The sequence below is a fragment of the Stenotrophomonas geniculata genome (assembly GCF_034508895.1).
Lineage (GTDB): Bacteria > Pseudomonadota > Gammaproteobacteria > Xanthomonadales > Xanthomonadaceae > Stenotrophomonas > Stenotrophomonas geniculata.
The window spans coordinates 3,673,084-3,786,757 of the sequence record NZ_CP140571.1 but is presented as its reverse complement, the minus strand read 5'-3'; the positions used below and the strand labels follow the sequence as shown (position 1 = coordinate 3,786,757).

The 113,674-nt window shown below is 65.9% G+C and carries 108 protein-coding genes and 7 tRNA genes (2 of these 115 running past the window's edge); 46 read left to right on the top strand and 69 right to left on the bottom strand.

Annotated elements, in window-relative coordinates; all coding sequences use genetic code 11:
- On the top strand, positions 1-626 hold the 3' portion of the coding sequence (locus RI032_RS17495; protein WP_043401982.1) for a hypothetical protein. The gene continues 16 nt to the left of window position 1, outside the view; 626 of the gene's 642 nt are visible here — the last part of the coding sequence; its start codon lies off the left edge, out of view; the stop codon is at positions 624-626.
- A gap of 29 nt (positions 627-655) precedes the next feature.
- On the opposite strand, the gene RI032_RS17490 is transcribed toward RI032_RS17495, so the two are convergent.
- Together RI032_RS17490 and RI032_RS17485 are read right to left on the bottom strand one after the other, a co-directional pair.
- Positions 656-1,288, bottom strand: coding sequence for a hypothetical protein (locus RI032_RS17490; RefSeq protein ID WP_322547386.1), 633 nt, complete (start codon positions 1,286-1,288; stop codon positions 656-658).
- Positions 1,289-1,392: 104 nt separating this feature from the next.
- A complete protein-coding gene (locus RI032_RS17485) occupies positions 1,393-4,119 on the bottom strand; it encodes a TonB-dependent receptor plug domain-containing protein (RefSeq protein ID WP_322547385.1) in 2,727 nt (908 codons plus the stop codon).
- Between the two features lie 218 nt (positions 4,120-4,337).
- Here RI032_RS17485 and RI032_RS17480 point away from each other — a divergent pair, with 218 nt between their 5' ends.
- Positions 4,338-4,937: a GNAT family N-acetyltransferase gene (locus RI032_RS17480; protein WP_019337893.1), complete on the top strand. Its 600-nt coding sequence runs from the start codon at positions 4,338-4,340 to the stop codon at positions 4,935-4,937.
- Here RI032_RS17480 and RI032_RS17475 read toward each other — a convergent pair.
- Both RI032_RS17475 and RI032_RS17470 read right to left on the bottom strand, forming a co-directional pair.
- Entirely contained in the window at positions 4,934-5,725 is a 792-nt protein-coding gene (locus RI032_RS17475) for a CDP-diacylglycerol diphosphatase (RefSeq protein WP_134958724.1), read from the bottom strand. The genes RI032_RS17480 and RI032_RS17475 overlap by 4 nt on opposite strands.
- A gap of 68 nt (positions 5,726-5,793) precedes the next feature.
- Positions 5,794-6,450, bottom strand: coding sequence for a decarboxylase (locus RI032_RS17470; RefSeq protein ID WP_312250848.1), 657 nt, complete (start codon positions 6,448-6,450; stop codon positions 5,794-5,796).
- 171 nt (positions 6,451-6,621) lie between these two features.
- Between RI032_RS17470 and RI032_RS17465 the strand changes: the two genes are divergently transcribed.
- Positions 6,622-6,918: an I78 family peptidase inhibitor gene (locus RI032_RS17465; protein ID WP_010485066.1), complete on the top strand. Its 297-nt coding sequence runs from the start codon at positions 6,622-6,624 to the stop codon at positions 6,916-6,918.
- Positions 6,919-7,014: 96 nt separating this feature from the next.
- Here the strand turns inward: RI032_RS17465 and RI032_RS17460 are convergent, their stop codons facing one another.
- The 7 genes from RI032_RS17460 to RI032_RS17430 all read right to left on the bottom strand — a co-directional run bounded on the left by RI032_RS17460 (position 7,015) and on the right by RI032_RS17430 (position 14,893).
- Positions 7,015-7,899: a hypothetical protein gene (locus RI032_RS17460; RefSeq protein ID WP_322547384.1), complete on the bottom strand. Its 885-nt coding sequence runs from the start codon at positions 7,897-7,899 to the stop codon at positions 7,015-7,017.
- A 110-nt stretch (positions 7,900-8,009) separates the two neighbouring features.
- Positions 8,010-9,710, bottom strand: a complete 1,701-nt coding sequence (gene dld / locus RI032_RS17455) for a D-lactate dehydrogenase (protein ID WP_322547383.1) — start codon at positions 9,708-9,710, stop codon at positions 8,010-8,012.
- A complete protein-coding gene (gene lldD / locus RI032_RS17450; protein ID WP_010485059.1) occupies positions 9,707-10,846 on the bottom strand; it encodes an FMN-dependent L-lactate dehydrogenase LldD in 1,140 nt (379 codons plus the stop codon). Before lldD ends, dld begins: the two co-directional genes overlap by 4 nt.
- A gap of 4 nt (positions 10,847-10,850) precedes the next feature.
- A complete protein-coding gene (gene lldR, locus RI032_RS17445; RefSeq protein WP_029379987.1) occupies positions 10,851-11,615 on the bottom strand; it encodes a transcriptional regulator LldR in 765 nt (254 codons plus the stop codon).
- 53 nt (positions 11,616-11,668) lie between these two features.
- Positions 11,669-13,327, bottom strand: coding sequence for an L-lactate permease (gene lldP / locus RI032_RS17440; protein WP_191849563.1), 1,659 nt, complete (start codon positions 13,325-13,327; stop codon positions 11,669-11,671).
- Between the two features lie 224 nt (positions 13,328-13,551).
- Positions 13,552-14,004, bottom strand: coding sequence for an MgtC/SapB family protein (locus RI032_RS17435; RefSeq protein WP_005410036.1), 453 nt, complete (start codon positions 14,002-14,004; stop codon positions 13,552-13,554).
- A gap of 130 nt (positions 14,005-14,134) precedes the next feature.
- Positions 14,135-14,893 carry an SDR family NAD(P)-dependent oxidoreductase gene (locus tag RI032_RS17430; protein WP_322547382.1) on the bottom strand — a complete coding sequence of 253 codons (759 nt, stop codon included), beginning with the start codon at positions 14,891-14,893 and terminating at the stop codon, positions 14,135-14,137.
- Positions 14,894-15,339: 446 nt separating this feature from the next.
- Here RI032_RS17430 and RI032_RS17425 point away from each other — a divergent pair, with 446 nt between their 5' ends.
- Positions 15,340-16,293: a helix-turn-helix transcriptional regulator gene (locus RI032_RS17425; RefSeq protein ID WP_260362357.1), complete on the top strand. Its 954-nt coding sequence runs from the start codon at positions 15,340-15,342 to the stop codon at positions 16,291-16,293.
- Between the two features lie 165 nt (positions 16,294-16,458).
- Here RI032_RS17425 and RI032_RS17420 read toward each other — a convergent pair whose 3' ends face one another.
- The 3 genes from RI032_RS17420 to RI032_RS17410 form a co-directional block, all read right to left on the bottom strand.
- Positions 16,459-18,369 carry a CocE/NonD family hydrolase gene (locus RI032_RS17420; RefSeq protein WP_134958719.1) on the bottom strand — a complete coding sequence of 637 codons (1,911 nt, stop codon included), beginning with the start codon at positions 18,367-18,369 and terminating at the stop codon, positions 16,459-16,461.
- A gap of 222 nt (positions 18,370-18,591) precedes the next feature.
- The gene (locus tag RI032_RS17415; protein WP_019338312.1) at positions 18,592-18,978 is read right to left on the bottom strand and encodes a DUF4440 domain-containing protein; all 387 of its coding nucleotides are present in this window, start codon (positions 18,976-18,978) and stop codon (positions 18,592-18,594) included.
- Positions 18,975-20,336, bottom strand: coding sequence for an MFS transporter (locus RI032_RS17410; protein WP_312250852.1), 1,362 nt, complete (start codon positions 20,334-20,336; stop codon positions 18,975-18,977). The genes RI032_RS17415 and RI032_RS17410 overlap by 4 nt, the downstream gene beginning before the upstream one ends.
- A gap of 105 nt (positions 20,337-20,441) precedes the next feature.
- Here RI032_RS17410 and RI032_RS17405 point away from each other — a divergent pair, with 105 nt between their 5' ends.
- A complete protein-coding gene (locus tag RI032_RS17405) occupies positions 20,442-21,347 on the top strand; it encodes a LysR family transcriptional regulator (protein WP_134958718.1) in 906 nt (301 codons plus the stop codon).
- Between the two features lie 124 nt (positions 21,348-21,471).
- Here RI032_RS17405 and RI032_RS17400 read toward each other — a convergent pair whose 3' ends face one another.
- On the bottom strand, positions 21,472-24,267 hold the full coding sequence (locus tag RI032_RS17400) for a beta-glucosidase family protein (protein WP_134958717.1): 2,796 nt from the start codon (positions 24,265-24,267) through the stop codon (positions 21,472-21,474).
- Between the two features lie 338 nt (positions 24,268-24,605).
- Between RI032_RS17400 and RI032_RS17395 the strand changes: the two genes are divergently transcribed.
- Complete coding sequence (locus tag RI032_RS17395) at positions 24,606-25,040, top strand: VOC family protein (protein ID WP_010485036.1); 435 nt, start codon at positions 24,606-24,608, stop codon at positions 25,038-25,040.
- A 366-nt stretch (positions 25,041-25,406) separates the two neighbouring features.
- Positions 25,407-26,111, top strand: coding sequence for a helix-turn-helix domain-containing protein (locus tag RI032_RS17390; protein ID WP_071305381.1), 705 nt, complete (start codon positions 25,407-25,409; stop codon positions 26,109-26,111).
- 9 nt (positions 26,112-26,120) lie between these two features.
- Here RI032_RS17390 and RI032_RS17385 read toward each other — a convergent pair whose 3' ends face one another.
- On the bottom strand, positions 26,121-26,999 hold the full coding sequence (locus tag RI032_RS17385) for a sterol desaturase family protein (RefSeq protein ID WP_322547381.1): 879 nt from the start codon (positions 26,997-26,999) through the stop codon (positions 26,121-26,123).
- Between the two features lie 116 nt (positions 27,000-27,115).
- On the opposite strand from RI032_RS17385, the gene RI032_RS17380 reads away from it, so the two are divergent.
- The 7 genes from RI032_RS17380 (at position 27,116) to RI032_RS17350 (ending at position 35,832) form a co-directional block, all read left to right on the top strand.
- On the top strand, positions 27,116-28,066 hold the full coding sequence (locus tag RI032_RS17380) for a LysR family transcriptional regulator (RefSeq protein ID WP_322547380.1): 951 nt from the start codon (positions 27,116-27,118) through the stop codon (positions 28,064-28,066).
- A gap of 92 nt (positions 28,067-28,158) precedes the next feature.
- On the top strand, positions 28,159-28,809 hold the full coding sequence (locus tag RI032_RS17375) for a DsbA family oxidoreductase (RefSeq protein ID WP_010485027.1): 651 nt from the start codon (positions 28,159-28,161) through the stop codon (positions 28,807-28,809).
- 35 nt (positions 28,810-28,844) lie between these two features.
- A complete protein-coding gene (locus tag RI032_RS17370) occupies positions 28,845-29,852 on the top strand; it encodes a cyclase family protein (protein ID WP_057504137.1) in 1,008 nt (335 codons plus the stop codon).
- A 241-nt stretch (positions 29,853-30,093) separates the two neighbouring features.
- Positions 30,094-30,708 carry a translesion DNA synthesis-associated protein ImuA gene (gene imuA, locus RI032_RS17365; protein WP_053443224.1) on the top strand — a complete coding sequence of 205 codons (615 nt, stop codon included), beginning with the start codon at positions 30,094-30,096 and terminating at the stop codon, positions 30,706-30,708.
- Positions 30,709-30,717: 9 nt separating this feature from the next.
- Positions 30,718-32,127 (top strand): Y-family DNA polymerase, encoded by a 1,410-nt coding sequence (locus RI032_RS17360; protein ID WP_049454635.1) that lies wholly within the window; start codon positions 30,718-30,720, stop codon positions 32,125-32,127.
- Between the two features lie 6 nt (positions 32,128-32,133).
- Positions 32,134-35,244 (top strand): error-prone DNA polymerase, encoded by a 3,111-nt coding sequence (locus tag RI032_RS17355; protein WP_053443226.1) that lies wholly within the window; start codon positions 32,134-32,136, stop codon positions 35,242-35,244.
- Positions 35,245-35,325: 81 nt separating this feature from the next.
- Complete coding sequence (locus tag RI032_RS17350) at positions 35,326-35,832, top strand: hypothetical protein (protein ID WP_010485017.1); 507 nt, start codon at positions 35,326-35,328, stop codon at positions 35,830-35,832.
- Between the two features lie 102 nt (positions 35,833-35,934).
- On the opposite strand, the gene ptsJ is transcribed toward RI032_RS17350, so the two are convergent.
- Positions 35,935-37,221, bottom strand: coding sequence for a MocR-like B6 salvage transcription factor PtsJ (gene ptsJ / locus RI032_RS17345; protein ID WP_322547379.1), 1,287 nt, complete (start codon positions 37,219-37,221; stop codon positions 35,935-35,937).
- Between the two features lie 76 nt (positions 37,222-37,297).
- Between ptsJ and RI032_RS17340 the strand changes: the two genes are divergently transcribed.
- The 9 genes from RI032_RS17340 (at position 37,298) to RI032_RS17300 (ending at position 45,191) form a co-directional block, all read left to right on the top strand.
- A complete protein-coding gene (locus RI032_RS17340; protein ID WP_260362364.1) occupies positions 37,298-38,071 on the top strand; it encodes a YggS family pyridoxal phosphate-dependent enzyme in 774 nt (257 codons plus the stop codon).
- Positions 38,068-38,769, top strand: coding sequence for a glutamine amidotransferase (locus RI032_RS17335; protein ID WP_019660234.1), 702 nt, complete (start codon positions 38,068-38,070; stop codon positions 38,767-38,769). Before RI032_RS17340 ends, RI032_RS17335 begins: the two co-directional genes overlap by 4 nt.
- Positions 38,766-38,990, top strand: a complete 225-nt coding sequence (locus RI032_RS17330; RefSeq protein ID WP_010485009.1) for a hypothetical protein — start codon at positions 38,766-38,768, stop codon at positions 38,988-38,990. Before RI032_RS17335 ends, RI032_RS17330 begins: the two co-directional genes overlap by 4 nt.
- Before the next feature lie 108 nt (positions 38,991-39,098).
- Complete coding sequence (locus RI032_RS17325) at positions 39,099-39,605, top strand: hypothetical protein (protein WP_109813678.1); 507 nt, start codon at positions 39,099-39,101, stop codon at positions 39,603-39,605.
- A gap of 124 nt (positions 39,606-39,729) precedes the next feature.
- Complete coding sequence (locus RI032_RS17320; RefSeq protein WP_019336455.1) at positions 39,730-40,239, top strand: RNA polymerase sigma factor; 510 nt, start codon at positions 39,730-39,732, stop codon at positions 40,237-40,239.
- A complete protein-coding gene (locus RI032_RS17315) occupies positions 40,236-41,162 on the top strand; it encodes a FecR family protein (RefSeq protein WP_010485002.1) in 927 nt (308 codons plus the stop codon). Before RI032_RS17320 ends, RI032_RS17315 begins: the two co-directional genes overlap by 4 nt.
- A 64-nt stretch (positions 41,163-41,226) precedes the next feature.
- Positions 41,227-43,698: a TonB-dependent receptor domain-containing protein gene (locus RI032_RS17310; protein WP_197656354.1), complete on the top strand. Its 2,472-nt coding sequence runs from the start codon at positions 41,227-41,229 to the stop codon at positions 43,696-43,698.
- Entirely contained in the window at positions 43,685-44,485 is an 801-nt protein-coding gene (locus tag RI032_RS17305) for a ChaN family lipoprotein (RefSeq protein ID WP_322547378.1), read from the top strand. Before RI032_RS17310 ends, RI032_RS17305 begins: the two co-directional genes overlap by 14 nt.
- Complete coding sequence (locus RI032_RS17300; protein WP_010484995.1) at positions 44,478-45,191, top strand: energy transducer TonB family protein; 714 nt, start codon at positions 44,478-44,480, stop codon at positions 45,189-45,191. Before RI032_RS17305 ends, RI032_RS17300 begins: the two co-directional genes overlap by 8 nt.
- Here the strand turns inward: RI032_RS17300 and RI032_RS17295 are convergent.
- From RI032_RS17295 to RI032_RS17260, 8 genes are all read right to left on the bottom strand, one after another.
- Positions 45,188-45,622: a RidA family protein gene (locus RI032_RS17295; protein WP_010484993.1), complete on the bottom strand. Its 435-nt coding sequence runs from the start codon at positions 45,620-45,622 to the stop codon at positions 45,188-45,190. The genes RI032_RS17300 and RI032_RS17295 overlap by 4 nt on opposite strands.
- A gap of 184 nt (positions 45,623-45,806) precedes the next feature.
- Entirely contained in the window at positions 45,807-46,709 is a 903-nt protein-coding gene (locus RI032_RS17290) for a cation diffusion facilitator family transporter (RefSeq protein WP_010484991.1), read from the bottom strand.
- A gap of 28 nt (positions 46,710-46,737) precedes the next feature.
- Entirely contained in the window at positions 46,738-49,026 is a 2,289-nt protein-coding gene (locus RI032_RS17285) for an Orn/Lys/Arg family decarboxylase (protein ID WP_043402035.1), read from the bottom strand.
- 20 nt (positions 49,027-49,046) lie between these two features.
- Positions 49,047-50,399, bottom strand: a complete 1,353-nt coding sequence (gene adiC / locus RI032_RS17280; RefSeq protein WP_111117610.1) for an arginine/agmatine antiporter — start codon at positions 50,397-50,399, stop codon at positions 49,047-49,049.
- A 76-nt stretch (positions 50,400-50,475) separates the two neighbouring features.
- Entirely contained in the window at positions 50,476-51,909 is a 1,434-nt protein-coding gene (locus RI032_RS17275) for a DcaP family trimeric outer membrane transporter (RefSeq protein ID WP_049454651.1), read from the bottom strand.
- 514 nt (positions 51,910-52,423) lie between these two features.
- A complete protein-coding gene (gene dsbG / locus RI032_RS17270) occupies positions 52,424-53,266 on the bottom strand; it encodes a thiol:disulfide interchange protein DsbG (RefSeq protein WP_010484982.1) in 843 nt (280 codons plus the stop codon).
- A gap of 30 nt (positions 53,267-53,296) precedes the next feature.
- On the bottom strand, positions 53,297-54,100 hold the full coding sequence (locus RI032_RS17265) for a TlpA disulfide reductase family protein (protein WP_322547377.1): 804 nt from the start codon (positions 54,098-54,100) through the stop codon (positions 53,297-53,299).
- Between the two features lie 80 nt (positions 54,101-54,180).
- A complete protein-coding gene (locus RI032_RS17260; protein WP_019336511.1) occupies positions 54,181-55,248 on the bottom strand; it encodes a GlxA family transcriptional regulator in 1,068 nt (355 codons plus the stop codon).
- A 186-nt stretch (positions 55,249-55,434) separates the two neighbouring features.
- On the opposite strand from RI032_RS17260, the gene RI032_RS17255 reads away from it, so the two are divergent.
- From RI032_RS17255 to RI032_RS17225, 7 genes are all read left to right on the top strand, one after another.
- On the top strand, positions 55,435-55,848 hold the full coding sequence (locus RI032_RS17255) for a heavy metal-responsive transcriptional regulator (protein WP_010484978.1): 414 nt from the start codon (positions 55,435-55,437) through the stop codon (positions 55,846-55,848).
- A gap of 89 nt (positions 55,849-55,937) precedes the next feature.
- Positions 55,938-56,013, top strand: a tRNA-Ala gene (locus RI032_RS17250).
- 54 nt (positions 56,014-56,067) lie between these two features.
- A tRNA-Glu gene (locus tag RI032_RS17245) sits at positions 56,068-56,143 on the top strand.
- 184 nt (positions 56,144-56,327) lie between these two features.
- Positions 56,328-56,403: transfer RNA gene (locus RI032_RS17240), tRNA-Ala, on the top strand.
- 48 nt (positions 56,404-56,451) lie between these two features.
- A tRNA-Glu gene (locus RI032_RS17235) sits at positions 56,452-56,527 on the top strand.
- 46 nt (positions 56,528-56,573) lie between these two features.
- Positions 56,574-56,649, top strand: a tRNA-Ala gene (locus RI032_RS17230).
- Between the two features lie 47 nt (positions 56,650-56,696).
- Positions 56,697-56,772: transfer RNA gene (locus tag RI032_RS17225), tRNA-Glu, on the top strand.
- A gap of 96 nt (positions 56,773-56,868) precedes the next feature.
- Here RI032_RS17225 and RI032_RS17220 read toward each other — a convergent pair.
- Positions 56,869-57,285 carry a GNAT family N-acetyltransferase gene (locus RI032_RS17220; protein ID WP_010484960.1) on the bottom strand — a complete coding sequence of 139 codons (417 nt, stop codon included), beginning with the start codon at positions 57,283-57,285 and terminating at the stop codon, positions 56,869-56,871.
- A 77-nt stretch (positions 57,286-57,362) separates the two neighbouring features.
- Between RI032_RS17220 and RI032_RS17215 the strand changes: the two genes are divergently transcribed.
- A complete protein-coding gene (locus RI032_RS17215) occupies positions 57,363-58,319 on the top strand; it encodes an SOS response-associated peptidase family protein (protein WP_057504128.1) in 957 nt (318 codons plus the stop codon).
- A 45-nt stretch (positions 58,320-58,364) separates the two neighbouring features.
- Here RI032_RS17215 and RI032_RS17210 read toward each other — a convergent pair whose 3' ends face one another.
- The gene (locus RI032_RS17210) at positions 58,365-58,562 is read right to left on the bottom strand and encodes a hypothetical protein (RefSeq protein ID WP_010484956.1); all 198 of its coding nucleotides are present in this window, start codon (positions 58,560-58,562) and stop codon (positions 58,365-58,367) included.
- A gap of 69 nt (positions 58,563-58,631) precedes the next feature.
- Positions 58,632-59,012 carry a response regulator gene (locus RI032_RS17205; protein WP_019336514.1) on the bottom strand — a complete coding sequence of 127 codons (381 nt, stop codon included), beginning with the start codon at positions 59,010-59,012 and terminating at the stop codon, positions 58,632-58,634.
- A gap of 132 nt (positions 59,013-59,144) precedes the next feature.
- Here RI032_RS17205 and RI032_RS17200 point away from each other — a divergent pair.
- From RI032_RS17200 to RI032_RS17190, 3 genes are all read left to right on the top strand, one after another.
- A tRNA-Leu gene (locus RI032_RS17200) sits at positions 59,145-59,230 on the top strand.
- Between the two features lie 70 nt (positions 59,231-59,300).
- The gene (locus RI032_RS17195) at positions 59,301-59,543 is read left to right on the top strand and encodes a GNAT family N-acetyltransferase (protein ID WP_260362372.1); all 243 of its coding nucleotides are present in this window, start codon (positions 59,301-59,303) and stop codon (positions 59,541-59,543) included.
- 115 nt (positions 59,544-59,658) lie between these two features.
- Positions 59,659-61,095, top strand: coding sequence for a GGDEF domain-containing protein (locus tag RI032_RS17190; RefSeq protein ID WP_109813668.1), 1,437 nt, complete (start codon positions 59,659-59,661; stop codon positions 61,093-61,095).
- On the opposite strand, the gene RI032_RS17185 is transcribed toward RI032_RS17190, so the two are convergent.
- Positions 61,092-62,918, bottom strand: coding sequence for a methyl-accepting chemotaxis protein (locus RI032_RS17185; protein WP_317614465.1), 1,827 nt, complete (start codon positions 62,916-62,918; stop codon positions 61,092-61,094). The genes RI032_RS17190 and RI032_RS17185 overlap by 4 nt on opposite strands.
- 255 nt (positions 62,919-63,173) lie before the next feature.
- Complete coding sequence (locus RI032_RS17180) at positions 63,174-63,719, bottom strand: GNAT family N-acetyltransferase (RefSeq protein ID WP_322547376.1); 546 nt, start codon at positions 63,717-63,719, stop codon at positions 63,174-63,176.
- A 152-nt stretch (positions 63,720-63,871) separates the two neighbouring features.
- Here RI032_RS17180 and RI032_RS17175 point away from each other — a divergent pair, with 152 nt between their 5' ends.
- Entirely contained in the window at positions 63,872-64,960 is a 1,089-nt protein-coding gene (locus RI032_RS17175; RefSeq protein WP_322547375.1) for a DUF5694 domain-containing protein, read from the top strand.
- A gap of 39 nt (positions 64,961-64,999) precedes the next feature.
- Here RI032_RS17175 and RI032_RS17170 read toward each other — a convergent pair whose 3' ends face one another.
- The 10 genes from RI032_RS17170 to RI032_RS17125 form a co-directional block, all read right to left on the bottom strand.
- The gene (locus RI032_RS17170) at positions 65,000-65,230 is read right to left on the bottom strand and encodes a hypothetical protein (RefSeq protein ID WP_322547374.1); all 231 of its coding nucleotides are present in this window, start codon (positions 65,228-65,230) and stop codon (positions 65,000-65,002) included.
- 62 nt (positions 65,231-65,292) lie between these two features.
- Positions 65,293-67,482, bottom strand: a complete 2,190-nt coding sequence (locus tag RI032_RS17165) for a PAS domain S-box protein (RefSeq protein ID WP_019336521.1) — start codon at positions 67,480-67,482, stop codon at positions 65,293-65,295.
- Between the two features lie 208 nt (positions 67,483-67,690).
- The gene (locus RI032_RS17160) at positions 67,691-70,072 is read right to left on the bottom strand and encodes a Tex family protein (protein ID WP_057504125.1); all 2,382 of its coding nucleotides are present in this window, start codon (positions 70,070-70,072) and stop codon (positions 67,691-67,693) included.
- A 207-nt stretch (positions 70,073-70,279) separates the two neighbouring features.
- Positions 70,280-70,495, bottom strand: coding sequence for a hypothetical protein (locus RI032_RS17155; RefSeq protein WP_005410085.1), 216 nt, complete (start codon positions 70,493-70,495; stop codon positions 70,280-70,282).
- A gap of 765 nt (positions 70,496-71,260) precedes the next feature.
- Complete coding sequence (locus RI032_RS17150; protein WP_053443238.1) at positions 71,261-71,713, bottom strand: hypothetical protein; 453 nt, start codon at positions 71,711-71,713, stop codon at positions 71,261-71,263.
- On the bottom strand, positions 71,710-71,913 hold the full coding sequence (locus tag RI032_RS17145; RefSeq protein ID WP_010484929.1) for a PspC domain-containing protein: 204 nt from the start codon (positions 71,911-71,913) through the stop codon (positions 71,710-71,712). Before RI032_RS17145 ends, RI032_RS17150 begins: the two co-directional genes overlap by 4 nt.
- Positions 71,914-71,978: 65 nt before the next feature.
- Positions 71,979-72,347 carry a YfeK family protein gene (locus RI032_RS17140; RefSeq protein ID WP_031269840.1) on the bottom strand — a complete coding sequence of 123 codons (369 nt, stop codon included), beginning with the start codon at positions 72,345-72,347 and terminating at the stop codon, positions 71,979-71,981.
- Between the two features lie 33 nt (positions 72,348-72,380).
- Positions 72,381-73,448: a class III poly(R)-hydroxyalkanoic acid synthase subunit PhaC gene (phaC, locus tag RI032_RS17135; RefSeq protein ID WP_010484926.1), complete on the bottom strand. Its 1,068-nt coding sequence runs from the start codon at positions 73,446-73,448 to the stop codon at positions 72,381-72,383.
- Positions 73,445-74,509, bottom strand: a complete 1,065-nt coding sequence (gene phaE, locus RI032_RS17130) for a class III poly(R)-hydroxyalkanoic acid synthase subunit PhaE (protein ID WP_164191488.1) — start codon at positions 74,507-74,509, stop codon at positions 73,445-73,447. Before phaE ends, phaC begins: the two co-directional genes overlap by 4 nt.
- A 22-nt stretch (positions 74,510-74,531) precedes the next feature.
- Positions 74,532-75,146: a CDP-alcohol phosphatidyltransferase family protein gene (locus tag RI032_RS17125; protein ID WP_019338201.1), complete on the bottom strand. Its 615-nt coding sequence runs from the start codon at positions 75,144-75,146 to the stop codon at positions 74,532-74,534.
- 344 nt (positions 75,147-75,490) lie between these two features.
- Between RI032_RS17125 and RI032_RS17120 the strand changes: the two genes are divergently transcribed.
- Positions 75,491-76,141 (top strand): class I SAM-dependent methyltransferase, encoded by a 651-nt coding sequence (locus tag RI032_RS17120; protein WP_019338200.1) that lies wholly within the window; start codon positions 75,491-75,493, stop codon positions 76,139-76,141.
- An 81-nt stretch (positions 76,142-76,222) separates the two neighbouring features.
- Here the strand turns inward: RI032_RS17120 and RI032_RS17115 are convergent, their stop codons facing one another.
- The 5 genes from RI032_RS17115 to ppsR all read right to left on the bottom strand — a co-directional run bounded on the left by RI032_RS17115 (position 76,223) and on the right by ppsR (position 80,543).
- Positions 76,223-77,584, bottom strand: a complete 1,362-nt coding sequence (locus tag RI032_RS17115; RefSeq protein WP_322547373.1) for an MATE family efflux transporter — start codon at positions 77,582-77,584, stop codon at positions 76,223-76,225.
- Positions 77,585-77,701: 117 nt separating this feature from the next.
- Positions 77,702-78,319 (bottom strand): DUF2239 family protein, encoded by a 618-nt coding sequence (locus RI032_RS17110; protein ID WP_322547372.1) that lies wholly within the window; start codon positions 78,317-78,319, stop codon positions 77,702-77,704.
- A 143-nt stretch (positions 78,320-78,462) separates the two neighbouring features.
- Positions 78,463-78,951: an NUDIX hydrolase gene (locus RI032_RS17105; protein WP_313297644.1), complete on the bottom strand. Its 489-nt coding sequence runs from the start codon at positions 78,949-78,951 to the stop codon at positions 78,463-78,465.
- Positions 78,952-78,993: 42 nt separating this feature from the next.
- A complete protein-coding gene (locus RI032_RS17100; protein ID WP_010484911.1) occupies positions 78,994-79,503 on the bottom strand; it encodes a DUF1249 domain-containing protein in 510 nt (169 codons plus the stop codon).
- Positions 79,504-79,721: 218 nt separating this feature from the next.
- The gene (gene ppsR / locus RI032_RS17095) at positions 79,722-80,543 is read right to left on the bottom strand and encodes a posphoenolpyruvate synthetase regulatory kinase/phosphorylase PpsR (RefSeq protein WP_010484909.1); all 822 of its coding nucleotides are present in this window, start codon (positions 80,541-80,543) and stop codon (positions 79,722-79,724) included.
- Positions 80,544-80,687: 144 nt separating this feature from the next.
- Between ppsR and ppsA the strand changes: the two genes are divergently transcribed.
- Positions 80,688-83,066, top strand: a complete 2,379-nt coding sequence (ppsA, locus tag RI032_RS17090; protein WP_019338196.1) for a phosphoenolpyruvate synthase — start codon at positions 80,688-80,690, stop codon at positions 83,064-83,066.
- A gap of 154 nt (positions 83,067-83,220) precedes the next feature.
- Positions 83,221-84,114, top strand: a complete 894-nt coding sequence (locus RI032_RS17085) for a mechanosensitive ion channel family protein (protein WP_088026354.1) — start codon at positions 83,221-83,223, stop codon at positions 84,112-84,114.
- Positions 84,115-84,160: 46 nt separating this feature from the next.
- Here RI032_RS17085 and RI032_RS17080 read toward each other — a convergent pair whose 3' ends face one another.
- Together RI032_RS17080 and RI032_RS17075 are read right to left on the bottom strand one after the other, a co-directional pair.
- Positions 84,161-85,276, bottom strand: a complete 1,116-nt coding sequence (locus tag RI032_RS17080; RefSeq protein ID WP_322547371.1) for an alkene reductase — start codon at positions 85,274-85,276, stop codon at positions 84,161-84,163.
- A gap of 139 nt (positions 85,277-85,415) precedes the next feature.
- Positions 85,416-86,291, bottom strand: coding sequence for an EcsC family protein (locus tag RI032_RS17075; RefSeq protein ID WP_322547370.1), 876 nt, complete (start codon positions 86,289-86,291; stop codon positions 85,416-85,418).
- Positions 86,292-86,412: 121 nt separating this feature from the next.
- On the opposite strand from RI032_RS17075, the gene RI032_RS17070 reads away from it, so the two are divergent.
- Positions 86,413-86,967 (top strand): DUF4189 domain-containing protein, encoded by a 555-nt coding sequence (locus tag RI032_RS17070; protein WP_228354622.1) that lies wholly within the window; start codon positions 86,413-86,415, stop codon positions 86,965-86,967.
- A 93-nt stretch (positions 86,968-87,060) separates the two neighbouring features.
- On the opposite strand, the gene orn is transcribed toward RI032_RS17070, so the two are convergent.
- The 3 genes from orn to RI032_RS17055 all read right to left on the bottom strand — a co-directional run bounded on the left by orn (position 87,061) and on the right by RI032_RS17055 (position 88,668).
- The gene (gene orn / locus RI032_RS17065) at positions 87,061-87,633 is read right to left on the bottom strand and encodes an oligoribonuclease (protein WP_228354623.1); all 573 of its coding nucleotides are present in this window, start codon (positions 87,631-87,633) and stop codon (positions 87,061-87,063) included.
- A 75-nt stretch (positions 87,634-87,708) separates the two neighbouring features.
- Complete coding sequence (gene tadA, locus RI032_RS17060; RefSeq protein ID WP_049436615.1) at positions 87,709-88,233, bottom strand: tRNA adenosine(34) deaminase TadA; 525 nt, start codon at positions 88,231-88,233, stop codon at positions 87,709-87,711.
- Between the two features lie 75 nt (positions 88,234-88,308).
- The gene (locus RI032_RS17055; protein WP_010484895.1) at positions 88,309-88,668 is read right to left on the bottom strand and encodes a winged helix-turn-helix transcriptional regulator; all 360 of its coding nucleotides are present in this window, start codon (positions 88,666-88,668) and stop codon (positions 88,309-88,311) included.
- Between the two features lie 77 nt (positions 88,669-88,745).
- Here RI032_RS17055 and RI032_RS17050 point away from each other — a divergent pair, with 77 nt between their 5' ends.
- The 3 genes from RI032_RS17050 (at position 88,746) to RI032_RS17040 (ending at position 90,284) form a co-directional block, all read left to right on the top strand.
- Positions 88,746-89,513, top strand: a complete 768-nt coding sequence (locus tag RI032_RS17050) for an NAD(P)H-dependent oxidoreductase (protein ID WP_049413574.1) — start codon at positions 88,746-88,748, stop codon at positions 89,511-89,513.
- A gap of 68 nt (positions 89,514-89,581) precedes the next feature.
- Positions 89,582-90,019 carry an acetyltransferase gene (locus RI032_RS17045; protein ID WP_322547369.1) on the top strand — a complete coding sequence of 146 codons (438 nt, stop codon included), beginning with the start codon at positions 89,582-89,584 and terminating at the stop codon, positions 90,017-90,019.
- A gap of 58 nt (positions 90,020-90,077) precedes the next feature.
- Positions 90,078-90,284: a hypothetical protein gene (locus RI032_RS17040; protein ID WP_005410107.1), complete on the top strand. Its 207-nt coding sequence runs from the start codon at positions 90,078-90,080 to the stop codon at positions 90,282-90,284.
- A 22-nt stretch (positions 90,285-90,306) separates the two neighbouring features.
- Here the strand turns inward: RI032_RS17040 and RI032_RS17035 are convergent, their stop codons facing one another.
- Positions 90,307-90,813, bottom strand: coding sequence for a GNAT family N-acetyltransferase (locus RI032_RS17035; RefSeq protein ID WP_134959340.1), 507 nt, complete (start codon positions 90,811-90,813; stop codon positions 90,307-90,309).
- 274 nt (positions 90,814-91,087) lie between these two features.
- Here RI032_RS17035 and RI032_RS17030 point away from each other — a divergent pair, with 274 nt between their 5' ends.
- From RI032_RS17030 to RI032_RS17020, 3 genes are read left to right on the top strand one after another with little or no spacing between them, the layout of a single operon-like run.
- Positions 91,088-91,744 (top strand): hypothetical protein, encoded by a 657-nt coding sequence (locus tag RI032_RS17030; RefSeq protein WP_425603863.1) that lies wholly within the window; start codon positions 91,088-91,090, stop codon positions 91,742-91,744.
- Positions 91,745-91,784: 40 nt separating this feature from the next.
- The gene (locus RI032_RS17025; protein WP_049413567.1) at positions 91,785-92,438 is read left to right on the top strand and encodes a hypothetical protein; all 654 of its coding nucleotides are present in this window, start codon (positions 91,785-91,787) and stop codon (positions 92,436-92,438) included.
- Entirely contained in the window at positions 92,435-93,763 is a 1,329-nt protein-coding gene (locus RI032_RS17020; RefSeq protein ID WP_322547368.1) for an XVIPCD domain-containing protein, read from the top strand. The genes RI032_RS17025 and RI032_RS17020 overlap by 4 nt, the downstream gene beginning before the upstream one ends.
- Positions 93,764-93,817: 54 nt before the next feature.
- On the opposite strand, the gene RI032_RS17015 is transcribed toward RI032_RS17020, so the two are convergent.
- From RI032_RS17015 to RI032_RS16930, 18 genes are all read right to left on the bottom strand, one after another.
- Entirely contained in the window at positions 93,818-95,086 is a 1,269-nt protein-coding gene (locus RI032_RS17015) for a hypothetical protein (RefSeq protein ID WP_425603803.1), read from the bottom strand.
- 97 nt (positions 95,087-95,183) lie between these two features.
- The gene (locus RI032_RS17010) at positions 95,184-96,188 is read right to left on the bottom strand and encodes an XVIPCD domain-containing protein (protein WP_322547366.1); all 1,005 of its coding nucleotides are present in this window, start codon (positions 96,186-96,188) and stop codon (positions 95,184-95,186) included.
- Between the two features lie 57 nt (positions 96,189-96,245).
- Entirely contained in the window at positions 96,246-96,782 is a 537-nt protein-coding gene (locus tag RI032_RS17005; protein ID WP_010484878.1) for a hypothetical protein, read from the bottom strand.
- Positions 96,783-97,515: 733 nt separating this feature from the next.
- Positions 97,516-98,064: a DUF4189 domain-containing protein gene (locus RI032_RS17000; protein WP_237707004.1), complete on the bottom strand. Its 549-nt coding sequence runs from the start codon at positions 98,062-98,064 to the stop codon at positions 97,516-97,518.
- A gap of 341 nt (positions 98,065-98,405) precedes the next feature.
- Positions 98,406-98,948, bottom strand: a complete 543-nt coding sequence (locus RI032_RS16995) for a DUF4189 domain-containing protein (RefSeq protein ID WP_109813655.1) — start codon at positions 98,946-98,948, stop codon at positions 98,406-98,408.
- A gap of 39 nt (positions 98,949-98,987) precedes the next feature.
- The gene (locus tag RI032_RS16990; protein WP_109813654.1) at positions 98,988-100,136 is read right to left on the bottom strand and encodes a TrbL/VirB6 family protein; all 1,149 of its coding nucleotides are present in this window, start codon (positions 100,134-100,136) and stop codon (positions 98,988-98,990) included.
- Positions 100,137-100,197: 61 nt separating this feature from the next.
- Positions 100,198-101,049, bottom strand: coding sequence for a hypothetical protein (locus RI032_RS16985; protein ID WP_109813653.1), 852 nt, complete (start codon positions 101,047-101,049; stop codon positions 100,198-100,200).
- Positions 101,046-103,493: a VirB4 family type IV secretion/conjugal transfer ATPase gene (locus tag RI032_RS16980; RefSeq protein ID WP_010484861.1), complete on the bottom strand. Its 2,448-nt coding sequence runs from the start codon at positions 103,491-103,493 to the stop codon at positions 101,046-101,048. The genes RI032_RS16985 and RI032_RS16980 overlap by 4 nt, the downstream gene beginning before the upstream one ends.
- A gap of 81 nt (positions 103,494-103,574) precedes the next feature.
- Positions 103,575-103,883 carry a VirB3 family type IV secretion system protein gene (locus RI032_RS16975; protein WP_010484859.1) on the bottom strand — a complete coding sequence of 103 codons (309 nt, stop codon included), beginning with the start codon at positions 103,881-103,883 and terminating at the stop codon, positions 103,575-103,577.
- Positions 103,876-104,286, bottom strand: a complete 411-nt coding sequence (locus RI032_RS16970; protein ID WP_010484857.1) for a TrbC/VirB2 family protein — start codon at positions 104,284-104,286, stop codon at positions 103,876-103,878. The genes RI032_RS16975 and RI032_RS16970 overlap by 8 nt, the downstream gene beginning before the upstream one ends.
- A gap of 73 nt (positions 104,287-104,359) precedes the next feature.
- Positions 104,360-105,343, bottom strand: coding sequence for a lytic transglycosylase domain-containing protein (locus RI032_RS20665; RefSeq protein ID WP_019338164.1), 984 nt, complete (start codon positions 105,341-105,343; stop codon positions 104,360-104,362).
- 3 nt (positions 105,344-105,346) lie between these two features.
- On the bottom strand, positions 105,347-106,390 hold the full coding sequence (virB11, locus tag RI032_RS16960) for a P-type DNA transfer ATPase VirB11 (protein ID WP_322547365.1): 1,044 nt from the start codon (positions 106,388-106,390) through the stop codon (positions 105,347-105,349).
- Positions 106,391-106,404: 14 nt separating this feature from the next.
- Positions 106,405-107,658, bottom strand: coding sequence for a TrbI/VirB10 family protein (locus RI032_RS16955; protein ID WP_322547364.1), 1,254 nt, complete (start codon positions 107,656-107,658; stop codon positions 106,405-106,407).
- Positions 107,655-108,434, bottom strand: coding sequence for a TrbG/VirB9 family P-type conjugative transfer protein (locus RI032_RS16950; RefSeq protein ID WP_014037652.1), 780 nt, complete (start codon positions 108,432-108,434; stop codon positions 107,655-107,657). Before RI032_RS16950 ends, RI032_RS16955 begins: the two co-directional genes overlap by 4 nt.
- Complete coding sequence (locus tag RI032_RS16945) at positions 108,431-109,486, bottom strand: VirB8 family type IV secretion system protein (RefSeq protein WP_054172019.1); 1,056 nt, start codon at positions 109,484-109,486, stop codon at positions 108,431-108,433. The genes RI032_RS16950 and RI032_RS16945 overlap by 4 nt, the downstream gene beginning before the upstream one ends.
- An 89-nt stretch (positions 109,487-109,575) precedes the next feature.
- Positions 109,576-110,022, bottom strand: a complete 447-nt coding sequence (locus tag RI032_RS16940) for a hypothetical protein (RefSeq protein WP_010484845.1) — start codon at positions 110,020-110,022, stop codon at positions 109,576-109,578.
- A 427-nt stretch (positions 110,023-110,449) separates the two neighbouring features.
- A complete protein-coding gene (locus tag RI032_RS16935; protein WP_010484842.1) occupies positions 110,450-112,129 on the bottom strand; it encodes a type IV secretory system conjugative DNA transfer family protein in 1,680 nt (559 codons plus the stop codon).
- A gap of 36 nt (positions 112,130-112,165) precedes the next feature.
- Entirely contained in the window at positions 112,166-112,423 is a 258-nt protein-coding gene (locus RI032_RS16930) for a hypothetical protein (RefSeq protein ID WP_029379975.1), read from the bottom strand.
- A 234-nt stretch (positions 112,424-112,657) separates the two neighbouring features.
- Between RI032_RS16930 and RI032_RS16925 the strand changes: the two genes are divergently transcribed.
- Positions 112,658-113,674, top strand: the 5' portion of a protein-coding gene (locus RI032_RS16925) for an MFS transporter (protein ID WP_322547363.1). The gene runs 192 nt beyond the window's last position; 1,017 of the gene's 1,209 nt are visible here — the first part of the coding sequence; its start codon is at positions 112,658-112,660; its stop codon lies off the right edge, out of view.

Below are 113,674 nucleotides of genomic sequence, written 5' to 3'. Positions count from 1 at the left end.
GCCACGATCGCCTCCGCCGCTGGCAGGCCGCGTCCCTGCTTGCCGCCGCCCCGATCGCCAGCCTGTCCGCCACTGATGCTGCGGCCGCTGCGCCGCTGCAGTCGCCGCCGGGCCAGCAGCGCATCGCCCCGGCGGCACTGGTCGAGCGCCTGCACCAGCGCGTGCTGTCCGGGCAGAGCGCCACCGCCACGCTGGAACACTGGTGCGCCGAGCACGGCCTGGCCGAACAGGCGCGGGTGCGTGCAGTGCGCATACACGGCCAGGACAAGCCGGCCCCCGCCGACGTTCTGCAGTCGCTGGGCGCGACGCCGGGTACCGAACTGCGCTATCGCCGCGTACAGCTGGTCTGCGGCAGCCGGGTGCTGTCCGAGGCCGACAACTGGTACCTGCCCGGCCACCTCAGCCCAGCCATGAACCAGGTGCTGGACAGCACCGACGAGCCGTTCGGTCGCGTGGTCGGCCCGCTCGGTTTCCAGCGCCAGACCCTGGCTGACCAGACGTTCTGGCCGCCGCGGGGTGAAGGCGATCACGGCGTGATCCTGGAGGTGCGTGCCCTGTTGCGCGACCGCCAGCAGCAGCCTTTCAGCTACGTCATCGAGTCGTACCTCCAACAGGCGCTGCCGTAGCGCACTGCTGTCCCGGGCATGTCCCGCCGCTACCAACCCGTGATGGCGTTGGCGGCCGGGTCCACCGAAAACACGAAACGCCCGCCGTGCTGGTCCCTGCCCCACGTCATCGGTGCCGTGGTCAGGCTGTAGACCGGACTTGCCTTGTCCATGCCGATCGCCTCGGACCAGGCGCTGAAATCCTCATCGGTGCGGCTGCGGATCTCGCCGACACACAGGCTGTAGCCACAGGCAAAAGACACCAGCGTGCCGTCGCTGCCGATGAGCCGGGTCGCAGCCGTCCTGTAGAGCCGGGTCAGGTCCTGCACTTCCGGGTGGCCCGCCGCATCCTGCTCGAACTGGCTGATCGCCTGCGCAAAGGCGTTGTCCGAGCCCAGGATCACGTCGCTCTTTTCCGCCGACAGTGCTCCTTCAGTCAACAGCAAGCGCTCGCCCTCGAGGAAGTGTCCCTCCGGATCCGCAGGCCCTTGCCCGGCCGTCGCACGCGTCGATGCCGTTGGCACGCGCGCTGATCCAGCATCGGTCACTGCATTGGAAAGAGACGGCACGGGCGCGGCGCTGGCCGCCTCCGCAGCATCGTCCACACTGGCCGCCTGCTTGCTGCTGCAACCGGCAATGGCCAGCACGGCAATCACACTCCACACTCTGGCATCCATGCGCATCATCCTCCGGGTATCGCCACAGCATGCCACGCGCGCAGCGGCAGCACCGGTGCACTGCACAAAGAAAAGCCCGGCATTGCCGGGCCTTTCGTTCGCCTGCCGGATCAACGGAACCGGTAATCCAGCTGCACCCAGTACTGGCGGCCGTACGGGTCGTAATTGCCGACCGGGTAGAACGGCCAGCCGCCTCCGTTCTTGTCCGCCGGCGGGCGGCTGTCGCGCAGGTTGTTGACGATCACGCCCACCGACAGGTTCTCGCCGAACTGGCGGAACACGCTGGCGTTGTACGTCATGTACGGCGCGATGCGGCCACTGCCATCGGTCTTCGGCAGTGAGCCGAAGCGGTTGCCGTACAGCGTGGTGGTCCAGTCACCCTGGTTCCAGGTGATGCTGCCGTTGGCCTTGCTGCGCCACTGGTAGTCATCCAGCGAATTGCGGATGTCACGCTCCGGATCATCGGAGAACTGCCGGTATTTGTGCTCCAGCACCACCGTGTAGGCCAGGCGCGTGGTGAAGCGGCCATAACGGCCGGCATCGAAACGCCAGTTGCCCTTCAGGTCCAGGCCACGAACCGATTCGGAGGCGGCGTTGATCGGATTGATCAGCACACGGGTCACCTGGTCCGGCTGCACGGTTGCGTTGGACGGGTTGCGGATCACCCGCGACAGCGCGTCCTGGCACAGCGGTGAACCGATATCGCGCGCTTCGCCGCCCAGCGTGCGGCCCAGGCGGCAATCGGCCTCGTCACGCAGGATGCGGCTGGTATCGAGGCTGGTCACCTCGTTGTCGATGCGGATGTCGTAGTAGTCGGCACTGAAATCCAGGCCAGACAGCGGCGACCAGACCACGCCGATGCCATAGGACTTGGCCGATTCCGGCTGCAGCTGCGCATTGGCGCGGTTGCTGTAGTCGATCGACAGGCCGTTGTAGTCACAGTTGTCGTACGACTGGCCTGCGGTGCGGCAGCGCCAGTAGTCGGTCATGCCCGGGTTGTAACCGCGCGTCTCCGTCGCGAACACATAGTTCATGTCCGGCGCCCGGAAACTGGTCGCCGCCGTACCACGGATCAGCAGGCTCTCGATCGGACGGAACTCGACGCCAACGCTCCAGGTCGCCTTGCCGATGTGCTCGCCACCCGCACGGTACTGGTCGTAACGGCCGGCCAGCGTGGTGGTCAGCGACTGCAGCAGCGGCAACTGCAGCTCCACACCTGCGGCGTAGCGGTCACGCTCGCCACCGGCGCCGACGCCTGCACTGGTGTTCCAGAACTCGCCGGTTCCCAGGCGCGGGTCCGGGCGGTTGCGGTAGCCCTGGCTGCCGGCTTCGACCACCGCTGCCAATGCAGCGTCGCCACCGGGCAGCGCGAACAGGCGGCCGTTGACGCTGGCGCTGAAGGTCTGCAGCCATGCCGCATTGCGGCTTTCCTGGTAGTCGGACAGGCCCTCGTATTCGTTTGGGGTCAACGGCTTGAACAGGCGTGCCGGGTCCGGCGCATAGACCTCAACGCCATTGCGTACGCCCAGATTCGGACCCAGCAGGTATTCGTTGATGCCGGCCAGCAGCACCGGGCGGCGGGTGCGGTTCTCGTAACGCGAGCGGCTGTAGACCGCCTCATAGTCCCAGCCACTGTCACCGATCTGACCACGTGCGCCGACGTTGAACGACCACGAGTTTTCCAGGAAGCGGTTGGCATTGCGCGGCAGGCCGCCGATTTCCTCCGGCGCGAAGCGGCGGTACCAGCTTTCCAGATTGCCGGTGGTCTGGTTATAGAAGTAGTTGCGCGCCGAGGTCCAGGTCGGCGCACGCGTGTTGTTGTAGATGCGCGCGCTGCCCACGGCGACATCAGCGAACAGGTCGGTGGTCTCGTTGACGTGGAAGGTCAACAGACCGTAGCCGTTGAGGTTGCGCTTCTGGGTCTGCACGGTCCAGTAGCTGGCGGCGGCCTCGTTGCTGCCGCAGTACCAGCCCTGGCGCGGGTTGTTGGCGCGGAACACGCTGCCGCCATAGATCTCCGACGCTGCGTCGCAGCCGCTGACGCCCGGATCGATGTTGCGACCGGTGGCAGCATTGCGACGATAGGCGATCGCGGTCGCCTGCGGCGCCTTGCCGGCCGGGTCATCATCCAGCGAATCCATGAAGTCGCGCTGGCGCGCGTGGATCGCCTTGCGCACATCGAACTCGAAGCCGAACAGCGCATCCCAACGCTCGCCGGAACTGCCACCGACCACCTGCGCGCGCTGGTTGTCGCCACCGCCCTGCTGGGTGCCGCCGGCGCGCACGTTCACGTCCACACCCTCAAAGCGGTCCTTGAGAATGATGTTGACCACACCGGCGATGGCATCGGAGCCGTACACCGCCGACGCACCGGCCGCCAGCACCTCGATGCGCTCGATCAGCGCACTGGGGATGTTGGCCAGGTTGACCACGTTCACCGAGCCCTCGTAGGCCAGCGGATAGTCGGCCTGGCGGCGGCCGTTGACCAGCACCAGCGTGCGGTTCGGGCCCAGCCCGCGCAGGTTGATGGTGTTGGCGGCCGGGGTGAAGGTATTGCCGAAGTCCTCGCCCTGCACGTTGCCGGTGTTCTCGGTCAGCGCGCTCAGCGCATCGAAAGCATTGCGGTAGCCCTGTGCATCGATCTGCTCCCGGCTGATCACCGTCACCGGCGAGGGCCCCTCCACACTGGCGCGCGGAATACGCGAGCCGGTGACCTTCACTTCCTGCAATGTGGTGGGTGCGCTTTCCTGCGCGAAGGCCGGCAGTGAGACCAGCATCAGGGACGACAGTGCGAGCACCAGCGGACGCGGGCGCAGCGCCTTGTGGGAGGCGGACATGGGCTTCCTGGGGAGTTTGGCGGGTGGTGGTACGGGACAGCGGCCTGTGCGGCACATAACGATCCCGTAACGAAAGTGTCCTGAATGGGGGGGTTCAACGGAAATGACCAGGCCTGATGGCCTTATGCCTGAACCGAATCAGACCCGCAGTGCCATTCGCCACACTTTTGCAATGTTTTGAATGGTGTGGCGCTGCGGGCACGGCCATCGTGCCGGGGATGATGACCCCGTATCCCACCTCCCTCCTTCCCCCGTTGCGCCCGGTACTGCGCCGTCACCTGCTGCAGCTGCAGGCCGCACCGGTCACCCTGCGCCCCTTCCAGCGTACCGACCTGCCGCGCTGGCGCCTGTTCGATGACCGCCGCCGGCGCGGCCGCCGTCACCCCGGCGACATCGACGAGGAGGCACGCTTTCTCGCCCACATGCATCGCTCGCGTCTGGAGCAGGACAACGACCAGCTGCTGCTGGGGGTGTTCGACGACGAACACGGCACTGTGCTGGATCAGCTGCACATCCGCCTGCAGTCGCTGCATGCGCGCAGCGCCGAGTTGCTGTCGCTGCAACACTGGCACCCGCATACCGACGCGGCGCTGCGGGCGCTGTGCCCGTTCCTGTTCGAGGATGTCGGCCTGCATCGCCTGTTCGTGATGCTGCCACCGGACTGCAATGACCCGTTCGCCACTGCGCTGCACGCCTTCGGCTTCGAGCAGGAAGGCCTGCTGCGCGACCATCATCTGGACCTGGAGGGCTGGCAGGATCGCCAGCTGCTGGCGCTGACCGCACCGGTCTGGCGAAGCCGCCAGCAGCCCCAGGGTTAGCGGACCCGCTCCAGCGACGCGCCTGCGCCGGTCAACACCGAGCAGGCGTGGTCCTGCAGCTCTTCAGCGCTGGCCTCGTTGCCGGTGCCGGCGTCCACACGGGTCGCCAGCAGAATGAAGCCCGGGCCGCCCTGCACCTCGTCCCGGCCGGCCACGACCAGGCTCCACTGGCCCACGTCGTCCACGCCAGCGAGGTCATAGGCCAACAGATTGAGCGGATTGGCGGTCAGTTCCGCGCCCGGCAGCAGGCGGGCCTGGTACTGATGGCCGCGCAGCAGCACCGGCAACGGTGCCCAGCGGCTGCCGAGGGCGGCAGCATGCGTGTCCAGCGCCTGCAGCACGTCGGCACGCAGGCAATCCACATGGATATGCAGCTGGTGCTGTGACCGGCCGTGCGGCGAGTTCAAGGCCAGGCTGGCGACGTTGCGCGGCAGCGGTTGCCGCAAGGCCTGTTCGGTGTGGCTGCGCGCCTGCCAGGCTGCAGCGAAGTAGTTCGGTGCACCACGCTGGTACAGGCGGCGGTTCTCGATACCGCTGACCTTGTCCAGCGGCATCAGCAGGAACTGGTAGTCGCCGTGCGCGTCCTTGACCAGCACATCGCGGCGATCCGCGGCCGTCTCCACGCGCAGGCAGTCGCCGCGTGGACCTTCGGCGCCCTGGCAGTCACGTTCGATCAATCGCCATAACGCGTCGGAATGGGCCGGCGGCGGCGGCGGCGCGCTGGCGCAGGCGGACAACAGCAGCAGGGACGGCAGCAGGGACGGCAGCAGGAAGGGGCGCAAGGACACGGAAACGACTCACGGAGCAGGCACGGCAGACAGCGCCGCGCTGCATTCTAGCCAGTGCGAAGCTGCAATCAGTAGGTGCCGAACGGCACTTCAACCACGATCGGTGCCTCGCCCTCACCCGCCTGCAGGCTGTAGCGATCCAGCGCGCCGTCGTCATCGGCGTGCGGCTGACGCTGGAAATGCAGCGGATAGCGAATGTCCCCCAGGCGGACGGCGCTGCCGTCGGCCTCCAGCGCGGCACTTTCGGGAATCAGCAGCCCGCCCAGGTCGCTGTAGGCGCCAGGCACGTCGGCGAAGCTGTAGTCGGCCAGCTCGTCCACCCGTTGCATCGCATAGACGTGCGGCACATAGGGACGTGCCGGGCTGCGGCCATTGCTCAGGTCGGTCACCCAGGCCTGCGGCAGGTGGTACTGCTCGCGCAGCGCGGCCACGCCCAGCGAGGGGCTGGCCACCTGCAGGCAGCACACCGCGCGCTTGCCCTCACGATCGAGGATGGCGAAACGGTCACCGCGGGTGGCCGCCTGCGGCAGCATGGCAAACGCCAGATTGCGCTGCGCAGGCGCGTAGCCCGCTTCAGTCTGCAGGTTGCGCCAGGCGCCGAATACCGGGGATTCGACCGGCACGGGTTCCGGATCGGCAGCGCAGGCGGCAAACGCCACGCCCAGCAACGACAACGCCAGCGCCGTCATCGTCTTGTCCTTGCCGCGGAAACTGCCTGCCGTCATACCCTATCCAACACCTGCGCCGGAAAGGTCCGGCCTGCCCGCTGGCGTACTACCAGCCATTCCTCCCACTATGCAATGACCACGCTGTGCCGGCAATGACCGGGGCGCTGACGCCTTTCGCACGCTCGGTGCTATCGTTCCCGCCATCTTCCCCTGCGCAGGAGCGCTCGCATGTCCGCATTCCGTCTGTCCCTGTTGCTGCCGGCCTCTGCCCTGCTGCTGTCGGCCTGCGTCAGCACCCCTGGCCCGGAAGTCAAAGGCAGCGGCCGTTGTGACGCCAGCCAGCTGGGCTGGGCGATCGGCCAGCCGGCCAATGAGCCCAACATCCGCCGCCTGTCCCGCGAGAGTGGTGCCGGCCTGGTCAACCCGATCGGCCCCAGCACCATCACCACCAAGGACATCCGCCAAGACCGCCTGCGCGTGTTCGTGGACAAGGACAACGTCATCACCGCCACCCGCTGCGAGTAAGCGCCGCCTCAGTTTTTGTAGAGCCGAGCCCACGCTCGGCTGCTCTGCGGCCGGGCCACGCGAGAACCCGAGTCGAGCATGGCTCGACTCTACACTTCAGGGTTCGGTATAGCCGGCGCAGTCCGGCAGCGCCTGGTCCGGGTGGAACATGCCCTCGCGGAAGTGGAACAACCGCGTATAGGTGCACGCCGGATCCTGCTCGGTGCGCAGGTCTTTCTTCTTCAGCGGCCCCTTGGCCAGCGAATCCTCGAAGCGCGAAACACCGGCCGGGAACCGGGTCGCCACGGTCTGGTAGCGCAGCACGGGCATGCCCTGCCCTGCTGGATCCAGCGCCAGCTTCGCCGAAAAGCTGTATTCGTCGTGGCAGGCGCCTGCACGCTGCTTGCTGTCCTGCTCGCTGAAACAGGCGCGGATCATCGCATTGCCCAGCCATGGCACGGTCAGCACGTCGTCGTCCACCTGGATGTCGTCCTGCAGGTGGCGCACGCGTGCCAACTGCAGCGTGGACGCATCGGCACCGCCACCGGAGTACATGGTGCTGAACGTGACGATGCCGCCCACCAGCACATTCTGGCGGGTGCGCTGCTGCAGGTCGGTCACTGTTTCATCGCTGCCCACGCCCGGGGCCAGGCGCACGATCCACGGCCACAGCGACAGCTCGCTTTCCTGCGGCACGTCGATGCTGACGTGGTAGGTGTGCGGCTTGCCCTGGCCCGGCCCCTTCTCAAGCACTTCAAGCAGGGTGGGCCGGTCCCCCTCCTCGGCCACCGGCTGCACGCGTACGCACCAGTTGCCGTCCCGCGTGCAGTCATAAAGCCCCGATGGTCCAGTCTCACTCGCGATCAGTACCTGTCCCAGCGGCTCCATCACGTTGCCGGCGGCATCGCGCTGCTGCGGCAGGATCGCGCTCTGGGCCAGCGCCAGCAGCGGGATCGCCAGCAATGCAGTGCACAGGGTGGCGCGGGCGGCAGCGGTGGGCATGGACGGCTCCTGCGGTTGGGCTTCCGATGGTAACCGTTGCCCGGGCGCGTCGAGCCCTGCTCGACTGCTTCTCACCACAAACACCAGCCAAGCGCCGGCTCGGCTCTACATCATCCGCAGTCGCAGCCACCCCACCCCTTGGCCTTCGAGGTCTGGCCGATACCGGGATTGAACGTATTGCTCGGGTCCAGCTGCCTGTAGAAGCCCGCCAGCGCCGGCTTGGCCGGATACAGGTGGCCGACATTGTGCTCGGCCGGATACTCGGCGCCCCGCTGGTCCAGCAATGCCCACATCGCATGCTCGATCGCCATCGGGTCTTCACCTTTGCGGGCGATGTAGTCCTGGTGGAACACGTGGCACAGGAAGTGCCCGTAATACAGCTTGTGCAGCAGGCGGCCGTCGATATCCGCCGGTAGCTGTTCGAACCAGTCGGCGTCGTCACGTCGCAGCGCGATGTCCAGCGCGACGATGTCCTGCACCTGGTCACGATGCACTTCACGGTAGCGCACTGCGGCACCGGCCACGGCAAAGCGATGCAGGAACGCCTTGCGCCCCTCCTCCGCCGTGCAGTGGAAATAGCCGCCTTCGTGGCCAGCGAAGAAATCGCGCAGCCAGGCTTCGGTTTGCGCTGCGTCCTGCGCGGACACCTTCAGCAGCAGGTGATGCTCATAGCGCTGGCGGAACTCACCCATGCGCTTGGGCAGGTGCGAGGGCAGCAGGCCCGTCAGCACCTGCATCACACGGTCGGTCACGCCGCGCAGGCCCAACCGCTCGAACCAGCCATCGACACGGCTCTTCAACGCGAACGCGGCGGGCACGCGGGAAGTGCCAAGGCGGTCGATCAGCAGGAAGCTGTCCTTGCCGTAGCGCTCGCCGATGTCATAGGCATCGCGGTGGATGTACTCACCGGCAATCGGCAGGCGCTCGAAGCCGGTCAGCAGCTGGCGCCGGATCGCAGTGAGGCTGCCGGTGCGGTTGCTACCGATGTAGAAGACCTCGGCGGCCTCCTTCTCGAAGGTGTCCAGGCGCACCGCGAACACCGCAAGCTTGCCGGCCGAACCGGCCGCTTCGAAGTGGCGGCTGGGGTCGGCGTTGAAACGCGCCGGCGTATCGGCATCGACCTTGCGCACTTCCTCGGCATAGCGGGGATCGGAGGCCGTGCGGCCGTTGCCATCGCCAACATCCGCCGCGCTGTAGTCGCCCACCTGCAGGCGCTGCAGGATCTGCTCGGGCGTATCGCCCAGCGCGATGCCCAGATGGTTGACCAATTGCAGCTGGCCATCCGCATCGACCTGCGCATACAGCGCCAGCTCGGTATAGGCCGGGCCACGGCGCACCAGCGCGCCGCCGGAGTTGTTGCAGATGCCGCCCAGCACCGACGCGCCGATGCAGGACGAGCCGATCACCGAATGTGGTTCGCGGCCGAGCGGTGCCAGCGTCTGCTCCAGCCGGTCCAGCGTGGCGCCGGGCAGGCACAGCACCTGGCGGCCTTCGTTCAACAGCTGGATACCGGTCAGGCGCAGCGTGCTGACCAGCACGATCGGCCGCCCGTAGTCGTTGCCATCCGGGGTCGAGCCACCGGTCAGGCCGGTATTGGCCGCCTGCAGGATGATCGCCGCCCCACCCTGCACCGCTGCCTGCAGCACGCGCCACAGTTCCAGCAGCGTACCCGGGCGCACTACGGCCAGCACCGGGCCGTCGCCGAAACGATAGCCACGGCGGAAGCGGCGCGTGGCCTTGTCGCCGGTCAGTACATGGCGGTTGCCGACCGCGTCGCGCAACTGCGCCAGCACGGCATCGTGGCCACTCACGGCAGGCTGACCAGCGAATCGCGGCCGATGTCGGCGATGCGGCGCGCGCCGGTCAGTGTCATCGCCACGCGCATTTCCTTGGCGATCAGGTCCAGCAGGTTGGCCACGCCGGCCTCGCCCTGCGCGGCCAGCGCATAGACGAAGGCACGGCCCAGCAGCACGGTGTCGGCGCCCAATGCCAGCATGCGCACCACGTCCAGGCCGGTGCGGATGCCCGAATCGGCGAGGATCTTCAGATCACCCTGCACGGCATCGGCAATCGCCGGCAGTGCGCGCGCGGTGGACAGCACGCCGTCCAGCTGGCGGCCACCGTGGTTGGAGACCACGATGCCATCGGCACCGAACTTCACCGCGTCACGCGCATCATCCGGGTCGAGGATGCCCTTGATCACCATCGGGCCCTTCCAGAACTCGCGGATCCATTCCAGGTCCTTCCATGAAATGGACGGATCGAAGTTGCTGCCCAGCCAGCCGATGTAGTCCTCCAGCCCGGTCGGGTTGCCGCGGTAGGTGGAAATGTTGCCCAGATCATGCGGGCGGCCGAACAGGCCCACGTCCCACGCCCAGTGCGGATGGGTGATGGCCTGGCCGATGCGGCGCAGCGAGGCGTTCGGGCCGCTCATGCCGGAGTGTGCATCGCGGTAGCGCGCACCCGGCACCGGCATGTCCACGGTGAACACCAGCGTGGTCACGCCCGCGGCCTGTGCCCGCTCCAGCGCGTTGCGCATGAAGCCACGGTCGCGCAGCACATACAGCTGGAACCACATCGGCCGCTGGATGGCCGGTGCCACTTCCTCGATCGGGCACACCGATACGGTGGACAGGGTGAACGGGATGCCGCGGCTGTCGGCCGCGCGCGCCGCCTGTACCTCACCGCGCCGGGCATACATGCCGGTCAGGCCGACCGGCGCCAGCGCCACCGGCATTGCCAGCTTTTCGCCGAACAGCTCGGTTTCCAGGCTCAGGTCGGACATGTTGCGCAGGATGCGCTGGCGCAGCGCGATGTCGGACAGGTCGGAAACGTTGCGCTTCAGCGTGTGCTCGGCATACGCGCCGCCATCGATGTAGTGGAACAGGAACGGCGGCAGCCGGCGTTGCGCTGCGGCACGGTAATCGGTGGAGGCGGAGATGATCATGGGGTCAACCGTGTGGGGAAGGTAGACGCGAGGCCCGCGCACGCCGGGCTTCGTTGTCATCGAGGGTGCGCAGCGTGGTGTGCACGAACTCGAGGTGGGCATGCGCGGCGGCGCGCGCGCGTTCGGGGTCGCCTGCCAGCACCGCGTCCATCATCTCGCGGTGCTGGTCGGACAGCGGAGAGAAGGTCCTCGCCGAGGTGTAGAGCTTTTCGCGGCTCTGCGAGATGTTGGTCTGCAGCAGCTCGAACAGGCCACGCATCACCTGCAGCAGCACGAGGTTGTGCGAGGCCTCGGCGATGGACAGATGAAAAGCCGCGTCGGCCTCCGCTTCGCCGGTGGGGTCGTCCTTGCCGTGCGCGTCCATCATGGTCTGGAAGGCCTGCGCGATGCGCGTGCGATCCTCGTCGGTGGCACGCAGGGCCGCATGCCAGGCGGTGGCACCTTCCAGCGCGTGGCGGATCTCCAGCACGTCGAAGCGGTATTCCGGGTCGCCCTGGAACAGCGGCAGGTACGGCGCCAGCGGTTCATCCAGCGCCTGCCGCGCGCGCGCCGCAGGTTCGGCTACATAGGTGCCGCCACCGACGCGTGCGGTCAGCAGGCCCTGGCTGGCCAGCTGCGCGATGGCTTCGCGCAACGCCGTGCGCGAGACCCCCAGCTGCACCGCCAGGGTGCGCTCGGCCGGCAGCCGGTCACCGGGCTGCAGCTGTTGTTCATGCACCAGGCCGCGCAGCTGTGCGGCCACCTTGTCGGAAATGCGTTGCGTGCTCATGGCGCCATTGTGGCCCGAAGCGCGCAGCGGGTGGTCGGCCAAGCGTGCATGGCTCAGGGAATCATCCAGGTCAGCCAGTAGGCCTGGGCCAGGGTGATCAGGCCGACCATCGTGGTGAAGATCAGGCTGTGCTTGACCGTGAAACGGAACAGGTCCGATTCCTTGCCGGCCAGGCCGACCGCTGCGCAGGCAATGGCGATCGACTGCGGCGAGATCATCTTGCCGGTGACACCGCCAGTGGTGTTGGCCGCCACCAGCAGCACGTCGGACACGCCGATCTGCTGCGCGGTGGTTGCCTGCAGGGCCGAGAACAGCGCATTGGACGAGGTATCCGAACCGGTCAGGAACACGCCCAGCCAGCCCAGGAATGGCGAGAAGAACGGGAACGCGTCGCCGGTGTGCGCCAATGCCAGCGCCAGCGTCGCCGACAGGCCCGAATAGTTGGCGATGAAGGCGAAGGCGAGCACCATGCCGATCGAGTAGATCGGCATGCGCAGCTCGCGCACGGTTTCGCCGAAGGTGCGCAGCGCCGAACGGGCCGGCATGCGCAGCGCGATGATCGCGATCACCGCAGCGAGGATGATCGAGGTACCGGTGGCCGAGAACCAGTCGAACTTGTAGACGGCTTCGTAGCTCAACGGTGCATCCACGATCGGCGGCATCTTCTGCACCATCTGGTCCAGGCCCGGCACCGGGATCTTGAGCACCCAGCTTTCCAGCGGGCCACCCGCCGCGAACAGCGACTTGAACGGCTTGATGCTCCACAGCGTGACCATCGCGGTGAGGATCAGGAACGGCGACCACGCCCTGGCGATCTGGCCAACGCTGTAGCGGGGCGCTTCCAGTGCCTGTGCGGCCGCCTCGGCGCTGGTTTCGGTATCGAAGCGGAAGATCCGCACCGGCTTCCAGCGGCGCAGGAACAGGGTCAGGCACACCAGCGACGCCAGCGACGCGGTGATGTCCGGCAGTTCCGGGCCGATGAAATTGGAGGTGAGGTACTGTGCGATAGCGAACGAGCCACCCGCGACCAGCACCGCCGGCCAGGTTTCCCTGATGCCACGCCAGCCATCCATGATCGCCATGATCCAGAACAGCACGATGATGGTCAGGAACGGCAGCTGGCGGCCGGCCATCTGGCCGATCTCGAATGCATCCAGGCCGGTGACCTGCCCGGCCACGATGATCGGAATGCCCATAGCGCCGAACGCTACCGGCGCAGTGTTGACGATCAGGCACAGGCCGGCGGCATACAGCGGCTTGAAGCCCAGCCCGACCAGCAGTGCCGCGGTGATCGCCACCGGCGCACCGAAACCGGCCGCGCCCTCCAGGAAGGCACCGAAGGCGAAGCCGACCATCAGCATCTGCAGGCGCTGATCCTCGGTGACCGAGAGGATCGAGGCGCGGATGATGTCGAACTGCCCGGTCTTGACCGAGACCTTGTAGAGGAATACGGCACCGATGATGATCCAGGCGATCGGCCACAGCCCATAGACGAAACCAAAGCCGGCCGCGCCCAGCGCCTGGCTCAGCGGCATGCCGTAGAACAGCAGGGCCACGCCGAGTGCGATGGCCACGGTGATCGTGCCGGCCAGCCAGCCCTTCATGCGCAGCACGGCCAGGGCAATGAAGAAGAACGCGATCGGCAGCAGCGCGATCAGGCTGGACAACCACAGGTTGCCGGCGGGGTCGTACAGGTGTTGCCAGGGCTGCATGAAGACTCTCGACTGGATGCGGAAGGTGCCCCACCGCAGGCGGTGGGTCGCCGTGACTGTCGAACATTGGTCGTACCAATAAAGATTTCGATCAGACCACTTGCAGCGGATTTAACCGCCACTCCGACGAAGAGCCTATTAGACCATAGCGCTAGATGCCATATTGGTCCGACCATTCAGGCCGCCATGGTAATGCCGGCCGCTGGCCGGCAACTCGAGATTCCTTACGAGATCCGTTTCTCCAACCGCCGCATCACCGCCAGCACCAGCACGCACAGCACGCTGACGCCGATCGCAATCACGTATTTACCGATGCCCACGGCGATGCCAATGGCCGCCGCCATGATCAGTGAGCTTGCGGTAGTCAATCCGCTGACCTGGTCTTCGCGTGAGCCGCGCAGGATGGTGCCAGCGGCAACGAAGCCAACACAGGCCACCACCGCTTCGATCAGACGGACCGGGTCGACCTGCAGCAGGTCGCGATAGCGCTCCTGCTGGAAATGCTCAGCCACCGAGTCGCCGAGGCCGACAATCAGTGCGGCGGCACCGGCGATCAGCATGTGCGTGCGCAGGCCCGCCGCGTGCTTGCCCATCTCGCGCTCGACGCCGAGCACGCCGCCGAACAACATGGCTGCGGCCACGCGCAGCAGGATCGAGACATCCTGGGTGAGTTCCATGGGAGAGGCTCCGGGATTTTCCCGGAGCGTCGCGCGGCAGCCGTGGCACAACGGTGAAGGCCGCACCACAGCCCGTTCACCCGGCAGCGCCGGGCCCTGCCCGGCATCACCGTCGCCTGCGATTACCGCATCATTGCGCCAGATAGCCACCATCGATGGCGTAGTACGCGCCGGTCGCGAACGAGGCATCGTCGCTGGCCAGCCAGGCCACCAGCGCCGCAACTTCCTCGGCCTTGCCCAGCCGCTTCAATGCATGGCGGCCTTCCAGCGTGGCGCGCACCTTCGGGTCCATCTTCTCCAGCAGCGGTGTGCTGATGAAGCCCGGGCCGACCGCGTTGACACGGATGCCGTCGGCCGCATGCTCCCAGGCGGCGGTCTGGGTCAGCCCAACCACGCCGTGCTTGGCCGCCACGTACGCAGTGGAACCGGCATAGCCCACCTGGCCCAGGATCGAGGCCATGTTGATGATGCTGCCGCCGGTTCCAGCGGCTCGCATCGCCTGGATCTGCGCACGCTGGCACAGGAACACGCTGGTGAGGTTGACGTCGATAACCCGCTGCCAGCCATCGATCGGATAGTCATCGCTGCTGGCAGCCGGCCCGCCGATACCGGCGTTGTTGACCGCCACATGCAGGCCGTCGAGTTCCTTGATCGTGCGCTGTACTGCCGCCTCCACCGCAGCGTCGTCGGTGACGTCCAGCGCGATGCCGATGGCCTGTGCACCCGCATCCCGCAACTGCGCCACGGTGGCATCGACCGCATCCTGCTTCAGATCCCAGACCGAGATCCGCGCGCCGGACGCCGCCAGGGTCTGCGCCACAGCCAGGCCTATACCGGACACGCCGCCGGTCACGATCGCGGTCTTGCCGGTGAGCTGGTAGTCAATCATCTGCGTTCTCCATCAGTGGGGGTATCGAAGTGGCCTGCAACAGCCAACCGCCCCACCCTACGCGTGCGCCCGTGATGGCCTGGCTGACATCGCGTCCATGGCGGATCGTTCCAGCCATGAAACCTCAACTCAAGTTGATGTATGGAATTGCGTACGGATATGCATGCAAAACGCTGGCGTATGTTCGGCGGCATTTTCAATTTGGCCGTAATCGTCAATCGTTTTGACCATATTTAAATCAAAAGCGCGCGAATCGAGGCGACAATGGGAAACGTTTCCATTTTCTCCGACACATTCAATTCAACCTGGTGTTCCCCCCACCCTCCAGAGTGCCCATGCCACTGCTTCCCAGCATGTCTCACGGGTAACGACCGGATCTGCATCTGTGTTGCAGAGTGCGTGGGCGAGGTAATGCCAGCGTCCACCTCCAAAGCACGTGCCGAGCGATGTCCCGATATTTCACTTTTGCTGATTACCGCCGCTTCGGCCACCGCCATGGCTTCGATTACCGCGCCGACCCGGAACACCTGCGCGACGACCAGTGGGCCGGCCATGGCGAGGTCAACGAGCAGTTCCTGCGCGGCGGCATGAGCCTGATCGCCTCCGACGTCCATAATCGCTTTCCTTATGTGGCGACCGCCCATCAGAGTCCCGGCCTGGCCATCCGCGTGATGCTGCAGGGCCAGGTCGATGTGCGCATTCCGCGACGCGCTGGTTTCACCCTGCGCGCTGGCACGGCAATGACCGCGCACCACCGCGAACAGGTCGAGATGACGGGTGCGCATCCCGGCGAAACGCGCATGCGCGGCGTCAGCGTGATGGTGCCCGGCCAGATCGACCCGGACCTGTTCCATCTGCCGCAGCTGGAAGCCGCGCTCAACACCCACCTGGAATGCCGCCACTGGGCCATTCCGCATACCCTGCTGCCAGTGCTGGGCCAGCTGTTCGACAGCCCATGGGAGGACGGCATCGACGCCTTGTGGCGGGAAGGCGTCGCACTGCAGCTGCTGGCCGTTGGCCTGAAGGCCGAGGATCTGCAGACCGACCATGTACGAACGCTGCGCGCGGGCCAGCGCGAGCGGCTGGAGCGTGTGCGCGCCTACCTGCACGACGATCCCAGCCATGCCCACAGTCTGATCGAACTGGCCCAGTTGGCCTGCATGAGCCCGAGCTCGCTGCGCCGTCATTTCGCCCAGCAGTACGGCTGCTCGGTATTCGACTACCTGCACGAGCAGCGCATGCGCCACGCCGAACAGGGGCTGCGCGAAGACGGATGGACGGTTGAGCAGGCCGCCGCCGCCAGTGGTTACCGCCACCCCAGCAACTTCGCCGCTGCATTCCGCAAACGTTTCGGCCTGGTACCCAGCCGCTGGCGCACGGGCCCCTCGAAGGTGGGCTGAAGGCTGGTGCCCTGATAGGTGTCGACCTTGGTCGACACGCTCCCGTGCCATCGCGGAGGCCGGCCAGCGGCCGGCACTACCAACGCCGCCGGGCATGGCCCGGCGCTACCGACACCGCACATCCCTGGGTAGCGCCGGGCCATGCCCGGCGTCACCCTGGCCGCTTCAATACACCGGCAGATCGATGTAGCTCGCCTGTGCCGCGCTGTGCCAGACCCGCTGCGTGGCCTTCTGGTAATCGCCCGGCTTGGCCAGGTAGATGTTCGGCACGTAGGTCTGCGGGTTGCGGTCGTACAGCGGGAACAGGCTGGACTGCACCTGCACCATCACCCGGTGCCCCTTCTGGAAGGTGTGGTTGGCGTTGGGCAGATCGAAGCGGTACGGCAGCACTTCGTTGGCCGCCAGCGGCTTCGGATCACTGAAGCTCTCGCGGTAGCGGCCACGGAAGATCGCCAGCGACACCGGCAACTCATAGCCCCCCATCTCCGGCGTGGACGCTTCCTGGTCCGGATACACATCGATCAACTTCACCACCCAGTCGCTGTCGGTGCCACTGGTCGAGGCCTGCAGATGCACCACCGGTGCGCCGCCGATGCGCAGCGGCGCGGCCAGCGGTTCGGTGATGAAGGTCAGCACGTCCGGGCGACCATCGACGAAGCGCTGGTCCTTGACCAGCCAGGTGGTCCACATGTCGCGGTCACCGAAACGTACCGGGCGCGGCACGAACGGCACCGGCTTGGCCGGATCGGACACATACTCCTCGAAGTCGCCCTCGCCCGCCGCCGGCGCCTGGAACGCCAGCTTGCCGCCGGCGCGCAGGAACAGCGGCTTGCTGCTGGCGGCACAGCCCTTGTCGCAGCTGCGCGGCCAACCCTTCAGGCGATCCCAGTGGTTCTCACCGGTGTTGTAGATCAGCACCGGCGGCGTGTCCGCCTTCGGCGCACCGTCCACCAGGTACTGGTCGAAGAACGGCTTGAGTACATCACGGCGGAACTGCAGCGCGGTATCGCCATCGAACTTCAGCGCGCCCAGTTCGCTGCCGCTGTAGTTCACCTGGCTGTGCCGCCACGGCCCCATCACCAGGTAATTGCGGTTGTTGCCGCTGTCGCGCCCTTCCATGGCCTGGTAGGCATGGTTGGCACCCCACATGTCCTCCTGGTCCCACAGGCCCTGCAGCCACATGGTCGGCACCTTCAGCGGTGTTTTCGCCATCACCGCATCCAGCGCCTGGCCCTGCCAGAACCCGTCATAGGCCGGATGCTCAACCAGCTTCTTCCACCAGGTCAGCTGGTCCACACCGGTGAAGCGCGCGTAGTCGCCGGCCGAACCGATGCGCAGGAAGGTGCTGTAGTCGTCGTAGCCGAGGCTGGGCAGCGGCGTGCCCTTGCCGCGCTTCTCGGTCTGCATCGCGAAATAGTTGAAGTTGACCTGGCGGAACGCACCGTAGTTGAGCCAGTCGTCGCCCATCCAGCCATCGACCATCGGGCTCTGCGGCGCAGCCACCTTCAGTGCCGGATGCGGGTCGGTCAGCGCCATCACCACGGTGAAGCCCTCGTACGACGAGCCGAGCATGCCGACCTTGCCATTGCTCTCCGGTACGTTCTTCACCAGCCAGTCGATGGTGTCCCAGGCATCGGTGGAGTGGTCCACCTTGGTGTTGTTCAACGGCCCGCGCAGCGGCCGGGTCATCACGTAATCGCCTTCGGAGCCGTACTTGCCGCGGATGTCCTGGAACACGCGGATGTAACCGCCGTCGACGAACACCTCGTCGCCCTGCGGTAGCAGGTCGCGCATGCGTGGCGAATCACTGCGGCTGGCGCGGCCAGCGGCATCGTAAGGTGTGCGGGTCAGCAGGATCGGCGCGTTGCGGACGCCCTTGGGCACCACGATCACCGTATACAGCTTGGTGCCGTCACGCATCGGCACCATCACCACGCGCTTGTCGTAGTCGCGACCGACATCAGGGGCAACGAAGGGCTTGCCGCTGATGTCCGGGGTCATCGGCGGGGTATCGGCGGCCAGCACGGTGCTGGACAGGCAAAGGGCAATGGCTACAGCGACGGCACGCACACGCATGGACAACCCCTCCCGGCAGGAAAGCCTCAAGCCTACTCCTGCCCCGAGCCGTGAAGTGTGTGCGGGCTTTGCATTCTGCGGTGGATGCAGGCAGGACTGATGGCACATGTGCTGCCCGACGGGCACGCATCCATCTGGCCGTTGTAGAGCCGAGCCCACGCTCGGCTGGGGCCACCGCAACCTCCCCGAAGAGCAGCCGAGCCTGGGCTCGGCTCTACAACATCAGGCTGCCGTTACTTCATGCAACGCCAGCCAACGCCAACGGCCGTCTTCCTGCCGCAGCACGGCCAGTGCTTCACGCCAGGCCATCCCACCTTCAGCAACGCCCTGCCCTTCACGGTAGCGCAGCATCGCCAACGGTGCCGGCACCGCAATGAACTGCAGGGCATCGATTTCGATACGCAAGCCCGGGCGGGCACCATGGCCGCCAGCGAACATGCCGGCCAGGGCTTCGCGGTCCAGGCGCTGCCCGGCAATACCGACCATGCTGAAGTCGGTGCAGAAATGATCCATCAGCGCATCCAGCGTACTGGCGGCTGCTTCCGCACGGAACCAGGCCTGCAGCTTGGCGATCAGATCATGGAACTCGTTCTCTGCGGTCATCGTCATTGCATTGTCTCGGGTTGGGAAAGAGAGATCGATTGCGGCCGACGCAGCAATACCATCGGCAGCAGAGTCAGTAGGGCGGCCAGCCCCAGCGCCACGCGCGTGGCGTTTGCCGGCAGCCATTGCATGGCCAATGCCAGCAGCAGCGCAATGGCGGCGGTACCGAGGCAGAAGCTGAGCTGACGGTTGAGGTTCCAGAGGGCACTGGCATCGCCCAGCGCTTCACCCTCCACGCCCTGGAAGGCCAGCGTCTGCGCCGTGCTGCTGCACAGGCTGCCGCCCGCCCCCATCAGCGCGAACAACAGCGCGGCCAACGCGAAGGCCGGCTGCGGCAGCAGCGCCATCAACAGCATGCCGCTGGCCTGCAGCAGCATGCCCGTACGCAGTACCGTGGCCGGGCCGAAGCGAGCCAGCAGGCGCTTGCTGGCCGTGATCGCAGTGGCCGAGGCCAGCGCCCACGGCAGCATCAGCGCGCCGATGCGTGCCGCGCTGTAACCGGCCTGGTGGAGCTGCAGGGTACTGACCAGCTGGCTGCCGATGAATACACCGGGTACGGCCAGATAGATCAGCATCGCCAGCCGCAGCCCACGATGCGACAGCAACGACCAGCGCAGGAGGGGCTGCGCCTGCCGACGCGCAAGCCGCAGGTGGGCCACCGCCAGCAGCAGTGCGACCAGCAACAACACGGCACCTGCGCCGCGGTGTCCGGACTCACCCAGCCAGGTCAGCGCCAGCAGCAGCGCGCCCAGCGCCAGCATCGCGGTGGACAGCGCATAGGCCTGCAGCCGCGGCGCACTGCGCACGCCATCGGCCGGCATCCATGCCAGCACAAGCGCGATCGCCACCACCGCCAAGGGCAGGCTGGCCCAGAGCACGCCGCGCCAGGTCAACCACTGCACCAACAACCCGCCCAACGCGGGCGCCAGTGCCGGTACCAGCAACGCCACCAGCAGGATGCGCCGGGTCAGTGCACCTCGCTGATCCGCCGTGCATTGCCGGTACGCCGCGGCCTGCGCGACCGGAATCAGCAGGCCACCGGCCAGCCCCTGCAGCAGGCGCCAGCCGAGCAGCCAGCCGATACCCGGCGCTGCGCCAGCCAGCACAGCGGCAACCGCGAACAACAGCAACGCCACCAGCAGCAAGCGACGCTCGCCGCAGCGCGCAGCCAGCCAGGGCGCCAACGGAATCACCACGCTCAGGCCCAGCATGTAGGCGGTGCCGACCCAGGCCAGGGTGCTGATATCAGCGTGCAGTTCCGCCGCCAAGGCCGGATAGGCCACCGTGGCGATGAACATGTTGACCAGATCCAGGGCGAACACCAGCAGGAAGATCGCCTCATGGCGCAGGCGGGGGGACGGCATCGGCGGCGCTCCAGCAGAGAAGCGGCCAGCATGCCGTGCGGGCCTTGTTGGAAAAACACGACGACAGCTGCAACACTGTCAAATCTGTTTTGACAATAGATCGCCATGGTCAGCCTCGATCGCTTCGATATCTTCCGCGCCGTGGTCGAGGCCGGCAGCCTGACCGCCGCCGCCGATCGCCTCGGCCTCAGCCGCGCGGTGGTCAGCTTCAACCTGAAGCGGCTGGAACAGGAGCTGGGCGTGACCCTGCTGCTGCGCAGTACCCGGCACCTGGCCCTGACCGAGGCTGGCGAGCAGTTCCTGCAGCACTGCGTGCAGGCGCTGGACGCCGCCCAGGCGGCGATCGATGCCGCGCGCCGCGACCAGCACCAGCTGCAGGGCGTACTGCGCCTGACCACCACGCCGGAGTACGCCCAGCTCCGCTTGATTCCTGCGTTGGAGGCGTTCCGTGCGCGGCACCCGGCCCTGCAGCTGCACCTGTCGACCTCACCGGCACCGGCCGACCTGATTCCCGAACGCTTCGACCTGGCGATCCGCCTCGGCCGCCTGCCGGACTCTGGGCTGCATGCCAGCGAACTGGAACGGCATCCACTGTGCGCGGTAGCGGCTCCGTCCCTGTTGGCACGCCTGCCCTCTGCCGATGCTGCCGATGACCCCGTGCAGCTGGGTTCCCTGCCCCGCCTGGGCTACCCGCGTCTGGCCGACGTGCCGGTGGTGGCACCGGATGGCAGCGATGTCCTGTTCGCCACCAACCCCGGCAACGCGGTGGTGCGCGTGGATGGTGCCAGCAGCCTGCGCGCCTTCGCCGTGGCCGGTGCCGGCGTCACCGTGCTGCCGCGCTGGCTGATCGAGGACGATCTGGCCCAGGGTCGGCTGCGACCGGTACTGCGCCAGCACCGCTTCCCGCAGCAGAGCGTGTACGCGGTCTACCCGCACAGCACGCAGCCCTCGCCAAAGGTACGGCAGCTGATTGATTTCCTGCGCGGGTGGTTTGGCAGCGCGCCTGTGTAGAGCCGAGCCCATGCTCGGCTGCGTGTCGGCTCGGCCTTGGCCGTTCATCAGCCGAGCATGGGCTCGGCTCTACAGAAACACCTCAAACAAACACGGCCCCTTCCGGGGCCGTGTCTTCAAGGCATCAGCGCAGCACCTGCTCCACCAACTGCACGTCCACCGTCTGCAGCGGCTCGGCGGCATTGCGCGACAGCTGCACCTGGTAGGTGCCGCCGTCGATCTTCCACTGGCGGGCCTGCGCATCGTAGTGCGCCAGCGTCTTCGGCTCGGCTTCGATGCGGATGCGACGCTGTTCGCCCGGCTGCAGGGTCACCTTGTCATAGCCGATCAGGCGGATCGGCGTGGTGCTGCCGGCCGGCAGCTTCAGGTACAGCTGGGCCACGTCGGCACCGGCGCGCTTGCCGGTGTTGCGAATGTCCACGCTGGCGACCAGGCGCGAGCCTTCCACACTCACCTTGAGGTTTTCATAGGCGAACGAGGTGTAGGACAGGCCATGACCGAACGCGAAGGTGGGCTTCAGGCCCTTGGCCGCCATCCACTTGTAACCGACGTTGGCACCTTCGATATCGAAATCGAACACATCACCGAACGGCTTGGCCGGCTTGAAGCCGAGGCCGTCGATGTGCGGGCGCGGCAGCTGCGATTCGTCCACCACCCAGGTCACCGGCAGGCGGCCGGACGGATTGACCTGGCCGGTCAACAGCGCGGCAATGCCTTCGCCACCGCGGATGCCCGGGTACCAGGCCTGCAGCATCGCCGGCACCTGCGCCAGCCATGGCGTGCGCACCGGCCCATTGGTTTCCAGCACCAGCACCGTCTTCGGGTTGGCCTTGCCCACCGCCGAGATCAGCGCGTCCTGGTTGTCCGGCAACTGCATGTCCGGCAGATCCACCGATTCGGCGGCCCACTGGGTGGCGAACACGATGGCGACGTCGGCCTGCGCGGCAGCCCTGGCCGCGGCGGCGGCGTTGGTGCCGTCCACGTACTCGATGGTCGCGTCCGGACGCGCTGCGCGCAGCGATTCCAGCGGCGAGGACGGGTGGAAGATCACCGGGCCCGGCCAGGTGGTCGGCAGCACGCCCGGCACTGCATTGGTGCCCTTGGCGGTCACGCCCACCATCGACGAACCGCCGCCACCAATCACGCCCTTGTCGGCGTGGCCACCGATGATGACGATGCGCTTCACCGTGTCGGCTAGCGGCAGCAGGTTGCCTTCATTGCGCAGCAGCACGCTGCCCTCTTCCACCGTGCGCTGGGCGACGGCGAAGCCGGCCTCGGCATCGACCTTCTGGTGCTGCGGCGGGTTGTCGAAGTTGCCATGCAGGAACATCGTGCGCAGGATGCGCGCGACCATGTCATTCAGGCGCGCCTGCGGCACCACGCCGCCATGCACGGCCAGGCGCAGCGGCTCATCGAAGAACACCGCCGCGTCGAACACTTCGCCGGCCGACTGCTGGTCCAGGCCGGCCAGCGCCGCCTTCGAACCGCTGTGCACGCCACCCCAGTCGGACATCACGAAACCGGGGAACTTCCATTCCTGCTTCAGCACCTGGTTCATCAGGTAGCCGTTCTCGCAGCCGTAGGTGCCGTTGATCTTGTTGTACGAGCACATCGCCACGCCCGGGCGGCCGGCTTCCAGCGCGATCTCGAAGGCCAGGAGGTCCGACTCGTGCATGGCCTGTTCGCCAATGCGCACGTCGTGGAAGTTGCGGCGGGTCTCCATGTCGTTCAGCGCGAAGTGCTTCATCGAGGAGATCACATGCTGGCTCTGCACGCCCTGGATCAGCGCGCCGACCATCGAACCGGCCAGCAGCGGATCTTCACCGGCATATTCGAAGTTGCGGCCATTGCGCGGATCACGTTGCAGGTTGACGCTGCCCGACAGCAGGATGTTGAAGCGCTGCTGCCATGCCTCGCGGCCCATGGTCGCGCCACCCGCGAAGGCGACCTGCCGGTTCCAGCTCGATGCGGTGGATGGGCCCGATGGCATCGCCGTGGCGAAATCACCCGGGCGGATGCCGCCCGGATTGGTCACGCCGACGCCGGCATCGGCCGACTGCTGCGACGGAATGCCCAGCCGCGCCACGCCCGGCACGTAACCGGCCGAACCGACCGCGCCTTCCGGCAGCGGGCCACCGTCCTTGCCCAGCCCGAAGTAGCTGTGCAGCATCTGGAACTTCTCGTCCTCGGTCATCGCCTTCAGCAGCAGCGCAGCGCGCGCATCGGCGTTGAGGGTGGTGTCCATCCACGGCCTGTCGCCATGTTTGTCGGCGGCATAGGCCAGGGTCAGCAGGGTGGCGCGCAGGGTGTTGCCTTCCAGCTTGAACGGCGCACTGCTGGCGGCCTGGAAACCATCGCTGAAATAGCTGGCATCGGCTTCCAGGGCGACACGCGCCGGATCGAAGCCGGCGGCCTTGGCCGATTCACCGGCCACCGCACCGAGCAGCACCGCCGGTGCACCCAGCCGCGAACGGGTGACCAGCGCTGGCAGCCGGGCGGCACCTGCACCGGCATCGGTATAGACCGCCACCGTGTGGCGGCCATCGTCCAGGCGCAGGTAGCTCAGGCCCGGCTGGTCCGGGCCGGATTCAGCGGCGATCGGCAGCCGGGTCAGCACGGCCTGGCCGCGCTGGATCTGGCCATCGTCCCTGCCGGCGGCGATGAAGCGGTACTCGTAGCCCAGGCCATCGGCCAGCACCTGCAGCGGATCGACCTGCCCAATGCCGCGCTGCACCTGGCGCACGCTCACCGCGTCCACCTGCAGGGTCTTCAGCTGGGCGGCCAGGGCCGGCATCGTCTCGGCGGTCGGGGCCTGTTCCAGGGTCAGCACAGTGAACGCGGCGGGGTCGGCCCAGGCCGGGGCGGCCAGTGCGACAGACAGGGCCAGGGACAGTGCAAGCGGCTTTGTAAACGTTTTCATCGGCAGGCGTAATTCCGTTGCCAAGGCAATCGGTCCAGGGAAAGTGCCGCCGAAGGGTGCAGCGTTCATGCCGCGCAGGAATTGCCAGGCAACCTCCCGCAGGCCGAAGAACGGGCCGGTCTGCGCCTGGGACCCTCCTCCCGGCGTGACAACCTGCCTGTCCGGGCCGCGCAGGGCGACCCAATCCTGTGAAGATTGTGCGAGGGCGTTCACACCTGTCAACAGGACCTAAGTCACAGAGGCAACCCGGCCAGCGGTTATCAGGCCATCACCGGCGGTCATCAGCAGGCCGCGTGGGGCTGCCGATAATGAGGTGTCACCGGCCCTGGACCCCGCCCATGAACATACACCGCGACTTCGATCATCTCTGGCGTGACCGCTGTGATACCTCCACCCAGCGCAGCCCACGCGTGCTGATCCGGGTATTCGTTGCCCCTGGCGAACTGGAGCGCAGCGTGGCGTTCTACGAGCAGTTGCAGGGTGTGGTGGCCGATGCGGGCTTCCCGTTTCCCGATGCCGGCCTACGCCTGGCGATGGTCGGTGCATTCCTGCTGATCGAAGGTTGCGATGAGGCGCTGGCGCCATTCACTTCGACCACGGGGACGCTGCTGGTCGATGACGTTCGGCCCTATCACGACAAACTGGTCGCGGCCGGTGCCGAGATCATCTTCCCGCTGCAGGTGGTGCCGACCGGGGCGGCGTTCAATGCGGTGCATCCCGATGGCACGGTGGTCGAGTACGTGCATCACCGGCCGGATCCGCACGGGCGGTGAGGGTGCGCGCGGCCGGGCTGCGCCCGGCACCCGCAGAGGCAACGGCCAATGCAACAGCAGAAGCAAAAGCTGGGTTCCTGTGGGGTGGCGGGGTGGGTCCGGTTGCGGGGGACGGCGCAAGTACGTCCATGTAGCCTCGGTCGCCGCTTGCTCGTGTGCGCTGTCCTGCGCACACGGCAAGACCTGGGTTGGGCGTCCTGCCCAACCCGCCCGAGGCATGCCTCGGGCCCATGGCGCTCACGCCCCCGCAACCGGACCCACCCCGCCTTCGACAATTCGCCGCAATCTGCAGTAGATCCACGCCAGGCGTGGATGCTCTTCGATCAATCGTCGAATTAATCGATTTCGATGGAGATTCATCCACGCATGGCGTGGATCTACAATCCCTCCATGTCCTCCCCCGCCTTGCCCTGGAATGGCACGCTGCTGCTGGATGCTCACGTGGCGGTGCTGCAGGGCCATGCCGGTGACAGCAGCGTACATGCGCACTACGCCCATCAACTGCTGCTGAGCGACGGTACGCCCTGGCAGGTCGAAGTCGATGGCGTACGGCAGCAGGGCCAACGGCTGTGGCTGCCCTCCTTCCAGACGCATGCGATCCTGTCGGCGCCGGAAGCGGGCTGCACGGTGTTCCTCGAACCCGCGCATGCCGATTCCACGCAGATCCGGCAGCATCTGCACGCACTGCCGGGCAATACCATGGAGCTACGCGACTGGCTGCCACGGCTGAGCCGCCCACAACCGCTGGACCGCCGCGTGCAGGCGGCATTGGCCCGTATCGCCCAGCACCTGCCTGACCCGGTGCCGGCCGCCGATATCGCCGAGGCGGCGCACCTGTCGGCCAGCCAGCTGCACCGGCGTTTCCAGTCCGACCTGGCGGTGACACTGCGCGGCTGGGTACTGTGGCAACGCCTGCGCAATGCACTCACGCATCATCTGCACGGCCACAGCCTGACCGACAGTGCGCATGCCGCTGGATTCGCCGATCTGGCCCATCTGTCGCGCAGCCTGCGCCGCATGTTCGGCATCAGTGCCGCGCAACTGCAGGGCCTGCAGCTTCACGCGGCCTGACACAGCCCATCATCCGCGCCTGCGCAGACCTTCCGGCAGTTCCGGCACCTCGCCATGCGGCAGTTCGCGGAACGGCGCCAGCAGCTGTCCCGGATAATCGCGCGGATAGTCCGGTTGGCTGCCGATGCCAAGGTCGCGATGCTGCAGCCGATAGCCCGGCGCATCGAAGGCGGTCCCCAGCAGATGATCCCAGACGGTCAGGAACAGGCCGAAGTTGACGTCGCCGGCGGTGCCGTAACGCATGTGGTGGAAGCGGTGCAGCGGCGCCCACGCCATGATCCGGCCCAGCACACCCGGGCGCATGTCCACGTTGGAATGCTGCAGCAACAGCTGGATGGCGATGGCGAAGGCCAGCACCGCCGCCACCGGCATCGGCAGGCCCAACAGCAGCAGCGGCAGCACGCCGCCCACCGCTTCGGCGGCCTGGTGCAGTGGGTGTTTCATCAGCCCGTTGAAGCCATACATGCGGGTTACGCTGTGATGCACGGCATGCAGACGCCATAGCCAGCCGATGCGATGGCTGGCGTAGTGCACCAGGGTGATGCCGAGATCGGCAGCGATGATCGCCACCAGTAGCTGCAGTGCGAACGGCCACTGCAGCGGCCACAACTGCCACGGAATGATCGCCGCCAGCAGCGGCACCGCCGCGATCGACAACAGGTTCAGGCCTTCGTTGACCAGCGCGTGCAGGGCGTCACGCACACGGTCGCCGTGGTCGCGGTTGAACGCAGGGTCATACGGCCAGGCGCGCTCGGCGACGAACGAAACCGCAATGGCGATCGTCAGCAGGGCCAGCAGCCACAACGGATCGCCATGGCAGTGGCCGACCCAGACGACGGCAGTGGCGACGAATCCAAGCAGGAACAGCGGGGCATACAGGCGGAGCATCCAGTGCTTCATGGGCAACCCGGGAAGTGAGGGGCCTGCATGCTGGCGTGGCGTGTGGGTTGCTGGCTTGAACAAACGGCGCAACCCTGCGGGCACCACGCTTCCCACATCCACGCATGGCGTGGATCTACAATGACGCTCTCATCGCGCCCGGGACCGGCATGGACTCCTTCAACCTGATGCGCGCCTTCCGCCGCATCGTCGAACGCGGCGGGCTCGCTCGTGCCGCCGAAGACCTGGGCATGTCGCCGGCCGGCCTGAGCAAGCAGTTGCGCACGCTGGAAACGCACCTGGGCGTGGTGCTGCTGCAGCGGACCACGCGGCGCATGAGCCTGACCGAAACCGGCCACGCCTATTACCGCGAATGCTGCCGCCTGCTCGACGAGCTGGACGCGCTGGAACGCGGCATCGCCGAACAGCGCGGCGAGGTGGCCGGGCGCCTGCGCGTGAACGCGCCGCAGTCATTCGCACTGAGCACGCTGTCGCCGCTGCTGCCGCGCTTCCTGCAGCAGCATCCACAGTTATCGCTGGACCTGGTGATGGAAGATCGCCTGCTCGATGCAGTCGGTGAGGGTTTCGATGTGTCGCTGCGGCTGCGTGCCGAACTGGATGATTCACGCCTGGTGGCGCGCCGGCTGGCGTCGCTGCAGCAGGTGCTGTGCGCGGCCCCGTCCTACCTGCGGCAGCATCCGGCACCGCAGGCGGTGGACGATCTGCAGGCGCACAGCGTGCTGGCCTACAGCCTGTCCGACTCCCCCGGCAGCTGGCCGCTGCTCGGTCCCGATGGCCAGGTGACAATCACCCTGCCCGCGCGCGTCACCGTCAACAACAGCTTGCTGCTGCGCGACCTGCTGGTGGCCGGCATGGGCATCGGTGCCCTGCCCTCGTTCCTGGCCGCTTCGGCACTGGCCCAGGGCGAACTGCAGCAGGTGCTGCCCGACCACCGCTATCCGCCGCGCTTCGTGCATGCGGTCTACCCCACGTCGCGCCATCTGCAACCCAAGGTGCGTGCCTTCATCGATTTCCTGCACGCCGAGCTGCCCGGCTGCGCTGGCCTGGATTCGTAACCGCCAGCGAAAACTGAGCTGCCCGCGGCGTGCTGTTTCGGCCACGCCGCGCTGCCTAATCTGCCGCCTCCCCTCTCACCGATGGCAGGCAGATGTCTTCCGTTCCTTCCCCCGCCACCGCCGCGCCGGTGGTCGATTTCTTCCACGACGTGGTCTGCGGCTGGTGCTTCGTGCTGGCCCCGCGCCTGAAGCAGGTCTCCGCCGAACTCGGCATCCAGGTGCGCCACCGCAGCTTCGTGCTGCAGGACTCGCGCGCACAGATGGTCGAGGTGTTCGGCTCGATGGAGCGCGCCAAGGCGATCATCCTGCGCCACTGGACCGACTGCGCCGCGCATGAAGACACCGCGCGCATCGATATCGAAGGCATGCGCGCGCAGGACTTCGAGTATCCCTCCGGCTGGCTCGGCGCACTGGCCTGCCAGGCCGCCGGCATGCTCGGTGGCAACGACGCCCATGGCGCGATGTTCGATGCCGTGCAGTGGGCGCACCTGCACCAGCACCGCAACATCGGCGACGCCGAAGTCCTGCTGGATATCGCCGAAGCGCTGGGCCACCCGCGTGGCGCCTTCGCTGACCACATGCGCAGCGACGCAGTACGCCAGCGCGTGCAGGTCGATCGCGCCGAAGCCGCTGCCCTCGGCATCCGTTCCATACCCACCGTGATCGGCGGCAACGGCCTGCGCCTGCAGACCCTGCCGCTGCCACACCTGCGCCAGGCCCTGGCGCACCTGGTCGCGGCCTGAGCCGCACCCTCCCCCACCCTGCAAGGAGATTCCCCATGACCCCACGTACCCTGGCCACCGCGCTGGCCCTGCTGCTGGCCGGCACCGCCGCTTCCACCACCGTGTCCGCGCACGAACGCGTACCCTCCGGCCAGCAGGTCGGCACCAGCCCCTGGGGGCCGAAGGACGAGATCGGCCGCCTCAACCTGATCACCGAGGCCTCGCGTGCGGCGATCCTGTCGCGGGTCAGCGGCGGCAAGGCCTATGACCTGGCCACCGAGTACTACGTCGGCATGCCCAGCTGGCAGGATGCCGGCGACCCGCACTACCAGTTCTGGATGACCCACACCCCGCGCGGCACGGTGATGGATGATCCGATGGGCGTGGGCGAAACCATGAACCTCACCCGCAGCTACACCGGCACCGCGTTCTCGATGTACAGCCACACCGGCACCCACATCGATGCGCTGAACCACTTCGGCATCCATGGAAAGATCTGGAATGGCTTCGAGGCCGACAAACACCTCGGCGACCGTGGCTGGAATGTCACCGGCATCGAGAAGTTCCCGCCGTTGATCGCGCGTGGCGTGCTGATCGACGTGGCCACCGCCAAGGGCGTGGACATGCTGCCGGACAGCTACCGCGTCACCCGCCAGGACCTGAAGGATGCGCTGGCACGCCAGAAGGTGAAACTGCAGCAGGGCGACGTGGTGCTGATCCGCACCGGCCGCATGCGCCTGTTCGAACAGCCCAAGGCCTACATGGCCAACCCGCCGGGCATGGGCCTGGACGCGGCGCGCTTCCTGATCGAGGACAGCGGCGCGATGATCGTCGGTGCCGACAACCTCAGCTTCGAGACCTTCCCCTCGGAGGTGTCCGACGACTACGTGCCGCTGCACACCTACCTGCTGGCCCAGCAGGGCGCGCCGATCATCGAGCTGGTGGCGCTGGACGAACTGGCCCACGACAAGGTCTACGAGTTCGCCTTCATCGGCGGCCCGCTGAAGATCCGCGGTGGCGATGCCGCGCCGCTGCGCCCGGTCGCGCTGCCGGTCCGCCCGTAACCGGGGACATACCCGGGTAGCGCCGGGCCATGCCGGGGGGCCGACCTTGGTCGGCACCCCTACCCCTTCAGCAACCTGAAATCCGATCCTCCGATTTCATTAGTAATTCTACTCACAAGGCGAGTAGCATGTCCGGTCTCAGCCCCTGATACCGGCCCGTCGATACTCGCGTCATGCCCGCCGTTTCCGCCCGTTCCTGCCGCTTCCAGCCTGCCCGGCGCCTCCCCTGGAGGATCCGCTGATGGGTGCCGTCGTCGCCCTCGACCGGCTGCTTGACGGCCGCCAGCTGTGGCGCGGCCCGGCCCGCCAGGGGCCGGCCAGCGACCATCTGGCCAGCGGTCACCCGGCACTGGATGCGCGCCTGCCCGGCGGCGGCTGGCCCAGCAGCGGGCTATGCGAGGTACTGCAGGCCGCGCCCGGCGTCGGCGAACTGGCTCTGGTCTGGCCAGCGCTGGCGAAGCTGAGCCAGCGCGACCGCCCGATCGTGCTGGTCGCCCCACCCTATCGCCCGCACGCTCCGGCCTGGGCAGCGGCCGGGCTGGATCTGACCCAGCTGCAGATCATCCACGCCGCGCCGAAACAAGCGTTGTGGGCCACCGAACAGTGCCTGCGCTCGGCCGCCTGTGCAGCAGTGCTGTGCTGGCCACACCAGGCCGATGACCGCTCACTGCGCCGCCTGCAGGTGGCGGCCGACAGCGGCCAGTGCCTGGGTTTCGTGTTCCGCGAGGCGCAGGCGGCGCGCAATCCCTCCCCGGCCAGCCTGCGCCTGCAGCTCGACCACGGCCAGGTGCGGGTGCTGAAGTGCCGTGGCGGCCTGCCGCCGGCGCAGCCGTTGCCGCTGGCCATCGCCCACTGAGGCCGCGCCATGCACTGGGCCTGTCTGTTGTTGCCGCAGCTGGCGCTGGACAGCGTGCTGCGCCTGCAGCCCGACCCGCAGCGGCCACTGGTGCTGCTGCAGGGGCCGGCACAGCGTCGCGTACTGCGTGCGGTCAGCCCGTCGGCACGCGCAGCGGGGCTGCGCCCGGGCATGCTGCTGTCGGCTGCGCAGGTACTGGTGCAGGACCTGCATCTGCACGATTACGATCCCAGCGCCGAACAGCACACCCGGCAGCTGCTGGCCAGCTGGGCCTATGCCTACAGCTCGCAGGTCAGCCTCGATTTTCCGCACGCGCTGGTCATGGAAATCGGTGCCAGCCGTGCCCTGTTCGGCGACTGGCTGACGATCGAGCAGCGGCTGCGCAACGAACTGCATGAGCTTGGTTTCCGCCATCGCCTGGTGGCCGCACCCACCGCGCATGCCGCGCGCGTGCTGGCCAACGTTCACGACGGCCTCGGCATCGATGCGCAGCAGCTGCCAGCGGCACTGGCGCAGCTGCCCTTGCCGCGCTGTGGCCTGCCCAGCGAAGCAGTGACCGTACTCGGCCGTTCCGGCCTGCGCACGCTGGGTGCGGTGCTCGAGCTGCCGCGCGACAGCCTGGCCCGGCGCTTCGCACCGGACGTGCTGCAGCAGCTGGATGCGCTGCGCGGGCTGCCCACCGCGCCACTGCGCTACTACCAGCCACCGGACCGTTTCGATGCGCGCATCGAATTCGAATACGAGATCGAATCCAGCCAGGCCCTGCTGTTTCCGCTGCGTCGCCTGCTGCTGGACCTGGCCGCATTCCTGTGTTCGCGCGATGGCGGCGTGCAGCGCTTCGACCTGCATTTCGAGCACGACATGCTGCCGGCCAGCGTGCTGACCATCGGCCTGCTGGCGCCCGAGCGCGATCCCGCGCTGTTGTTCGAGATCGCACGCAACCGCATGGAAGCGTTTGCCCTGCCGGCCGGCAGCCGCGCACTGCGCCTGCAGGCCGAACAGCTGCCACCGTTCGTGCCCGCCGCGCGTGACCTGTTCGATACCCGGCCGGCACAGGCGATGCCCTGGAACCAGCTGCGCGAGCGCCTGCGCGCGCGGCTGGGCGATGACGCCGTGCAGCCGCTGGCGGTGCAGGCCGACCATCGTCCCGAACGCGCCAGTGGCATCCAGCCGCCAGCCAAGCCTCCGTCGTACTGGCCACTGCGCCCCGGCTGGCTGCTGGACACGCCGCAACCACTGCGTGATCCGCGGCTGCGCATCGTCACCGGGCCGGAGCGGATCGAATCGGGCTGGTGGGATCAGGCCGATGCACGGCGCGACTATTACGTGGTGGAAACTGCTCACGGCCAGCGCGGCTGGGCCTTTCGTGAGCGCAACGACCCGCATGCGCCGTGGATGCTGCACGGCTGGTTCGGCTGAGCCACCATGCACAGCGAACTGCCCGGCTACGCCGAACTGCACTGCCTGTCGGCCTTCAGTTTCCAGCGTGGCGCCTCGATCGCCGAAGAACTGTTCGCGCGCGCCGCCGGCCAAGGCTATCGAGCGTTGGCGATCACCGACGAATGCTCGCTGGCCGGCATCGTACGCGCTTGGCAGGCGGCGAAGACGCATGGCGTGGCGCTGATTGTCGGCGCCGAATTCCAGGTCGAGGATGGGCCGAAACTGGCCCTGCTGTGCACCGACCAGGCCGCCTATACGGGGCTCTGCCAGTTGATCACCACCTGCCGGCGGCGGGCCGCCAAGGGCGAGTACCGCTGCCTGCGCGAGGACCTTCTCGGCCTGCCCGTCGGCCTGCTGTGCCTGTGGCTGGACCGGCAACCGGCCGCCACCGACCTGGAACTGCTGCGCGCCGGCTTCGATGATCGGCTGTGGCTGGCGGTGGAGCTGCACCACGAACACGACGATGCACGCCGCCTGCAGCAGCTGCAGTCCTTCGGCGAACGCCATTGCCTGCCGCTGGTGGCCAGTGGTGATGTGCACATGCATGTACGCCGCCGCCGCGCCCTGCAGGACACGCTGACCGCGATCCGCCACCGTTGCAGCGTGGCCGAAGCTGGATGGCGCCTGTTCCCCAATGGCGAGCGCCACCTGCGCCCACGCACCGCGCTGGCCCAGCTGTACCCGCCTGAGCTGCTGGCCGAGACCCTGCGCATCGCCGAGCGCTGCCACTTCACCCTGGAACAGCTGCAGTACACCTATCCGCGTGAGCTGGTGCCCGAAGGGCATGATCCGGACAGCTGGCTGCGCGTGCTGGTCGAGCGTGGCATCCCGTGGCGCTGGAAGAACGGCATCCAGCCGGCACAGCGCGAGCAGATCGAACACGAACTTGCGTTGATCAAGCAGAAGAACTACGCCTCCTACTTCCTCACCGTGCAGGACATCGTGCGCTTCGCCCGCAGCCAGGACATCCTCTGCCAGGGGCGCGGCTCGGCGGCCAACTCGGCGGTGTGCTTCGTGCTGGGCGTGACCGAGATCGACCCGGCGCGCAGCAACCTGCTGTTCGAGCGCTTCATCTCCGCCGAGCGCGACGAGCCACCGGATATCGACATCGATTTCGAGCACGAGCGCCGCGAAGAAGTGCTGCAGTACGTGTTCAAGCGCTATGGCCGCGAACGCGCCGCCTTGACTGCGGTGGCGATCAGTTACCGTGGCCGCAGCGCGATCCGCGACGTGGCCCGTGCACTCGGCCTGCCGATGGACCAGGTCAACGAACTCGGCGCGGCGATGGACCACTGGGGCGGCCACGTACCACTGCCGGAGACCCTGCGCGAGCGCGGCTTTGATCCGGAAACACCGCTGATGCGGCGGCTGCTGGCACTGACCACCGAGCTGATCGATTTCCCGCGCCACCTGTCGCAGCACCCGGGCGGCTTCGTGATTTCAGAGCACCCGCTGTCGACGCTGGTACCGGTGGAAAACGCGGCGATGGCCGACCGCACCGTCGTCCAGTGGGACAAGGACGATCTGGATGCCACCGGCCTGATGAAGGTCGACTGCCTGGCGCTGGGCATGCTCACCGCCATCCGTAAATGCCTGGCGATGCTGCAGCAGCACGGCCTGCACAGTGGACGCATGGATGCGATCCCTGCCAAGGATACGAAGACCTACGACATGATCTGCGCCGCCGACACCATCGGCGTGTTCCAGATCGAATCGCGTGCGCAGATGGCGATGCTGCCACGCCTGCAGCCGCGCTGCTTCTACGATCTGGTGATCGAAGTGGCGATCGTGCGCCCCGGCCCGATCCAGGGTGACATGGTGCACCCCTATCTGGAACGGCGGAGGATCCTGCGCGAGCAAGGCCCGGAGGCACTGAACGATCCGGACAATCCGCTCTACCCACCGCAGCTGGAACGCGTGTTCGCGCGTACGCTGGGCGTGCCATTGTTCCAGGAACAGGTGATGCAGCTGGCAGTGGAAGCAGCAGGTTACACACCTGGCCAGGCCGATGCCCTGCGCCGCTCGATGGCGGCATGGAAGCGTCGTGGCGGCCTGGAACCGCATCGGGAGAAGTTGCTGGCCGGCATGTTGAAGAATGGCTTCAGCCGCGACTACGGCGAGCACCTGTTCGAGCAGATCAAGGGCTTCGGTGATTACGGTTTCCCGGAAAGCCATGCTGCCAGCTTCGCCCTGCTGACCTATAACAGCTGCTGGCTGAAGTGCCATCATCCCGCCGCGTTCACCGCCAGCCTGATCAACAGCCAGCCGCTGGGGTTCTACAGCCCCGACCAGCTGCTGCAGGATGCACGCCGCCATGGCATCGGCGTGCTGCCGGTGGACGTGCGCCACAGCGACTGGGACTGCACGCTGGATTTCAGCAAGGGACCGGCGGCGATCCGGCTCGGCCTGCGCCTGATCGATGGCTGCAACGAACCCGTCGTGCAGGCCATCATGCGCGAACGTGCGCAGCGCCCGTTCGACGATGTGGGCGACCTGTGCCAGCGCACCGCACTGGACCGCCGCCAGCAGGGCCTGCTGGCCGATGCCGGTGCACTGCGTGGGCTCAGTGGCCATCGCCATCGTGCACGCTGGGATATCTCCGGCGTGGAAAACCGGCTGCCACTGTTCGACCAGGCCCGCGCCACTGCCGAAGCCCGCGTGCCGTTGCCCCTGCCCAGCGCCTGGGAGGACATGCAGGCCGATTATCGCAGCACCGGCACCACACTTGGCCGCCACCCGATCTCGTTCCTGCGCGCGCAGCTGCGCAGCCGTGGCTGTCTGGACGCTGCACAACTGGCCGGGCATGGCCATGGCCGTCGCGTGCGCATCGCCGGCCTGGTACGCATGCGCCAGCGCCCGCAGACCGCCAGCGGCGTCACCTTCCTCACGCTCGAAGATGAGACCGGCATGGTCAACGCCGTGGTCTGGCGACACCTGGCCGATCGCCAGCACCGGGTGCTGGTCGATACCCAGCTGATGCAGATCGATGGCCGCCTGGAACGCGTCGATGGCGTGCAGCACGTCATCGTGCAGCGCATGCACTGCCTGGATGAACTGCTGCAGGGACTGCGCAGCCACAGCCGCGATTTCCACTGACGATACACAACGTCACACAACGAACTGGCCATTGCCGGTCCGCATCCGCTATCGTCGGCACATCCAAGGAAGGACGACCCGATGCCCCGTGCGCTGCTGCTGACCACCCTGGTGGTCTCGACCCTCGCCCTGCTGGTTTCCGGCTGGACCGCCTGGAGCCTGCATCGCAGCCAATCACCACAGCGCATCATCGAGGCGCGCGGGCTGGTCATCCACGATGCAAGCGGCCAGCCGCGGGTGATCCTCGGCGCACCGGTTCCCGATCCGCTCAGCCAGGGCCGCACCCAGGGGCCGCGTGCCACCGCCCTGTCAGGCATGATCCTGCTCGGTCCCGATGGTTCCGAACGCGGCGGCTACGGCACCAGCGACCGCGGCGGCGAAGCCCTGCTGACCCTGGACGATGCCACCGGCACCACTGAAGTATTCAAGGTCGTCGCCAACCCGGACCGCGGCGCCAGCCTGATGGTCAAGCACCAGAACAACACCGGCGCCATGCTCACCTCCTGGCAGGGCAAGCCGGAGCTGATGTTCGTCGATGACAGCGGCCAGTCCTACTACGTGCGCCCCGGCGCCAACGCCGCGCCCTGATCTGCTTGTGTAGCGTCGAGCCATGCTCGACTGCTTCTATCAACAGCAGCCGAGCATGGCTCGGCTCTACAAAGGCGAAGCAACGTCGAGCATGGCTCGACGCTACAGAGCGAACACCGCCGCCAGGTCATCCGCCAGCTGCCGCAGCTGCGCTGCCCCCAGCGCAGCGCAGGTGATGCGCAAGCCATGCCCCGGCGCTGCCACCGAGAACACTTCGCCCGCGCGCACATGCCATCCACGCGAAGCCAGGGCCAGCACCTGCGGATGGCTGTCGGCCTGCAACGGCAGCCACAGGTTCAATCCTTCCATCGGCAACGGTGTCGGCAGGCCACGCGCATGCAGCAACTCCTGCAGCGAGCTCAGGCGCTGCTGGTAACGCTCACCTGCCGAAGCGATCTTCGCCCGCTGCGTTGCCGACGACAGCACCGAGGTCGCCGCATCCTGCAGCAGGTGACTGACCCAGCCGGTGCCGGACGCCAATCGCAGCCGCAGCCGCATCGCGGTCTCTTCATCGCAGGCCAGCCAGGCCAGCCGCAGGTCCGGGCCGAGCGGTTTGGACAACGAACGCAGCAGCGCCCAGCGCCGGCCATCCAGCGGCAGCACCGAGTGATAGGCCTGCTGCGAGAGCAGCGCGTAGTGATCGTCGATCAACACCGCCACCTGCGGGTAGGCCGCCAACAACTGCCGCAACGCCCGCGCCCGCTTCGCATCCAGGCTCGCCCCGGTCGGGTTGTGTGCCCGCGGGGTCAGCAACACCGCGCGTGCACCGGCCTCCAGTGCCTGCCGCAGCGAATCGACCTGCATGCCATGCGCGTCCACCGCCACCGGCAACGGCGCGTGGCCCACAGCGTTGAGCACGTTGAGGCTGCCGAGGAAGCACGGATCCTCCACCGCGATGCGATCCCCCGGCAGCAGCCACGCCGACAGCAGGCGTTCGATGCCATCGACCGCGCCATGGGTCAGTTCCAGCGCATAGCCCTCCGGGCAGTCCGCATCCAGCGAGGCGCGTGCCAGCGCCTCCAACCTCGGGTCGACCGTGCCCACGCCATACAGCCGTGGTGCGGCCGGGGCCAGGCGCAGGTTCGGCAGCAGGCGTGGATCCGGGTTGCCACCGGCCAGGTCCTGCAGGGCCAGCCCGGGCGTACTGCCTTCACGCGCCAGCGGCGGCGGCAGGCCACGCACCACCGTGCCGCGGCGGCCCGCCGTGCTGGCCAGGCCCGCCGCATCCAGGCGCTTGTAGGCAGCAGCCACGGTGTTGCGGTTCACTCCCAGCTGCTCGGCCAGTTCACGCACCGGCGGCAACACGCTGCCGGCCGGAAGGCGACCCTTGCCGATGCCGTCGCGGATGCTGTCGAAGATCGACTCGGCGCTATGCCCGGTGATTTTCATTTTGTCCTATGCCAAAATATCTCTTGTCCTGTGCCAGTGTATCCCACCCTGGCCACCCTGCATTGGAGGTGCCCGCATGCCCCTTGCCGCTGCCGACTGGCCCGTCGCCCAGTCCGTTGAACAGATCGCCGCCAACCTGGTCACGGTGCGCCAACGCATCGCCGATGCCTGCGCCCGTGTCGGCCGGGACCCGGCCAGCGTGCGCCTGCTGCCGGTCAGCAAGACCGTCGATGACGCCCGCATCCGCATGGCGGTAGCCGCAGGCTGCCACGAACTGGGCGAGAACAAGGTGCAGGAGGCGCAACGCAAGGCTGAAACGATGGCCGACCTGGGCGTGCACTGGTCGGTGATCGGCCATCTGCAGACCAACAAGGCGCGCTACGTGGCGCGCTTTGCCAGCGAGTTCCAGGCGCTGGACAGCCCGCGCGTAGCCGAGGCCCTGCAGCAGCGCCTGCAACTGGAAGACCGCACGCTGGATGTGTTCGTGCAGGTCAACACCTCGGCCGAACCGAGCAAGTACGGCCTGGAACCCGACGCGGTCGAGGCCTTCGTGCAGCAGCTTCCGGCCTTCGATCGCCTGCACGTGCGCGGCCTGATGACCCTGGCCATCTTCACCCCCGATGTCGAGCGCGTGCGCGCCTGCTTCGTGCGCCTGCGCGAACTGCGCGACCAGCTGCAACGCACCGCCCCACCCGGCCTCGACCTGTCGCAGCTGTCGATGGGCATGTCCGGTGATTTCGAAGTGGCCATCGAGGAAGGTGCCACCGTGGTCCGCGTCGGCCAGGCCATCTTCGGTGCCCGTGCCACCCCGGACAGTTTCTACTGGCCGAACAGCGGAGCACCGGCATGAAGCACGCGGTTGTCCTGCAACACGTTGCCTTTGAAGACCTCGGCACCCTGAAACCGTTGCTGCTGGCGCAGGGCTGGCAGCTGCACGTGCTGCAGGCCGGTGTCGATGTGCTCGATGGCGCCGAAACCGCCGATCTGCTGGTCGTGCTGGGCGGTCCCATCAGTGCCAATGACACAGGGACCTATCCCTTCGTCAACGACAGCATTGCCCTGCTGCAGCGCCGGCTGCAGCGGCAGCGGCCGACCCTGGGCATCTGCCTGGGTGCACAGCTGATGGCGCGGGCACTCGGTGCCAGTGTCGCTCCCAGTGGTGGCAAGGAAATCGGCTTTGCGCCACTGCTGCTGACCGATGAAGGCCAGCGTTCTCCGCTGCAGTCCCTGCAGGGCATTCCGGTACTGCATTGGCATGGTGAAGCGTTCGAACTTCCGGCCGGTGCACGCCGCCTGGCCAGCACGCCGGCCTGCCGTCACCAGGCATTCGCCATCGGCAGCCACGCACTGGCCCTGCAATGCCATCCGGAACTGGACGCCCGCCAGTTCGAGCGTTGGCTGATCGGCCACACGCTGGAGCTGGCCCAGGCCGGCATCGATCCCAACGACCTTCGCGCGCAGGCGCGTCGCTATGGCGCACCACTGGCTGCGGCCGCCACCGCGATGTTCGACCATTGGCTGCAGGACCTGCCGGAGACACCACAATGAACTACCGATTGCAGATCCACCGCGATGGCGCCCACTGGGGTCACTTCGACTGCAGCGGCCCCGATGCCCTGCAACGCATGGACGCCATCGCCGCACAGCTGCCTGCCGATCAGGGCTTCCAGCTGAAACGGCAGAAAGGGGTCAGCGAAGAGCGCATCCTGTCCAGCAATGCCGATGGCCTGCGCGTACTGGCTTCGCAGATCCAGTACCGCGACATCTGACCCGACGATGGTAGTGCCGGCCGCTGGTCGGCATCCGACGGGAGAACAGGTTTGCCGGCCAGCGGCCGGCACTACCCTGGCTGTTCGCCCGCGTGCGAAGCTTCACGGATGCTGACCCTGCAACGCGGCAACCACCACGGACTGCTCATCGCCCCGCGCTGGCCCTCCACCCGCATCCAACTGGAAGAAGAGGTACTGCAACGCCTGCTCGACGCGCAGGCAATGCTGCCTGCCGGGCTGCGCCTGCTGCTCACTCGTGGCTTCGAACCCAGCCACAGCCGTCTCGGTGGCTTCCGCCGCGTGGTGCGACGGCTCGGCATTGCGGTGTTCCGCACCTGCTACCCGCAGCGCCGCGATGAGATCGATGCCATCTTCGGTGCCAACGGCCACGACATCGATGGCCGTCACATCGATGTCTCACTGGTACTGCACGGCAAGCGGCTGCGGCTGCTGCCTCTGGGCGTGTTCACCCCACCGCGCTGGCAGGATCATCGCGTCGCCCATCATGCCGAAGCGGTCGCGCAGGTGAAGCGCAGCCTGCAGCATTGCGGCTTCGAGCTGCATCGCAACCCCACCGAAGCCCTGCAGATCCACTGCGACTACCGCCCGCGCTGACGCTGCGGTGGCCCATGTGTACTGCGCCTCATGCCATAGATGCAAATGATTCTCTTTTGCTGTAAGGTGCAGCCGCTGCCCTTGCCGCCGCGGGCTGTTCCCTTTCCCAGTTGTCGCCCGCCCCGTGTCCACGCCTGTCGAACCGACGGATGTCGCGCAGCTGTGCGCAGCCCATTACCGGCCGCTGCACGCCCATGTCCGCCGCAAACTCCCGCAACGCAGCGACGCTGATGACGTCGTCCAGGAAACCTGGCTGCGTGTCGTCAAAGTCGCCACCAGTGGCCTGCTGGGCAATGGCCGCGCCTATCTGTACCGCGTCGCCCACAACCTGATCGCCGATCACTACCGGCAACGCCAGCGCCGTCGCGAAGAGGTGCTGGATGACACGCAGTTGAATGCCATCGCCGATCCTGCGCCCCTGCCCGAGCAGCGACTGCTCGACGCCGAACAACTGCGCCACCTCGACGCGATCATCGCCGCGCTGCCGCCACGCTCGCGCCAGGTGTTCCTGCTGGCCCGTGTGGAACAGTTGGCGCTGGCCGAGATCGGGCGCCAGCTGGGGATCAGCCGGCAGACCGCGCACGGCCATCTGCTGCGCGCCCTGGTCGCATTGCAGCAGGTGCCGGGCGCATGAGCCAGGAGACCATTGCACGCGAAGCTGCACGCTGGTGGCTGGATGCGCACGACGGTGACCGCGATGAGAACGCGTTCGAGCAATGGTGCCGGGCCGATCCACGCCATGCGGCGCAGTACCTGCACCTGCAGGAGTTGTGGCAGGCCGGTGCGGCGACGCCCAGCCTGCAGCGGCAACAGCAGCGCAGGCAACGCCGTCGCCTGCGCGAAGCCGGCATTGCGGTTCTGTTGCTGTGCGCGCTGGGTCTCTACAGCCGCCATGCCTCGCCACCCGTGGCACAGGTACTGCGTACGGCCGCTGGCGAGATCCGCGAGGAAACTCTTCCGGATGGTTCGCATGTCCTGCTGTCACCTGGCAGCGAAGTGAAGGTGCGCATCGATGGGCAGCGCCGCCAGCTCCAGCTGCAGCGCGGCCAGGCCTGGTTCCAGGTCGCCGCCGATGCCGACCGGCCATTCCAGGTGCATACCCCACAGGGCACCGTCACTGCACTGGGGACCGCATTCGATCTTGCCGTGCAGGGCAACAGCAGTGTGGTCACCGTTACCGAGCATCGCGTGCGCGTGGACAGCGGCAACGTCAGCATGCTGGCCGACGACGGCGAGCAGCTGCGCTTCGATGGGCAGGCAACAGCCCATGCAACAACGGCTGCCCCCGGAACATTGGCCTGGCGCGAGCGGCGCCTGCACTGGGTCTCGGCCCCGCTGGCCGACGTCACGCAGGGCCTGGACCGCTGGCATGGCGGGCATACGTGGGTCGTCGGCGAGCAGCTGCGCCAGCAGCCGGTCACCCTGCTCGGCAGTGCCGACGGTGCAGCCAGCAATCGCGACCAGCTGGCCACGCAACTGCAGGTGCGCGTGCTGCGCCTCGGCGCGGGCATACAGGTGTGGCTGCCGCCACGCAGGGAGCAGCGTGATGGACCCTGACATCCGGCCTGCGACTGCGTCTACCCAGGATGACGACGTTCTGCGTCAGCCCCTGGAGCCCCCGATGCTGTGCCCCCGCCCCCTTGTCCTTGCCCTGTCGCTGGCCTGCACCAGCGCCCTTCCGCTGCTGCCCGGCAGTGCCCACGCACAGACCGCCACACGCACCTACGATCTGCCCGCCCAGCCGCTGGCGGCCGCGCTGGACGCCTACAGCCGGCTGACCGGTGTCGACCTGGTGATCGGCGCGGCGCTGCCTGCCGGTCATTCGGCCCCTGCTCTGCGCGGTGACTTCGACGATGCGCAGGCCCTGTCACGCCTGCTGGCAGGCAGCGGCCTGCGACCGCGCTTCGTCGATGCGCGCCGCGCCGCCCTGGAACCGGCGCCGGCTGAACGCATCGATGGCAGCCGTCGCACCGGCCCGCTGCGGGTGCAGGGCACTACCGCGCACGGCCAGGCACCGGGGGCCGGCGCCAGCCAGTATGTACCGGCCATCCGCGATGGCTTTGCGCCCTCGGTCGGCAGCGAACGCGTGGCGATGGCCGAACGCCAGGAAGGCAACAGCCTGCTGCGCTCGATGCCCGGCACCCACAGCTTCCATTCGCGCAGCCAGCCGGGCCTGCAGGTCAACATCCGCGGCATGACCGGTGCCGGCCGGGTCAACACCATGATCGACGGTGTCACCCAGACCTTCCGCAACAATGCCGGGCATGGTTCGGGCGGTCCGTTCGCCTATGTCGATCCCTTCCTGCTGGCCGGTGTGGACGTGCAGCGCGGTGCGGTCGCTGGCGGTGACGGCGCTGGTACGCTGGCCGGCAGTGCCAACTTCCGCACCCTGGATATCGACGATCTGCTGGGTGAGGGCCGTGACTGGGGCCTGCGCGCCGGCTATCGCCATGGCAACAACGGCTATGGCAGCGGCCGCACCTTCGCCGGTGCATGGCGCCACAGCGAAGAAGGTGGCGACCGTCAGTTCGGCCTGCTGGCCGCCGCCAGCAGCAGCCGCAGCAGCGAATACGCGACCGCGCGTGGGCAGAAGAACAACGCCGACCCCGGTAGCCAGCAGCCCAGCAGCTGGCTGCTGAAAGCACGCCTGCAGCCCAGCGACCAGCATCGGCTCGACCTGAGCCACATGCGTTACGAAAACGACTTCTACCACAACTACCCGTGGCAGATTTCCGCGCGCAACCAGCGCGCCAGCTACCACTACACGCCCTATTCGCCATGGATCGACCTGCGCGCGACCTTCGCGAGCAACAAGACCCGGCTGTTCTATCCGCCGGTGGAAGATTCAAGCTACATCGGCCGCCGCACCCACAGCAGCCTGAGCAGCTGGACCCTCGACAACACCAGTCGCTTCGACATCGGCGCACTGCAGGCGCGCTGGAACACCGGCATCAAGCACCAGTCGGACATCTATGTGGCCGATACGCCCATCCTGCGCGGTGCCAACCCGCAGGGTCGCAGCCAGCTGGACAGCGTGTTCAGCACGCTGGAACTGCAGTACGACATCTACGCGCTGACTGCCGGCCTGCGCCAGGACCGCTTCGGCATCCGTGGCCACATCCCGGTGTGCTCGGATGTACCCGGCCAATGCGCGGAGATCAATGGCGGCGACATCGACGTGCGGCGCAGCGAGCGCGCACTCAGCCCGAGCCTGGCGGTTTCACTGCAGGCCACTGACTGGCTGCAGCTGTTTGCCGAGGTCTCGCGCACATCACGGCCGCCGCGCGTGCAGGAGATGTTCTTCGAGAAGATCCCGCTGGAGGACGCCAGCGTCGCCGACGGCATCGGCGCCAATCCGTTCCTGCGCCGCGAGCGCTCGCGCAACCTGCAGTTCGGCGCCAACCTCAGCATCGACTCGCTGCTGGTCGACGGTGACCTGGCACAGCTGCGCATCACCCGCTTCGACAACCGCATCCGCGACTACATCAAGCCGCAGTACCTGCTGATCGTGCATCCGCCGGAAGTGGAACCGCTGGTGGTGCCGATCGACAGCGATCCGCAGCTCAATGCCTGGACCGATGTGCTGGATGCAGACGACTTCACCGCCACGACCCGCTGGATGAACCATCCCGGCGTCGTGCGCATGCGCGGCATCGAGCTGGAGGCGCATTACGCCAGCGAGCACTACCACGCCACGCTCAGCTGGACCCGCTCGCGCACCAGCGCACCGGCCATCGAGTTCGTCAACCTGGAAGACATCACCGCCCTGCCGGACCGCTATTGGACCCTGGACGTAGGCGGCCGCTGGTGGCAGCAGCGCGTGCAGGCCGGCCTGCGCGCTGCGTACTCCGGGCCCACCGAGGAGGGCTACGACTTCTTCCAGACCCGCAAGACCGGCGGCACCGGCGTGCTGCTGGACTTCTACGCGAGCTTCAAGCCCCAGGCCAACACCACGCTGTGGCTGAACATCGAAAACCTGCAGAACAAGGCCTATGACAACAATGCCTCGATCGACAGCATCTTCAGCCCGATCCTGGACCGCGGCAACGGCCGTGGCCGCACGGTCTCGATGGGCGTCAATGTGGCGTTCTAGCCGTCGCTGGCTGCCCGTATGCCTGCTCGCGCTGGCCGCGGTGGCTGGCGCGCAGCCGGTGCCCGGCACAGTGATCGACCTGGCCACTGGCCAGCACCTGGACGAAACCGCATTCGTGACACGCGCGGCGGACGCCCAGCGGCTGTTGCTGGGTGAACGCCATGATCTCGCCGGAGACCACGCCGCCCAGCGCTGGCTGCTGCAGGCCCTGCAGCGGCAGCGCCCGCAAGGTTCACTGGTGCTGGAAATGATCGCCAGCGAGCGCCAGCCACGCCTGCAGCGCGTGCAGCGCTGGCTGGCCAAGGGCAACCAGGCCGAAGGTGCACGCCTGCGGGAACTGCTGGACTGGGATACGCGCTGGCCGTGGGCCGCGTATGGCGGCCTGGTACGGGAGGCTGCCGATGCAGGCACGCCGTTGTTCGGCGGCAACCTGTCGCGTGCCGAGGTCAACGCGCTGCTGGCCTCGACCGAGGGCGTGCGATTCCCGGTGGCCGCTTCCCGCCAGCGCCTGTCGGCGGTGGTGCTTGCCCAGCACGCAGACGCGGCACCGATGCTGGAAGGGATGCTGGCCGTGCAACAGGCCCGCGATACGCGCATGGCGCGGGTGCTGCTCGATGCGCCCGCGCCAGCGCTGCTGGTAGCAGGTCGCTGGCATGTACTGCGCGGTACCGGGGTACCGGGGTACCTGTCACCGGATACGCCTGCGCTGGTGATCGCATTGGCTTCACCGGGTGAAACCGTCGTTGCAGCTGATGCCGATCTGCTGTGGGTGCTGGACGATGAGTGAGCGTGGCCAACACTGGCAGGCGATCGCGATCACCGTCGTCCTGCATCTGCTGCCACTGCTGCTGTTGGTGCACTGGGTCGCGATGCCGCCGATGCTGCCGCCGCCGGAGCAGGACGTGCGCATCAGCCTGCGCCTGCTGGCACCGGCCACGCCGCCGCAACCGGTGGAGGAACGCCAGGCCGAGACCCCCAGCCAGGCGCAGCAGGCCCGCGCCTCGCAGCCCACGAAGTCGCCGCCGCCACCCAAGCCTACGGCGGCGCGCGAGGGAGAGCTGGCCGCCAGCGAAACGGGTGGGACGGGCCGCCAGCCACTGCCAGTCGCCCCGCCTGCGGCCGCGACCGATGCAAGTCCCGCACCGGCATCGATCACGGCCGCGCCGCCTGCTCCAGACGCGCCACCGGCAGACTTCCAGGCCGGCGCCGCCAGCGACCAGTGGGAAGCCCGCCTGATGGCGCGGCTGGAGCGTTACCGCTACTACCCTGCCGCCGCGCGCTCGCGCCGGCAGCAGGGCACTGCGTGGGTCAGGGCCAGCATCGACCGCGAAGGTCGCCTGCTGGCGCTGCGGCTGGAGCAGTCCAGTGGCCAGCCGATGCTCGATGACGCCGCGCTGCAGACCTTCCGTCGCGCGCAGCCGCTGCCGCCCATTCCCGATGAACTGAAGGCACCGCAGGAGCTGGTGGTGCCGGTGGAGTACTACCTGCGCTAGGCGGCATAAGCCTCCGCCTCGATCTCGAACAGCATGCCGTCCAGCGCCAGCCGCGGCACCGGGATCAGCGTGCAGGTGGGCGCGGCGCGGTTCGGCCAGCGCCGCCGCACCTGATGGGCGATGATGCCCAGCCGGTCTTCGTCGTGGTCCACCACCAGGATGCGCAACCGCGCCACATCAGCCAGGCTTGCCTGCGCCGAGCGCAGCGCGGTCTGCAGGTTGTCCAGCGCCTGCCCGACCTGGTCTTCGAAACTGGGCGAGAGACGGCCCTGGGCATCTTCACCGCCCTGCCCGGCGACATGGATCACCCGTGCCGGCAGGCGCACCACCGCCACGTGGGAGTAGCCGTTCGCGGAAGGGTCGTAGAGGCCGGGAGGATTGAACAGCTCTAGCAGGCCATGGCTGAGGTCCGGTGTGGTCAGCAGGTTCATGCCGCGCGCCTCGTGGGGGTTGCAGGCAGTCTGTGACCTCAACCCAGGTTGAGGTCAAACGGATCCGGTGCAACAGACCGGTCTGCCACGCGCAACGATCACGCCGACGTGTAGAGCCGAGCCCGTACTCGGCTGCGCTGCGCGAATGGCAGCCGAGCATGGGCTCGGCTCTACCGTTCCCCGCTCACGTCCACGCCGGGTCTGCCGTGAAATCGATGGTCAGCCAGAACGTGCTGCCGCGCGCATCCAGCCGCACCGCGATCTCATCGCGCATCGCATCAACCTCGCCCACCGACCCCAGCGGCGTACCCGGGTCGGCCAGCACATGGATCTCGATGAAGCGCATCCGCCCCATCTTCGCCACGTGACTGGTAAAACCGGCATAACCGCGCTCGGCCACGAATGCCTGCATCACCTGCTGCACGCGCCGGTCCAGATCATCCGGCGCCACCTGCAGTACTTCACGCATGGCCTTCCACGCGCTGCGCGCCGGCACCGGCAGCACCGCCAGGCTGATCAACGCCAGCACGATCGAATCCAGGTACGGCACCCAGTGGTGCCATTCGCCCCCCTGCAGGGCCAGGGCCAGTACGAAGGCCAGTACCACCGCCAGGCTCATCAACCCACCCAGCAGCCAGCCACGCACGTCCAGCCACAACAGCGCCGAGCGCAGATGCCGCGCTCGTTGGGCGACAAACAGCGCCATCGCCAGGTTGCTGGCACTCAGCAGTGCCGCCCACCACAGCGCGGGCCCGAATTTCACTTCATGCCCGCCCGTGGTCAAGCCAATCACCGCGTTGGCCAGCGCATACACGCAGGCCAGCGACAGGATCACCCCACCGAGTGCCTCGACCATTGGCTCCAGGTGCCAGTAGCCGTACTGGAAGCGCGGGCTCTGCTCCCGCGCCACCAGCCGCAGTACCGACAGCGACACCAGGGTCAACGCAACGTCGACGAGGCTGTACACGCCGTCGAACAGGATGGCCTGCGATCCCACCAGCAGGCCACCGCCGAAGCCGACCGTGCTCACCGCCAGGGTGACCCCGATGGAGAACTTCAGGATGCGTTGCTCGCGCGCGGTATCCATCCTCCGCCGAACGACCGACCGTTGCCGGTCAGGCCTTCAGCACCTCCACCTTGTACGAAACCGCATCACCCTCCTGCTCGATGATCAGCCCGTGCACGTCCGACTCGAAGCCCGGGAAACGAGCGTTCTGTTCGCGGGCGATGCGCAGCGACTGGATGATCGGCTCGTCACTGTCGCCAAAGCGCTCGCCCGGCATGATGGTCGGAATGCCCGGCGGGTACGGCACCAGCATGGTCGCGGCGACGCGGCCACTGAGCTGCTCGATGTCGACCCGCTCGATCTCGCCCTTGACCAGGTGGTTGTAGGCATCGGCCGGGGTCATCACCGGGGTCGGCAGATCCACGTACATCTCGCGCATCACCTTGGCCACCGCAAATTCCTGGTTGAACGCATGCAGTGCATCGCACAGGTCACGCAGGCCCCAGCCGGCGTAGGCATTGGGATAGTCGGCCGCCAGCGTCGGCAGTGCCTGGCTCAGCGGCGCGTTGCGGTCATACAGCTCCTTGAACGCCATCAGCTCGGTGACCAGCGTGCTCCACTTGCCCTTGGTGATGCCCATCGAGAACAGGAACAGCACCGAGTACAGGTTGGTCTTCTCCACGGTAATGCCGCGACCCCACAGGAACTTGCTGAGCACCGCCGCCGGAATGCCCAGCTTGCCCATGCTGCCGTCCATCGCCAGGCCCGGGGTCAGCAGGGTCACCTTGATCGGGTCGATCAGCACGTAGTCATCGACCAGGTTCTCGAAGCCGTGCCAATGGGCATCCGGTTGCAGGTACCACTCCTCGCGTTTGGCCACCAGCGGCGCCGGCGTATCACCCTTGTCCAGGCTGCGCTCGACCTGGGTCGGCTGCCACACACTGAACCACCAGTCGTCGCGGCCCAGATCGTCACGGACGTGCAGCATCGCGCGGCGGAACGCGATCGCCTCGTCGTGCATCTCCTGCACCAGCGAACGGCCAGCCTCGCCTTCCATCATCTTCGAGGCCACGTCGCAGGCCGCGATCACCCCGTAGTGTGGGCTGGTCGAGGTGTGCATCATGAACGACTCGTTGAAGCGCTCGGCGTCCAGGTTGCGTTGCGCCGAGTTGCGCACGTGGATCATCGAGGCCTGCGAGAACGCCGCCAGCAGCTTGTGGGTTGAATGCGTGGTGAAGATGATCGCATCCTGCTCACGGGGCTTGCCTTTGGCCATGCCGTAGTGGTTCTCGTAGAACGGATGGAACGCGGCGTAGGCGTACCAGGCCTCATCGAAGTGCAGGAAATCGACCGCGCTGCCGATCTCATCAGCGATCTTCTCGGCGTTGTAGCACAGGCCGTCATAGGTCGAGTTGGTGACCACTGCGATGCGTGGCTTGGAACCGGCCTGGTAGGCCTGGCTGGCCAGCGGGTTGGCAGCAATGCGCTGCTGCAGCGACTCCGGCGTGAACTGGTCCAGGCTGATCGGGCCGATGATGCCGTGCGCGTTGCGGCTTGGGGTGAAGTACACCGGCACTGCACCGGTCATGATCAGCGCGTGCAGCAGCGACTTGTGGCAATTGCGATCGACGAACACCACGTCACCGCGCGCCACCGTGCCGTGCCAGACGATCTTGTTGGCGGTGGAGGTGCCATTGGTGACGAAGAAGGTATGGTCGGCGCCGAAGTTGCGTGCCGCTTCTTCCTCGGCATCCTTGATCGGGCCGGTATGGTCGAGCAGCGAGCCCAGCTCCGGCACCGAGATCGACAGATCGCTGCGCAGGGTGTTCTCGCCGTAGAACTGGTGGAATGCACGCCCCACCGGCGACTTGGTGAACGCCACGCCACCGGCATGGCCCGGCGTATGCCAGGAATAGTTCGACTCGGCCGCATGATGGATCAGCGCCTTGAAGAACGGCGGCAGCAGGTTCTTCATGTAGTCTTCGGCTGCGCGCATCACCTGCCGCGAGATGAAGCTCTTGGTGTCTTCGAACAGGAAGATGAAGCCGTGGATGTACTTGAGCAGCTTGCTCGGCACCTTCTCGATGGTGCGGCGCTCGCCGTACAGGAACACCGGCAGGTTGGCGCGGCGCGCACTCTGCTCACGCAGGAAGGCAGTCAGGCGCTGGAACTCGCCATCCACCTCTTCGCTGCCATCGATCGAAATCAGCACTGCCGAGGCCGCCACGTAGGTGCGGGCACCGGCGCGCGCATCATCCAGGTTCAGGCCGCACAGCACGCGCTGGTCGTTGCTGCGCAGTTCTTCCACCAGGGCGCGGATCAGGATGCCGCCGATGCGCGGCGACTCGTAGTCGTTGTCGATGACAATGACCGGATAGTCCAGGGACTTGAAGTACACGTTGATTCTCCTTGTCGAACTCAGGAACGCTGGGCGCCGGCGCTGATGGCCGATGCCTCGCGGGCGCGCTGCCGCTGCTGGCGGCGCTCCTCGCTGAAGAAGGGATAGAACACGGTGATGAACAGCACGAACAGGAAGGCGTACTGCACGATGGTTCCCGACGAGCCGTAGATCGCCCACAGGCAGTACACAACGGTCAGGCTGGTCAGGGTCCAGAACGCACCGGTATGGACCAGGGTGTGCGAACGCTCGACCACGAAGTAGCAGGCCACGCACGAGTAGATGTAGGGCAGCAGGGTCAGTACCACGGCGGCCGACGTGATGACGTCGAACTGTGCCGACGCGGTTTCCGAGGTGGAGGTGACCAGCACCGCCAGGGTCATCAGCACCGCTACGATCAGCACGCCCTTGACCGGCACGTCATTCTTGTTGGTCTTGCTGAAGATGCTCGGGAACAGCCCGTCGTCGGACGCCGCCTTGGCGCTCTGTGCGGTCAGCAGGATCCAGCCGCCCAGCGAACCCGCCGCGCCGATGAAGGCGCACAGGCTGACCAGCGCACCGCCCCAGCCACCGACGGCCTTGGCCGCAGCCAGAGCGAACGGGGCATCGGAGGTCTGCAGTTCGCCGTTGGGCACCATGCCCATGATCACCGAGGAACTGGCGATGTAGGCGATGGCAGCCAGGAACACACCGGCCAGGGTGGCACGGGCCACGTTCTTCTCCGGGTTTTCCACCACGCCGGCGGTGACCGAAGCGGATTCGACGCCGATGAAGGCCCACAGGGTCAATGCCGCAGCGCTGGAGATCGCGCCGAAGTTGGATTCACCGGACACGTTGTAGGCGCCCTTGAAGATGTCGGCATCGAAGAAGAACCAGCCGAAGATGGCGATGCCCAGGATCGGGACCAGCGCAAAGCTGGTGGTGACCGTCTGCACGCGGCTGACGAAGGCCGGGCCGATCACATTGGCGAAGCTCAGCGCCCACACCAGGATCAGCACCGCGATGCAGCGCACCAGCGGCTCGGACAGGATCGGGAAGAAGTAGCTGAAGTAGCCGACCGCCGCAATCGGGATGGCGACGTTGCCGATCCAGTTGGCGAACCAGTAGATGGTGTTGGTCTGGAAGCCCATGTAGGGCCCGAACCAGTCGCGCGCATAGGCGTATGGACCGCCCGCCTTGGGCGCCAGCTTGCCCAGCTTGGCGAACACGAACGCCAGCAGCAGCGCACCGGCGGTGGTGATCAGCCAGCCCCAGATCGAGGCGGTACCGATCTTGGCCAGGCTGGAGGGCAGCAGGAACACACCGGAGCCCATCATGTTGCCGGCGACGAGGAAGGTGGCTCCGACCACCCCGATTTTCTTTGCTTCTGCCATGACAATCTCCTGTACTGGCATGAGCCCGGTGCGGCCGGGCGTGGGGACGGTTGCGCTGGCGTAACGCCGCTGGCGCTTACTTGATGAAGTTGTATTGCAGGCTGCCCTGCACCCGGACCGTGTCGCCGCGCGCGCCGCCCTGCTGTTCCAGGCGCCCGTACAGCAGCTCCATGCCCATCGTCCACGACGGTGCCGGGCTCCAGATCAGGTTGAACACGCCGTAGCGGCTCTGACGGAATGCGTCGGCCGCCAGTGCAGCATTCCGCTCCAGGGTCAGCTGGCCGACGATCAGGTTCGAACGCCACAGCTCGGACCAGTAATGGGTGTAGCCAACGAAACCACCGTGCAGGTCCAGCGCATCAAGGCGGCCATCGGCACCGACCACCGCGTCCAGCCCGGAGCCGGTCAGGTCAGCGGTGTAACGGCTCAGGCCGCGCCCACCGAGGGCACCGAACAGCAGCAGGTCGCGCTCGCCCACCGACGCCGATCCGCTCAGCTGCAGGCCACCGGCCATGCGCCGGTCGCGCTCATCGTCACCGTCATACGCCAGGCTGCGTGCCACCGCGCCCAGTTGCAGGTGGCCCCAGTCGCGCTCCATGCGCGCCGTCACCGTCACATCCGGCAGCCGGTTCACCGCCGCGCGCTCATCGCTGGCACCGGCAAGTTCAGTCTTCGGATCTTCGGCGGCAACAGTCAGGGTGTTGCCCTTGCCCATCGCAAAGCTGTGGTGGATGCCGGCCACCAGCAGATAGCCCGCACCACCCGGACCGGCGAAATCCAGCGTGTCAGGCAAGCTGTCCGGATCCATGAAGCTGGAATAGCCGTAGCCCGCGTAGGTATTGCCGAGCTGGCCATAGGCGTGGCGCAGGCGGAATTCATAACCATCACTGCTGCCGAAGAAGTCGTTCTCCAGGTAGAAGCGCAGGTTCCCGTGCGAGGTCGGGCGCCGCGCCTCGAAACTGAAGCGGGTCTGCTTGGCATGGATGTTGAAATTGGACACGTCACGATGACGGCCGCCCACTGGCATCGACGAAGGAATGAACTGATCTTCGTCGCCGGCTGCGCGCGAATCGGCGATGGCATCGAGCTTGGCGTAGCCGCCAATGCGGATCACCGTATCGGTGCCGGGAATGGCGAAGAACCCCTTCAGATCCGGGTCGGTTGGGCCGGCCGCACTGTCCGGTCGCGATGCCGCGGTGGAAGGATCGGCCACCGATTCACGCTGCGGCAGCACCGGTTGTGCCACGCCCGGCACCTGGGTGGGATGCAGCAGATGGGTAGCGCCTGCAGGTGCGGTCGCAGGCGCAGGGATCTGCGCGACGGCAGGCGCAACCGCGCCATTACGCTGCTCAAGCCGATCCAGCCGCTGCTGCATGCCTTCCAGTACCTGACGCATGGCCGCGATCTCACGGCGCAGCGCCTGCGCGTCCTCCTTGTCATCAGCCTGTGCATATGCCGGCGTGATCGCCAATACGGTCAAGCAGGCCAGACTCAGTACCGCCACGCGCATTGCATCCTCCCTGGACGTCCATGTTCATCTCGCAGGCCGAACGCACGCATGCGCGGCTCCGGCCCCAAGTTGCAGTTGCTGGAAATGCGGATACTGCGTCGACGGCGGCGGCCAGCCTGCGCACTGCAGGCAACAGGACGATGACGCTGCCCTGCCCGCACCGATGTCGACTCCATCAAGGCCGCGCTGCCAAAGAGGTGGCGACCGCAGCGGTCTGGGTAACAAGCACGGAGTGAGAATGTCGTGAATGGCTGTGCCGGCCGACCCTGATCAGGGCGTGGCGAGCGCGGCATCCGTCGCGCAGTGACGCTGTATTCCATGCGTCACAGGCTAATCCGCCTGTCGTTTTTGGCCTTGATTGGAATCAAGGCGTGATGCTTGATGTCAGTCACGATTCAGACGTGACGATGAACCAACGTTGCGCGGGCCTGCAACCGGAAGGCCGGCCACAGAATGCAACAGGCCCGCATGCTGCCATGCGGGCCTGTGCAATGTTTCATGAAGCTGGCGCCACTCAGCGCGGGCCAAGCACCGTCTGCAGATCGGCACCCTGCGGCAGGCCCGCACGACGCTGTACCTGGCCCTGTGCGTCCTGGAACAGAATGCCCGGCGTGCCCTGGAAGCCCATTTCGATCATCAGTACCTGATTGGCATCGAGCTTGCCAGCAATTTCGCGGCTGATGTTCGGCAGCGCCTTGATGCCACCGCGATCAAAATCGTGCTCGTTCTGCAGCAGCGCTGCACTCGGGTCACGGGCTGCGAGGATGGCCGCCGCCTTGGCCGGGCTGTCCTCGCGGATGACGCCGACCATGATGTGACGCAGCTGCACCTTGCCCGCATCGACCCACGGCCGTGCCGCTTCCCAGAACTTGTGGCAGTAAGGGCAGTTGGCATCGCTGAAGGTATAGACCACGCGCGGCGCATCGGCCTTGCCGTCACGTACCCAGGCGCTGGATTCCAGTTTGGTCCACATCTTGGCCGACATCGGCGAGGCCACCAGCTTCTCAACGGCCTCAGCGGCTACATCGTTGCCCTCCGCATCGAACAGGCTGCCGACCAGTACATGCTTGCCATCAGCAGTGACATAGGCCGCTGCCGGCTGCTGGCCGCCGACCACGCCGGCGAAACCTCGCAGGCCACCGGGGGCATCGAATTCGGCGACGACCTCGAACCCATGCTTCTCGATGCCCTTCAGCACCGCAGGGCGATCGCCCTTGTTGGCAGCGGCTGTGGCGCTCGCTGCCGGTGCCGCGGCGGTCTTGCCCGGCGGCGTCTGTGCCTGGCTGCAGGCGGCCAATGCCAGCAGGACCGGCAGCAACAGCACCGCCGGGGCGGTGCGCAGGGAAGTCGACAACATGGGAACTCCGTAGTGAGATGCCCGCGCAGGCTACCGCAGCCGGCGCAGTTTGTGTTCAAGACCCGCTGCCGTCAGTTCGCCGAGGTGCAGTTCACGCAGGCGCCCTTCGGCGTCGAAGAACAGGGTCGAGGGATAGGCCTGCACACCCAGCACCGTGGATGCCGCAGCGTCATCGTCCAGCAATACGTTGCCCAGCAGGAGCCGTTCGCGCGCAACGAAACCCTGGACCTCCTCAAGGGTTTCACCCTGGTTGAGGAACACGAACTGCACGTCCGCATGTGCCTGCTGTGCCGCTGCCAAGACCGGCATCTCGCGCCTGCAGGGACCACACCAGCTGGCCCACAGGTTCAGCACCAGTGGCTTGCCACGAAACTGCTGGAGATCCACTCTGCCCCCTTGCAGATCAGCAACCTGCAATACCGGCAAGGGCATCCGCCGCTCCTGCCAGGCGGACAACAGCTGACTGCCGCCCGCCCAGAGCAGCACACCTGCCAACGCCGCGCCCAGCACCGGGGCGCGCAACGCCCGCCATGGGCGCAACCGCCACAGTCCCCATGCCAATCCCGCAACCAGGACAACCGCGAGGTGGTAGCCACCATCGCCAATCTGCAGAATGCTCCACGGCGCCTCGCGATACAGCGCGAAGTTCAAGGCCACGAAGCTGATGCGACCACACAGCAGGCCCACCAGCAGCATGTCCAGAACCATGCTGGGTGCGGAAGGCAGCGGCATGCCGTCCTTCCTGCGTGGCCACAGACGCGCCACGGCCATCGCCAGCACTACGCACACGAGAATCAATACCACCGGCATCGGCACCGGCCCAACGCTCGACATCAGACCACCTGTTCAATCGTCCACTGGCTGCATGGTCGAAGTGTCGCGCTCCGGTTGCAAGCCCGACGATGCTGCCCGCATCAGGCCGCGCTGCGCCCCAGTTGCATCACCGACGGCGATTGCAGCCCGCGCAGACTGCCCGCCACCGACGGCATCAAGGGCCGCTCGCGGCGCTTGCTGCTGACGTGACGCCGATAGTTCGCCGGCGTCATGCCAACGATGCGCAGGAACAACCGGCGAAACGCACTCTGATCGGCGTAGCCGACGCCCCAGGCCACCTCATCGATACCCGCTCCCTGCTGCAACAGGGTCTGCGCCTTGGCGATGCGCAGCCGTTGGCAGTACTCGATCGGCCGCAGGCCGGTGGCCTTGAGGAACCGCCGCTGCAGCGTGCGCGGCTCCAATCCGGAGACTTCGCAGATCGCGGCGAGGGTAGCGCCGCGTGCCGCCGTGGTGTGCAACCAGCGCTGTGCCTTCAATACATCACGATCGCCATGTGCGAAGTTGGCGCTGAAGCGTTCCAGATCCTGCTGGATCGTGGCGGGCACGGTGATGCCCAGCTGCTGCGCCACCGCACTGGCCACGCCCTGCCCATGCAGCCGGTACAACAGCCGCAGGCCCAGGAAGCGCCAGGCCTGGCCCCCGCCGACCGTCAGCAGGTCGCCGTCATCCACCAGCGCCCGCTCGCTCGGCACCCAGCTCGCGGCCTGCGCCTGCAGGCCTGGATGGCGCCCGAGATCGGGGCCACTGACCGTACGCCCGGCCAGCAATCCGGCCCGTGCCAGCACGCTGACGCCATCACTGGCGGCGGCCAGCAGGCTGCCACCGTCATAGTGCGCGCGCAGCCAGTCCAGCAGGACCTCATCCGCGCGCAGGCACGCGCCGGCACTGATCTGGCCGGGAACCGCAATCACAGCCGGGATGGCCGCATCGAGCATTTCCGCACCCGCAATACGGTGCACACCAGTCTGGCTGGCCGGCACGATCCAGCGGGTGACCAGCACCCGCTTGAACGGCCGGCGCTGCTGCTGGGCAAGGCGATTGGCAACGTGCGCCATTTCGGCCAGTACGGAGGCGGCAGACGGATCACCTCCCGGGTATTCAACCACCGCGATCTCGACGAATCCTTCGTTCCTGAATCCTTCCACAGACCACCTCCTCGGTTCGTTGCAGGCCATCGAACGGCCGGTTCAGGCGAAGGGTAGGAACTGGCCCATCGGCGGGGCTATGAAGAAAGTTGCAAAGTGCGCTGAATGCGCGCACCCGGGCCAAGCCTTGACTCTCGACCAGACTCCAGGCTTCACAATGGCCGGCAGCATCCGCAGGAATCCGCCATGAACATTGGACAACTGGCCCGCCAGGCGGGCGTGCCGATCGATACGGTGCGCTACTACGAACGACAGCAGCTGCTGCCGACCGCGGCCCGCTCGGCGGGTGGCTACCGCATCTTCGGCGAGCAGGATCTGCGCCGGCTGCGATTCATCCGCCGCGCCAAGGCGCTGGGCTTCAGCCTGGAAGAGATCGGCGAGCTGCTCGTACTGAGCGATCAGCACTCGCAGGACATGGGCAGCGTGCGCGACACCGCGCAGGCCCGCCTGCAGGACATCGCGCAACGGATGGCCGAGCTGCAGCGCATGCACACCGCACTTTCGCAGCTGGTCGACGCCTGCCCCGGTCACGGCACGCTGGACCAGTGCCCGATCCTGGCGGCACTGACCGACAACGTTGCACAGGCGAAAGGCGACTGACATCGGCTTCGCAACGCACGTGAAGAAAAGTGCAACAAATGCTTGCCAACCCCCTGGGGCAAGGCTATTATTTCGCTCCTCAGCGACGTGGGGCCATAGCTCAGCTGGGAGAGCGCCTGCATGGCATGCAGGAGGTCAGCGGTTCGATCCCGCTTGGCTCCACCAATCTTTCGGCATTAGGCCGTCGAAAGGTCGCTAAAGAACATTGATGAGAATTGCGTCCCCATCGTCTAGAGGCCTAGGACATCACCCTTTCACGGTGGCGACCGGGGTTCGAATCCCCGTGGGGACGCCACTCATCACGAACAACGAGGACCCGGCCGATAACCGGGTCTTTTTTGTTCACCGCCTACCAGCATTCAGGTAGTGGCGTTGCGGTTCCCCTGCCCTCGTGGCCGCGGTTGAACCGGAACGAAAAAAGCTCAAAAAAAGCTTCCACAAACGTGAACACACAGGTATGATAGGCGGCTCGGTAACACGGGGCCATAGCTCAGCTGGGAGAGCGCCTGCATGGCATGCAGGAGGTCAGCGGTTCGATCCCGCTTGGCTCCACCACTTTCGACATTAGGCCGTCGAAGGTTCTACAACTTGAAGTTTTCGTGCGTCCCCATCGTCTAGAGGCCTAGGACATCACCCTTTCACGGTGGCGACCGGGGTTCGAATCCCCGTGGGGACGCCAGTTTCAAAACGGACTCTGCTCCCGGCAGATCATCCGGAGTTTCATTGGGGCCATAGCTCAGCTGGGAGAGCGCCTGCATGGCATGCAGGAGGTCAGCGGTTCGATCCCGCTTGGCTCCACCACTTCGACATTAGGCCGTCGAAGGATCTACAACTTGAAGTTTTCGTGCGTCCCCATCGTCTAGAGGCCTAGGACATCACCCTTTCACGGTGGCGACCGGGGTTCGAATCCCCGTGGGGACGCCAATTCTTTAAAACCCCGGCTTCGGCCGGGGTTTTTCTTTGCCTGTGATTCCTGGGAAGGCCCGAGCCGCGCATGGCTGGCCTCAGCCTGGACACACCTCAGAACCGGCGATACATCCCGATCGATGCAGGTGCGGTAGGTGCGAAACCAAACTGCGCGTACAGCCGGTGCGCTTCACCATCTGCCAGAAGGCTGACGTATGCCGACGGCGGCAGGTTTGCCTGCATCCAGCCCTCCAGGCGACGCATCACTTCCTTGCCCAGGCCCTGCCCCTGCAGGCGCGGCAACACGGCGATATCGCAGACCTGCAGGTGGCAGCCCCCATCGCCGACGATGCGCCCCATCGCCACCAGCTCGTTGCCCTGGTAGGCGCACACGCCATACAGGGTATTGGGCAGCGCGCGTGCCGCCGCCTCCTGGCTCTTGGCACTGAGGCCCGCCAGCACACGCAGCTGGCAATAGTCTTCGACCGTGGGCACGGCGTCGCGGAACTGGCAGGCGACGGAATCATTCATGCGCTTTCTCCCTGTAGGTCGGGCTATCCTGCCTCATCCATGTCGCAACTGCTGCGACCCGCGCCTGCAGAGTTCCCATGTGCTATTCCGCCCTGATCCGCGCCGACTACGCCAAGCTGGTGCGCGAGTTCGGCGCCATCCTGTCGCTGGAAGAATTCGCGGAGCTGTACGCGCACGATCCCGGCAAGAAGCGCCCCAGAACTCCCAAGGCCATGGATGACGGCTTCGCCGGTGCGCGCACCGAGCAGGGCCGCGACATCGTCGCGAAAATCCAGCAATGGCATGCGCAGGAGCGCCAGGATCTGGAGGCGGAGCTGGCCCGCCAGCGCGAGCGACGCGATATCGCCAACGCCACGCTGGCGACCCGCCCCACCCAGAAGGCACGCAACGACCTGCGCGTGGCCGGCAACCGCATCGATCGTGCGCAGGCTCGGCTGGAAGACCTGCACCGGGTGCAGCTGCTGCCGCGCGACAACCGCATTTTCCCTGGCACCTACGCACCGGTCATGGTCAGCGAGGGCGGCAAACGCGTGATCAAGCCGATGCGCTACCAGTGCCGGCTGCCGGACAAGCCGGTGCGCAACGACATCCTCTATCCCGGCACCTACAACGCGAGGCGCGACAGCCTGGAAGGCTATTGGCGCGGTGCGTTCGGGCTGCGCCACGGCGTGGTGGTGGTGCAGGCGTTCTATGAGCACGTACCGCGTCACGCCACCGCCGGCCCTACGCCGGGTGCCGATGAGAAGGAGCAGGACGTGGTGCTGGAGTTCCGGCCTGATCCCCCGCGCGATCTGCTGCTGGCCTGCCTGTGGGCGGAATGGGAAGGACCGGAAGGTCGCCTGCTGTCATTTGCCACCATCACCGACACGCCTCCGCACGACGTCGCTGCTGCGGGCCACGACCGCGGCGTCGTTCCCATCCGCAGGGAACACCTCGATGCCTGGCTCAATCCCGATCCGGATGATCTGGCGCGCCAGTACCGCATCCTCGACGACCGCGAAGAGATCCGCTACGTGTACGAAGAAGCGGGCTGAATACCGCGCACAGATGAAAAACCCCGCCTGGGCGGGGTTCATGGATCAGGGATTGCCGCCGCACATCGCCTCTTCGCAGAAGGCCTGTTCCTGCAGGCATTGTTCGACCTCACCACCCCGCGCGATACAGCTCTTGTAGAGCTGGAAACAGGGCTGGCCGCACCACGCGGCAGAGGCCGTACCACCGAAGACCGCCATCGAAAGGACACCCGCAGCGACCATGCGCTTGATCCACTTCTTCATGCCACTCTCCTTGTAGGCCTGAGCATTCAGGCCCGGGCAGGATACGCCCACCGCTTCGGCATGCGCCAATCAGGCCCTGGCGCTGGCGCGGCCCACTGCGCGTACCAGCGCCTGGCTCAGATCTGCCGAGAGATACGGCTTGACCAGCAGCACGCCGGCCAGCATCGGCCCGGGCAGCTGCTCGGCCAGCATGCCGGTGGCCAGCACGAACGGCACGCCACGCGCCGACAGCGCCGCGGCCACCGGCTCGCTGGTCTCATTGCGGGCCAGGCGGTAATCAAGCAGGGCAACGTCCGGGGTCGACGCCTCCAGCAGGCGCAGCGCCTCAGCGACGCTCGCGGCCAGACCCACCACCGTCGCACCGGCGTGCACCAGCTGCATCTGCAGCAGTGCGGCACTCATCTCGTCGTTCTCGACCACCAGCACCCTCAGGTCCTGCAACACTGTCATCGGCTACCACTCCTGGAGGCATTCAAGCCGCCGCAGTATAGCCACCACTGGGCCGAAGCCGACAGGACGCGCCCTGATCGGCCTCCCCACTATGAAAGCCGTGCCGACCTCGTTTACAATCGCACGCTGCCTGCCGGTGTGGCGGAATGGTATACGCAGCTGACTCAAAATCAGCCGGGGGTGACCCCATGAAGGTTCGAGTCCTTTCACCGGCACCACTGCATCAAAGGCCAGGTCCCCGACCTGGCCTTTTGCATGTTCAGGGCCCGGGCGCCGAAACTGGCGACGATGCCAACGCTCGCGCTGCCCACGCTCCCCGCTACCCTGCCCGCACGGCTGCGCCCACTGCACGTGGATGACGCTGCCGCCTGGTCCCGTTATCTCTCGCTGCCGGGCGTGACCGGGCACACCAGCTGGGGCGATGTTTCCGAAAGGGCACTGCGACGCCTGCCCACCGCAACGCACCCGCGCTGGGCGCTGGTGGGCGCCTGGATGTACGCCCGCGTCGAAGGCTCGGCGTCACCACGCTGAAACACAACTGCGACTTCCGGCAAGCTTTGGAATAGACGCAGCGCACACTTTTCTTGCAAGCCTCACGTGCTTCTGCCTATCGTGATCCCAGCCGGAGCTGGGGGCGGGGGAATGCATGACGTTGCGTGCGGCACTGTTTTTTCTGGTCACGCACGCGCTCGTCATTGCCTTTGTCGGCCCGCAGGACCCGGTCGGCTCCTACCTGATGCTGATCACCGCCCCGCTGCTGGCTGCACTGGCCTGCGTGCGGCGCGCTCGTGACAGCCGCCAGGCAGCCTGCAAATGGCGGACGCTGGGCGCTGCCGTGGGCCTGTTCTCGCTGGCCCTGCTGGCCCTGCTGTACCGCAATGTGGCCAGCCTCGATCCTGCGCAGATGACCGTGTCTTCGCTGATCCTGTACGTGTTCTACCGGATTCCCCTGACCTACGTGGCCGCCAGCCCGGGCGGCGGCAACCGCTACATCCGCGCGGTGGACCTGCTGATCATCGCGTTGCTGTGGCTGTTGTACTACGGGCACACGCGGGCGATGGCGCACTTCAACACCGCATTGTGGACGCAGTGCCTGAACGCCATGAGCAGCGTACAGAACAGCCTGGTGTTCTGCTTCGCGCTGATCCGTTTCCTGGCCGAGGACAATCCCGACCGCCGCGATTTTTTCCGGACACTTGCGATCTACGCGCTGGGCTACTTCCTGCTGGCGTTCTACATCAACACCTATCAACCGCAGCTGCCCGACGGCAACTGGGGGGACCTGCTGATCAGCGGGCTGTTCGTGGTGCTGGCCATCATGGCTGGCAGCAAGCGCCGCTATCCGGCGGTGGAGGTATCGCGCAGCCTGCGCCGCATCGTCGACGCCGGCGTGCCGTTGATGCTGCCCTTGCTGCTGATGATGGTGGCGCTGCTGGTCGCGCGCCTGCAGCCCACCCTGGCCACGGTGGGCTTCATTGGTGCCATGCTCGGCTATGCCCTGCGCAGCGTGCTGAGCCAGGTGGAGATCCAGCGCCAGCGCGATGAGCTGGAAACACTGGCGCGGCGTGACCCGTTGACCGGTCTGGGCAACCGCCGCAGCTTCGACGAATCACTCGGCAGTGCCCGTGGCCGCGCGCACCGCCAGGGACTCGGGCTGGCGGTACTGATGATCGACATCGACCACTTCAAACGGCTCAATGACACCTACGGCCACCCGGAAGGCGATCGTCGCCTGCAGTCGGTGGCTGCCATTCTTGATGGCTGCCTGCAACGGGGTGACGATCTGCTGGCCCGCTATGGCGGCGAAGAGTTCATCGCCGCCCTGCCCTCGCCCGATGCCGCCCACGCCCTGGGCCTGGGCGAACGGCTGCGCGCTTCGGTCGAAGCCGCAGCCCTGCCCGCCCCTGAAGCCACCGTCACCATCAGCATCGGCGTGGCCTGGCAGGCACCGGGCGAAGACCGCGATCCGCGCGACCTGGTCGAACGCGCCGACCAGGCCCTGTATCGCGCCAAGCATGCCGGCCGCAACTGCGTACGCGGCGACACCGGCACCACGGAAGACTGGTCCGGGCGCCGCGTCTAGACCGCGTGCAGCGCCGCCGCTCCATGCCGATGCCCGGCCCCGCCCTGCACGCGGAAGCTGGCCACGGTCTGCAGCAGCTGCGCCGACTGTTCTTCCATGCTGCGCGCCGCCGCCGACGCCTCCTCGACCAGGGCCGCGTTCTGCTGGGTGCCCTGATCGATCAGGTCAACCGCATGATTCATCTGCTGGATGTCGTCGCTCTGCTGCTGCGAGGCAGTGCTGATTTCGGTCATCAGGTCACTGACCCGGCGCACGTTGGTCACGATTTCATCCATGGTGCGGCCCGCGCTCTCAACCTGCGCCGTGCCGGCGCCCACATTGGCAACCGACTCATCGATCAGGTGCTTGATCTCCTTGGCTGCGCTGGCCGAACGCTGCGACAGCTCGCGGATCTCGGTTGCAACCACAGCGAAGCCACGGCCATGTTCACCGGCACGCGCAGCCTCCACCGCTGCGTTCAGCGCGAGAATGTTGGTCTGGAAGGCGATGCCGTCGATCACCCCGATGATGTCGACGATGCGCCGCGACGAGGCATTGATCACCGCCATCGTCTCGACCACCTCATGCACCACATTGCCGCCTCGCGCGGCGACGTCGGCCGCTCCACCGGCCAGCTGGCTGGCCTGGCGCGCGTTGGTGGCCGTGCGCTGCACGGTCTCGGCCAGTCCCTTCATCGACACGGCGGTTTCCTCCAGCGAGGCCGCCTGCTGCTCGGTGCGCTGCGAGAGGTCGCTGTTGCCCTGTGCGATTTCAGTCGCGCCGACTGCGATGGTGTCCGCAGCGAACTTGATCTGGCCGATGATGGCCGCCATCGCCTCGACCAGCGAATTCACGCCTTCGCACAGTTCGGCGATCGGTCCGTTCTTGTCGGTGGTGGCCACGCGCTGGGTCAGGTCGCCCTGCTTGGCGGCAGCCACCACCTCGCGGGTCTGCGCCACGGCGCGCTGCATGGCCTGGTTCTCATGCACCTGCACGGTGATGTCGGTAGCGTACTTGACGACCTTGAACGGCTTGCCGTTGAGGTCCAGGATCGGGTTGTAGGATGCCTGGATCCAGACCTCGCGCCCGCCCTTGCCCAGGCGCCGATACTGCCCGGCGTCATACTCGCCACGCCCCAGTTTCTCCCAGAACTGGCGATATTCGACGCTGCTGCGATGCTCGGGCTCGACAAACAACGAATGGTGCTGCCCGCGCACCTCGTCCAGGCTGTAGCCGGTGGCGGCCAGGAAATTGTCATTGGCCGACAGGATGCGGCCATCCATGCTGAACTCGATCACCGCCTGCGACTTGGCGATCGCGGCCAGTTGCCCCGCCGAGTCGGCCGCCTGCAGCTTCTGCGCGGTGATGTCGGTCGCGAACTTGACCACCTTGTACGGCCGCCCCTGGCGGTCCAGCACCGGGTTGTACGAGGCCTGGATCCAGATCTCGCGCTGGCCCTTGCCGAAGCGGCGGTACTGTCCGGCGTCATATTCGCCGCGCCCCAAGCGCGCCCAGAAGTCGCGGTATTCAGCGCTGCGCGCCTGCTCGGGGTCGACGAACAGGGAATGATGCCCGCCTTGGATCTCCTCCAGCCGGTAGCCCATCGCCTGCAGGAAATTGTCATTGGCCTGCAGGATGGTGCCGTCGAGCGCGAACTCGATGACGGCCTGCACGCGATGCAGCGCGGCCACCTGCGCTTCCAGCTCGGTGCGGTCGGTCACCGCCTTCTCTGTGCGGGTGCGTTGCTGCGGCGCCAGTGCGCCAAGCAGCGCACGCCACGGCGACCAACGGGTATGCAGCTCGGCCGGCGCCTGCGCGCCCGCCGTGAAGCCTGGAATGAGCATTGTCTGATCCTCGGTGTCCGGTAAGCGGTTGTGACCCGACGGGCGGGACGCCCGGCGGCAACATCAGTTGCCAGGGACTACAGGTGCCAACCGGCACCTCTCGAGCGACTGCCAAGAACGTCTGCTGCGGCTGCGATCGGCATCTAGGAGCGGCGGAACACACTGCGCGGACCGCCCATCGGGGGCAGTCTGGGGTCCTGCGGCGGGTGACTGGAGCGGGATCCAGAGGGAGTATCGGCGATGCCGTCGGCCGCTTTAGCGGGATTCCGCGACGTCCGTCGCAACTCCATGCATTGCAGCCGGAATGCGGTAGACGATTGCTGTGTACTTCACGCCCTGCTCACGTGCCACCGCCTGCCCACCGAGGGACTCAGCCAGTGAACGGCTGGACCGGTTCCGTTCCGCCACCGGGTAGCGGAACGCCGCACAGCGCAGGCGCTCGGAGGCCGCCGACCACACCGCCGCCACGGCTTCGCGGCCATAGCCGTGCCCATGCATCACTTCTGCGATCCAGATGCCCAGCTCGGGTTCTGCTTCCCCGGCTCGATGCAGGCCTGCCAGGCCAAGGAATACATCATCGTCGCGCCTGCGGATCACGAACGTGATGTCGGTCCCGTCGGCAATGGTGGGTAGCCACGTCTGCCAGACCGCAGCAAACGCCGCCTCCGACGGAGGCGGCTCGAAGGCCATGTAGCGGGTCAGCCCGGGTGTGATTCCCGCAAATGCCTCGTCGGCGTCACCGGGCGTGAATGGCCGGAGGTGCAGCCGCGGACTGTCGATGGTCCAGTCGTCGGATGTCATGTTCTGCATTGCCTGAGCGCTGAGTACAGCATCGCTCAGCAGAAGGATGCAGCTCAAGGCAGAAAGGTTTACATGACCAATGCGGGATTCCCCAGCCAGAGAAAATGACCAGCATGAAGGTTCCGCAGGACGCTTATCGACATGGAGATCGCATGTTCCCTCGCTTTGCCAGCCTTCTCTTCCTGGCCGTGTGCAGCAGCAGCGCGCTGGCCAACGACACCGCCTATCGACCGGCGTTCCACCCGGACCAGCTGAAGGGACCGCCCGCAGGACGCCCGAACGAAGTACTGGTACTGGGCAGCCCGCACCTGTCCAGCCTGCCGGAGACCTTCACGCCGGCGATGCTGGAACCTCTGCTGCAGCGCCTGGAAGCCTGGCGGCCCACCGCGATCGCAGTGGAGAACCTGTCCGGCCTGCAGTGTGACTTCATGCGCCGCAATCCAGCCCGATACGCGGAGAGCGTAGCGGACTACTGCGTCGATCCGGCCCCGGCGCAGACCGCTACCGGCCTGGACGTGCCCAGTGCCAACGTGGAGATGGAACGCCTGCTTGCGGAATGGCCGAAGGCGCCATCCGCTGCCCAGCGACGCCGATTGGCCGCAGTCTTCCTGGCCGCGGGCGAAAGCAGCTCGGCAGTCGTCCAATGGCTGCGGCTGCCCAGGGAAGAGCGACGTGCTTCGGACAGCCTGACGCCGGAGCTGGTGCGGTTCCTCGACACGCGCATGACCCGCCGCAACGAGGCCGGCCTGGTGGCCGGCGTCCTTGCCGCACGCCTGGGACTGGAGCGCCTGTGGTCGGTCGACGACCACACTGCGGATTCGCCAACACCGGAATCGCAGCAGAAGGCCTACGCTGCCGCCATACGCGGTGCCTGGGACAATTCCTTCGTCAAAGCGCGCAGGGCGGCCGATGAACGGCTCGAAGCCAATCTTGACCAAGCGGATGGGTTGCTCGCAATGTATCGCGCCTACAACGCACCCGAGGCCGTGATGGCGGCCTTCAACAGCGATTTCGGCGCGACGCTCGTCGAACCCTCGCCGGAAGGCTTCGGCCGCAACTACGTGGGCTACTGGGAAACCCGCAACCTGCGCATGGTCGCCAACATGCGCGACATACTGGGCCAGCATCCAGGCACCCGCATGCTGACCATCGTCGGTGCCTCGCACAAGGGCTACTACGAGGCTTACCTCAATCTGATGCACGACGTGCAGCTGGTCAGTTCGGATGAAGTTCTGCGCTGACGCAACATGACATGGGGGATGCGGTGACCATCCACCGCATCACTCCACCGCGTTCCTGCCCGCCCGCCAGAGCACGATGCAGGCGGCACCGATGCAGGACAGCGTGAATGCCAGCAGGGCGACCGCGCCGCCCTGCAGCACCGGCAGCAGGGCCTGCGCGTGCAGGTCGCCGCGCAGCTGTTCCGCACGCAGGCAGGCGGCCAGGGCCAGGCACCAACCGACCAGTGCCGGGGCGAAGGCACGCACCGTCACCGGGTTGCAGACATTCATGGGATCACCTGTACGAGGGGAAGTGCACGGAGTATTCGCGCACGCCCTCTCACAGGCTGAGATCAGCCCTCGATCGGGTCGATGTCGTCGCTCGGCAGCTCACTGGCCTCGCCCTGCACCTGTACGTTGTTGCGACCCATTGCCTTGGCCCGGTAGCACTGGGCATCAGCCGCCGCTACAGCCTGGTCCACGCTCATCCCGCCCGCCAATGGCGCGATACCGATGCTGGCGCCCACATGCAGGCGATCCCGGTCCCACGGAATCGACAGCGATGCCAGGGTGTGCAGCAGTTCACCGCCGATGCGCGCTGCACGACGCGGTGTGCAGCCGGACAGGATCACCGCGAATTCGTCGCCGCCCAGCCGCGCCACCACGTCCGAATCGCGCACGCCGTGGCGCAGCACGCTGGCCACCGCCCACAGCACGGCATCGCCGGCCAGATGGCCCCAGGTATCGTTGACCGGCTTGAAGCGGTCCAGGTCGATGTACATCAACGAGGCGGCCTGGCCGGTACGCTCGACGCGGGTGATCGCCTGCTGCAGATGCACCTCGAAGCCGCGGCGGTTGCTCAGCTCGGTCAGCGGATCGATCTCGGCCAGATGGCGCGCCTCGCGCTGGCGCGCGCGCTGCTGGGTGTCGTCGCGCAGCACCCACACTGCGCCCCGTACATGACCTTCATCATCACGCAGCCAGGCACGGGTCAGGTCAACCGGAATCGTGGCTGTGCCCAGGCGCAGCAACAGGTCAGCGTGCAGGTCCACTGCGTTGCTTTCCGGGTCCAGCAGCACGGAGACATCCAGCACTGAACCGGGTGCATACTCAGTGGTCAGTGCCAGCACATCCTGCACCTTGTGCCCGGCCAGCGACAGCGCGCCATCACCGGCCAGGGTGCGCACCGCGGCGGCATTGGCGTAGTCGATGCGACCATCCAGGCTGACACTGAGCACCAGGTCGGCCACCGCATCAAGCGTGATACGGCTGCGCTGCTCGCTCTCGAACAGGCGCTGCTCGCTGCTGCGCTGGGCGCTGATGTCCTGGATCTGCGACACGAAATGCAGCGGCTCGCCGTGCTCGGTGCGCACCAGCGACACCGACAGCCGTGCCCAGATCACCTTGCCGTCGCGATCGAGATAACGTTTTTCCAGGTGGTAGTGGCTGCGCCGCCCGGCCAGCAGGTCCTGCACCAGGGCCAGGTCGGTCTGCAGGTCGTCGGGGTGGGTCAAGCGCTGGAAATCAACCTGCAGCAGTTCTTCGCGGGGGTAGCCCAGGATCCGGCAAAGTGCGTCATTGACGTCCAGCCAGCGCCCTTCCAGCGACACCAGCGCCATGCCCAGCGCCGCCGACGTGAACGCACCGGCGAATTTCTCTGCCGACAGGCGTGCTTCGGCACGCGCCTGCAGGATCTCGGTAATGTCGATGGACATGCCGACATAACCGATCCGCGCGCCGCCGGCACCATCCATGCGGCTGATCGACAGGCGCACCTGGCGTGGCTGGCCATCCTTGCGCCGCAGTGTCCACTGCCGTGAATAGGTCTGCTCATCGGCGCGAGCGCTGAGTGCTTCAAACGCGCCCGGCAGGCTTCCGTCCGCAGCCGCCAGCGGACGCAGCCAGGCCGCCAGCTCGTCCGGATCGTGGAAATCACCCAGTCGCCGCTGGCCGACCACTTCTTCGGCGCTGTATCCCAGCAGGCGTTCCGCGCCAGTATTGAACAAGGTGATGGTGCCTTCGGTATCGGTCGCGATCACCGCCACCTCGTCGGATGCGTCGACCACGGCCTGCAATCGCTGCCGGCTCTCGGCCGCATCCTGTCGCGCCTGCTGCAGCTCGGTCACGTCGGCGTGTGCACCGGCCATCCACAGCGGTCGTCCCTGCCCGTCCCATTCGAACACGCGGCCACGGTCGTGGATCCATATCCACTGGCCATTCTTGTGCCGCATGCGCAGCAGGCAGACATAGTTGTCGCTGCGGCCTTCGAAATGGTCCTCCAGTGCCGCATCGGACAGGACGATGTCGTCGGGGTGGACCAGCTTCAGGAACGTCTTCTGGCACACCGGCTCCAGCTCTTCCAGGCGATAGCCGACGATCTCCGCCCAGCGCGCATTGACCCGCATTTCGCCGGTCTGCACGTTCCATTCCCAGGTGCCGGCTGCGGTGCCGTCGATGATCATCGCCAGGCGACGGCGCTCCTCGGCCAGCTCCTGCAGGCGCCGTTCGAGCAGCCCGTTGCCGTTGCTTCCCTGGCCCGCCATCAGCCCGCCCCGCGGCCCGCACAGGCGGACAGTGGCCGCAGCACAACGCTGCAGCCCTCAACGAAGACAACGGGTCCTGCTGGCGTCATGGCCCTCCCCAGCGACAGCGGGGTGGCCGAACGCCTCCCCTCAAGCGCAAGTGTGCGCAATCACGGGGAAAACCGACAAGTCCCTCACCACGAATCAAGCGTGACGGGGGACACGGTCCTCAACTGCGCTTGGCGCGGGCGAAGGCCTCGGCCAGGGCATTGTTGGCCGGGGGCGCGGACACGGCGGGACGGCCACCATTGCCCTGGCCCCGGTTCGGCCCGCGGTTCGGGCCGCCTGCATCGCGGCGCGGCCCCTGCCCGCGCTCATCGCGCTGGCCCGAGCGGCTGGTGGCCTGCCCGGGGGTGTCGTCCAAGCGCCGGGTCAGGGCGATGCGCTTGCGGGCCACGTCCACCTCCAGCACCTTCACCTTGACGATATCGCCGGCCTTGACCACGTCGCGCGGATCCTTCACGAACGTATCGGAGAGCGCCGAAATGTGGATCAGGCCGTCCTGGTGCACGCCGATATCGACGAAGGCACCAAAGGCCGCCACGTTGCTCACCACGCCTTCCAGCACCATGCCCTCGCGCAGGTCCTTGATGTCCTCGACACCCTCGGCGAAGCGCGCCGCCTTGAACTCCGGACGCGGATCGCGGCCCGGCTTTTCCAGTTCCTTCAGGATGTCGCGAACGGTCGGCACGCCGAAGGTGTCGTCGGTGAACTGTTCTGCTTTCAGGCCACGCAGGAAGCTGCCATCACCGATCAGCGCCTTGATCGGGCGCGCGGTGCTGGCAACGATGCGCTCGACCACCGGATAGGCCTCCGGGTGCACCGCCGAGGCGTCCAACGGCTGATCACCGTCGGCGATGCGCAGGAAGCCGGCGCACTGCTCGAAGGTCTTCTCGCCCAGGCGCGCAACCTTCAGCAGGTCTTTGCGACGCTTGAACGGGCCGTTGTCGTCACGATGGCGCACGATGTTCTCGGCCACCGTGGCCGACAGGCCGGACACCCGCGACAGCAGCGCGGCAGACGCGGTGTTCACGTACACGCCGACCGCGTTCACGCAGTCCTCCACGCGCGCGTCCAACGCCCGGGCCAGACGGTACTGATCCACGTCGTGCTGGTACTGGCCGACACCGATCGCCTTGGGTTCGATCTTGACCAGTTCGGCCAGCGGGTCCTGCAGGCGACGGGCGATCGATACCGCGCCACGCAGCGACACATCCAGGCCCGGAAACTCCTTGGCCGCGAACTCGGAGGCCGAGTACACCGAGGCACCGGCCTCGCTCACCACCACCTTCTGCAGCTTCGGGTTGCCAGCGGCCTTGATCGCTTCACCGGCCAGCTTGTCGGTTTCGCGGCTGGCGGTGCCGTTGCCGATCGCGATCAGCTCCACGTTGTGCTTGGCGCACAGCTGCTTGATGGTCTGCAGCGACTGGTCCCACTGGCGGCGCGGTTCATGTGGGTAGATGGTATCGGTGGCGACCAGCTTGCCGGTGGCATCGACCACGGCAATCTTGCAGCCGGTCCGGATGCCCGGGTCCAGGCCGAGCACGGTCTTCGGGCCGGCCGGTGCCGCCAGCAGCAGGTCCTTCAGGTTGTCGCCGAACACCGCGATGGCTTCGGCCTCGGCCTTTTCGCGGGCCTGGTTGAACAGGTCCAGCAGCAGATGGGTATGCAGCTTGGCGCGCCAGGTCAGGCGGCAGGCGTCCAGCAGCCAGCGGTCGGCGGCACGGCCCTGGTCGGCAATGCCGGCCTTGCGCGCCACGCGCCCTTCGGCGTACTGGTGGCCAGCCTCGGCATCACTGCCCGGGTCCAGCTCCAGGAACAGGATCTCCTCGCGGCGCGCGCGGAACAGCGCCAGCAAGCGGTGCGAGGGAATCTTCGCCAGCGACTCGGCGTGTTCAAAATAATCGCGGTACTTGGCACCTTCGGTTTCCTTGCCCTCGGCCACGCGGGCACGGATCACGCCGGATTCGCCGAGCCAGGTACGCAGTTCGCCGACCAGCGCAGCGTCTTCGCCCCAGCGCTCCATCAGGATCGCACGCGCGCCTTCCAGCGCAGCCTTGGTGTCGGCCACGCCCTTGTCGGTGTCGACGAAGGTGGCCGCGAACGTCTGCGGGTCCTGCGTCGGGTCAGCCAGCAGGCCATCGGCCAGCGGCTCCAGACCGGCCTCGCGGGCGATCTGGGCGCGGGTGCGGCGCTTGGGCTTGTACGGCAGGTACAGGTCTTCCAGGCGGCTCTTGGTGTCGGCGGCGAGGATGTCGTTGCGCAGTTCGTCGCTGAGCTTGCCCTGCTCGCCGATGCTGGCCAGCACTGCCGCGCGGCGGTCCTCCAGCTCGCGCAGGTAGGTCAGGCGCACTTCCAGGTTGCGCAGCTGGGTGTCGTCCAGGCCCCCGGTCACTTCCTTGCGGTAGCGCGCGATGAACGGAACGCTGGCGCCCTCGTCGAGCAGGCCGACCGCGGCGCGTACCTGGGCGGACTGGGCACCGATCTCATCGGCGATGGTCTGGGCGATCTGCTGGGCGAGCGCGCTCTGTGCGTTCTTGGCGTCGTGCATTGCTTCAGGTCTGTGCCGCGTTTCGGGAAGACCCCATTCTGGCAACCCACGACGGAGCCGGACAAGGCATTGACAGGGGGAGAGGTTCAGCGGCGGGGCCGGATTGGACGCCGGCATCCTGGCAAGAAGAGGGCTCGGACTGGCCCTGGGCTGGGATGCCGGCGCGGGCGCGCGATGGTGGGCGCGCCCTGCCGCGTGTTGCGGAGGTCAGCGGTAGTGGCGGGCGGCGCGCTGCATGACGATCTCGTCACGCATGCCTTCCAGGGCCATCAGGCGGACCTTGCCGACACCCTGCAGTTCCATGAACCGCTCCGTGTAGAACTCCGGCCCCAGCGCGGTGTCGGCGCGGGATTTGCTGAAGCCGTAGGGCACCACGCCCTTCTCGCCATCCTTGCTACCACCGACATAAAGAACGATTGCCATGTGATGTATTCCTCCAAATTGCTACTGCGTACTGCACTCGATGAGCGATGCTGCGAGCTCATCGAGGGAGAGCTTACCGCGTCGAACCTGACTGGAACGTCACGAAGGCTAATGACGATCGGTTGCATGCAGATGACGGCGGGATCGCAGCAGAATGCTTACGGATCTTTAACTTCCGGCTAACGAATCGGTGGGGGATTCCTGCCAACGGCGCAGCCCCTCGTGGGTGGTTTGGTTGGTCGCGGAAAGCCGGTTTCCTGCGGGCTGGCCGGGAGGGTGGGTAGGCCGGGGACGCCGTGAACCCATCCATGGGGGCTTGGCCGCGGCATCCATGCCGCGGACACCCCGCCCTACCCACCCTCCCGGCCGCTGACAGATTCCTGGTACCTGCCGCCACCCACGGAGAATAAAAAGAAGATCAAAAGCAGAAGCAGCCGGGCTGGCCGCTTTTTTGTTGTAGAGCCGAGCCTGCGCTCGGCTTCGCGAGCTGGCCTGAAAGCAGCCGAGCGTGGGCTCGTCTCTACACGAGCAAGCGCAGCGCGCGACCCGCTTTTGCCGTTCTTATTCTTCTCCGTGGCTGGACGCGCACGGAAACTGTCAGAGGTCGGGTGGGATGGGTTCGCGGGACCGTTGGCGCCATGGATGGCGCCATCGAGCCCCCATGGATGGGTTTACGGCGTGTCCCGCGAACCCATCCCGCCCGGCCCAATCGCATGAAACGTATTCCGCAACCACGCCACGAGGGGCTGCGCCGTTGGCTGGAACCTACGGCCACCAGCCACGCCCGTACCGGGCGAAATGATCGGCTGCGCGCTCGAATGGATTCCGCGCACTCACCCCGCCACACAGCAGGTACACCGGCAGGTACAGCGGCCCCAGCACCATGTACTGGTAGACGTGCGCGCGTTCGTGGTCGTCCAGCCGGATCAGAGGCTCCACGCCCCACCCCGCCTGATGCGCATAGGTCCGGCACGAAATGCCCAGATCATGACCGGTATGCAGGATCACATTGCCCAGCGTGATCGCCCCACCCGGCCCCCACGGCCAGCGGTCGAACACCAACGCACAGTCACGGCCGCTCCAGCGCAATGTCGCGCCGCCGAGCATGCCGGCCAGGCCGCCGATCAGGCCGATCAGGGAATTGGGTGACGTCCACACCGCGCCCAGTACCTGCAGCGCGCGCAGCCAGATCGGCCAGGGCTCAGGGGCAGTCTTCAATCGGCCTCGTTCGGCATCAGCAGCCACAGGATCAGGTAGACCAGGATGCCAGGGAAGGCCGCCGAGCCGATCGAGACCAGCACGAACACGATCCGCACCAGCGTGGGGTTCCAGCCGAAGCGGTGGGCGATGCCGCCCATCACGCCGGCAATCATGCGGTCGTTCAACGAACGCGACAGCGTGCGCGGCGTGGTGTTCATGGCGGTTCTCCTGGGCTGCGGGAAAAAGCAGTCGAGCATGGCTCGACTCTACACCGCCCCCATGTCTACGGCGTGCGGTGGCGCAGGGCCTGCAGGCGTGCGCCGAACCAGGCGGCTGCGGTCTGTTCAGGCTGTCCCGGACACTGGATGCGGTAGGGCTTGCCACTCATGCTGCTCTGGCTGGCAGCGCGCTCGATGAACTGCTCGGCGCTGTCCACCATGTCCTTCTTCAGCAGGTAGTCGTACTTGCGCTGCAGGTGCGCGCGCGCATCACTGCCATCGTGCCAGCTGCCATTGCGCTGGAAGCGGCATTGGGAGCCGTCCAGGCTGGCGATCAGCTGGGCGATCTCCCGCCGTGCATCCGCACTGGGTGCGGCGTGGGCAAGCGGCGCTGCCAGCAGTGCCGCAAGAATCAACAGAATCCGGTACGTCATCATCCCCCCAGGTCAGTCGGGCATGGCTCGACTCTACAGGTCACGCGCCTTCAACCAGCCATCGATCGTGGCCGGCACTTCGCGCTGCGCACGGCCGGAAACGTAGATGCCAATATGCCCACCACGGAAACTGGACTCGGTGTAGTCGTCCGTGCCCAAGCGCCCACGCATCGCGCGCGAAGCATCCGGTGGCACCAGATGGTCCTGTTCTGCATAGATGTTCAGCACCGGCAGGGTCACCTGCGACAGATCCACCGCTTCCTCGCCGATCCGCACCGTGCCGTTCATCAATCCGTTGCCCTGGTAGAACTGCTTGATGAAGTCGCGGAACGCCTCGCCCGCCAGATCCGGTGAATCGAAGATCCACTTCTCCATGCGCAGGAAGTCCTCCAGCGCGGCCTTGTCATCGAGGATGTCGAGCAGGCCCACGTACTTCTGCACATTGAGGCGGAACGGCTTGAGCATCAGGTAACTGGCATTCATCAGGTCGGCCGGGATGTTGCCCAGCGTGTCGACCAACAGGTCCACGTCCACCTGCCGCGCCCAATGCGAGAGCATGTTGTCGTCCGTCTGGAAATCGACCGGGGTGACCATGGTGATCAGCTTGCCCAGCTTCTGCCGGCGCAACGCGGCGTAACAGAGTGCGAACACGCCGCCCTGGCAGATACCCAGCAGGTCGACCGGGCCACCACTGCGCGCACGCAACGCATCGACGGCGCCATCGATGTAGCGCAGCAGGTAGTCCTCCAGGGTCTGGAAGCGCTCCGAGCGATCCGGGTAGCCCCAGTCCAGCACGTACACGTCCTGGCCCAGCGCCAGCAGCTTCTGCACCAGCGAACGGTCAGCCTGCAGGTCGACCATGTACGGCCGGTTGACCAGCGCGTAGACGATCAGCAGCGGCGTACGCCGGGTCGGTGACTGTTCGCCGACGAAGCGGTACAGCACCACCTTGCCGTCGCGCCAGACTTCCTCACGCGCGGTCACGCCATAGTCCACGTCTTCCACCTGCGGCAGCAGCTTCAGCCCTTCCATCAGCTTGCGCTGCATGGCCAGGGTTTCCTGCATCAGGTCATCGGCGTTGAAGCCCAGCGGCCCCTTCATCGGTCACGCGTCCGAGTGGAAGTGCGAGGTGTGGCCTTTTTCGCTGACGCCTTTTTCGCAGCCGCCTTCTTTGCCGGCGCGGCCTTCTTCGCGGCCTTGCGTACGACCGGCTTCACCTTCGCCGGCGCCGGCTGCGCCACTGGGTCCACCTCGGCAGTTCCAGCCAGCACCGCCACCTGTGCCTGCAGGCGGCGCAGGCTGCGCTCCAGCTCGGCGATACGGCGGTGTGCGGCATCCATCTCGCTGCGGGTCGGCAGGCCGATGCGTTCACTCATCTGTTCCACCTCACGCTGCAGGCCGGCGCGCAGGCGCATCTGTGCGTTGCCCAGCGAGGCATATACCTGCTGGAACGGCTCGGACATGGCGACCTTGGCGTAGGCCTCCTCGGCCACTTCGATCCACAGGTCGAACATCGCGCGGGCGCTGGTCAGCTGGGTGCCGGGCTGTTCGTGCTCGGCCAGGCGCTGCTCGAACAGCGCAAAGGCCTCATCCAGCGCCTGCCTGATCTGATCAACGTAGGCGCGCGAATGCTGCTGGTATTCCTCCTGTGCGCGCAGCAGTGCCTGCCAGCGCGCCTGGTGTTCGCGGCCCGGGCCGAATGCCGGGCTCTGCAGCCACGGGCCAGCCTGCAGCTGGAACTGCTGCAGCCATGCGGCGAATTCGGGCACGGCGGCGCCGGCGTGGGTGCTGCCACGGGCCCCCTGCAGCATCCACTGCAGCATGCCGTCGCCCTGCCCCTGTACCGCCTCGCGCCAGGCCTGTGCCACGTCCGCGCTGCTGGCGTCGCGGCCGGCGAAACGCGCGGCCACTTCCTGCATGGTGCCGTACCAGCTGCCCGCCTGTTCGCGGAACCGGCGCACGGCATCTTCCGGTGCGCCCTGCCCCTGTTCGGGCAACAGCTGGCCCCACCAGTCGAACAACCGCTGCCAGCTGCCGGGGTCGTCACCGGCCGGCGCACCGGGCGTGCTCGCATGGCGCAGGGCATCGCCCCAGGCGCCGAAGTACTGCCGCGCCAGGGCTTCGAAATCGCTGCTGCCGGCGTCATGGGCCGAGCTGGTCATCACAGGCCTCCGCTGGGCTGGCTCATGGCTTGGGAATGCGCAGGGTCTTGCTGATCATCAGCGACCCGGACAGGGCGAACAGCAGCACCATCGGGTGCAGCTGCCACGGACCGATCTGCCACTGGCCGAACCAGAGGTCCTGGCCGATGGCATCGGTACCGGCGGCGATCGCCAGCACGATCACCAGCACCAGGCTGGTCGGGATCGGAGTGCCCTCGAAAAACCTGACCTTGCCCTCGTCGCCGGCCAGCGCCTCGGCGGTGACGTTGTAGCGCGCCAGGCGGCTGACGCCGCAGCAGACGAAGTAGCTCAGCACCAGCCAGTCCCAGCCGCCCTGCATGCCGCAGGCATAGGCCAGCGCCGCCGGCGCCACGCCGAAGGAGATCACGTCGGACAGCGAGTCCAGCTCGCGGCCCAGGGTAGAGCTGGACTTGCGCCAGCGCGCGATGCGCCCGTCGAGCGCATCGAAGATGAAAGCCAGCGGGATCAACGCCATGCCGAACAGCAGGTAGCCGCGCTCGCCGTCCTGCAGGAAGCGCATCGCGGCAAAGACCGCACCGGTGCCGCAGAAAGCATTGGCCAGGGTGAACCAGTCGGCCAGCTGGAATTCGCGCAGCATCGAGAAGTGACGTTTCATGGGGTCTCACGGAGCATCAAGGCCCACAGGTTACCGCGAGCGCCGCCACTGGCGACAGCGCTGGCAGGACCCAGCCTTCACCGCTCCCTCACCTGTCCTCACCAGCGGTGAATTTTTCGCCACCCATCTTGACAGCCTAGGGGGGTGGCGCCTGTCGCGGCTTATCCACAAAGTTGCCCACGCGTAATCCACACCCCCTGTGGACAACCAGATCTCACCGACTGCGACGTTGGACATTTCCTCATCACCCTGCATCGGGGTTTCCCTACTTCCCAAGCCACAAGGTCGGCGCTATGGTCACCGGCGGACCCGCCGCCGCCACGTCCGAAACTCTGTAATGGACGATGATGATGCTGGATGCTCCCACCCTGGCCGCACAACTGCGGCAGCCCCATGGCGAGGCCGCGTTGGCGGTCGCCGACTCGATGAACCGCAGCAACGGCGCACTCAACCTGGCCGCGATCGGGCTGCTGGCCGTCGGCGCCGGTGAACAGGTCCTGGAGGTCGGCCCGGGCAATGCGGCCTTCGCGCCGCTGATGCTGCAGGCCACCGGCAGCCGCTATCTGGGCATCGAGCTGTCCACCGCCATGGTCGAGGCCGGCAACCAGCGGCTGGCCAGCGCCGGGTTGGCCGAGCGTGCGGCGATGCGGCACGGCGACGCCCATGCGCTGCCGGTCGCCGATGCCGCGATGGATGCCGCGCTGGCGGTCAACACCCTGTACTTCTGGCCGAACCTGGCCCCGGTGCTGGATGAGCTGGCGCGGGTACTGCGCCGGGGCGGCCGCCTGTGCCTGGCCTTTGGCGACGCCAGCTTCATGCGCAGCCTGCCATTCGCTGCCGACTTCCAACTGCATGAGCTGGATGTGGTGGAGCTCGCACTGCGGGTATCGGGCTTCCGTGTCTCTGCCTGGCGCAGCCACCGGGAATCCGCGGCCGGCAATGACGGCCAGACCCGCGAAAAGCACTTCCACCTGCTGTTGGCACAGCGGCGCTGAAGCTGCCCGCCTGACCGAGTGGTAGAGCCGGCCGCTGGCCGGCTGCCCCGACGATTCCGGATTGCCGGCAAGCGGCCGGCACTACCCAGCCTGCACCCGCCTCCAACGAGCAAAACAGAGCACCTGCATCACCAGCATGGCCAGCAACCCCAGCGGCCACGCCCACCACAGCCCGGCCAGTCCGTGCCGGGACTGCAGCCACATCGCCAGTGGCAGCTCCAGCAGCAATACGGCCGCCATGCCCAGCAACGCCGGCAACAACACCATGCCACCGCCTCGCATCACTCCGACCAGCACCGCACTGCCTCCCATCGCCAGCACGCCCCACACCACGGTGCGCAATTGCTGCGTGGCCAGTTCGCGCACGTCGGTCGCCGCCAGGATCAGGCCAGTCAACCAGGGCGCCAGCGCCACAACCAGCATCACCACCCCGCTCAGTATCGCCAGTCCAAGCAGCACGCCGGTGCGGGCGATGGCGGGCAGCCGTGCCGTACGTCCCGCCCCCAGCGCATGCGCGGCGAGGATGGTGGCGGTGATGCCCAGCGACATCGCAGGCAGCTGCACCCAGCTCATCAACTGATTGACCGCGCCGTAGGCGGCGGTGGCGGTATAGCCGTGGCGATTGATCCAGCCCAGCAGCACGATCTCGGCCACGGCCAGACTGAGCATCTGCAGCGAGGACGGTACGCCGATGCGTAGCATCGGACGGATGAGTGCTCCATCGAAACGGATCGCTCGCAGCAACTCATGCCCCGGTGCCAACGGGTGCCCCATCCGCTGCCACCGCCACATCAGCCAGGCCAGGGCCAGCAGCGAGGCGAGCGCCGCCGAGACTGCCGCACTGGCTGCGCCCAGCTGCGGCAGGCCGGCCCAGCCCAGGATCAGCAGCGGCGTGCACAGCAGGCCGACCACCGTGGCCAGCAGCAGCGCATGCAGCGGCGTCTTCGCATCGCCCACCGCGCGGCTCACCGCAGTGGCCAGCCACAGCAGGAAGAACACCGGTACCGCCAGCAGCAGGATACGGGCATAGACGATGGATTCGCCGAGGATCGGGGCCGGCGTACCGAGTGCCACCAGCAGCTCTGGAGCGAAACCGCCGCCCACGACCATCACCAGCACCGACATGAGCAGGATCAGCGCCACCGCGCTGCCAGCCACAGCGCGCGCCTGCTGCGGCCGGCCCGCGCCCCAGGCCTGGCCGATCAGCACCATCGCACCGGTCGCCAGGCCCATTACCAGGGCCAACAGCAGGAAGAAGACCGGGAAGAACGCTGCGGCGGCAGCCACCGCCTGCGTCCCCAGCAGATGGCCGAGGTAGATGTTGTCCAGCGTGCCTGCGGCAAGCTGCAGCGCATTGGTCAGCAGCATCGGCAGCAGCAGGGCCAGGTAGGTGCGCCACAGCGGTGGTGCGGCCGGGGGTGTCGGATGTACAGGGGGGGTCATGGGACTCTCTGGGCAAGGGCTGCCCTGCCCGGCGTTTCCGCCAGCAAAGCACGCACAGGGGAAGCGGGCCGTGGCCCGCGATCAGGTGGCGCCGCCGCTCAACGACGGCGCGATGGCTCAGCCGTCGGCGCTCTCGAATGCCAGGCGCAGGGCGTGGTTGCGCACGTCCTCGGGCCAGCTGCGCAACGCCATTTCCAGGCCCGCCCGGTCGTGCGCGAACAGGACACGGATCGCCTCCTCGAAACCCGGCAGGTCGCCGGCGATGGTCTGCAGGAAGTGATAGGCACGCTCGCTGTGGCGGCGCTGCTGGTCCTTGTCCGCACCGGCACGGCTGGCCGCCTCCACCAGCCTGCGCAGAACCACGGAGGCGCCACCCGGCTGTTCGGTCAGCCACGCCCAATGGCGCGGCAACAACGTCACCTCGCGGGCAACCACGCCCAGCTTGGGGCGGCCACGGCCGCGCGGGGTTGCCGGCACATCTTCGGCAGTGAAGTCGGCATCCGCCTCGACGGCTGCGGGAAACGCTTCGATGACCCGCGCCAGCAGTTCTGCGTCGCTACCACGCGTATCGAAATCACGGGTGCGGCCGGTAGCGTTGTCGAACACCAGCAGCGGTCCGGCAGCGTTGCCGGCGCGCAGCTGTTTCAGCGCCAGCGCCGCCACCTCCGGGGTACCGGAAGCGACCAGGCGATGGCCGTCGAAGCAACTGAAGGGAGGGAGTCGGGACGCAGGCATGGCAATGGCATCAGAGGCGATGCACCAATATTGCCCGGGTAATTTGCGGCCGTCAATATTACCCGGGCATTAATCAACCAGAAGAGCGTGCCAACCACGGTTGGCCCCCACCGGAATGGTTGGCACCCACCCGATCCGCCGGATCACAGACGGCTGAAGGACCAGCTCACCATGCGGCCGTCCTTGTACGGCATCACGCCGTGGAACGGGCGCGGGTCGGCGTCGAACACCAGCGGCAGGAAGTTGCGGTCGCCCTCCCACATCGGCAGCGTGTCCAGCTTGTCCAGGTCCACCCACTCCAGCGTGCCCTCGTGGTTGCCGCCGTGCGGGGTGCCCTCGAATCCATCGATGACGAACACGAAGCCCAGCCAGTCCTCGCCGTGCTTGCCGAAACCCGGCCAGCTGAGGGTGCCGCGCAGGCGCATGCTGGTGCAGTCGATACCGGCCTCTTCCTGGATCTCGCGGCGCATGCTGGCGGCCACATCCTCGTCCGCCTCGATCTTTCCACCCAGCCCGTTGTACTTGCCCAGATGATGGTCACCGGGGCGGGTATTGCGATGGATCATCAGCACCTGGCGACGATCGGGCGACAGCACGTAGCCCAGGGTGGCGACGATCGGGGTATACGGCATGGGGCAGCATCCAGCGGCAGGTCGGCCATGGATTATGGCCGATCAGCGCACCAGCGACAGGCGGCGCTCAGTGGGCGTGCCGGCACCATCGGGATCACGGCGCAGGGTGGCGACGCCGTGGCCGCGCTCGGCCAGGTATTCCAGCCACTTGCCGAGGAAGGTGTTCATCCGCATGCGATGGCTGATCAGCTCCGCCGGCGGCGGATACAGGCCCATCGTGTCCTGCCAGCGGCGGCCCACGTAGCAGTGGGTGGTCTCGGCCTGGCGGGCGTCACGGTACAGCCGCACATAGGCCGACGGGTCCGGCTCTCCGGTGACCGGGTCGGCCAGGTCGTAGGTCAGGCGCAGTTCCACCGTGTAACGGTGGCACTCGATCACGTCCAGACGAACATCCAGGCCGTCGCCGATCGAGGAAATGTAGCTGCCCGCCACCAGTCCGGCCGGTTCGAACAGGCGCACCAGGTGGCGGTAGTTTTCCGCGTACAGGCCCATGAGCCAGCTCAGCCGGCTCAGGCGGGGAATGCGTTCGGTGCGGGGCAAGGCTCGGGCCATGGGTCGATCCTACACGTTGGTGCTTCAACGTGGGGGCGCCTCGAGCCACAGCCAACCCGTCGGTCGCCGCCACCGCTGTAGGGCCGAGCACATGCTCGGCTGCTGTTCTGGGAGAACCCGGTGGCCCAGCCGAGCGTGGGCTCGGCTCTACAGGGCGCGGTTAAAGCACCCATTGGTAGTGCCGGCCGCTGGCCTGCAGTGGGGCGCCCCGGGAAGGATCAATACAGCTCGCGCTGCAGCCCCAGCGTGGCCAGCACCTTGCTGGAAATCTCCTCGATCGAGGTATGGGTGGTGCTCAGGGTCGGGATCCGCTCCATCTGGAACATCACCTCGGCCGCGGCCACCTCGCGCTTGCAGGTATCCAGGTTGGCGTAGCGCGAGTTCGGGCGGCGCTCCTGGCGGATCTGCTGCAGGCGGTCCGGGTCGATGGTCAGGCCGAACAGCTTGCGCCGGTAGTTGCGCAGCCGTGGCGGCAGGCGGTCGCTTTCCAGGTCCTCGTCGGTCAGCGGGTAGTTGGCCGCGCGCACCCCGTAATGCAGGGCCAGGTAGATGCAGGTGGGTGTCTTGCCGGCGCGCGACACCGCCACCAGGATCACGTCGGCGTCGTCGTAATTCACCGCGATACCGTCGTCATGGGTCAGCGCGAAGTTCATCGCGTTGATGCGGCGGTGGTAGGTATCGAAGTCGACCATGCCATGGGCCTGGCCCACACGGTTCACGCGCGAACTGGACAACTCACGCTCCAGCGGCTCGATGAACGGCGCGAACACGTCCAGCATCAGGGCACCACTGTCGGCCAGGATCAGGCTCAGGCTCTGGTCCACGCAGGAGTTCACCACGATCGGCCGAACCTGGTACCGCTCCCCCGCCGCCTGGATCCGGGAACAGGCTTCCCGGGCTTTTTCGGGGTCGTCGACAAACGACATCCGGTCGGTAATGAAGCTGAACCCGGAGAACTGGGTCAGCAGGCTATGCCCAATGGTTTCAGCGGTGATACCGGTTCCATCGGAAACGTAGAACACCGGACGGATGGTCGACATGCGCGCTTTTACCCCCTACGAAGCCTAAAAGGGCCGCCAACACAAGCTTGTGTCGACAGCGGTCTGCCCGGCATCATATCGGCTTCTTCCTACGGACGCGGCCACTCAGCCCGCCTCGGGCGATGGCCAAACGGAGCATCGCGCTTGAACGAGAACATCCTGTGGTTGCACGAACTGCGTCTGGCCGACCTGGCCCGCGTAGGCGGCAAGAATTCCTCGCTGGGCGAGATGATCGGCAATCTGGCCGGTCTGGGCGTCTCCGTTCCCGGAGGTTATGCGACCACCGCTGAAGCCTTCAAGGACTTCATCGCGCACAACGACCTGTCCAAGCGCATCTTCGACAAGCTGGCCACGCTGGACGTCGAGGACGTCAACGCGTTGACCGCTGCGGGCAAGGAGATCCGCAGCTGGGTGATCGACGCGCCGCTGCAGCCGCAGCTGGACCAGGACATCCGCACCGCCTACGCCAAGCTGAGCGCCGACAATGGCGGCGGCGACGTGGCCGTGGCCGTGCGTTCGTCGGCCACCGCCGAGGATCTGCCGGATGCATCCTTCGCCGGCCAGCAGGAAACCTTCCTCAACGTCACCGGTGCCGACGACGTCGTGCACAAGGTCAAGGAAGTGTTCGCCTCGCTGTACAACGATCGTGCCATTGCCTACCGCGTGCACCACGGCTTCAAGCATGAGGACGTGTTCCTGTCCGCCGGCGTGCAGCTGATGGTGCGTTCGGGCGTCGGTTCCTCCGGCGTGCTGTTCACCCTGGACACCGAGTCCGGCTTCCGCGACGTGGTGTTCGTCACCTCTTCGTTCGGCCTGGGCGAAATGGTCGTGCAGGGCGCGGTCAACCCGGACGAGTACTACGTCTACAAGCCCACCCTGCAGGCCGGCAAGCCGGCGATCCTGCGCCGCTCGCTCGGCAGCAAGGCGATCCGCATGGTGTATTCGGACGTCCCCGGCGAGCGCGTGAAGATCGAGGACACCCCGGCAGAGCTGCGCAACACCTTCTCGATCAGCGACGAGGACGTGCAGGAACTGTCCAAGCAGGCGCTGGTCATCGAAAAGCACTACGGCCGCCCGATGGACATCGAGTGGGCCAAGGACGGTGTCAGCGGCAAGCTGTTCATCGTGCAGGCACGCCCGGAAACGGTGAAGTCGCGCAGCCACGCCACCCAGATCGAGCGCTTCGCGCTGACCGAAAAGGGCGGCAACGTGCTGGCCGAAGGCCGTGCCGTCGGTGCCAAGATCGGCTCGGGCGTAGCCCGCGTGGTGAAGACGCTGGACGACATGAACCGCGTGCAGCCGGGCGACGTGCTGATCGCCGACATGACCGATCCCGATTGGGAGCCGGTGATGAAGCGCGCCTCGGCCATCGTCACCAACCGTGGTGGCCGTACCTGCCACGCCGCGATCATCGCGCGCGAGCTGGGCGTGCCGGCCGTGGTCGGTTCGGGCAACGCCACCAAGGTCATCGAAGATGGCCAGCTGGTCACCGTCAGCTGCGCTGAAGGCGATACCGGCTTCATCTACGAAGGCAAGCTCGGCTTCGAGCGCACCACCACCGATCTCGGCAACATGCCGCCGGCACCGCTGAAGATCATGATGAACGTGGCCAACCCGGAACGTGCCTTCGACTTCGGCCAGCTGCCGAACGCCGGCATCGGCCTGGCCCGCCTGGAAATGATCATCGCCAGCCACATCGGCATCCACCCGAACGCGCTGCTGGAGTACGACCGCCAGGACGCGGCGACCAAGAAGAAGATCGACGAGAAGATCGCCGGCTACGGTGATCCGGTCAGCTTCTACGTGGACCGCCTGGCCGAAGGCATCGCCACCCTCACCGCCTCGGTTGCACCGAACGCCGTGATCGTGCGCCTGTCGGACTTCAAGTCCAACGAGTACGCCAACCTGATCGGCGGCAGCAACTACGAGCCGCACGAAGAGAACCCGATGATCGGCTTCCGCGGCGCCAGCCGTTACGTCGACCCGAGCTTCTCGGCCGCCTTCGCGCTGGAGTGCAAGGCCGTGCTGCGCGTGCGCAACGAAATGGGCCTGGACAACCTGTGGGTCATGATTCCGTTCGTGCGCACCCTGGAAGAAGGCCGCAAGGTCATCGAGGTGCTGGAACAGAACGGCCTGAAGCAGGGCGAGAACGGCCTGAAGATCATCATGATGTGCGAAGTGCCGTCCAACGCACTGCTCGCCGATGAATTCCTGGAAATCTTCGACGGCTTCTCGATCGGCTCCAACGACCTGACCCAGCTGAGCCTGGGCCTGGACCGTGACTCGTCGATCGTCGCGCACCTGTTCGACGAGCGTAACCCGGCAGTGAAGAAGCTGCTGTCGATGGCGATCAAGGCCGCACGCGCCAAGGGCAAGTACGTCGGCATCTGCGGCCAGGGCCCGTCCGATCACCCGGATCTGGCCGAGTGGCTGATGCAGGAAGGCATCGAGTCGGTGTCGCTGAACCCGGACACCGTGGTCGATACCTGGCTGCGCCTGGCCAAGCTGAAGGCCAACGGCTGATGCCGTAAAGGCCGCAGGCTGACGTCGTGTTCATCGGCGTCAGCCGATACTGCTGCTGCACGCAAGCCCCGCCTCTGCGGGGCTTGCTGTTTCTGGCGTCCTTGCACGCCACGCGTACCTCGCACCTGTCCCGCAGCAGCAAAGGAATTTCCGCATGATCGCCGCCGCACCGCCCTCGCCCGCCGCAACGCCCTGGTTCCACTCGCTCGACTGGGAACGCCTGCTGGAGACCTATGGTGTGCCGCTGCTGGCCGCCATCGTGGTGCTGCTGGTCGGCATGTGGGTGGCACGACGCCTGTCCAATGCGATGCCGCGCGCCACTGCGCGCATGGGCGTGGATCCGATGCTCGGCAGCTTTCTGCGCAACGTGGTGTATGCCGCATCGCTTGTGATCGTAGTGGTGCTGGCGATCGGCACGCTGGGCGTGCAGATCACCCCGCTGCTGGCCGTGCTCGGCACCGCTGGCCTGGCGGTCGGCCTGGCATTGAAGGATTCGCTGTCCAACATCGCCTCGGGCGTGATGCTGGTGACGCTGCGACCGTTCCGCGTGGGCGATGTGGTCACCGTGGCCGGCCAGACCGGCACCGTGCGCGAAGTGCGCATCTTCCAGACCGTGCTTACCGGCGCCGACAACCAGCACACCACCATTCCGAACACACTGATCACCGCCGCGCCGATCATCAACCTCACCGCCGAACCGACGCGCCGCGTCGAACTGGTGATCGGCATCGGCTACGAAGACAACATCCAGCTGGCACGCGACACCGCGCTGGCGCTGATGAAGGCCGACCCGCGCGTGCTGCAGACGCCAGCACCGGACGTGGTGGTATACGAACTCGGCGCGCACGCGATCAACCTCGGCATCCGCTGCTACGTGAAGTCGGCCGACTGGTTCGGTACCAAAGTCACGTTGCTGGAACAGCTGAAGCTGGGCTATGACAAGGCCGGCATCAACATCCCGTACCCGCAGCAGGACATGCACCTGTACCTGCATGGCAAGGATGGCGGCGTGGTCGAAGCGGACGCGCTGGTGCGCGACAAGCCCTGATCCAACCCGGGAGTGCCGACCAACGGTCGGCACCCACCGATGGGCATCAGGCCTCGGCGGCCTCTTCCAGCGCCGGGTAATCGGTGAAACCCTTCGCACCACCACCGAAAAATGTGGCGCGATCCGGCGGATTCAGTTCTGCACCCGTACGCAGGCGCTCAGGCAGGTCCGGGTTGGCAATGAACGGCCGGCCGAAACCGATCAGGTCGGCCCAGCCTTCGGCCAGCGCCTGCCTGGCGCGCTCGGCGGTGTACTTGCCGGCGTAGATCAGCGTGCCCGGGTAGACCATGCGTAGCGCCTGCTTGAACGCCACCGGCATCAGCGGCGCATCATCCCAATCCGCTTCGGCAATGTGCAGGTAGCCCACCCCCATCTCACCGAGCAGGTGTGCGGCAGCCAGATAGGTCGCCTGCGGCGTATCGTCCACCGCCCCCTGCAGCGTGGTCAGCGGCGCCAGGCGCACGCCCACACGCTCGCCACCGGCAACCTCGACCACCGCCTGCACGACCTCGCGCAGGAAGCGCAGCCGGTTCTGCAGCGAACCGCCATAGCCATCGGTACGCTGGTTGGCCTGCGAGTCGATGAACTGGTTGATCAGGTAGCCATTGGCGCCATGCAGTTCGACGCCGTCGAAGCCCGCCTCCAGCGCATTGCGGGCGGCCTGCGCGTAATCGGCGACGACGCCCGGAATCTCGTCTTCGCGCAGCGCACGCGGCATCGAATGCTGGATCATCTCGCCGACGCCGGCTTCGGGACCTGCCCCTGTCGGGTCGACGAACACTTTCACGCCATCGGCCAGCAATGCCGAGGAAGACACCGGCGCTACGCCATCGGGCTGCAGGGCCACATGCGAGACGCGGCCGACGTGCCACAACTGCGCGTAGATGCGGCCACCGGCGGCGTGCACCGCATCGGTCACCTGCCGCCAGCCCTTTACCTGTTCGGGGCTGTGGATGCCCGGCGTCCAGGCATAGCCCTGGCCCTGCGGGCTGATCTGGGTGCCTTCGCTGACAATCAGGCCGGCACCGGCACGCTGCGCGTAGTAGGTCGCCATCTCGGCGGTAGCAACGTTGCCGGCAGCCGCACGCGAGCGGGTCATCGGCGGCATCACGATGCGGTTGGGCAGGGTCAGCGGGCCCAGACGGTGGGAGGTGAACAACATGGCGGACATCTCTTGCGGGGGGAGTGCCAGCAAGAATGGGGACCGCCTGCGAAAGGCAACAGGCGTGTTGTGGCAAAACAGTTGTGCCCGGCAGGCAAGGATGGCCCGGCATGAAGGCTCATCCACGCATGGCGTGGATCTACTCCAGGTGGGGTTCGATCTTTACCGCGCCATGCGCCACGCGGTCATAGCAGGTGCGCACCACGTCTTCCCCGTACTTCAGCTCCAGCCGGCGCACGATGAAGTGACCGCGCGCCATGTCCTGGTAGTAGTCGGTGAACATGGTATTGAGCGTTGCACCTGCAGCGGCACCGACAATCGGCACCGCCTGCGCGGCGAATTTCTCGGTGACCACCACGCCGAAACGCGCCGCCACTTTCTCCACCATCTTCGCCAGCAGCTTGCCGGCCTCCTTCGGTGCCACGCCCAGGGTCAGGTCGCGGCCGGTCACCACGCGCCCGGCCAATTCGGCCGACAGGTGGCGCATCACGTCGGTGGTGAAGCCGCGGGCCAGGTAGTAGCCGGTCTCGCTGGCGTCATCGCGCGGCGAGTTGCCACCCAGCGCGAACACCTCCAGGCAGGCCTGGCGGGTGCTGAATTCGGACAGGTCAAAGCCCTCGCTGCGGGCCACGTCGGCCACCGCGCGCATCATGATGGTGGTCGACACCGGCAGCTCGATGAACAAGGCCGCAAAGCCAAATGCCCCGCCGACCGCGCCGGAGGTGGCCGCCGCCAATTTGTGCCAGCGGGTGGAGGCCCCCTTGCCCGGGGTGTTGTCCATGCTCCACAGCGCGGCCTGCGCCGATTTGGTCAGCGCCGCCTGCACCGCACCGTGGATGCGGTTGGAGACCGAACTGGGCAGTGCTTTCACCGCGAACTCCAGCGGCGTGCCAACCAGGTTGGCCATGCGCGCGGTCAGGGTCGGCGCTTCCAGCAGCGCCACCGCCCGCTGCAGGTCGGACCAGTCGCGGGCGTCGTGGGCGATGTCGCGGGGGAGCAGGATGGGCTCGTTCATGGCGCCGATCTTAGCGCCGGGGAGTTGAACGGAGGGTGGTAGCGCCCTCGGCACCGGTCTATGATCCCAGTAGCGGCCCCGCTTGCATGGGGTCATGGAACAACCCAGGCAAGGACGCCCCATGCTCGCCCGACTACTGCTGATCTGCCCCCTTTTCCTGGCTGCTCTCGGCCTGCCTCACATCGTCAAGGCCGAAGGTCGATGCCCACCGGGTTCCTACCCCATTGGCGGGCAAGGCGTGTTGGGTTGTGCGCCGATTCCCGGAGGCGGTGGTGGCGACGCCGGACTTTCTCCGTCCGCACCAACCACCCGAGTAAAGATGGGCTCCGAATGGGTTGCATTTGCCCGTTCGCCGAATGGCACACTCCTCGGCTGGAGCGTTCGCCAACACAAACAGAAGGCTGCCGAGAAACAGGCATTGAAGACCTGTAACAAGCGCAGCGGAACACAGTGCGAGATCATTGCCTCGTTCACTGAAAGATGCGCCTACGCATTGCAGCACTACGACACCGGCCGGTTTGAAGTGGTCTTCCGCAGCGACAATGAATTGGCGCTCGGCACCGAAGTCGCACGCCAGACCTGCCCCAACGGTTGCCGACCGGTTCATTTCACTTGCGCCCGGGCAGTCAACCTGTATGGCAGGGGTCCCGACCCGGGACCCAACTGGTCTCCTTGAGAGTGGAAACCGGGGGAGCGGTTCTACCCCCGTTTCTCAGCACCGGTGGTGTCCATTTGATTGGTAGTGCCTGCCGCTGATTGGCACCACCAATCAGGCTGTCGGCAACCCCGACAGCGCCCCCATGAACTGGCGGTAGTGGCGCAGCTCGGCGATCGAGTCGTGCACGTCGCTCAGCGCGGTGTGGTTGCTGTTCTTGCCGACGCCGGCGGCCACGGTCGGCGCCCATCGCTTGGCCAGTTCCTTCACCGTGGACACGTCCAGGTTGCGGTAGTGGAAATACTTCTCCAGGCGGGGCATCTGGCGGTGCAGGAAGCGGCGGTCCTGGCAGATCGAGTTGCCGCACATCGGCGACAGGCCGGCCGGAATCCACTGTGCCAGGAAGTTCACGGTCTGCGCCTCGGCCTGGGCCAGCGTGGTGGTGCTGTCCACCACGCGCTGCCACAGGCCCGAACGACGATGCTGGTTGCGGTTCCACTCGTCCATCGCTTCCAGCGTTTCCAGCGGATGATGGATGGCGAATTCGGGGCCCTCGGCCAGCACGTTGAGCTGGGCATCGGTGACCACGGTGGCGATCTCGATGATCGAATCGTTGTCGGTGTCCAACCCGGTCATTTCCAGGTCGATCCAGATCAGTCGTTCGTTGGCCGCGCCGGTGTCCGCCATTGTGTCGCCTCGTTGCTGGGCAGGCGCGCGGCCTACCGGTGAAGGAAAGAGGCGCCCATCATACCCGTTCGCCCCTCAGCCCTCGCCGACGTGGTCTTCCAGCAGCAGCGGCGGCTTGCCACGTTTGGCGCGGAAATAATTGGTCAGGCGTGTACTGGCTTCCTTGGCCAGCACCCCGCCGTGAATCTCGACGCGATGGTTGTGGCGGGCGTCGCCAATGAGGTCGAACACGCTGCCGCAGGCGCCCGTCTTGGGGTCACTGGCGCCGTAGACCAGACGGGCGACGCGTGCATGCACGATCGCCATCGCGCACATCGCGCACGGCTCCAGGGTCACATACAGCGTGCTGCCGAGCAGGCGGTGGTTCGCCAGCAGCTTTCCGCCGGCCCGCATCGCCACGATCTCGGCGTGCGCGCTGGGGTCGTGCGAGGCGATGTTGAGGTTCCAGCCCTCCCCCAGCAGCTGGCCATCGGCACCCACCAGCACGGCTCCGACCGGAATTTCGTCGAACTCGCGCTGCGCGCGCTCGGCCAGCGCCAGCGCGTGGCGCATCCAGTGTTCATCGGTGTCGTGCACCGGCACGCCCAGGGCGTCGGTCATGGCGGTTCTCGCGTGTGTGCAGGGCCAGGATGGCCGCCGGGGCCGCATTGTACGCCCCGGGCCGTACAGGCGCCGCTAGCGCGCGTCGAAGCGCTCGCGGGCCGCATCCAGCGCCGGGAAATTGTGCTCCGCCCAGCGGTCCAGGGCGGACAACGTCTCGACCAGACCGTGCGCGACCTCGGTCAGGCGGTACTCGACATGCAGCGGTTTGCTGCCCCGGTCACACCGCTCGACCAGCCCATTGCGCTCCAGCTGTCGCAGAGTCTGGGTCAGCACCTTCTGCGAGATGCCTTCGATCTTCCGCAGCAACGCGCCGTTGCGAAGCGGGCCCTGCGCCAATGCCGGCAGCAGCAGCATCACCCACTTGCCGGAGATCAGCGCCAGCGCATCGCGCGCCGAGCAATCGGCGGCATAGACATCGCCCGGATAGGCCATGGTTACCTCAAGGTACGTAATTGCCGGGGCATGCCGGCACCGCGAGGATGGTCGCACACTCCTCGAACACCTCGCCCATGCGCGCCCTGATCCTGCTTGCCCACCCCGAACCCCGCTCCTTCAATGCCCACCTCGCCGCGCAGGCGGCCGAGCAGCTGAGGCACGACCACTCGCAGGTGGATGTGGTCGACCTGTATGCGGAAGGCTTCGATCCGCTGGAAGCGGCCTGGCACCATCCACGGCGCCTGCAGCCCGAGCGCTTCGATGCCCAGCGCGAACAACGCCACAGCGCCGAACTGGAGCAGTTACCCGCCGATGTGCGACGGCACCTGCACCTGCTGCGGGTCGCAGACCTGGTGATCCTGCAGTTCCCGCTGTGGTGGTTCGCGGCGCCAGCCATCCTCAAGGGCTGGCTGGACCGCGTGCTGGTATATGGGCCGATGTACAACAGCCGTCAGCGCCACGAACATGGCGTGATGCAGGGCAAGCGTGCATTGCTGAGCGTCACCACCGGTTCATCGGCACGGGCATGCGCGGTGGACGGCCGCGAAGGCGACACCCGATTGCTGCTGTGGCCGTTGATGTACAGCCTGCGCTACGTCGGCTTCGAGGTGATGGAGCCATGCGTGGTGCATGGCGTGCGTTCCGGGCTTGCAGCGGAACGCGTGCAGGCCCACGACGAAGCACTGGTTGCAGCCACCCTCTCCTACCGCGAGCGACTGACGCACTGGCGGCAGTGGCCAATCGTGCCCTTCAACGACAGCGATGACTTCGAGGATGGGGTGGTGCTGCGCGCGGACGCGATCGCGCACAGCCCCTTCATCCGCCACCGCGACGCGGGATGAATCTTCGCCTGCAGGCGCTACCGGAAAGCCTCATACTTCGCACTCTTCCGAAGCACCTTGGTGAACCCATGACCACCCTGCGCCCCTCTCGCGCCGACGACGGCGCCGCCCTTGTCGACCTCTGGCGTTGCGCCGTCGACGCCACCCACGACTTCCTCAGTGCCGAAGACCGCCAGGCCATCGATGCCGAAGTGGCCGGTTTCCTGCCGCAGGCGCCGATGACCGTTGCTGTCGATGCACAGGATCGGCCGCTGGGCTTCATGCTGATCGACGGCACGCACATGGAAGCGCTGTTCATCGATCCCGACGTACGTGGCACCGGGATCGGCCGGCAACTGCTGCAACATGCACTTGCCCAGCATCCGCAGCTGAGCACTGACGTCAACGAACAGAACACACAGGCCGTCGGCTTCTACCTGCGCATGGGCTTCGTCGAAAGCGGCCGCTCACCGCTCGATTCGCAAGGCCGTCCGTATCCGCTCATCCATCTTCGGCATAACGGCTGACATCCTTCGGCAGCGGCCACGTGCTAGCGTGGCTGCTTTCGACCAAGGAACGCCGTGCATGGATGGTGCAAAAGCCCTGCTGACCCTGTTTGCGCTGGGCATCAGCCTGGTCTGGATCCTGGTGCCGTTCGCCATCTTCGCCGTGCGCAACCTGCTGCGTGAGGTACTGGTCGAGCAGCGCCGTACCAACGAACTGCTTGAACACATCGGCGGCTACCGCATTCCGAAGCCGCAACCCGAACCGACCGTCTGGCGGGCGCCCTGAGCCGGAACGTGCCAGGCCCGGATCAGGCCGTCGCCTCGAAGGCCGGTGAGTACTGCACCTCGCCCTGTGCCAGCGGAGGCTGCAGGCAAAGTGCCTGGAAGTACTCTGCAGGCACACCCGGCAGGACCAGGCCCGGCTCGGCACGGAAGCCGAAGCGACCGTAATAGGCCGGCTCGCCCAGCAATACACAGCCATGTGCACCCTGCTGACGCAGCGCTTCAAGTGCGGCGTGCATCAGGGCCGCACCGATGCCCTGCCCCTGCCACGCGGGCAATACCGAGATCGGTCCCAGGCCGAACCAGCCCGTGCTGCCATCGCTGATCGTCACCGGCGACACCGCCACATGGCCGATCACCTTGCCGTCCATCTCGGCCACCAGCGAAACGCTCAGCTCCCCGCGGGCGCGCAGGGCATCGACGATGAACTGCTCGGTATGGCTGCTGTGCGCAGCATCCCGGAATGCGGCCTCGGTGAGCGCATGGAGGGTGGCGTGATCATCAATGGCTTCGGCACGGATGGTGTAGTTCATGGCGTAATGTTCGCTTGCGTGAGCATTGGGTGAATTTGAGACCTTTGTCACAAATTGGCGGCGAAATGTCGAGCGCGAGGCGCAATCGCCCCGCGAACCTCGAATCGCCCGTGCCGCAATCGATTCGGCGACACCACTGAACGCTGAATGCGTCAAAATTCCGTCGCAGACGCCCTGCCGTCGCTGGCGTCAGGTTTCCAGAACACTCCATAATCGATAAACCTGTCACCAGGGAAGGATATATGGACACGGACGCACGATGCAGGATGCCGCCATGGATGTAGCCATGCCGACACGCAAGGGACGCCATCTGGTACCGATGGGCCTCTTGCTGGCACTGACGGCCTGCTCGCCCTACGCGGACGCAGAGCGTGACGTTGCCGCAGGTGGACGCGGCCTGGCCAAGCTCAACCCGTCACCGCAGCAGGGCTACGAGCTGGTACTGACACTGAAGGATGCCCCTGGTCCCTTCGCGGTCGTCGAGGGCGTTGCCCAGTACGACGTCAGCAACCACAAGGACTGCGGCCGGGTCCTGAGGGCGACCGGTACCGCCAGCCGTATTACCAGCCAGGAGCTCGTCACGCTGCGCAAGGTCGGTGAGAACGAGTACCGCGGCACGTTCTACCTCGACCGCATGCAGGACGAGGATTACTACGGGCGTGGTGTCTGCCATTGGGCGCTGACGGGAGTCGGTGCGATGTTGCGCGCTACGACCGGCGAGGCGGATACGCGATTCCTGACGTTCGTCGACAAGGAGCGCATGGAGAGCGACTCACCTCTTACGCTTTATTACCCAAACCTTATCTATCCGCGCGCCGCCACTGTCGCCAACTTTGGCGCCAGTGGCGAGGAAGATCCGTCGGGGTACAGCGAAGATCTGCGCAACGCGCTGTTCTCAACCACCACCACTGTGCAGAAACTCGCGCCATGAGCTGCCAGTTCAACCATCCCTACCCCCAAGGAGGCCGACATTGCGCCACAAGATGATCCCGTGCCTTGCTCTGCTTCTATTGACCGCCTGCAATCCGGAGACCGCCATGAACCAGGAACGTGCCGCTGCTGAAGCCGATGTCGCCCAGGGTGGGCGTGGCCTCGCCAAGCTCAACCCCAGCCCGCGCAAGGCCTATGAACTGGTGCTGCGCCTGAAGGATGCCCCCGGTGATTTCGCAGTGGTCGAAGGCGTAGCGCAGTACGACGTCACCAACGAAGACCAGTGCGGCTACATCGAACCAGCCACCGGTACCGCCGCACGCATCACCAGCCAGGAGCCGGTGGAGCTGCGCAAGGTCGCTGATGGTGAGTACCGGGGCACTGTATACATCGACCGCATGCTGGACGAGGATTACTACGGTCGCGGTGTCTGCAAGTGGGAGTTCACCGGTGCAGGCGCGATGCTGAAGGCGACGGGGGCCGAGGGCGAGACGCGCTTCCTTTCATTTATTGAAGCAGCGCCATTCGTCAAAGGCGAGACCGAGACTCGCCACTATCCTCGTTCAGACTATCCGCGCGTGAACGAGATTCCTGACTACGGCGCAAGCGGCCAAGAAGACCCCACCAAGTTCCGCCCTGAGCTGCAGAATTCGCTGTTCTCGGCTTCACTTGAAGCCAATGAGGTCCGCCAATGAGCCTCAGCAGCCAAGACTATGCGGGTATTTCCGACGACGTGTACAAGGACCGTGCGGTCGGTCGACGCGCTCCCGGCAAGGAAGAGCTCGTAGCGATCAACGGGCATGAGTACAAGATCCTCGAGCACGTTGATAATCGATTGAACGGTTATCAGGGAACGATCTACCAGCGAGTCGACACCAATGAAATTGTCGTCGCACATCGCGGCACCGAACAGTTCGCCCGCGATGCGATCCTGACCGATGGTGGCATGGTTGTCGCCCGCACCAACGTCCAAGCACCGGACGCCATCGCGCTGACCCAACGCGCCCTCGCCTATGCCAAGAAGGAGGGGCAGGATCTCGGACAGCGCCCACCCGAAGTCACCGTCACCGGCCACTCTCTCGGTGGCGCTCTGGCCCAGATCACCTCGCACCACTTCAACGTCAAGGGCGAGACCTTCAATGCCTACGGCGCGGTCAGCCTCAGCTACCGCATTCCGGAAGGCGGCAACACCATGATCAATCACGTCATGGCCTCCGATCCGGTCAGCTCGGCCTCGCCACACTTCGGCCAGGTGCGCATCTACGCAAAGCCGGATGAGATCAAGACACTCGCCGCAAACGGCTTCAGCAATCACTCGTTGCGCGCCCTTATCCCGGACAGCCCGCTCGTCGCAGCAGGCAGCTCGTTCGGCGCGCACAAGCTGGGCAACTTCCTCGGCGACGGCTCGGTTCTGAAACACCCGGAAACGCAGAAGCTGGCAAAAGACAACGCCAGGATGATCGAGGAGTACCGCGATGACGTCGAGTCACTGCGTCGCGGCGTCACCCGCGCGGCACGGGGCATCCCGGGCGGTGCCATCGATCTGTACGACCACATCCGCGGCCCGCTGCAGCCCGGTGAACCGGCACGCCGCGAAGCGGAGAAGAACGGCCATCACACCAGCATGCTGCGCATGGACGATGCCAATCACCTGGGCAACCCACTGTTCAACGATGCGATCCGCGGCGTGCACGCGCAGGACGTTCGCGTCGGCCGCGTGCCGGATGTGATGAGTACGCAGTTGGCCGGTAGCTTGGCGGCGGAGATGCACGCTGCAGGTGGCAAGCGCATCGACGAGGTGGTGATGAATGCCGACGCCTCACGCAGCTTCGCGGTGCAGGGCCAGGGCGGCGACCCGGCACACCTGCGCGTGTCGGTGGACACAGCGGTGGCGATGAACACGCCGCTGGAGCAGAGCAGCCAGCGGATTGATCAGCAAGCCGCGGTACAGCGCCTGGCACAGGATCGCGATCAGCAACTGGAACAACAGCAGAACCAGACCCGCAGCATGCAGGCCTGATGAACAGCGCGGGAGCCGGTCATTCCGGCTCCCGCTTTACTTCAGCATCGCGCGTCAGGGGCTGGAGGCCGCGACCGGCGCCGACGCACCGGCGGTTACGAACAGATCCGACCCGGAATCCGGGAAGCCACCACAGGCGCGATCGCCCGGCGCTACCGGGTCACAGGGCCACTGCGCCCGCGCGACCTTCTCACGCAGCTCGAAGCGATCCCCCGTCCAGACCACGAACGCGATGTGCTCGCGGTTCCAGTCACCGTAGGCGCGCGGACCGCCCTTCTGCGCAGACTCCGGGTACTGCACGAACCAGCGCATGGCCGGGCCGTACTGCAACTTGCTATGGTCCAGGCTGATCCGTCCCTTACGCGACAGCTGACGCGCACGATCGGCCTCCGTGACCGGGGGCATGGCCGGCATGGCATCGGCGGTCACATCCCTCGGCGCCGCGTCCCCGCGGACCTGGTACACACGCTGGGCCACATAGGCCTCGCGGCAATCACCCGCTGGCACGCGGACCGGCTCCGCGCCGTACTCATCGCGGTTGGCGACCTGGTCGCTGCAGGTGAACGGTGCTGACACCAGATAGAACGTGCTGTCGGCGTCGCGCCCTTCCAGCGAGCGCACCCAGATGTCGCCCATCCGCACGATGAAGTCCGGGCGCTGGCCGTAGCCCGGCACCGCCTTGAACCACGCCTTCTGCTGCACCTCACGCTCGCGCCAGCTGCGCGGCAGGTGGATGTCCTGCTGGGGCAGCGCGACCAGCAGCGCGGCCAGATGCGCCGGCATCCTGCCCTGGCAGGCGCCGATCAGCAGCTCGCCCTGGGTCGCCAGCCGCCCGGCCAGATCCACCGGGCAACGGGCGCCAAGCGCGCGCTCGGTGGCCTGCTCGGGCTGCAACGGCACGATGACCAAGGCGGGTGGCGCGGGAGCTACCGCCGGGACGGCTGGCTCGACGACGGCAGGCGGTGCAGCCACAGGCGCCGCCGCTGCGGGCGCAACGGGCGCAGGCGCCGGGTCCGCAGCCGGCGCCGGCTGCGCGTCCACCACAGGTGTCACAGGGGGAGTCGCGGCAACCCGTACTTCGGGAGCCGGTGCCGCGACAACAGCTTCGGTCGCCATGGGTACTGCAACGTGCGCCGTCCCTGCAGGCGCGTCAAAGGCCGCCTCGGCAGCGGGGGGCGTCTCCACGAGGGGTGCTGCGGCCTCCTGAGCCTGTGCCGACGCTGCGGCGAGTCCAAGTGACAGCAGCCAGAGCGGCGGCAGGCGGCGCACGGATGCACTGCAGTGGGCGGCGGCGTGCCGGGCATTCGGGGGAACGATTCGCATGTGGTGTCCTTACGATTAGGTTTCCATGTCGGCGCCACAGGGCGCCACGCGTCGTACGTAAAGCGCCTGCAGGCACCCTGCCCGCCGGCATCAGGTGCTACAGGGATCGAGAGCGCTGCTCCTGCTCGCGGGCAAGCGCAGCCGCCGGGTCCTGCTGGGCGACGCTGGCGGCCAACTGCTGGCTGCTCTGCGCCAGCGGCTGCTGCGCCGCCTGTTCGCGATCGACCGATGCGCGCAGCATGGCCGGATCGCCCAGCCCACCCTGTACTGCAAACAGCGTGCGACCGTCATTGCCGGCCAGGAGATGATCGATGCGCGACAGGCCGGCTTTATGCGCCCCCAGCGCCAATGCGCCAGCGGCATTGTCGAGCTCTTGTACGCTGCGCAGTCCACTCTGTACTCCCATCTGCTGCAGGCGTCGGCGTGCATCCTCGAACAACGCGTTGCCGGGCTCACCGGTCTGCGACATGTCTCGGGCAACACTCTGCGCCGGCGCACCGACCTCACCCCGCTCCAGCCGCGCCATCACATCCGGCGTCAGCTTCTGCTGCCAGACCTCGAAGCGTTGCCGGCGCGCCTCGATGCCATTGAGGGCGCCATTGAGCGCATGCGTTGCCTCGCGCACATCCTCGCGCGCCGCCTCCGGTACTCGCGTCTGCCACTGCCACACCGCAATACGGCCTGCGTGCTCGGGCTGCGCGGCCAGTTCCGGCTGATTCACCAGATCCAGATCCAGCGCTTTGCCGGCACGCTCGTAATTCTCCTTGCCGACCAACGGCAGATAGCCGCGGCCGTGGTACTTCAATGCGTCGCCGGGCACATCATTGCCCATGCGTCCGCCGTACATCAGCTCAGCCAGGTTTTCCGGGCGGCCACGCAGCGCTTCCTGGCGGGCGCTCTCCAACGCAGCGTTGCCATTGCGCCACGCAGCTTCCACCGGGATCTGCGAGATTCCCCGGGTGAAGTTGAAACTTTCATTGAGCCGGCTCAAGCCGCGCGACTCGTGCCCTGCCTGGGCCATGAAATTGGCCAGTTCAAGCGGGGAGTCGATGCCGGCTTTGGTCGCCTGCCGCAACAGCTGCGACTCTCTATCGGTCGACACAGTGCAACTCCTGAATCTTCATCAGCGCGGATTCCCTTCCGCCGGTTGGAGCTTGGCTCATGGAAGCGACACCTCCGCGACACTGGACGGATCGAAGTCCTCGAACCGCACCCTGCCCAGCTCCGCCACCGAGTAATCCCGGATGTTGGTCGCTTCGGTCTCGATATCCACGACCTTGCGTCTCACCCCGTCCACCCAGCAGGCCTTGTCCGCGGGCGCATAGCGGAACCGGTAGGTGCTGCTCCAGCGCTCGCGGCTACCGCCGTTGGTGATCACGCTGAAGGTGCCCTCCTCGACCATTGCATACGCAAAAGGGTCGCCGGCCAAGCCACCTCGGGTGGAACACGGCACCAGCTTGTCGTTGCGCGCGGCCAGCTGCCAGCGCCCGCGCCCGTCACCGCGTAGCAACAGCAGCACCCGGTTCGGTCCGTGTTGGCCGGGCACCAGCCCTTCCGGCGTCGGCTGGTCGATGACCAGCAGCTGATACTCGATGCCATCGCCGTTGAGCTCGCCCCTGACGGCTTCCAGCAGGTTCGCACCGGACGGAACAAATGCCAGGGCATCGTCCATGTGTGCGCCAACCCTGTCTTCCATCCCCTCCCACTCCTTCAATATCGTCCCGCCGATGCTCGCGTCGGAGGCGGGCATAGTGGCGTTGCCCAGTCGCGCCAGTCGCCCTGCAGATGCGGATGATAGCTCCGGGAGCACCATGGCAGCGTCGGTGGCATGCGTCACCCGTTGAGCGGAGGGACAGGGTCCTCATGGACGGGAAAGCTCCTGCAATCGGTAGCGCCGAAGCGTCATTTTTCTGACGCCAGGAGAGCTTAGCGCGAGGAGGTCGCTTGCGTCGAAGAGCGAAAGCTTGAAATGGCGCTACCAGTCACAGAATCGGGGACCGCATCCACGAAGCAAGACGGGCGCAGGCGGCGCAACACCCCCAAATCGCCTGTAGCTTCACATGCAGTTGTTGAATGCCAGAGGACAGGCTTTCGCATCGGCGTCGATACATTCTCCCACTGCCTTTTCCTCCGCCTCGGGCAGCGTCCGGCCGCGTACGCCTGATATCTGTTGAAAAGTGGAATAGCACACGCGACGTAGACGGATCTGCATTGTGCTCCCGCCACAGCTCTGCAGTCCCGCAAGGCAGTCTAAGTTGCCCAGCTTACCGTACTAGCATTAACGCATTTCGTCCCAGTGAACATCAGCGCAGTAGAAGAGACTGCTGAGACACATTCAGCCGGAAGTAGGCGCGCAGCATTTTATGCCGTGGCTCTCCAACGACAACATTCTTCGAGACTATACCAGCGAGCCCGCCGACACATTTACATCAAAATTCTTCAAAAATAGGCTTGGTACAGTTTTCATACAGCACCGCGCACTTCCCGCTCACATCATTCTTGCACTTGGAGTGCGCCATTATCAGCGCCATTTCCGGCGTAGCACCACGCCCCAGCGCCGACATTCCACGACCCGTCTTCCCACTTGGAATGACCCAAGCCACACACTGATTTCGATACGCCAAACTGACGGAGCAATCGGCGGCACCCGTTGAACTGCACTTCCGCAACGCCTCTTGCTCTGCCGCTAGCTGTGACCGAAGGCCAGTCGATGCTCCTGCGTCCTGAGTAGACCGGGACTCGGCGATTGCCCCCCAAGTCTTTATCCACCGCCCCGTCGGAGAGTTTGCGGGCAATTCGGAAATCCCGCCACTCGATGTGCTACTCGGTGCGCCACTTGGAATGGGGGCACAACCTCGGGCGCCCTGACCTCCAATTGGATAGTACCCTGGCGGACAATTGCCTTCAGCGAACGCAACTTCGGTCAATGAGACGAGAAGAAAGAAGAAAAGAATCACCCATTGCTTTGCTCCATTCATAAAACTGTCCTCACCCCCTTCTCATTGGACCAGCTAGACGGCACCGGAATTGGCATTCCCCCTAAGACCAGAGGCTGACGGCACCGAATCGCCTCCGCCATACAATCGTGGAATGACCACCTGCCCCACACCACCAGCATCAGCTTGCGTCACAGAAGGCGAACTCGGTTTATAGCTCTGCCCGCCCGTCGAACCCGGAGGCTGACCATTCGGGCCCGGCGATGCTCGGGAGGTGCGCGCTTGGCTGACCGTTTGGGGCACTCAGACAACGCATTGACTCGACCGCCGCGTGTACCTCCTGGTGTGCCATTGCTCTGATATTCCTTGCCGCATGCCCTTGATCAGAATTCATCAAACAAAGGCTTGGTACAGTTCGAATAGAACACTTCACACCGTCCTGCGCGATCATTGCGGCACATTGCTTCCGAAGCGACAAGCGCCAACTCGGGGGTAGCCCCTGTCCCAAGTCCCGCACGTCCAGCACCGGATCGTCCGCTTGGAATGACCCAGGAAATACACTGGTTGAAATAGCTCATGCTGACCGTGCAGTCCCGGGCACCTGACGCTCCACACTTTGAAACTGCTTCGCGCTCGGCCTCATTCTTGGATCGCAACCCCGTTGAAACCCCAGCATCCTGAGTACTTTTCGACTCCGCAATTGCCCCCCAGGTCTTGGTCCATTTGCCAGTCGGAGTTGCGAGACGGATCTCGGAGGAGCCAGTGCTTCCAGTGGCACCTCCCGGAATCGGCGCACATCCGCGCGCGCCCTGCCCGCCAATAGGGTAATACCCGGGCGGGCAGTTTCCTTCTGCCCACGCACGATCAACACCACCTAATAGCAGCAGGCACGAGGCGAGCAACACCCAATGTGCAATCAACTTCATAGCGAACGTACCTCCACCGTCTCCAGCCAAGCGATCAAACTAGGCAATTCCTGAATTGGCGTTCCCTCTGAGGCCAGAAGACGGATGCTGAGGCTCATGTCCACCTTGCAATCTTGGCATTACCGCTTGTCCTCCACCCAACTGAGATCCCGCAGCTGAGGACGGTGCCTCTGGCTTGTAACTCTGACCACCGCCCGTCGAACCCGGCGGCTGACCATTCGGGCCCGGCGATGCCGGTACTGCACTACCGCCTATCTGCGAATATGCCATGAAGCTGCCCAATGTTCCCTGGAAGAACATCGCCGCCATTGGGGGCGCAGTCAGAATCAGCGTGGTCAGGATCAGGCCCATGCCGCCCTGCTGCAGCGCCATGCTCGACATACCTTCACTGAAATTCTGACCCATCAGCGTGCCCGTCAACGTGCTTCCCCAGAAGGCGAACGCAACCTTGGACACCATCTTCATCGCGATGCCCGTCATCGCTGCCAGAACCGCCATGGAGAACATCGTGCCTATGCCGTAGAGCAGCCACTTCTGGAACAGCTGCTTGGTCTGGTCAAACAGCAAGCACAGGATGAACAATGGCCCCAGGCCGATGAACAACGCCAGCGCGACCTCATACAGCAAAAGCATTGAGCCAGCTGTGACTGCCGGACCACCCGTGCCCATACCAATGAACCACATGGCACGGGTCTTCGCGTTGTCCAGCGTCACGTCGCTCATCACGTCCAGCGCGTCAACGCTGGATAGCGCCAGCTGCATGTAGCCCAGGTTCTCATCGATCAGATCCTCCGGTGAGTCCTTCTTCCCGGTCACGACGTAAGTGATCTCGTTCTTCACGTCATTGATGAGAAAGCCATGCATCTCGCGACCGAACATACCCATGGTCGTGGCAACCGACACGATCAGCGCAGCCTTGGCCATGTTGGTCACGAGCACCATCATCGAATCGCGGCTGCGACCGGTGGCGATCCGGAAACCCTGAATCAGCACCCAGAGCGTCATGAGAGTCAGTGCAATGCCACCGACCCACGCCATCATGCGTCCAAGCAGCTTGACGCCGTACTCCGCGATTTCCTTATGCAGGTAATCGAGGATCAGCCGGAAGAACACAAAGTCACCAATTGAGGATGACGCGTGCAGATTCTGCAGCGTGTGCAGGGGGCCTTGCCCCAACATGCCATCCATCAGCCCAAGATCCATAACTTCACCTAGAATGTGATTGCAGCTCGACCGGAGCAGCGTCTAATCAGTTGGAGAGCGCTGCCTTCAGTGCCGCGGCCTTCACTACGGTACCGAGAGGTGACTGACCGGTACCCTTCAATGCGCGCTGCGCAAGAATCTGCTGCATCTTGGTCAGCGCCTGAATCTGCTTGTCATACCCTTCAGTCTTCTTTTCCCAGGTCGCAAAATCCGCCTGCATATAGGCGTCAGAAACGACTGCATTCGCGGAGGCCTCCGCCATCGCACCCTCGCCGCTCCACAGATCGCGGATATCCTTGATCCTGTCCAGCACCTTGCGCATGTCGGGCATCGTCTTCTGCACAACTTCCACGGTCTCGTTGTACTTCTGATTCTCCATGACCTGGATTGCAGCGCAGATGTTGCGCTGCTGGGCGATGATGTCCCCACCCGGGCTCAAGTCCAACGCAGTGAGGATACCGCTCAGGCTCATGATATTGCCGGCGCCGCAGCGCTCGGCGACATTCCACTCAAGCGGAACCGGCTCCAGCTTCACGCCTTGAGGCATCAGTGGCGAGGCGATGATCTGATTGAACTTCGCCAGCTTCTGCGCCCAGTTCTGAGTTGTTTCCAGAAACCGTTGCGCCTGGGTACTGTACTCGAGCAAGGCTTCCCCCTGAGCGGCAAGCGTATGGACCTCAGTCAGCGTGCTGTTGAAGGTATTCAAGCCAACCTCAACCACCGGGATGGTGTATCCCTTCACGGGGAAGCCGAGCAATGCGGCGACGGAAATCGCCATGGCGGTGGAACGGAGCCGGGAGACTGCACTCGGCGTCTTGGCAGTACGGGCAGTGGTTTCCATGTTCTTCTCCATCGAATTCAAGGGGCTTGCTGCGTTCACGTCTGTTGCGACAGTCATGCTGCAACCTCCTTACTGTTGGATGCGGGCTTTCCGGAGCCCTTGCGGTTCTTGTAGAAATCTTCCAGCCACTGTTCCGGCGTCAGCTCATCCACCGTCACACGTGCACGCACGGCGGCGGTCTGCAGGACACGATGCATGATGTCGATGTTGTCGGTCGACGCCGAGATCACCGACAGGATGTCGTCCATGCCGCGCAGGTTGAGCTGGCAGACACTGGACGCATGACCCTGCTTGACCAGGAAGCAACGCGAGCGCTCGTCCAAGGCGGTAACCACATTGAACTCGGCCTCGGTCAACTTCAGGCCATCCATGTAGTCGCTCTTGCTGGCATTCGGGTTCGGCAGCAGGATCAGGGTAGCGGTCTGTTCGATCAGGGCGGCGGAGATATCACTCTTCAGCGCGTCCTCCGGGCTCTGTGTGGCAAAGATGCCGAGACCATTCTGCTTACGGATGGTCTTCTGCTTGTTCTTCGCGAACTCCTTCAGGCCACCCTCGCCATCCAGGATCTTCCAGAACTCGTCCATCACATAGATCAGCGGACGGCCGTCGATCAGCGACTCCAGGCGGTGCAGCAGGTAATTAATGACCGGCACGCGCACTTCAGGGTTGTCGATGATGTCGGTGTAGTCGAAGCCGATGATGTTGGCCTTGCTCAGGTCAACGGTATCCACGGGATTGTCGAACACCCAGCCCAGCGAATTGCCCGAGGTCCAACGGCGCATGCGCGCGTAGAGGCCGTCGTCGCCCATGTTGGGCAGGCTCTTCTGGAAGTTGGTCATGCTGCGCAGATGCATCGGCGTATCGAGCATGCTTTCCACGGCGCGGTAGATGTCTTCTTCCTCGCGGGCGCTGTACTCGCGCTTGCCGGCCAGCACCTTGATCAGGTCGGCCAGGAACTGCACGTTGGCTTCGTTGTTCTCGCACTGGAACGGGTTGAAGCCGGTCGGCGCGCCGTTCTCCAGGGCCAGATAGTTACCTCCGCAGGCCCGCACGAAGATCTCAGCACCGCGGTCCTTGTCGAAGAAGAAGATGGTCGGCGACGGCTCGTACTTCTGCACCTGGCTGAGCAGGAAGTTGATCAGCGCGGTCTTACCGGTACCGGACTTGCCGATCACCATGGTGTTGGCGATCGCCTTCTCGCCCAGCGAGTTTTCCGACGGATGGGTCGCGTGGAAATTGAAGTAGTACGGCTGGCCGTTGGTGGTCTGCAACGTGGTGACGCAGTCGCCCCACGGATTGTTGTGCTGCTTGCCGGTGGCGAAGTTGTGCAGCGGCGACAGGCCCAGGAAGTTCAGCGAACTGACATTGGCCAGGCGAGTGCGGTAGCGCCAGTTACCCGGCAGCTGCGAATAGAAGGACGAGGTAACCGCCAGGTCTTCCTTGGTCGACACGAATCCGGCGTTTGACAGCTCGGCACGGGTCGAGGCGACGTTCTGCGAAAGCTTGGCCTGCGTGTCGCCGTAGACCGCCATGATGAAGTGGTATTCACCCAGCACGAAGTTGCCCGACGACAGCTGATCCATGGCCTGGTCCAGCTCGACGATCTGGCTGACCGCCTTGTCGCCGGAGGAGATCATCATGCCCTTGGTGCGGTCGAGCACCTTCAGCGCATCCTGACGCCCCATCGGGCTGAACGAATGGGTGATGACGTACTCGTAATCCAGGTACTTCAGGCCGTTGAGGATGCCCGGGTAGGTCCCCTCGGCATACTCCTTGATGTTCAGGATGGCGCCAAAATGGTTGGCGCCATTGGGGGTGTTGATCGCAAAATCGCCGGTCTTGGCCGAGAACATGTGGCGGCTGACAGGCAGGTAATCCTTGATCGGCGCCGACAGCACCGGCACCGGCTCATCGATGCGATTGATCAGGTAGCCGAACAGCTCCAGCGTTTCCGAGAACACCACACCGTTCTTGGCTTCGTACATGCCCAGGCGATACGGCGCGTAGTCGCGGATCACGGCCTCGACGTTGCCAGCCAGTTCCATCAGCTTCTCGACCGCCTGTTCCTGCTCGGCGCGCAGCTTGTCTACGTTCGCCGACTTTTCGACAAAGCGCTTACCGGCCACCACCGGGCGGTAGATCATGGTCAGGTACAGCTCGTTCTGCATGATGCGCTGCGAGGACAACATGCCCATGTACTGGTCGGACACGTCCTGGTTGAAGCGCTGCTTGTAGCTGCTCTTGCCCTTCAGCGTGCGGCGGCGACGGATGTCGTGCACCCAGAAAGCGACGTTGACGAAGTCCGGTGCGCGCAGGGTCTGCAGCAGGCGGTTGAACGTGTTGTGGCGATGCTCGAGCTCCCACTCCTCACGGCCGACGAACGGCAGTCCTTCCAGATGCCAGGTCATCAGGTAGTCGCCGCCCGTGGTCTTGACCACGTTCGGAGCGACATGCGACGACAACGGGATGAACTCACTGATGGAGGTGTCAGGGCTGAACATACGACTGCTTCCAAAGAGGTACTGCCAAGGAGTTTCAAGAGACCTGGCGGGCGAGAACGCCCGCCAGGCCGGATCCGGACCTCAATCCATTCGGGCCGGCTTGTTGCGGTAGTGATTGGGGTTGAACACCCACATGCCATCGTGTTCCGGCACGTTGCGCACCTTCAGCTTGAACATCAGTCGCAGGCCCAGCAGGCGGAAGATCATTTCGTCACGCTTGGCCATGTGCCGCATGATGAAAATCGCCACCGGAATGGTGAGCAGGAACCAGAAGTTCGTGTACACACTGAGCAGCAACAGCCCGCCTGCCACCATGAAAAATGGCAGATAAGGCACGCCCAGGAACATCGCTGGGCGCGTGCAGCCGCGGAACACGACGTTCTTATGCACTGTAGTACTGGATCGCGTTGTTGATCAGGTAGTAGGTCGTGCTGGTGCCAGCACCGCACTTGCCGTCGCTGCCTTCACCCAGCAGCATGCGCGCGATCTGGCCGGCGGCACCGATCAGCACGCCACCGATCAGGATCGGCGCGACGTCGCTGATGCGCTTGTGAGCAAAAGCGATCTGGTAGCCGGCGAAGATCACCGCAATGGTCACCACGGCGATCGAGGCCATGTTCAGCAGGCCGTTGATGTTGGAGAAGAAACCGCAGACCTTCTTGTCGGTGCCGCCGAAGTCGGTGTTGGTGGCGAACACCTGCGGGGCGAACAGTGCGCCAACGAAGATCGTGGCCATCAGCAGGGTCTTCAGCGTGCGCTGGGCCTGGACGAGGTCGAGATTGGATCGCTTCATGGATTGATTTCCTTGTTGATGGACTAACACAACTGAATCGACCAGCCGGGGGACTGGCCGCACCACGACTTCGTCAGAACACGAAGGCCGCATCCCCTGCGGGAATCTGCTGCACCGGTGCCGCCTGCACCGGTGCGTTGAATGAATTTTCGCCACCGGCCACAGGCTGATTGCGCTCGCTCCAGGGGCGCAGCATCACGGGCCCCTCGTTGCCGGCGCCGGCAGCGCCCGGCAACTGCTGCGGCATGGCCATTGCCTGCGCCGGACCCGGCTGAGGCAGCTGCTGCGGCATGCCACCGGCCTGTTGCTGCGGATACGTGGCCCCTTGGGTGGGCTGCGGCTGTGGCTGCATCATCCGGTCCACCGAACCCAGCACTACCTTGGACAGCGCCTGGTCGGCGATGTTCAGCAGGCTGCCCCGCGCCATCGCACCGGTGGAGGGATACACGACATACGCACGTGCCGGGTCTTCCGACGGCACGTACACCGGGCCATTGGACTGCGCAACGATGCGGGCCTGCGCCGGAGAGGCCAGCTGCGGATGATGCTCGACCTTCACGCTGCGGCGTTCACCGCGACTCACCACGTCGATCGGCGCAACACCATTGGTGGCAAGCTGCTGCCCGCGGCGCATCGAGTCGTAGACCTTCTGCACATAGCCATGGCGGAAGCCGGTCTCGAAATTTCCCGAGTAGTAGCAGCTGAACGACTTGCCCCAGTCACCACCGGAGCGCTTGTAGCACTCGGCCAGGATGCGCGAGCCCGCCTGCAGGTTCGGGCACTGCTGGAAGGCCTTCTCGTAGGAATCCAGGCCGTACTTGCCGAGGTTGTAGCGATTGACCTGGGCCAACCCGATGGAGAAGTTGTAGCCCTTCTCTTCCAGCATCCGAACCGTCGCCAGCGCTTCATCCAGCGCCTTGGGCTGGCGCACCAGAGCGCCACCAACTACGCCGATGGCATAAGGGTTGCGTGACGATTCAACGTTGATGACGTGCTGCATCACGTCCATCGACACCGCCATCTCCGGGCACGCCATCATCTCCAGTCCTGGCAGCATCCTTCAGCCCTCCTGCCCCTGGGCGCGCCCAGGATTGAAATCGATACCGGTGATGTAGCGCGAACCGGCGTGCGCCTTGATATGCACAACGATGTCGATGGTCATCATCAACAGTCGCTTGATCACGTTGAATTCCAGGCCCGAACCTTCGGCGGAGGCCTTCACCATGAGGGCCAACTGGTCCCAGGTCTGCTCCGGACTGCCCGCATGGCAACTGGTGATCGAGCCCGGGTGGCCCGATGCGCAGTTGCGGATGAAGTAGAACGCCTCGTCACCGCGCAGCTCGGCAAGGATGATGCGTTCGGGCTTCATGCGCAGGCAGGCTTCCATGCAGCTCTTTGCGCTGACGTTGCTGGTGCTCTGCCCACCCTTGGAGTACAGCAGGTGCACCACATTGGGTTGGGTCAGAAACAGCTCGCGTGCGTCCTCGATCGTGACCAGGCGTTCGTTGTCGGGGATATGATTGACCAGCGCTTTCATGAAGGTGGTCTTGCCGCTGCCGGTCGCACCGGACACCACGATGTTTTTGCGGTACATCACCGCACGCCGGAAGAACTCGGCGTATTCGCGCTGCTGGCGCAGTTCCAGCAGCTCGCGGTCCTGCTCGCTGATGCTGCCATCGCTTTCCAGGATCTGGTTGAAGAAACCATCTTCGTGATACTGGCTCAGCGACTTGGTGTGCTTGGACGGCAGACGGATGGTGATTGATACCTTCCCGGCGTCACATGCCGGCGGAATCACGAACTGCGCACGCTGGCCGGTGGGGAACGTGAGCGACACGACCGGATCGGCATCGGTAATGCGCTGACCGGTGTTGCTCTCGTTCACCACCGCCGTGCAGAACTGCCGGGCCCGCTCGAAGGTCAGGCTCGGCACGTCTACCCGCTGCCACCCCACCCGGGTTTCCAGGTACAGCTCACCGGGACGGTTGATGCAGATTTCCGTCACTTCCGGGGAAGTCATGTACTCGGCGATGCCCAGCACTTCGTACTGATAGCGCAGGAAATCGCTGGAGACGAGGGCGAGGGGTGACACTTCGGCGTCCATGATCGTTCGTTGGGTTACCGGCGGGGGTGGAGCACGTTGGTGAAGTCGACGTCCTTGGCAACGTAGACATTCACGATCGTGCCCTGGTTGATGGTGACGGTCGGCGGACGACGGTTGCTGCTGAGTGCCTCGTTGGCCAAGCGCTCCATCGTGCGTGCGGTAGCACTCTCATAGGGCGACTGCACCGTCATGCCGTTGTTGGCGATGGTGGTCGTCTCCGGACCATGTTCGGCAGCCGCGTACTTGAAGGCATCGGAAATCAGGCTGATCATCAGCGCCGAGGCGATACGGCTGCCCCAGTGCGCGCTGTACTGGCCCGGATGACCGGCGCCGCCCAGCTGATCCACGCCCGGGCTGGACATCGCAACATCGATGCCATTGGGGGTGGTGATGCGATCCCAGATCACTTCCACGCGCTTGCCGATCGGACCACCGCCATAGGCGCCATAGATCTTGGAGCCCTTCGGCAGCAGCAGGTTGCGACCGTTGATCGAGTACACCGGCTCGGTCAGCAGGCACGACGTGTAGCCGGCCAGATCGGTGATGATGCGGGTTTCCAGCACGCACCGCAGGTAGGTGCCGCGCACCAGCAGCGCATCGGGGCTCTGGATGTAGGCGGCACTGGAAACGTCTTCCACATCCGGCCCACGGCGGATCTTCTGCTGCCCCTGCTGGTTGGGCATCATGTTCGCAAGCAGCGCCTGGCGGGTCTGTTCGTCGAGCGCACTGCGCTGCGGTTGCGCGCGATTGCCTGCCGCAAGCGCGGCATCATCCACGCCAGCCATCCGGCGCTCGACCAGCGTCGGCTCACGGGGTCCCATGGCTTCCGGCCGGGATGCGATGGGCACCAGCTTCGGACCTTCGTCCTGTGGCATCGGCGGAAGCATGGGAATCGGTTCGGCGGCAGTCGGCGGCGCCTGCGGAGGCGGCGCAACGTCCGGCAATGTCGGCGTGCTGGCACGTGCGACATCCGGCACCTTCTGCACGGCGTCATCACTATCCTGGCCCTTGCGGAACAGCAGGAAGCCCATTGCCATCAGCAGCAGCACGATGCCGCCGAGGAACAGCAGGGCCTTGCGATTCAACCGCTGCTCTTCGGCCGAGCGCAGCTGCGGCGCGGCCGCGTCCAGATCCGGCGCCGGCTCGGCCTGGGCCGTGCCGAAGTAGGGATTCGACGGCGCGTCCGGGGCACCCTGTACGCCGTACGGGCTCTGGCTCTCGTCGCGTCCGTTGTTCGGGTCGTTTCCGGGAGTGTTCTGCTGGCTCATTTCTTCACGTTCCTTCGCAGGCCGACGACGAAGTCGCCGTGGCGGATGACCAGGTACGGGTGCGTCCCGTGCACGATCAGCGTATTGCCTTCAACCGTGGTGTTGACCACGAAGTCTTCACCGTATTCCGTTTCGCGACCGAAAACCGCCGGGAAGATGCCGGTCTTGTACTCCGGCGAATTCGGCAGTTTCAGGTAGGTGAAACGACCATCGTCATAGGCGTTGACCGGGATCAGCCATCCCATCTTCTTCGCCTTGCTGGTCGAATAGGAGTAGTTGAAGTTGTACTGGCGGTCCTTGGCCAGTTCAGAGCTCAACAATGGCTTGGCCTCTTCTTCGACCGCTTCCTGGGCGACGCCGAACACGGTGTCGTTCGGATAGACGAAGGCGATCTTGTACTGCACGCCTGCACGACGCGCCTGTTCCAGCTGGCGCCAGTCAGTGGCTACCACCTTCAGCTCGAAGATGTAGGAGTGGGTCTCGGTGCGCACCATCATGTTGGTGTCCACGTCGACGTTCTTCGGCTTGAGGTAGAACACGTTCTCGCGCCGGGTCAGCTCCCAGCCGCTGCTGAAGCCGGTGCTGTAGTCGAGGATCTTCTCGTTCGGGCTCAACTCGATCTGGGTGGTCAGGCCCAGGCCGGTGCGAACCGGATAGATGCGGTCCTTCTCGTACTCGTAGTGGTCCACCGCCTGCGCCATCGCTGCTGCTGAAAACAACAGCGACAACATCGACAGCAGCGCCAGCGCGCTTCCCCTGATATTTCGACTACTCATCGGTTGCTTGCTCCATCAGCAGTTCCGGTGGAATTGTTCTGCGCCGGCCTCATGGCCGGCTGTCCGGGCATGGCGTGCCCCGGCGTTACTTGCCCCTGCACCGGCTGACCCGGCATGGGTTGACCCTGTACGGGCTGGCCCGGCATCGCCTGACCCGGCACCTGGCCGTTGACCGGAGCCGCGACCGGTTGGCCGGTGGCAGGATCGATCATCGTGGCCGCAGCCGGATTGTTCGGATCGTAGACGCCCTGTGCCTGCTGCGCGGCCTGTGCAGCCTGCTGCGCCTGCGCCTGCATGGCGCCGTCATCCGGCACCGGGACGCCACGGGAATAGTCGTTGTCGACGCGATACTCGGTGACCTGGAAGGCCAGCGGATTGAGGATACGATCCTGCTCGGACAGCGCGAGGTTCTGGTTGTAGCCGAAGCGCATCGTCACCAGCTGATTGTCCAGGTAGGTGGCAACGCCAGTGCGCTTGTCCAACAGGCTGCGCTGGATGCGCACCGACGCACCGCGGAAGCTGCCGTTCGGTTCGGCGCCCAGCGGCGTGATGCTGAGGATCTTGACCCGGATGGCGCGTTCGCGGCCATACATCACGAACGGGTTCTGCGGGTTGTTGCCGGCATAGCGCACGCGCATGGACTGCGCCACCGGATCGGTGGACATCACGAACACCAGCTCCCAGTCGCGCAGGCCCATTACCGCCGAGTCGTACGATTCACGTGCCAGCACGTACTGGGCGACATTGCTGCGATTGATCGCTTCGTTGCTGGTGATGGTCTCGCCCTGGAACGTGCCACTCAGGCGCGCGACCGTCGCGGTACCCGTATACGCGTCGGCCATCACCAGGAACGGCACCTTCTCTTTCAGCGGCAGCATGTAGTAGTAGCCGCCCGCCAGTGCGAGCGACATCAGCAACGAGCCCGTGGCGACCCACCACGCGCGCCGCTCGCTGCGACGCGCCATGTCGGCCACGGTGATCTCGTAGCTGACCGCCTTGGCGACCGACTGCTCGACCTTGGGACTGTTGCCGGGATCCTTCTTGCGGAACATGGATTCTTCCGTACTGCTGAAACATCAATGGGCATGGAGCCCCTGCGACAGGCGCGGGGAGCAGCACGTTCGATGGTTTCGAGGTGGACTCAGGTGCCGCTGTTGGAATCAGCGCCCTGCGCCGACGCGGTGGGCGTCGAGCCAGCGCTCTGCACAACGATCTGGTTGCCAACAATGGAGACGGAGATGCCTTGCGCCGAATACGCCGAAGTCAGATCGATCACAGCCTGCTGTGCATTGGTGGTGTCGATCTTCGAGACCGCGCCATACAGCGTGAAGTCCGAGTTGAGGCGGTAGTCCAGTGTTCGTCCGGAATCCTTGGCCCAGCGCTCGAGCATGGCTTTGAGCGTGCCATCCATCGGCGAGGCCTGGTAGACGTAGCTGGAGTACAGCGGGATCTCGGTCGTCGCCACGGCAAAGCGATTGACCGGCTTCCAGCGCCCACCGAAATCGGGGGCGGACTTGGTGGCACACCCTGCCACCATCAGCGCCGCGACTGCGGCGATGGAGATTTTCGCGATAAACGCCTGATTCATACGGGCTTCACTTTGACGTACGAAAAAGCAGTCCCGAGCGTTGGTTCCCTGGTCGTCCGGCGCTGCATGGCGCACGCCGGAATCGGGGAGACGCGCTGGCATGCAGCACACCTGCCCCGGCTCCCCTGCAGCCCGAAAGCTGCCAACCAGGTCGCGGGGCCGCCAGACGTTGCCGACGACACACCCGCACACCCTCACCAACGTCGAAACCATCCTTGTTTCCATGGCACAAACTCCTGGCCACCCTGCGTTACAACTTTTGCCATCCAGCACACACTTCTGGATGACGAACACAGAGTTACACAACCACGCGTCAATTCCATGTCAGACAAGTCTGAAAATCTATGAACAGATGCCGAATTTTTGACTCAGGTCACGATTTCATGTCAGTGAATATGAATCCATGTCACAAATTTAGCGACGTGAATTAGACGTTAAGCATCGGAACGTCGACCTTCGGCAGCAGCCTCGACGTGAAATAGCGATCCTTGTAATAGCGGATCTTGTCGCACTTCACCGGATGCGGTATGCCCTCGTAGAGGAATACTTCCTTGTCCGGCCCCATCGCCTTCAGCTCCTGAGGCAGCATCAGTGCGCGCCGCTCCTCGGTGAAGTTGTGGGTTTTCTCGCGGGCATGGGTGACGTTCTTCTTGCGGATGGTGGTGTAGCCCAGCATGTCGGAGTAGTCGTTGGCGTCCTGCTGCTCGCGCGGCGCGTACAGGATCTGCAACGCGTGGTTGGTGATGATCGTTCGCGAGACTTCCCGGCCATAGGTGGCATCGAGCTGGGACATGCTCTGGATGATCGGCAGCAGGCGGATGTTGTAACCGGCCATGTAGGACACCGCCGAGGCGATGATCTCGACCTTGCCGATCGAGGTGAATTCGTCCATCAGCAACAGGCACTGGTACTTCAGGTCCGGGTTGGACTTGGGCAGTTCCTTGGTGTTGAGGTTGATCAGCTGGCTGAAGAACAGGTTGATGATCAGCCGGCTCTCGGCCAGCTTGTTCGGCTGGATACCGATGTAGATGGTCATCTTCTTCCTGCGCACGTCGGTCAGCAGGAAGTCGTTGCTGCTGGTGGCCTTGTCCAGCACCGGGTTGATCCAGGGATTGAGCGGCTCCTTGAAGGTGCCGAGGATCGAAGCGAAGGTCTCGTCGGCCTGGGACAGCATGTTGGCGAACGCCGAACGGGCGTTGCCACTGAGGAACGACCGCTCCGACAAAGCCTTGAGGTACTTCTTCAGATCGGTGCCATCGCCCGATGACAACCGGTAGACAGCGCCCAGCGTGGGCGTGCCCGAACCGCCCGGGAATCCGCTGCTGCGCTCGTCATCCCAGTTCTCGAACAGATACAGGGTGAAGGCCATGAACGCGTTGCGCGCCTGGCTGACCCAGAATTTCTGGTCCTCGGCCCCATCCGGATACAGCATCGCGGCAATGCTCATCAGGTCCGAAACCCGGAACGCCGGATCATCGGACACATAGCTGAGCGGGTTCCAGCGGTGCGTGCGCCGATCTTCGGCGAAGGGATTGAACAGGTAGATCTCCTGGCCCTGGCTGGCGCGCCAGCCACTGGTCAGGTCGAAGTTCTCCTGCTTGATGTCCAGCACCACCAGCGATTCGCCGTACTCCAGCAGGTTGGGGATGACCACGCCCACGCCCTTGCCCGAGCGGGTCGGCGCGGCCAGGATCACGAACTGCTGGCCGTCCAGCCGCACCAGCTTTCCGCTGTGGCTGCCGACCACGATGCTCTGCCCGGTCTTCTTGAACATGCCATGCTTGGACAGGTCGGCGCCGGTGGCGAAACGCGCGTCGCCATGCAGCGAGCGCTTGTCCTTCTTCAGCAGCAGCACCAGGCCGGTCACCAGCAGGGCCAGCAGCGGCAGACCGAAGCCCACGTAGCCAGCCCATTTGATCTTGCCCACGAACGGCGCGACCTGTGGCTGGTCCAGCGCATTGAAGTACTGGTAATAGGTGTTCCAGGTGAACAGCTTGGTATCCAGGCCCAGGAACAACAACGTCAGGTAGCCGGAAAACACGAAACCAAGCAACAGGGTCGCCAGCGTGGTGATGGCGATGAGCAGATACTTCTTACTGGGCAACACCCGAATCCTCCATGATGCGCACAAGGGCGCGACGGCCTAGCGGCGGCGCCAGCGCGACGCCTTCTTCCGCAGGTGGTTTTCGTTCTCCAGCCCGGGCTCTTCGCCCTCTTCACGCACCCGTTGCAACAGCAGTTGGCGCGCTTCGGCCAGTGATACCAGGTCGGTCAGACGATCCCCATCGTCGGCGACGACCGCATGGCCGACCACATCGCCCGGAGCGTACACCGGCGCGTAGGACACCGCTACCAGCTGATAGCGGCCGCGCGTCTCCAGCACATGCCTGAACTCCTGCATCGACATCCTCCTTGTTCCAGCATTCCACAGCCCCTGCACGCCCATCATGCCGACCGCCGTGTCGTCATCACATGCAGGAGTCCGGCAACAGGGGGCCGCACGCGCTGCAGCACCGCGCCCGTGCCCGGCGTGCCGCAATCCCATCGATCAAACACTGATTTGCCCCCGGCGTGGCTGCTGCTGTTGCGGTGCAGCAGTACAATGGCTGGCTCCCCGCCCCCATCGCGCCCCCGCATGAGCCCCAACGCTTCCCTGGCTGCGCGGCTGACGCCCCGTCAGCGCACCTTGATCATTCTTGCCCTGTCCCTGGGCGGCTTCGCCATCGGCACCAGTGAATTTGCCAGCATGGGCCTGATGCTGGAGATTAGCCGCGGCCTGTCGATTTCCGAAACCCAGGTCGGCCACCTGATCAGCGCCTACGCCATCGGCGTGGTGGTCGGCGCCCCGATCCTCGCCTTCGTCGGCGCCAGCTTCCCGCGCCGTAAGCTGCTGCTGGCACTGATGGGCTTCTATGCCATCGGCAACCTGACCAGCGCATTGGCACCAAACTACGGCACGATGCTGATCGCGCGTTTCGTCGCGGGCCTGCCACACGGCGCCTACTTCGGCGTGGCGATGCTGGTGGCGGCGGCGATCAGCCCGGCCGGCCAGCGCGGCCAGGCGATGTCGCGGGTGCTGCTGGGCCTGTCGATTGCGATCCTGGTCGGCAATCCGCTGACCACCTGGCTGGGCCAGCAGCTGAGCTGGCGCACCGCCTTTGCCCTGGTCAGCCTGCTGGCCATCGCCACCGTGGCGATGATCGCGCGCTTCCTGCTGCCGGACCCGGACGAAGTGCGCACTTCGCCGATGCGCGAACTGCGCGCCTTCAACACCACCCAGGTGTGGCTGGCGCTGGCAATCGGCGCCGTTGGCTTCGCTGGCATGTTCTGCGTGTTCACCTACCTGGCGCCGACCCTGGTGCAGGTCACCGGCGTAGCCGAATCGTGGATGCCGCTGGCGGTGGGCGTGTTCGGCATCGGTGCGATCATCGGCAACATCGCCGGTGGCTGGCTGGTGGACAAGTTCCACTTCAAGGCCGCCGCGGTGGTGCTGGTGTGGTCGATCGTGATGCTGCTGCTGTATCCGCTGGCCGCGCAATCGGTGTGGACCATCGGCCCGATGATCATCACCGTCGGCACCATGGGTGCACTGGCCGCGGTGCTGCAGACCCGCCTGATGGACGTGGCCGGTGAGGCGCAGACGCTGGCCGCT

Coding starts and splice junctions, on each gene's coding strand:
- RI032_RS17300 (WP_010484995.1), top strand. CDS start 44,478: ATGAGTGAGCGTGGCCAACACTGGCAGGCGATCGCGATCACCGTCGTC.
- RI032_RS17340 (WP_260362364.1), top strand. CDS start 37,298: ATGCCCCTTGCCGCTGCCGACTGGCCCGTCGCCCAGTCCGTTGAACAG.
- RI032_RS17070 (WP_228354622.1), top strand. CDS start 86,413: ATGCTCGCCCGACTACTGCTGATCTGCCCCCTTTTCCTGGCTGCTCTC.
- RI032_RS17490 (WP_322547386.1), bottom strand. CDS start 1,288: ATGCGCATGGATGCCAGAGTGTGGAGTGTGATTGCCGTGCTGGCCATT.
- RI032_RS17415 (WP_019338312.1), bottom strand. CDS start 18,978: ATGACGATGACCGCAGAGAACGAGTTCCATGATCTGATCGCCAAGCTG.
- RI032_RS17115 (WP_322547373.1), bottom strand. CDS start 77,584: ATGACCCCCCCTGTACATCCGACACCCCCGGCCGCACCACCGCTGTGG.
- RI032_RS16955 (WP_322547364.1), bottom strand. CDS start 107,658: ATGAGCCAGCAGAACACTCCCGGAAACGACCCGAACAACGGACGCGAC.
- RI032_RS17205 (WP_019336514.1), bottom strand. CDS start 59,012: ATGACAGTGTTGCAGGACCTGAGGGTGCTGGTGGTCGAGAACGACGAG.
- RI032_RS17375 (WP_010485027.1), top strand. CDS start 28,159: ATGTCTTCCGTTCCTTCCCCCGCCACCGCCGCGCCGGTGGTCGATTTC.
- RI032_RS17335 (WP_019660234.1), top strand. CDS start 38,068: ATGAAGCACGCGGTTGTCCTGCAACACGTTGCCTTTGAAGACCTCGGC.
- RI032_RS17185 (WP_317614465.1), bottom strand. CDS start 62,918: ATGCTCATTCCAGGCTTCACGGCGGGCGCGCAGGCGCCGGCCGAGCTG.
- RI032_RS17305 (WP_322547378.1), top strand. CDS start 43,685: ATGTGGCGTTCTAGCCGTCGCTGGCTGCCCGTATGCCTGCTCGCGCTG.
- RI032_RS17430 (WP_322547382.1), bottom strand. CDS start 14,893: ATGATTGACTACCAGCTCACCGGCAAGACCGCGATCGTGACCGGCGGC.
- RI032_RS17405 (WP_134958718.1), top strand. CDS start 20,442: ATGGTCAGCCTCGATCGCTTCGATATCTTCCGCGCCGTGGTCGAGGCC.
- RI032_RS16930 (WP_029379975.1), bottom strand. CDS start 112,423: ATGCAGGAGTTCAGGCATGTGCTGGAGACGCGCGGCCGCTATCAGCTG.
- RI032_RS17000 (WP_237707004.1), bottom strand. CDS start 98,064: ATGAATGGAGCAAAGCAATGGGTGATTCTTTTCTTCTTTCTTCTCGTC.
- RI032_RS17075 (WP_322547370.1), bottom strand. CDS start 86,291: ATGAACGAGCCCATCCTGCTCCCCCGCGACATCGCCCACGACGCCCGC.
- RI032_RS17380 (WP_322547380.1), top strand. CDS start 27,116: ATGGCGTGGATCTACAATGACGCTCTCATCGCGCCCGGGACCGGCATG.
- phaC (WP_010484926.1), bottom strand. CDS start 73,448: ATGAAGGGGCCGCTGGGCTTCAACGCCGATGACCTGATGCAGGAAACC.
- RI032_RS17155 (WP_005410085.1), bottom strand. CDS start 70,495: ATGGCAATCGTTCTTTATGTCGGTGGTAGCAAGGATGGCGAGAAGGGC.
- RI032_RS17140 (WP_031269840.1), bottom strand. CDS start 72,347: ATGACGTACCGGATTCTGTTGATTCTTGCGGCACTGCTGGCAGCGCCG.
- RI032_RS17425 (WP_260362357.1), top strand. CDS start 15,340: ATGTCCCGATATTTCACTTTTGCTGATTACCGCCGCTTCGGCCACCGC.
- RI032_RS17325 (WP_109813678.1), top strand. CDS start 39,099: ATGCTGACCCTGCAACGCGGCAACCACCACGGACTGCTCATCGCCCCG.
- RI032_RS16950 (WP_014037652.1), bottom strand. CDS start 108,434: ATGAGTAGTCGAAATATCAGGGGAAGCGCGCTGGCGCTGCTGTCGATG.
- RI032_RS17110 (WP_322547372.1), bottom strand. CDS start 78,319: ATGCCTGCGTCCCGACTCCCTCCCTTCAGTTGCTTCGACGGCCATCGC.
- RI032_RS17035 (WP_134959340.1), bottom strand. CDS start 90,813: ATGAACTACACCATCCGTGCCGAAGCCATTGATGATCACGCCACCCTC.
- RI032_RS17390 (WP_071305381.1), top strand. CDS start 25,407: ATGGCGTGGATCTACAATCCCTCCATGTCCTCCCCCGCCTTGCCCTGG.
- RI032_RS17435 (WP_005410036.1), bottom strand. CDS start 14,004: ATGGAACTCACCCAGGATGTCTCGATCCTGCTGCGCGTGGCCGCAGCC.
- imuA (WP_053443224.1), top strand. CDS start 30,094: ATGGGTGCCGTCGTCGCCCTCGACCGGCTGCTTGACGGCCGCCAGCTG.
- RI032_RS17105 (WP_313297644.1), bottom strand. CDS start 78,951: ATGCCGTATACCCCGATCGTCGCCACCCTGGGCTACGTGCTGTCGCCC.
- RI032_RS17350 (WP_010485017.1), top strand. CDS start 35,326: ATGCCCCGTGCGCTGCTGCTGACCACCCTGGTGGTCTCGACCCTCGCC.
- RI032_RS17395 (WP_010485036.1), top strand. CDS start 24,606: ATGAACATACACCGCGACTTCGATCATCTCTGGCGTGACCGCTGTGAT.
- RI032_RS16990 (WP_109813654.1), bottom strand. CDS start 100,136: ATGGATGGCATGTTGGGGCAAGGCCCCCTGCACACGCTGCAGAATCTG.
- RI032_RS17145 (WP_010484929.1), bottom strand. CDS start 71,913: ATGAACACCACGCCGCGCACGCTGTCGCGTTCGTTGAACGACCGCATG.
- lldD (WP_010485059.1), bottom strand. CDS start 10,846: ATGATCATCTCCGCCTCCACCGATTACCGTGCCGCAGCGCAACGCCGG.
- RI032_RS17470 (WP_312250848.1), bottom strand. CDS start 6,450: ATGACGGCAGGCAGTTTCCGCGGCAAGGACAAGACGATGACGGCGCTG.
- RI032_RS17040 (WP_005410107.1), top strand. CDS start 90,078: ATGGATGGTGCAAAAGCCCTGCTGACCCTGTTTGCGCTGGGCATCAGC.
- virB11 (WP_322547365.1), bottom strand. CDS start 106,390: ATGGACGCCGAAGTGTCACCCCTCGCCCTCGTCTCCAGCGATTTCCTG.
- RI032_RS17355 (WP_053443226.1), top strand. CDS start 32,134: ATGCACAGCGAACTGCCCGGCTACGCCGAACTGCACTGCCTGTCGGCC.
- RI032_RS17295 (WP_010484993.1), bottom strand. CDS start 45,622: ATGAACCTGCTGACCACACCGGACCTCAGCCATGGCCTGCTAGAGCTG.
- RI032_RS17195 (WP_260362372.1), top strand. CDS start 59,301: ATGCCAACGCTCGCGCTGCCCACGCTCCCCGCTACCCTGCCCGCACGG.
- RI032_RS17275 (WP_049454651.1), bottom strand. CDS start 51,909: ATGCGCGTGGCGGTACTGAGTCTGGCCTGCTTGACCGTATTGGCGATC.
- RI032_RS16945 (WP_054172019.1), bottom strand. CDS start 109,486: ATGTTCCGCAAGAAGGATCCCGGCAACAGTCCCAAGGTCGAGCAGTCG.
- RI032_RS17165 (WP_019336521.1), bottom strand. CDS start 67,482: ATGGCGGGCCAGGGAAGCAACGGCAACGGGCTGCTCGAACGGCGCCTG.
- RI032_RS16995 (WP_109813655.1), bottom strand. CDS start 98,948: ATGAAGTTGATTGCACATTGGGTGTTGCTCGCCTCGTGCCTGCTGCTA.
- RI032_RS17005 (WP_010484878.1), bottom strand. CDS start 96,782: ATGGAAGACAGGGTTGGCGCACACATGGACGATGCCCTGGCATTTGTT.
- RI032_RS17100 (WP_010484911.1), bottom strand. CDS start 79,503: ATGGCCCGAGCCTTGCCCCGCACCGAACGCATTCCCCGCCTGAGCCGG.
- RI032_RS17310 (WP_197656354.1), top strand. CDS start 41,227: ATGCTGTGCCCCCGCCCCCTTGTCCTTGCCCTGTCGCTGGCCTGCACC.
- RI032_RS17370 (WP_057504137.1), top strand. CDS start 28,845: ATGACCCCACGTACCCTGGCCACCGCGCTGGCCCTGCTGCTGGCCGGC.
- RI032_RS17055 (WP_010484895.1), bottom strand. CDS start 88,668: ATGGCCTATCCGGGCGATGTCTATGCCGCCGATTGCTCGGCGCGCGAT.
- orn (WP_228354623.1), bottom strand. CDS start 87,633: ATGGCGGACACCGGCGCGGCCAACGAACGACTGATCTGGATCGACCTG.
- RI032_RS17420 (WP_134958719.1), bottom strand. CDS start 18,369: ATGCGTGTGCGTGCCGTCGCTGTAGCCATTGCCCTTTGCCTGTCCAGC.
- RI032_RS17015 (WP_425603803.1), bottom strand. CDS start 95,086: ATGCGAATCGTTCCCCCGAATGCCCGGCACGCCGCCGCCCACTGCAGT.
- RI032_RS17080 (WP_322547371.1), bottom strand. CDS start 85,276: ATGTTGTTCACCTCCCACCGTCTGGGCCCGCTGACCCTGCCCAACCGC.
- RI032_RS17020 (WP_322547368.1), top strand. CDS start 92,435: ATGAGCCTCAGCAGCCAAGACTATGCGGGTATTTCCGACGACGTGTAC.
- RI032_RS17485 (WP_322547385.1), bottom strand. CDS start 4,119: ATGTCCGCCTCCCACAAGGCGCTGCGCCCGCGTCCGCTGGTGCTCGCA.
- RI032_RS16970 (WP_010484857.1), bottom strand. CDS start 104,286: ATGAAGCGATCCAATCTCGACCTCGTCCAGGCCCAGCGCACGCTGAAG.
- RI032_RS17460 (WP_322547384.1), bottom strand. CDS start 7,899: ATGCCCACCGCTGCCGCCCGCGCCACCCTGTGCACTGCATTGCTGGCG.
- tadA (WP_049436615.1), bottom strand. CDS start 88,233: ATGACCGACGCCCTGGGCGTGCCGGTGCACGACACCGATGAACACTGG.
- ppsR (WP_010484909.1), bottom strand. CDS start 80,543: ATGTCGACCATCCGTCCGGTGTTCTACGTTTCCGATGGAACCGGTATC.
- RI032_RS17210 (WP_010484956.1), bottom strand. CDS start 58,562: ATGAAGAAGTGGATCAAGCGCATGGTCGCTGCGGGTGTCCTTTCGATG.
- RI032_RS17190 (WP_109813668.1), top strand. CDS start 59,659: ATGACGTTGCGTGCGGCACTGTTTTTTCTGGTCACGCACGCGCTCGTC.
- phaE (WP_164191488.1), bottom strand. CDS start 74,509: ATGACCAGCTCGGCCCATGACGCCGGCAGCAGCGATTTCGAAGCCCTG.
- RI032_RS17465 (WP_010485066.1), top strand. CDS start 6,622: ATGTCCGCATTCCGTCTGTCCCTGTTGCTGCCGGCCTCTGCCCTGCTG.
- RI032_RS17170 (WP_322547374.1), bottom strand. CDS start 65,230: ATGAATGTCTGCAACCCGGTGACGGTGCGTGCCTTCGCCCCGGCACTG.
- RI032_RS17480 (WP_019337893.1), top strand. CDS start 4,338: ATGATGACCCCGTATCCCACCTCCCTCCTTCCCCCGTTGCGCCCGGTA.
- RI032_RS17220 (WP_010484960.1), bottom strand. CDS start 57,285: ATGAATGATTCCGTCGCCTGCCAGTTCCGCGACGCCGTGCCCACGGTC.
- lldR (WP_029379987.1), bottom strand. CDS start 11,615: ATGAGCACGCAACGCATTTCCGACAAGGTGGCCGCACAGCTGCGCGGC.
- RI032_RS17180 (WP_322547376.1), bottom strand. CDS start 63,719: ATGACATCCGACGACTGGACCATCGACAGTCCGCGGCTGCACCTCCGG.
- RI032_RS17330 (WP_010485009.1), top strand. CDS start 38,766: ATGAACTACCGATTGCAGATCCACCGCGATGGCGCCCACTGGGGTCAC.
- dsbG (WP_010484982.1), bottom strand. CDS start 53,266: ATGTTGTCGACTTCCCTGCGCACCGCCCCGGCGGTGCTGTTGCTGCCG.
- RI032_RS17030 (WP_425603863.1), top strand. CDS start 91,088: ATGGATGTAGCCATGCCGACACGCAAGGGACGCCATCTGGTACCGATG.
- RI032_RS17255 (WP_010484978.1), top strand. CDS start 55,435: ATGAACATTGGACAACTGGCCCGCCAGGCGGGCGTGCCGATCGATACG.
- RI032_RS20665 (WP_019338164.1), bottom strand. CDS start 105,343: ATGCTGCCAGGACTGGAGATGATGGCGTGCCCGGAGATGGCGGTGTCG.
- ptsJ (WP_322547379.1), bottom strand. CDS start 37,221: ATGAAAATCACCGGGCATAGCGCCGAGTCGATCTTCGACAGCATCCGC.
- lldP (WP_191849563.1), bottom strand. CDS start 13,327: ATGCAGCCCTGGCAACACCTGTACGACCCCGCCGGCAACCTGTGGTTG.
- RI032_RS17215 (WP_057504128.1), top strand. CDS start 57,363: ATGTGCTATTCCGCCCTGATCCGCGCCGACTACGCCAAGCTGGTGCGC.
- RI032_RS17360 (WP_049454635.1), top strand. CDS start 30,718: ATGCACTGGGCCTGTCTGTTGTTGCCGCAGCTGGCGCTGGACAGCGTG.
- RI032_RS17085 (WP_088026354.1), top strand. CDS start 83,221: ATGATCGCCGCCGCACCGCCCTCGCCCGCCGCAACGCCCTGGTTCCAC.
- RI032_RS17175 (WP_322547375.1), top strand. CDS start 63,872: ATGTTCCCTCGCTTTGCCAGCCTTCTCTTCCTGGCCGTGTGCAGCAGC.
- RI032_RS17400 (WP_134958717.1), bottom strand. CDS start 24,267: ATGAAAACGTTTACAAAGCCGCTTGCACTGTCCCTGGCCCTGTCTGTC.
- RI032_RS17120 (WP_019338200.1), top strand. CDS start 75,491: ATGATGATGCTGGATGCTCCCACCCTGGCCGCACAACTGCGGCAGCCC.
- RI032_RS16940 (WP_010484845.1), bottom strand. CDS start 110,022: ATGAATCAGGCGTTTATCGCGAAAATCTCCATCGCCGCAGTCGCGGCG.
- RI032_RS16980 (WP_010484861.1), bottom strand. CDS start 103,493: ATGTTCAGCCCTGACACCTCCATCAGTGAGTTCATCCCGTTGTCGTCG.
- RI032_RS17125 (WP_019338201.1), bottom strand. CDS start 75,146: ATGAAACGTCACTTCTCGATGCTGCGCGAATTCCAGCTGGCCGACTGG.
- RI032_RS17315 (WP_010485002.1), top strand. CDS start 40,236: ATGAGCCAGGAGACCATTGCACGCGAAGCTGCACGCTGGTGGCTGGAT.
- RI032_RS17045 (WP_322547369.1), top strand. CDS start 89,582: ATGACCACCCTGCGCCCCTCTCGCGCCGACGACGGCGCCGCCCTTGTC.
- RI032_RS17050 (WP_049413574.1), top strand. CDS start 88,746: ATGCGCGCCCTGATCCTGCTTGCCCACCCCGAACCCCGCTCCTTCAAT.
- RI032_RS17290 (WP_010484991.1), bottom strand. CDS start 46,709: ATGGATACCGCGCGCGAGCAACGCATCCTGAAGTTCTCCATCGGGGTC.
- adiC (WP_111117610.1), bottom strand. CDS start 50,399: ATGGCAGAAGCAAAGAAAATCGGGGTGGTCGGAGCCACCTTCCTCGTC.
- RI032_RS17410 (WP_312250852.1), bottom strand. CDS start 20,336: ATGCCGTCCCCCCGCCTGCGCCATGAGGCGATCTTCCTGCTGGTGTTC.
- RI032_RS16985 (WP_109813653.1), bottom strand. CDS start 101,049: ATGACTGTCGCAACAGACGTGAACGCAGCAAGCCCCTTGAATTCGATG.
- RI032_RS17385 (WP_322547381.1), bottom strand. CDS start 26,999: ATGCTCCGCCTGTATGCCCCGCTGTTCCTGCTTGGATTCGTCGCCACT.
- RI032_RS17265 (WP_322547377.1), bottom strand. CDS start 54,100: ATGTCGAGCGTTGGGCCGGTGCCGATGCCGGTGGTATTGATTCTCGTG.
- RI032_RS17160 (WP_057504125.1), bottom strand. CDS start 70,072: ATGCACGACGCCAAGAACGCACAGAGCGCGCTCGCCCAGCAGATCGCC.